This is a genomic window from Pseudobdellovibrionaceae bacterium, assembly GCA_020635075.1.
Taxonomy (GTDB): domain Bacteria; phylum Bdellovibrionota; class Bdellovibrionia; order Bdellovibrionales; family UBA1609; genus JADZEO01.
In genome coordinates this window covers 519043-634385 of sequence record JACKAM010000001.1, presented here as the reverse complement: position 1 = coordinate 634385, position 115343 = coordinate 519043, and the positions used below count along the sequence as shown (strand labels likewise).

At 50.5% G+C, this 115343-nt stretch carries 112 protein-coding genes and 1 tRNA gene (2 of these 113 only partly in view); 48 read left to right on the top strand and 65 right to left on the bottom strand.

The annotated features are described in order from the left end of the window. From H6624_02710 to H6624_02700, 3 genes are all read right to left on the bottom strand, one after another. Nucleotides 1-122, bottom strand: partial view of a polyphosphate polymerase domain-containing protein gene (locus H6624_02710; GenBank protein MCB9083223.1) — the start only. The gene continues 679 nt to the left of window position 1, outside the view; the window shows 122 of its 801 coding nt (coding positions 1-122); its start codon is at nt 120-122; the stop codon falls past the left edge of the window. Continuing rightward, nucleotides 119-1792, bottom strand: a complete 1674-nt coding sequence (locus H6624_02705) for a CotH kinase family protein (protein MCB9083222.1) — start codon at nt 1790-1792, stop codon at nt 119-121. Before H6624_02705 ends, H6624_02710 begins: the two co-directional genes overlap by 4 nt. A 170-nt stretch (nt 1793-1962) precedes the next feature. Further along, on the bottom strand, nt 1963-2112 hold the full coding sequence (locus tag H6624_02700) for a hypothetical protein (GenBank protein ID MCB9083221.1): 150 nt from the start codon (nt 2110-2112) through the stop codon (nt 1963-1965). Between the two features lie 62 nt (nt 2113-2174). On the opposite strand from H6624_02700, the gene H6624_02695 reads away from it, so the two are divergent. Continuing rightward, a complete protein-coding gene (locus tag H6624_02695; GenBank protein MCB9083220.1) occupies nt 2175-2345 on the top strand; it encodes a hypothetical protein in 171 nt (56 codons plus the stop codon). 558 nt (nt 2346-2903) lie between these two features. On the opposite strand, the gene H6624_02690 is transcribed toward H6624_02695, so the two are convergent. The 4 genes from H6624_02690 to H6624_02675 form a co-directional block, all read right to left on the bottom strand. Continuing rightward, the gene (locus H6624_02690) at nt 2904-3860 is read right to left on the bottom strand and encodes a hypothetical protein (GenBank protein ID MCB9083219.1); all 957 of its coding nucleotides are present in this window, start codon (nt 3858-3860) and stop codon (nt 2904-2906) included. After that, nucleotides 3857-5689: a hypothetical protein gene (locus H6624_02685; GenBank protein ID MCB9083218.1), complete on the bottom strand. Its 1833-nt coding sequence runs from the start codon at nt 5687-5689 to the stop codon at nt 3857-3859. The genes H6624_02690 and H6624_02685 overlap by 4 nt, the downstream gene beginning before the upstream one ends. Beyond that, nucleotides 5689-7833, bottom strand: a complete 2145-nt coding sequence (locus tag H6624_02680) for a hypothetical protein (GenBank protein MCB9083217.1) — start codon at nt 7831-7833, stop codon at nt 5689-5691. Before H6624_02680 ends, H6624_02685 begins: the two co-directional genes overlap by 1 nt. 422 nt (nt 7834-8255) lie before the next feature. Further along, the gene (locus tag H6624_02675; protein MCB9083216.1) at nt 8256-9416 is read right to left on the bottom strand and encodes a C1 family peptidase; all 1161 of its coding nucleotides are present in this window, start codon (nt 9414-9416) and stop codon (nt 8256-8258) included. A gap of 319 nt (nt 9417-9735) precedes the next feature. Between H6624_02675 and H6624_02670 the strand changes: the two genes are divergently transcribed. The 5 genes from H6624_02670 (at nt 9736) to H6624_02650 (ending at nt 16878) form a co-directional block, all read left to right on the top strand. Further along, nucleotides 9736-11361, top strand: coding sequence for a serine/threonine protein kinase (locus H6624_02670; protein MCB9083215.1), 1626 nt, complete (start codon nt 9736-9738; stop codon nt 11359-11361). Between the two features lie 14 nt (nt 11362-11375). After that, nucleotides 11376-12833, top strand: coding sequence for an amidohydrolase family protein (locus H6624_02665; GenBank protein ID MCB9083214.1), 1458 nt, complete (start codon nt 11376-11378; stop codon nt 12831-12833). Between the two features lie 113 nt (nt 12834-12946). Continuing rightward, nucleotides 12947-14047, top strand: a complete 1101-nt coding sequence (locus H6624_02660; GenBank protein ID MCB9083213.1) for a hypothetical protein — start codon at nt 12947-12949, stop codon at nt 14045-14047. 180 nt (nt 14048-14227) lie between these two features. Further along, on the top strand, nt 14228-15109 hold the full coding sequence (locus H6624_02655; protein ID MCB9083212.1) for a hypothetical protein: 882 nt from the start codon (nt 14228-14230) through the stop codon (nt 15107-15109). A 140-nt stretch (nt 15110-15249) separates the two neighbouring features. Continuing rightward, a complete protein-coding gene (locus tag H6624_02650) occupies nt 15250-16878 on the top strand; it encodes an ABC-F family ATP-binding cassette domain-containing protein (GenBank protein MCB9083211.1) in 1629 nt (542 codons plus the stop codon). On the opposite strand, the gene H6624_02645 is transcribed toward H6624_02650, so the two are convergent. Then, nucleotides 16875-17582, bottom strand: coding sequence for a response regulator transcription factor (locus tag H6624_02645; protein MCB9083210.1), 708 nt, complete (start codon nt 17580-17582; stop codon nt 16875-16877). The two genes, H6624_02650 and H6624_02645, sit on opposite strands and share 4 nt — an antisense overlap. Nucleotides 17583-18026: 444 nt before the next feature. Between H6624_02645 and H6624_02640 the strand changes: the two genes are divergently transcribed. From H6624_02640 to H6624_02630, 3 genes are all read left to right on the top strand, one after another. After that, nucleotides 18027-19556 carry a hypothetical protein gene (locus tag H6624_02640; GenBank protein MCB9083209.1) on the top strand — a complete coding sequence of 510 codons (1530 nt, stop codon included), beginning with the start codon at nt 18027-18029 and terminating at the stop codon, nt 19554-19556. Nucleotides 19557-19702: 146 nt separating this feature from the next. Beyond that, nucleotides 19703-20575: a hypothetical protein gene (locus H6624_02635; protein ID MCB9083208.1), complete on the top strand. Its 873-nt coding sequence runs from the start codon at nt 19703-19705 to the stop codon at nt 20573-20575. Between the two features lie 21 nt (nt 20576-20596). Next, on the top strand, nt 20597-21514 hold the full coding sequence (locus H6624_02630) for a hypothetical protein (GenBank protein ID MCB9083207.1): 918 nt from the start codon (nt 20597-20599) through the stop codon (nt 21512-21514). 215 nt (nt 21515-21729) lie between these two features. Here H6624_02630 and H6624_02625 read toward each other — a convergent pair whose 3' ends face one another. Both H6624_02625 and H6624_02620 read right to left on the bottom strand, forming a co-directional pair. Continuing rightward, nucleotides 21730-23193, bottom strand: coding sequence for a hypothetical protein (locus H6624_02625; GenBank protein MCB9083206.1), 1464 nt, complete (start codon nt 23191-23193; stop codon nt 21730-21732). 115 nt (nt 23194-23308) lie between these two features. After that, a complete protein-coding gene (locus H6624_02620; protein ID MCB9083205.1) occupies nt 23309-24805 on the bottom strand; it encodes a hypothetical protein in 1497 nt (498 codons plus the stop codon). Between the two features lie 78 nt (nt 24806-24883). Between H6624_02620 and H6624_02615 the strand changes: the two genes are divergently transcribed. The 4 genes from H6624_02615 (at nt 24884) to H6624_02600 (ending at nt 29321) form a co-directional block, all read left to right on the top strand. Beyond that, on the top strand, nt 24884-26956 hold the full coding sequence (locus tag H6624_02615; GenBank protein MCB9083204.1) for a hypothetical protein: 2073 nt from the start codon (nt 24884-24886) through the stop codon (nt 26954-26956). A gap of 139 nt (nt 26957-27095) precedes the next feature. Continuing rightward, nucleotides 27096-27587 carry a hypothetical protein gene (locus H6624_02610; GenBank protein MCB9083203.1) on the top strand — a complete coding sequence of 164 codons (492 nt, stop codon included), beginning with the start codon at nt 27096-27098 and terminating at the stop codon, nt 27585-27587. A gap of 201 nt (nt 27588-27788) precedes the next feature. Further along, nucleotides 27789-28604: a hypothetical protein gene (locus H6624_02605; protein ID MCB9083202.1), complete on the top strand. Its 816-nt coding sequence runs from the start codon at nt 27789-27791 to the stop codon at nt 28602-28604. Nucleotides 28605-28745: 141 nt separating this feature from the next. Beyond that, nucleotides 28746-29321, top strand: a complete 576-nt coding sequence (locus H6624_02600; GenBank protein MCB9083201.1) for a hypothetical protein — start codon at nt 28746-28748, stop codon at nt 29319-29321. On the opposite strand, the gene H6624_02595 is transcribed toward H6624_02600, so the two are convergent. The 7 genes from H6624_02595 to H6624_02565 form a co-directional block, all read right to left on the bottom strand. Beyond that, entirely contained in the window at nt 29314-30039 is a 726-nt protein-coding gene (locus H6624_02595) for a hypothetical protein (protein MCB9083200.1), read from the bottom strand. The two genes, H6624_02600 and H6624_02595, sit on opposite strands and share 8 nt — an antisense overlap. Continuing rightward, nucleotides 30039-30317: a hypothetical protein gene (locus H6624_02590; protein ID MCB9083199.1), complete on the bottom strand. Its 279-nt coding sequence runs from the start codon at nt 30315-30317 to the stop codon at nt 30039-30041. The genes H6624_02595 and H6624_02590 overlap by 1 nt, the downstream gene beginning before the upstream one ends. 178 nt (nt 30318-30495) lie before the next feature. Further along, nucleotides 30496-32286: an adenylyl-sulfate kinase gene (gene cysC, locus H6624_02585; protein ID MCB9083198.1), complete on the bottom strand. Its 1791-nt coding sequence runs from the start codon at nt 32284-32286 to the stop codon at nt 30496-30498. A 21-nt stretch (nt 32287-32307) separates the two neighbouring features. Continuing rightward, on the bottom strand, nt 32308-33204 hold the full coding sequence (locus tag H6624_02580) for a sulfate adenylyltransferase subunit 2 (GenBank protein ID MCB9083197.1): 897 nt from the start codon (nt 33202-33204) through the stop codon (nt 32308-32310). A gap of 22 nt (nt 33205-33226) precedes the next feature. Then, nucleotides 33227-33883: a hypothetical protein gene (locus H6624_02575; protein MCB9083196.1), complete on the bottom strand. Its 657-nt coding sequence runs from the start codon at nt 33881-33883 to the stop codon at nt 33227-33229. A gap of 186 nt (nt 33884-34069) precedes the next feature. Further along, the gene (locus tag H6624_02570) at nt 34070-34534 is read right to left on the bottom strand and encodes a hypothetical protein (protein MCB9083195.1); all 465 of its coding nucleotides are present in this window, start codon (nt 34532-34534) and stop codon (nt 34070-34072) included. A gap of 82 nt (nt 34535-34616) precedes the next feature. Continuing rightward, on the bottom strand, nt 34617-35171 hold the full coding sequence (locus H6624_02565) for a hypothetical protein (protein MCB9083194.1): 555 nt from the start codon (nt 35169-35171) through the stop codon (nt 34617-34619). Between the two features lie 353 nt (nt 35172-35524). On the opposite strand from H6624_02565, the gene H6624_02560 reads away from it, so the two are divergent. Next, nucleotides 35525-36151: a hypothetical protein gene (locus tag H6624_02560; protein MCB9083193.1), complete on the top strand. Its 627-nt coding sequence runs from the start codon at nt 35525-35527 to the stop codon at nt 36149-36151. Between the two features lie 30 nt (nt 36152-36181). Here the strand turns inward: H6624_02560 and H6624_02555 are convergent, their stop codons facing one another. Beyond that, a complete protein-coding gene (locus tag H6624_02555; protein ID MCB9083192.1) occupies nt 36182-36436 on the bottom strand; it encodes an acyl-CoA-binding protein in 255 nt (84 codons plus the stop codon). A gap of 369 nt (nt 36437-36805) precedes the next feature. On the opposite strand from H6624_02555, the gene H6624_02550 reads away from it, so the two are divergent. After that, on the top strand, nt 36806-38047 hold the full coding sequence (locus H6624_02550; GenBank protein MCB9083191.1) for a hypothetical protein: 1242 nt from the start codon (nt 36806-36808) through the stop codon (nt 38045-38047). On the opposite strand, the gene H6624_02545 is transcribed toward H6624_02550, so the two are convergent. Together H6624_02545 and H6624_02540 are read right to left on the bottom strand one after the other, a co-directional pair. Then, nucleotides 38044-40077, bottom strand: a complete 2034-nt coding sequence (locus tag H6624_02545) for a hypothetical protein (protein ID MCB9083190.1) — start codon at nt 40075-40077, stop codon at nt 38044-38046. The two genes, H6624_02550 and H6624_02545, sit on opposite strands and share 4 nt — an antisense overlap. A gap of 187 nt (nt 40078-40264) precedes the next feature. Next, a complete protein-coding gene (locus tag H6624_02540; GenBank protein ID MCB9083189.1) occupies nt 40265-42166 on the bottom strand; it encodes a hypothetical protein in 1902 nt (633 codons plus the stop codon). A gap of 287 nt (nt 42167-42453) precedes the next feature. Between H6624_02540 and H6624_02535 the strand changes: the two genes are divergently transcribed. Next, nucleotides 42454-42882: a hypothetical protein gene (locus H6624_02535; protein MCB9083188.1), complete on the top strand. Its 429-nt coding sequence runs from the start codon at nt 42454-42456 to the stop codon at nt 42880-42882. 107 nt (nt 42883-42989) lie between these two features. Further along, nucleotides 42990-44726, top strand: a complete 1737-nt coding sequence (locus H6624_02530) for a hypothetical protein (protein ID MCB9083187.1) — start codon at nt 42990-42992, stop codon at nt 44724-44726. Nucleotides 44727-44922: 196 nt separating this feature from the next. Here the strand turns inward: H6624_02530 and H6624_02525 are convergent, their stop codons facing one another. The 5 genes from H6624_02525 to H6624_02505 all read right to left on the bottom strand — a co-directional run bounded on the left by H6624_02525 (nt 44923) and on the right by H6624_02505 (nt 51112). Then, on the bottom strand, nt 44923-46344 hold the full coding sequence (locus H6624_02525; protein MCB9083186.1) for a hypothetical protein: 1422 nt from the start codon (nt 46342-46344) through the stop codon (nt 44923-44925). Nucleotides 46345-46518: 174 nt separating this feature from the next. After that, nucleotides 46519-47994: a hypothetical protein gene (locus tag H6624_02520; GenBank protein ID MCB9083185.1), complete on the bottom strand. Its 1476-nt coding sequence runs from the start codon at nt 47992-47994 to the stop codon at nt 46519-46521. A gap of 72 nt (nt 47995-48066) precedes the next feature. Further along, nucleotides 48067-49395: a hypothetical protein gene (locus H6624_02515; GenBank protein MCB9083184.1), complete on the bottom strand. Its 1329-nt coding sequence runs from the start codon at nt 49393-49395 to the stop codon at nt 48067-48069. 220 nt (nt 49396-49615) lie between these two features. Then, complete coding sequence (locus tag H6624_02510; GenBank protein MCB9083183.1) at nt 49616-50503, bottom strand: glycerophosphodiester phosphodiesterase; 888 nt, start codon at nt 50501-50503, stop codon at nt 49616-49618. 45 nt (nt 50504-50548) lie between these two features. Further along, nucleotides 50549-51112 (bottom strand): VOC family protein, encoded by a 564-nt coding sequence (locus H6624_02505; protein ID MCB9083182.1) that lies wholly within the window; start codon nt 51110-51112, stop codon nt 50549-50551. Nucleotides 51113-51174: 62 nt separating this feature from the next. On the opposite strand from H6624_02505, the gene H6624_02500 reads away from it, so the two are divergent. The 3 genes from H6624_02500 (at nt 51175) to H6624_02490 (ending at nt 54466) form a co-directional block, all read left to right on the top strand. Beyond that, a complete protein-coding gene (locus H6624_02500) occupies nt 51175-51522 on the top strand; it encodes an HNH nuclease family protein (GenBank protein MCB9083181.1) in 348 nt (115 codons plus the stop codon). Nucleotides 51523-51642: 120 nt separating this feature from the next. Beyond that, nucleotides 51643-52302, top strand: coding sequence for a hypothetical protein (locus H6624_02495; protein MCB9083180.1), 660 nt, complete (start codon nt 51643-51645; stop codon nt 52300-52302). 256 nt (nt 52303-52558) lie between these two features. Continuing rightward, nucleotides 52559-54466, top strand: a complete 1908-nt coding sequence (locus tag H6624_02490; protein ID MCB9083179.1) for a PAS domain-containing protein — start codon at nt 52559-52561, stop codon at nt 54464-54466. A gap of 63 nt (nt 54467-54529) precedes the next feature. Here H6624_02490 and H6624_02485 read toward each other — a convergent pair whose 3' ends face one another. From H6624_02485 to H6624_02460, 6 genes are all read right to left on the bottom strand, one after another. Further along, on the bottom strand, nt 54530-54934 hold the full coding sequence (locus H6624_02485; protein ID MCB9083178.1) for a type II toxin-antitoxin system death-on-curing family toxin: 405 nt from the start codon (nt 54932-54934) through the stop codon (nt 54530-54532). Between the two features lie 14 nt (nt 54935-54948). Beyond that, entirely contained in the window at nt 54949-55182 is a 234-nt protein-coding gene (locus tag H6624_02480) for a hypothetical protein (protein ID MCB9083177.1), read from the bottom strand. A gap of 265 nt (nt 55183-55447) precedes the next feature. Next, complete coding sequence (locus H6624_02475) at nt 55448-56260, bottom strand: metallophosphoesterase (protein MCB9083176.1); 813 nt, start codon at nt 56258-56260, stop codon at nt 55448-55450. Between the two features lie 165 nt (nt 56261-56425). After that, entirely contained in the window at nt 56426-56731 is a 306-nt protein-coding gene (locus tag H6624_02470) for a nucleotidyltransferase domain-containing protein (GenBank protein ID MCB9083175.1), read from the bottom strand. Next, a complete protein-coding gene (locus H6624_02465) occupies nt 56728-57105 on the bottom strand; it encodes a nucleotidyltransferase substrate binding protein (GenBank protein ID MCB9083174.1) in 378 nt (125 codons plus the stop codon). The genes H6624_02470 and H6624_02465 overlap by 4 nt, the downstream gene beginning before the upstream one ends. Nucleotides 57106-57122: 17 nt before the next feature. After that, nucleotides 57123-57199 (bottom strand) — tRNA-Asp (locus H6624_02460). 248 nt (nt 57200-57447) lie between these two features. Between H6624_02460 and H6624_02455 the strand changes: the two genes are divergently transcribed. The 4 genes from H6624_02455 to H6624_02440 all read left to right on the top strand — a co-directional run bounded on the left by H6624_02455 (nt 57448) and on the right by H6624_02440 (nt 60929). After that, nucleotides 57448-58299, top strand: a complete 852-nt coding sequence (locus H6624_02455; GenBank protein MCB9083173.1) for an SUMF1/EgtB/PvdO family nonheme iron enzyme — start codon at nt 57448-57450, stop codon at nt 58297-58299. Nucleotides 58300-58459: 160 nt separating this feature from the next. Next, nucleotides 58460-59482 carry a hypothetical protein gene (locus H6624_02450; protein MCB9083172.1) on the top strand — a complete coding sequence of 341 codons (1023 nt, stop codon included), beginning with the start codon at nt 58460-58462 and terminating at the stop codon, nt 59480-59482. A 12-nt stretch (nt 59483-59494) separates the two neighbouring features. Continuing rightward, on the top strand, nt 59495-60298 hold the full coding sequence (locus H6624_02445; GenBank protein MCB9083171.1) for a hypothetical protein: 804 nt from the start codon (nt 59495-59497) through the stop codon (nt 60296-60298). Between the two features lie 151 nt (nt 60299-60449). Further along, nucleotides 60450-60929, top strand: a complete 480-nt coding sequence (locus tag H6624_02440) for a hypothetical protein (protein MCB9083170.1) — start codon at nt 60450-60452, stop codon at nt 60927-60929. 231 nt (nt 60930-61160) lie between these two features. Here H6624_02440 and H6624_02435 read toward each other — a convergent pair whose 3' ends face one another. From H6624_02435 to H6624_02415, 5 genes are all read right to left on the bottom strand, one after another. Continuing rightward, complete coding sequence (locus H6624_02435; protein ID MCB9083169.1) at nt 61161-61742, bottom strand: class I SAM-dependent methyltransferase; 582 nt, start codon at nt 61740-61742, stop codon at nt 61161-61163. Next, complete coding sequence (locus H6624_02430) at nt 61735-62895, bottom strand: hypothetical protein (protein MCB9083168.1); 1161 nt, start codon at nt 62893-62895, stop codon at nt 61735-61737. Before H6624_02430 ends, H6624_02435 begins: the two co-directional genes overlap by 8 nt. Nucleotides 62896-63051: 156 nt before the next feature. Then, nucleotides 63052-63537 (bottom strand): hypothetical protein, encoded by a 486-nt coding sequence (locus H6624_02425; protein MCB9083167.1) that lies wholly within the window; start codon nt 63535-63537, stop codon nt 63052-63054. Beyond that, nucleotides 63534-65084 (bottom strand): hypothetical protein, encoded by a 1551-nt coding sequence (locus tag H6624_02420; protein MCB9083166.1) that lies wholly within the window; start codon nt 65082-65084, stop codon nt 63534-63536. The genes H6624_02425 and H6624_02420 overlap by 4 nt, the downstream gene beginning before the upstream one ends. Before the next feature lie 153 nt (nt 65085-65237). Next, complete coding sequence (locus H6624_02415; GenBank protein MCB9083165.1) at nt 65238-65579, bottom strand: hypothetical protein; 342 nt, start codon at nt 65577-65579, stop codon at nt 65238-65240. 302 nt (nt 65580-65881) lie between these two features. Here H6624_02415 and H6624_02410 point away from each other — a divergent pair, with 302 nt between their 5' ends. Next, nucleotides 65882-66400, top strand: coding sequence for a hypothetical protein (locus H6624_02410; protein MCB9083164.1), 519 nt, complete (start codon nt 65882-65884; stop codon nt 66398-66400). A 98-nt stretch (nt 66401-66498) separates the two neighbouring features. After that, nucleotides 66499-67488 carry an IS30 family transposase gene (locus H6624_02405; GenBank protein MCB9083163.1) on the top strand — a complete coding sequence of 330 codons (990 nt, stop codon included), beginning with the start codon at nt 66499-66501 and terminating at the stop codon, nt 67486-67488. A 22-nt stretch (nt 67489-67510) separates the two neighbouring features. On the opposite strand, the gene H6624_02400 is transcribed toward H6624_02405, so the two are convergent. Further along, the gene (locus H6624_02400) at nt 67511-68311 is read right to left on the bottom strand and encodes a TIGR02147 family protein (protein ID MCB9083162.1); all 801 of its coding nucleotides are present in this window, start codon (nt 68309-68311) and stop codon (nt 67511-67513) included. A gap of 182 nt (nt 68312-68493) precedes the next feature. Here H6624_02400 and H6624_02395 point away from each other — a divergent pair, with 182 nt between their 5' ends. The 3 genes from H6624_02395 (at nt 68494) to H6624_02385 (ending at nt 72101) form a co-directional block, all read left to right on the top strand. Further along, complete coding sequence (locus H6624_02395) at nt 68494-70050, top strand: hypothetical protein (GenBank protein MCB9083161.1); 1557 nt, start codon at nt 68494-68496, stop codon at nt 70048-70050. 127 nt (nt 70051-70177) lie between these two features. Beyond that, the gene (locus H6624_02390) at nt 70178-71326 is read left to right on the top strand and encodes a hypothetical protein (protein ID MCB9083160.1); all 1149 of its coding nucleotides are present in this window, start codon (nt 70178-70180) and stop codon (nt 71324-71326) included. A 154-nt stretch (nt 71327-71480) separates the two neighbouring features. Continuing rightward, nucleotides 71481-72101, top strand: a complete 621-nt coding sequence (locus H6624_02385; GenBank protein ID MCB9083159.1) for a hypothetical protein — start codon at nt 71481-71483, stop codon at nt 72099-72101. Between the two features lie 110 nt (nt 72102-72211). Here H6624_02385 and H6624_02380 read toward each other — a convergent pair whose 3' ends face one another. Next, nucleotides 72212-72655 (bottom strand): hypothetical protein, encoded by a 444-nt coding sequence (locus tag H6624_02380; protein MCB9083158.1) that lies wholly within the window; start codon nt 72653-72655, stop codon nt 72212-72214. A gap of 190 nt (nt 72656-72845) precedes the next feature. Here H6624_02380 and H6624_02375 point away from each other — a divergent pair, with 190 nt between their 5' ends. From H6624_02375 to H6624_02365, 3 genes are all read left to right on the top strand, one after another. Further along, entirely contained in the window at nt 72846-74366 is a 1521-nt protein-coding gene (locus H6624_02375) for a hypothetical protein (GenBank protein ID MCB9083157.1), read from the top strand. A gap of 165 nt (nt 74367-74531) precedes the next feature. Continuing rightward, entirely contained in the window at nt 74532-77303 is a 2772-nt protein-coding gene (locus H6624_02370; protein MCB9083156.1) for an AAA family ATPase, read from the top strand. Next, a complete protein-coding gene (locus tag H6624_02365) occupies nt 77296-78120 on the top strand; it encodes a mechanosensitive ion channel (protein ID MCB9083155.1) in 825 nt (274 codons plus the stop codon). The genes H6624_02370 and H6624_02365 overlap by 8 nt, the downstream gene beginning before the upstream one ends. Nucleotides 78121-78142: 22 nt before the next feature. Here H6624_02365 and H6624_02360 read toward each other — a convergent pair whose 3' ends face one another. The 9 genes from H6624_02360 to H6624_02320 all read right to left on the bottom strand — a co-directional run bounded on the left by H6624_02360 (nt 78143) and on the right by H6624_02320 (nt 86505). After that, a complete protein-coding gene (locus H6624_02360) occupies nt 78143-78553 on the bottom strand; it encodes a hemerythrin domain-containing protein (protein ID MCB9083154.1) in 411 nt (136 codons plus the stop codon). Nucleotides 78554-78683: 130 nt separating this feature from the next. Next, entirely contained in the window at nt 78684-79361 is a 678-nt protein-coding gene (locus H6624_02355; protein ID MCB9083153.1) for a cell wall hydrolase, read from the bottom strand. Between the two features lie 234 nt (nt 79362-79595). Further along, a complete protein-coding gene (locus H6624_02350) occupies nt 79596-80012 on the bottom strand; it encodes a RidA family protein (GenBank protein MCB9083152.1) in 417 nt (138 codons plus the stop codon). A 14-nt stretch (nt 80013-80026) separates the two neighbouring features. Then, nucleotides 80027-81127: an asparaginase gene (locus H6624_02345; protein MCB9083151.1), complete on the bottom strand. Its 1101-nt coding sequence runs from the start codon at nt 81125-81127 to the stop codon at nt 80027-80029. After that, nucleotides 81124-82119: a hypothetical protein gene (locus H6624_02340; protein MCB9083150.1), complete on the bottom strand. Its 996-nt coding sequence runs from the start codon at nt 82117-82119 to the stop codon at nt 81124-81126. Before H6624_02340 ends, H6624_02345 begins: the two co-directional genes overlap by 4 nt. Beyond that, nucleotides 82116-83024 carry a tRNA U-34 5-methylaminomethyl-2-thiouridine biosynthesis protein gene (locus H6624_02335; GenBank protein ID MCB9083149.1) on the bottom strand — a complete coding sequence of 303 codons (909 nt, stop codon included), beginning with the start codon at nt 83022-83024 and terminating at the stop codon, nt 82116-82118. The genes H6624_02340 and H6624_02335 overlap by 4 nt, the downstream gene beginning before the upstream one ends. Nucleotides 83025-83041: 17 nt before the next feature. Further along, on the bottom strand, nt 83042-84487 hold the full coding sequence (locus H6624_02330) for an aldehyde dehydrogenase (protein ID MCB9083148.1): 1446 nt from the start codon (nt 84485-84487) through the stop codon (nt 83042-83044). Nucleotides 84488-84499: 12 nt separating this feature from the next. Further along, the gene (locus tag H6624_02325; protein MCB9083147.1) at nt 84500-85726 is read right to left on the bottom strand and encodes an LLM class flavin-dependent oxidoreductase; all 1227 of its coding nucleotides are present in this window, start codon (nt 85724-85726) and stop codon (nt 84500-84502) included. After that, nucleotides 85723-86505 (bottom strand): SDR family oxidoreductase, encoded by a 783-nt coding sequence (locus H6624_02320; GenBank protein MCB9083146.1) that lies wholly within the window; start codon nt 86503-86505, stop codon nt 85723-85725. The genes H6624_02325 and H6624_02320 overlap by 4 nt, the downstream gene beginning before the upstream one ends. A 217-nt stretch (nt 86506-86722) precedes the next feature. Between H6624_02320 and H6624_02315 the strand changes: the two genes are divergently transcribed. Next, nucleotides 86723-87085: a hypothetical protein gene (locus H6624_02315; GenBank protein MCB9083145.1), complete on the top strand. Its 363-nt coding sequence runs from the start codon at nt 86723-86725 to the stop codon at nt 87083-87085. 68 nt (nt 87086-87153) lie between these two features. On the opposite strand, the gene H6624_02310 is transcribed toward H6624_02315, so the two are convergent. From H6624_02310 to H6624_02295, 4 genes are all read right to left on the bottom strand, one after another. Next, entirely contained in the window at nt 87154-87570 is a 417-nt protein-coding gene (locus H6624_02310; protein MCB9083144.1) for a hypothetical protein, read from the bottom strand. Beyond that, nucleotides 87567-87944 (bottom strand): P-II family nitrogen regulator, encoded by a 378-nt coding sequence (locus tag H6624_02305; GenBank protein ID MCB9083143.1) that lies wholly within the window; start codon nt 87942-87944, stop codon nt 87567-87569. Before H6624_02305 ends, H6624_02310 begins: the two co-directional genes overlap by 4 nt. A gap of 18 nt (nt 87945-87962) precedes the next feature. Further along, on the bottom strand, nt 87963-89738 hold the full coding sequence (locus tag H6624_02300) for a DUF1538 domain-containing protein (protein MCB9083142.1): 1776 nt from the start codon (nt 89736-89738) through the stop codon (nt 87963-87965). A gap of 232 nt (nt 89739-89970) precedes the next feature. Beyond that, entirely contained in the window at nt 89971-90726 is a 756-nt protein-coding gene (locus H6624_02295; protein ID MCB9083141.1) for a queuosine precursor transporter, read from the bottom strand. Nucleotides 90727-90955: 229 nt separating this feature from the next. Between H6624_02295 and H6624_02290 the strand changes: the two genes are divergently transcribed. From H6624_02290 to H6624_02275, 4 genes are all read left to right on the top strand, one after another. Continuing rightward, complete coding sequence (locus tag H6624_02290) at nt 90956-91810, top strand: hypothetical protein (protein ID MCB9083140.1); 855 nt, start codon at nt 90956-90958, stop codon at nt 91808-91810. A 21-nt stretch (nt 91811-91831) separates the two neighbouring features. Further along, nucleotides 91832-92113, top strand: coding sequence for a Smr/MutS family protein (locus H6624_02285; protein MCB9083139.1), 282 nt, complete (start codon nt 91832-91834; stop codon nt 92111-92113). Nucleotides 92114-92538: 425 nt separating this feature from the next. Next, nucleotides 92539-93054 (top strand): oligoribonuclease, encoded by a 516-nt coding sequence (orn, locus tag H6624_02280; GenBank protein ID MCB9083138.1) that lies wholly within the window; start codon nt 92539-92541, stop codon nt 93052-93054. A 298-nt stretch (nt 93055-93352) separates the two neighbouring features. Next, a complete protein-coding gene (locus H6624_02275; protein ID MCB9083137.1) occupies nt 93353-94009 on the top strand; it encodes a c-type cytochrome in 657 nt (218 codons plus the stop codon). Between the two features lie 78 nt (nt 94010-94087). Here H6624_02275 and H6624_02270 read toward each other — a convergent pair whose 3' ends face one another. The 3 genes from H6624_02270 to H6624_02260 all read right to left on the bottom strand — a co-directional run bounded on the left by H6624_02270 (nt 94088) and on the right by H6624_02260 (nt 96900). Next, the gene (locus H6624_02270) at nt 94088-95446 is read right to left on the bottom strand and encodes an adenosylhomocysteinase (protein ID MCB9083136.1); all 1359 of its coding nucleotides are present in this window, start codon (nt 95444-95446) and stop codon (nt 94088-94090) included. Nucleotides 95447-95583: 137 nt separating this feature from the next. Continuing rightward, complete coding sequence (gene map, locus H6624_02265) at nt 95584-96342, bottom strand: type I methionyl aminopeptidase (protein MCB9083135.1); 759 nt, start codon at nt 96340-96342, stop codon at nt 95584-95586. Between the two features lie 120 nt (nt 96343-96462). After that, entirely contained in the window at nt 96463-96900 is a 438-nt protein-coding gene (locus tag H6624_02260) for a hypothetical protein (GenBank protein ID MCB9083134.1), read from the bottom strand. A gap of 324 nt (nt 96901-97224) precedes the next feature. Between H6624_02260 and H6624_02255 the strand changes: the two genes are divergently transcribed. After that, the gene (locus H6624_02255) at nt 97225-97809 is read left to right on the top strand and encodes a DnaJ domain-containing protein (GenBank protein ID MCB9083133.1); all 585 of its coding nucleotides are present in this window, start codon (nt 97225-97227) and stop codon (nt 97807-97809) included. A 34-nt stretch (nt 97810-97843) separates the two neighbouring features. Here H6624_02255 and ettA read toward each other — a convergent pair whose 3' ends face one another. Continuing rightward, the gene (gene ettA, locus H6624_02250) at nt 97844-99520 is read right to left on the bottom strand and encodes an energy-dependent translational throttle protein EttA (GenBank protein ID MCB9083132.1); all 1677 of its coding nucleotides are present in this window, start codon (nt 99518-99520) and stop codon (nt 97844-97846) included. Between the two features lie 101 nt (nt 99521-99621). Between ettA and H6624_02245 the strand changes: the two genes are divergently transcribed. Beyond that, nucleotides 99622-99804 (top strand): hypothetical protein, encoded by a 183-nt coding sequence (locus H6624_02245; GenBank protein ID MCB9083131.1) that lies wholly within the window; start codon nt 99622-99624, stop codon nt 99802-99804. Here H6624_02245 and H6624_02240 read toward each other — a convergent pair. The 8 genes from H6624_02240 to fumC all read right to left on the bottom strand — a co-directional run bounded on the left by H6624_02240 (nt 99801) and on the right by fumC (nt 106155). Then, the gene (locus H6624_02240; protein MCB9083130.1) at nt 99801-100121 is read right to left on the bottom strand and encodes a BolA family transcriptional regulator; all 321 of its coding nucleotides are present in this window, start codon (nt 100119-100121) and stop codon (nt 99801-99803) included. The two genes, H6624_02245 and H6624_02240, sit on opposite strands and share 4 nt — an antisense overlap. Continuing rightward, nucleotides 100114-100842 (bottom strand): hypothetical protein, encoded by a 729-nt coding sequence (locus tag H6624_02235; protein ID MCB9083129.1) that lies wholly within the window; start codon nt 100840-100842, stop codon nt 100114-100116. The genes H6624_02240 and H6624_02235 overlap by 8 nt, the downstream gene beginning before the upstream one ends. A 135-nt stretch (nt 100843-100977) precedes the next feature. Next, nucleotides 100978-101769, bottom strand: a complete 792-nt coding sequence (locus H6624_02230; GenBank protein MCB9083128.1) for a sulfite exporter TauE/SafE family protein — start codon at nt 101767-101769, stop codon at nt 100978-100980. Nucleotide 101770: 1 nt separating this feature from the next. Next, on the bottom strand, nt 101771-102823 hold the full coding sequence (locus tag H6624_02225; GenBank protein MCB9083127.1) for an endonuclease/exonuclease/phosphatase family protein: 1053 nt from the start codon (nt 102821-102823) through the stop codon (nt 101771-101773). Between the two features lie 16 nt (nt 102824-102839). Then, entirely contained in the window at nt 102840-103256 is a 417-nt protein-coding gene (locus H6624_02220) for a hypothetical protein (protein ID MCB9083126.1), read from the bottom strand. A 57-nt stretch (nt 103257-103313) separates the two neighbouring features. Then, nucleotides 103314-104189, bottom strand: a complete 876-nt coding sequence (locus tag H6624_02215) for a hypothetical protein (protein MCB9083125.1) — start codon at nt 104187-104189, stop codon at nt 103314-103316. A 14-nt stretch (nt 104190-104203) separates the two neighbouring features. Further along, on the bottom strand, nt 104204-104770 hold the full coding sequence (locus H6624_02210; GenBank protein MCB9083124.1) for a TIGR00730 family Rossman fold protein: 567 nt from the start codon (nt 104768-104770) through the stop codon (nt 104204-104206). Beyond that, complete coding sequence (gene fumC, locus H6624_02205) at nt 104767-106155, bottom strand: class II fumarate hydratase (GenBank protein MCB9083123.1); 1389 nt, start codon at nt 106153-106155, stop codon at nt 104767-104769. Before fumC ends, H6624_02210 begins: the two co-directional genes overlap by 4 nt. Nucleotides 106156-106313: 158 nt before the next feature. Between fumC and H6624_02200 the strand changes: the two genes are divergently transcribed. Both H6624_02200 and H6624_02195 read left to right on the top strand, forming a co-directional pair. After that, the gene (locus tag H6624_02200) at nt 106314-106784 is read left to right on the top strand and encodes an EVE domain-containing protein (GenBank protein ID MCB9083122.1); all 471 of its coding nucleotides are present in this window, start codon (nt 106314-106316) and stop codon (nt 106782-106784) included. Nucleotides 106785-106792: 8 nt separating this feature from the next. Further along, entirely contained in the window at nt 106793-107758 is a 966-nt protein-coding gene (locus H6624_02195) for a tRNA-dihydrouridine synthase (protein ID MCB9083121.1), read from the top strand. On the opposite strand, the gene H6624_02190 is transcribed toward H6624_02195, so the two are convergent. Then, nucleotides 107733-108392: a methyltransferase domain-containing protein gene (locus tag H6624_02190; GenBank protein ID MCB9083120.1), complete on the bottom strand. Its 660-nt coding sequence runs from the start codon at nt 108390-108392 to the stop codon at nt 107733-107735. The genes H6624_02195 and H6624_02190 overlap by 26 nt on opposite strands. 171 nt (nt 108393-108563) lie before the next feature. On the opposite strand from H6624_02190, the gene H6624_02185 reads away from it, so the two are divergent. Next, nucleotides 108564-110396 (top strand): APC family permease, encoded by a 1833-nt coding sequence (locus H6624_02185; GenBank protein MCB9083119.1) that lies wholly within the window; start codon nt 108564-108566, stop codon nt 110394-110396. A gap of 61 nt (nt 110397-110457) precedes the next feature. Then, nucleotides 110458-110712 (top strand): glutaredoxin 3, encoded by a 255-nt coding sequence (gene grxC, locus H6624_02180; protein ID MCB9083118.1) that lies wholly within the window; start codon nt 110458-110460, stop codon nt 110710-110712. 3 nt (nt 110713-110715) lie between these two features. On the opposite strand, the gene H6624_02175 is transcribed toward grxC, so the two are convergent. Next, nucleotides 110716-111768 carry a tRNA-dihydrouridine synthase family protein gene (locus H6624_02175; protein ID MCB9083117.1) on the bottom strand — a complete coding sequence of 351 codons (1053 nt, stop codon included), beginning with the start codon at nt 111766-111768 and terminating at the stop codon, nt 110716-110718. An 83-nt stretch (nt 111769-111851) separates the two neighbouring features. On the opposite strand from H6624_02175, the gene H6624_02170 reads away from it, so the two are divergent. The 5 genes from H6624_02170 to H6624_02150 all read left to right on the top strand — a co-directional run. Next, complete coding sequence (locus tag H6624_02170; GenBank protein ID MCB9083116.1) at nt 111852-112976, top strand: 5-(carboxyamino)imidazole ribonucleotide synthase; 1125 nt, start codon at nt 111852-111854, stop codon at nt 112974-112976. Next, nucleotides 112973-113494 carry a 5-(carboxyamino)imidazole ribonucleotide mutase gene (gene purE / locus H6624_02165; GenBank protein ID MCB9083115.1) on the top strand — a complete coding sequence of 174 codons (522 nt, stop codon included), beginning with the start codon at nt 112973-112975 and terminating at the stop codon, nt 113492-113494. The genes H6624_02170 and purE overlap by 4 nt, the downstream gene beginning before the upstream one ends. A 187-nt stretch (nt 113495-113681) precedes the next feature. Beyond that, nucleotides 113682-114104, top strand: a complete 423-nt coding sequence (locus H6624_02160; protein ID MCB9083114.1) for a response regulator — start codon at nt 113682-113684, stop codon at nt 114102-114104. Between the two features lie 17 nt (nt 114105-114121). Next, nucleotides 114122-115024, top strand: coding sequence for an HDOD domain-containing protein (locus H6624_02155; protein ID MCB9083113.1), 903 nt, complete (start codon nt 114122-114124; stop codon nt 115022-115024). Nucleotides 115025-115028: 4 nt separating this feature from the next. Continuing rightward, nucleotides 115029-115343 carry the beginning of a HAMP domain-containing histidine kinase gene (locus H6624_02150; protein MCB9083112.1) on the top strand. Its footprint extends 897 nt past the window's final position, so 315 of the gene's 1212 nt are visible here — the first part of the coding sequence; the start codon lies at nt 115029-115031; its stop codon lies off the right edge, out of view.

Below are 115343 nucleotides of genomic sequence, written 5' to 3'. Positions count from 1 at the left end.
TCAAATACAAACTTGATGTCGTGCCGATTCAACAGTTGAATAGTGTCCATTTGCGCTAAACCGATCCCTTGCATCTGGCGAAGCATCTTTCCCAAAATCTTTTGATAGTTGAGGTTTTTCATTGCCCACCACCGGGAGGTTGCTGCCCACCACCGGGAGGCTGCTGCCCACCGCTGGGAGGCTGCTGTCCACCGCCGGGAGGTTGCTGTCCACCGCCGGGAGGTTGCTGTCCACCGCCGGGAGGTTGCTGTCCACCGCCGGGAGGTTGCTGTCCACCGCCGAGAGCGCCTGTTCTTAGCCACTGGCAGTCCTGGGAGGCATCCCCCGGATAGTTGTAGACCACTTGCACATTGGCTTTTAGGAAGTTGACCCGGTCACGAATGTAGCTCGTAATCCCTGAACTTCCCCGAGTGGACGCAGACAGAGAATATTGGCCTGGTCCACTCCATCGGCAAAAGCAGGAGCTGTTCCCCGTTGTAAATCCATCCTCAAAGCAATTGTGTCCCTCACTGCCACACTGGAGATTCCCGTCCTGCCGCACATATGGATCAATGAGATCAAAAATCGATTGAGCCAGTGTCTGTGTCTCTACTGGATCAAACACGCCCCCGGCGATAACGGAGTTGGCAATGTGTTGCCGATATTGTTCTCTCCACTCCGGCACAGTCATGACCAAATGGACGAGAATCGGCATTCTTTCAGGAGCCGACATCCCCGGAGAACACCACTTCCACTGGATCAATTGATCTGCTGTGGCCCCATTGGTAAAACCCCCAAAGGACTGATTCAAGTCCCAGGGGATGATTTCCCAGTAATCCTTCCCGCTGGAGATGGGATTAACCGGGTTGTTATAAATGTAGTAGTTATGAGCCATGGAGGGGTAAGAGTCCCAGTTGGTCAGAATGTTGCCAACGGCCAGATAGCGCAGAAATAAATCCACATTAAAAACCTGGCTCAACTCAGACTGAATTCGGGAGGCGTCACTTTGTCCATTGTTATAGAGGCTCTGAATCAGGGTGATAAATGACTTGATGTCCGAATAGTCACCATCTTCTTCGTTGGTCCGCTTCTGGATGTCGACTTCCGATGCCCCATCAGTCCAGCAGGAAAGGTCCGAACAGCGACCCGACTTGCCTATTTCGGGCTTATACAAGTTACCCCGAGAGGCCTGATTTCCATAACGGTCACGCAGAAATCTCACATCCACCTGTTCCACATTGGCGTAGAGACCAAGAAGTTGAGCTTCTTTACCATCACCTATATCGATGTAGAGGTTAATGTAATTGCAGCGCGAGGACGGCAGACCCATCTCAGCAAAAATGCTATAAGCCAGGCACTCCCTCATCATCGATGGATCGTTAAAGCTATTATTGAGGTTGAGCTTCTTTAGGCCATAAAAGAGATTGCCCTCTACATACTCCTCGAAGTTAATCTTAAAGGATTTCTTCTCCCAGAATTGGGAATAGGAGGAGTTGCCCTTAAAGCGAACTCCAACGCTTGGCCACACCTGCCCCTCGTAAATCAAGTCTGCTTGGGTATAGATATAATCCAGGTCAAACCCACTGGGCCCACTCGAGTCAACAAAGTCCTGTAGTACCTGCCATTGCTCCGAAGTAAACTGAATGGTGATGTCCCTTACTTCGCCAGGGTCATATACCTTCTCGTAGTTGGGAGTTAATACCTGATAGTTGACACCTTGATCCGGCTGGGGAGCGCAGCCAAACAGAACACACAAAAAGCCACCCATGCCTGCCCTAGCGAGCACAGCACCCGTCCGTGTAGTGAATTTCATTCTAAACACACCCTTTAGTAATTGAACACGCAGGAAGCGCCCAAGCTTCCTGCAACCACCCTCAGTTCAGCTGGGTGAGAAAACGTTCCGACTGGAAAACCCATGGATTGAACTGAGACACTAAGCTAGCAACACAGGGGATTTGAGAAAGTTGCGCAGATTTTTTTGTCTCAATTTGAGACAGGCTGGGTCGTTTCCTGAGGGTCATTTGAATCTTCGTCCTCGGGCTCAGAGAAATAGCCAAAGGCAACAAGGAGCAGAATCACTAGGATTAAAAACCAGTCCCGCTTTTTAAAGGCAACGACGTTGAGAAGCTTCATCCCCTGATTCTAGGCCTGCTCGGAGAAGGAACCAAGTCCAGATTACTCCTCCACCGGAGGGGATGGGGGCAGTGGTGGCGGCGGTGGCGGCGGTTTCGGAGGCTGAGGACTCGGGGTGGGTGGCGTCGGTGGCGAGGGTGGGTTTGGTCCCGGCGGCTGCGGATTTGGAGGGTTGGGGTTTGGCGGTGTTGGTGGCGACGGTGGAGAAGGAACAACCGGACACCTTTGATTAGAGGAGTCAATGGCAGAACACATAACTAGATCTGCTGGGCAACTATTTGGGCGGTTGGGCCCCGTGGAACAGTAACGATCTCCAGCGTCCCCAAGTTTATGATCAGGGGTGAACTGCGGGTCCGCAGGAGGAGATCGCCAATAGTCCGCCGAAGGACAGCCCTCAAAACAGCACTGTCCACGACGCTTGATCAGGCGCGAGATAAAGGACTTCACAATCAAATCGCGTTTACACCCACGGGAGCGAATACCACAACAGTATTTAGTCACATTGCTGCCATCAACGCACTTAACGAACGAGGTCGTCGTATAATAGGTCTCCGTTGAGCCTACAGAGTAGCGACATTGAAAAGGCGTCGGCCGGCGCACATCCTCTGGGCAACAATGATCCAGAGTCGTGCCCTCAGTACGCGGACAGAAATCGTCTTGCTTTTGACGCCGATCCTCGGTTTTGCAATCCGGATAGGACTTGGCAAATGCTGAGGTACCCAATAGCAGAGTGGTCACAGCAAGGGCGTTCGCGACTATCAGTCCAAAGATCTTAGTCAAATTAATCATCACTAGGGCTCCACTTCCCCGGCCAGTTGGAAATCCCCCTGCCTCAAACCAATGGGCTGAAACATGGCCTCCACCGAATGAACTGCTTCAACGGATCGGTACCAAACTTTGGCGTTTCCATTGCCAAGAATGGGGCGAGTCTTAAACACCATAAGAATGATATTACCCTTTTGGCGATGAGATCTTTCAATCCCTTCCCTCGTGTTATCCTGGGGGTCAATATACTCCTCAGTGACCACAAGGGGAACCTGTTTCAGATTAATCAGCCAGGATTGTCCAGCGCAACCTTTAGCCCCATCGGCCAATTTGTTCACTTCCACCAAAGTCCGATGTTTTTCAGGCAGGTCCTGGTCAAAACGTCGAATCTCTGTCCCCTGCTGATACTCTTCACGATTAATGACGCCATCTCCATCCAGGTCATTGCCTTCATCATCGATTCCGGGAAATCCACCTGCACGGATTTCCACCAAATCGATCACCCCATCTTTATCCGAATCCAAACCTTGATCGGGATGATCGTAAAGCTCATCTAATCTTGCGGCCTTGAGATCGCACTCAGAAATTCCCAGGGCATTTTCCCGGCCGTCACACTGAATATCCATTGCTCCACAATCAGACTGCCCGGTGGAGTTTAAACACAGGCGATCAGATAGGACTCCCTGAGATCTATAATTCAGGGGGTCAAATCCCAGCTTGGCCTCTTCAATATCCGGCAGCCCATCACCGTCAGAGTCGTGCTCCAGGTGGCCCTTGTAAACTACCGCGTTGAGATTAGAAACCTGAAAGGACACCAAAGTCTGATCTTCCGGAAGACAGAGAGTTTCTTTGCCGTAGACAAAGGACGATACCCTTCTATCCTGCTCCAACTTTTCCATCAGTCGGACATCCGAGCAATTCAGCACCAGGACAGACAGGAATACTAGGACCGAAGATCTGGCGATAATGCAATTCCACCTCATTGCGCCACCTCCCCGATCAGGCGAAAGTCACCAGACATCAGATCCGTTGATCCAAGAGGTATGAGTCTTTGCCTCAGGATAGACTGGCCCGTCCCATCCAGGGCATTGATCAAATCTTCCCGGTACTGATATCGCACCTTCTGGTAGGTGCCATAGAATCGACTATTCTCAGTTTGAGCATTCACGGCATTGAGGCGATAAAACAAGAACAAAACATGAGTATTCTCTTCGTGAGAAAAACTAGGACTGAGGCCCTGTGATGCAGATCGATTGGGTGCCACCGGAATGTGCTCAAGCTTCATCTGCCAGGCGCCGTAGCTACAATCCGGATCGCCATCAACCTGCCCCACGTACTCCGTATGAATCCTCGCGGTCTCGGCAATGGTCAAAGGCCCTTCTTTGCCGAAGGGATCAGTGCCCGCGAGCAGCTCCGCCCTGGTCGCCACCCCATCGCCATCAGGATCTTCACTCATGTCAGAAAATCCTGGGTCTGTGCCTTTGAGAATTTCCACCAGATCAGGCATCCCGTCTCCATCGGAGTCGAGCCCCTGGGTTGGTCCCTGACTCAGCCGATCAAGACCCAGAATCTTTATGTCACAGTCGCTAAGGCCTGTTTCTTGAGAAACACTTGGGCTGCAATTCAACTGATCGCGCTTGTGCCGGCAAATATCTTTGCCCCCAATACGCTCACAAATACCATCCAAAACCCCAAGTGCCTGACTGCTGCGTGCAATTTGAGGATCAAATCCTTTGGCCACCTCTTCCTCGTCACTCAATCCGTCCATGTCACTGTCGGCAACAAGCTTATTCCCGCGACGAACCGTGGTCAGATTGATGGCCATCACAAAGTCCGCCTGATAATCGACGGCCGCCTGACTGGCCACTGCTCGACAAAGCGCCTCTGGGAAATCAGCAACGCTGGACAGTTCGATGGCCTTACCTGTATTGCCATAGCGGGCAATCGTGTTGAGAAACTCGCTCTGGGCCGATTGATTGGGACCATAACTAATGCCGTGAATTCTCATGGTCTTGTTCTTGGCAATTCCTAATTGCATTAAATAGCTGGTGTAATCCTCGATTCCCGACAAATAGCAATCCTGCCTCTCTGCCTCCGGCAGACGATTGCAGCCTTTGTTATATCCATCGTTGGGAGTGCCATCAGAGATCATAAATAAATGATAGTAGTCCGTGCCTATATGGCGGTCTGACGTCAACTCCTCGGCGATCAAACTTTCGCTACAGGCAAGAGCAGAATTGTAGCTAGTGGCACCAAGAACCCCGGGCCAATCATTGGAAGTCAAATAATGTTCTGTCCACTGCTCGTACCAAGGCCTCTCCTCCATCTGCACCTGCTTAAACGAGTCGACAATACCGGAGGCCACCCCTGAATTGCCAAACTGGGAGTTACAAGACAGACTCTTCTTCGGACCACTCTGAATAATAGTGCCGGCAGTATGACTCATCCCCATGATCGCAAATTCATTTCCGCTCTGCGCCGCGCAGCCATTGAGGAATTCCTTAATGTAATCGAAGCGCCGTCCATCAATATCGGAGTTTTTACTGGGGTCCCAGTAGCTCATTCGCTGCCCCTCGGGGCCAGCCCGATGATCCCAGCCACCAATATTGGAAACAGACATATCAATCATGAATACGAACTTGGTGTTGCGAGCTGGCTTTAGATCCGTCTGTGGGCAGATGGATGATTTCACCAAAAAATCCGCCTGAGACACCAGGTCCTCGTATTGAGGCTGCACCAAACGCACATCTGAACAAGAGGACAATCCGAGAACTAGAGTCGCAATGAGGATAAGGTCAGTTATTCTTACCATTACTGCCCTCCTCCGCTATTGTAGTTGATGTCCATGACCCTCATCAGTTCAAAGGCCGACAGGTCCAGCTGAAGCCCTCGTCCAGAACTTGATTCCGACAGGTGGAATTTCATGATTCGCCAACTGGCTAGCTGGGGCTGGCTCTCATCAACCATCCGTGCCAGCACCAAAATTCGATTGGTCAATGGTTTCACACTACAGTTGAGGAGTTGATGCCTCTCGGGAATCTGCACCGTGGCCACATTGGTAAAGTCCCGATTCAGCCTGCTCAGGAACAGAGTGTCTCGCGACATCAAATCAAGAGCCGGCATGGGAGCGGCCAGGATGTTCTTCAGCTGAACATGAAAGAGCTCCACCATCACTTGCCCTAATTCCTCGTCCTCAATGGTCTCGATATCCATAAAGTCGATGGCATAACTGCCCCGCTGATCTGCTTGGACTTCCCCATAGTAGTGCTTGGGACCAAGTCCAGCTGCAAAGTTGACCAGATTTGGAACTCCGTCACCGCTGGTATCCAGATCACGGTCACTTCGCAGGGGATTGAATCCATACATCCACTCAAAGAAATCTGGAATAGAGTCGCCATCCGTATCGAAATCGAAGGGATCTGTACCCAAGATGATTTCCTCGCATTGGTTCAAACCATCTCCATCCGAATCCAACTGGGGATCACAGGCTGAACCATAGGCAAAACTGCGGCAGCGAGGGGCAAAGGATTGGCGGGCCATTAGACTATCCAGGCAGTAGCCATTGGTTCGACTCTGATGAGGATCCAGTTGCAGACTAATTTCCTCAGAATCAAACAGCCCATCCCCGTCCGTGTCCACTCGCACCTGACCGTTTTGGTCCAATCGAACATTGGGATTGAGAATAAAAAGATTGGTCATCTTAAAGAGTTTTGTCTCAGACTCGGGAGCCGCCAAATCAAAGGGTGGCTCCGAACTCGATAGCTCCCACAATCCTATGTGACTGTGACGATCTTCTGCCATCTCGGCCAGTGTTGAAAATACGCCGGTGTTGTCCGGATCGGCCTGGGCCACCCGCTCCGGCTGAAGTTGTATCAAGTCAAGCTCGACAAGACTAGAACCATAAAACTTTGGCAGGCTTTGAATCAGCGAAAGCTTGAGGTCAAGAGCGGCCATACTATTCAAGCTGGGTTCTCCCCACGCTCGCTTCATGGAAGAAACCAGGGACGAACAATACCCAGGCAACTCCTGGCCATCGCAGTCGTCATTGATGGAGAGAACGTCTTGAATGTTTTGACCAATGGGCGTCACCAAACCATCACTCAAGTAGATGACCTTGTAGGTGGCTTGGGAGAGCAGGCCCAGGTCGTTTAGGTGTTTCATGTCCTCATCCATGCGAATAAACACGTCGCTAAAGACCTGTCCGGGGGCTGTCGTTCCCATGCCCAGTTCAGTCCACCGTCCCTCTTTGCCTTGATCCAGGACCAAATCGATATTCCTTTGCGACTCACCCCTCAAAAAAGAAAGTGTCTCGTCTACAGTAGAGTCGTTAAGGCCGACAAATCGTCGTTTAATGGGATCAAGGTTATCCAGGTGGGCCTGAGCCACCCCACCGGAAACTGGAACCAACATAATTTGCGTGTTCTTTTGTGCCCGGGCGGTCAGCCCTCTTCTCAGCTGTGTAACCCAGGTCTCCACCACGTCCAGCCGGGCCCCCTCAAAGTCGTTACCCTTAAATGTTCCGTACTGCATTCCAAATTGATAAGGATCTGGGACGATTTGCCCACCTGGGCTGGTCGGCAATTCGGGATCCACATAGCATCCACGAGCGGCCGCTCGGCCATCGTTAATGTCTGAGCCAGTATCTTTGTTTGGGTCATAGGGCTTGTAAGGAGTCAGAGTTTGAAAGAAAGGCTTGTTGCCCACATCGAAGGGACAAGGACCCGAGATCATCGACTTGGACATATCGACCAAAATCACATACCGGCGGATTTGCTCGTAGTCTGTCGGGGGATAAAGTCGAAATGGGAAACCCCGGCTTTTGAACTCCGTTTCATAAACGGGTGCCTTAAGGCGCACGTCGGAACACTGCTGGTTCGTGGCCAACAGGGACGTAAGTAGCATCACCGCTAGCCACAGGGGCCGACGGGTGATTTCCCGTTTCCAATGGACAAACATCTCTATCTCCCTACCTGACAGAGAATTACGAAGAACTAATTGGATAGACCTGCATTGGCGGGCTAGATAATCCCGTCAAATCACGTGTGCTCGCAGGTATAATGGAATGACCGCACTCTCGCAGAAAAATCGCTGGCGGCGATTATCCCTCTTCCCTTCTGCTCCCCTTAACAAAACGCATAAACCTTCGAAATCTGAGTAAATGCAATCTTGGTTCCCCCCAGAAAATCGAGAGGCAGGAGAATAAGGGTTTGGGCATGAGCAACGAATGGGCGGCTGTTGAAAAAGTGCTCATATTGACACACCTTATTTCAGCCGCTCCATTGTCTCAGGATGATACGGTTGACATCAAACTACCGGGGCCTTGATCTATGATGGCGACCCATCTGAGATCAACAATTACTAAGGCCTACCTCAAAAGCCTAGTTGTTGCTTACTCTCGTCAACGGCATACGAAAGAACGTCCCATACTCATGAGCATATTTCTGAGTGATCATGCCATATCCCGGATAAGACCGTCCGCTAAAGCTAAAATCCCGACCGAACCCATCTTTGCCCCAGGAGTTCTTAAAATAATAGACGCCTGTGTAAGTAAACGTCTTCGTCGAGCCGTCAGTCATCCGCACTCGCGTACGGACCGTTTTCTCGTTGTCATAGCCAACAATAACAATGGAGTGACCGGCTTCCTTGGTGGGAGACATAACTGAGTCTACGGAACCTGGCTCAGGATAACCAACAATGCCCTTGTACCAATTATTCATGTCTCGAGGCATACCCAGGTCCGGGGCTGTCCGGTGATTCCATGAGCCGTAGTAGAACCCTGCTCCCATCGTCAAGGGTTCACCTTGATCGAGAGCCTCCTGAATCTGATTCACATATTGAAGTATGTAATCCCGGTCTGAATAATTGATGTAGGTCTGTTTGACTTCCAAAGCAGCTTCTCTAGCTCTTTGAAACTCCGGATCATAGAGACCGCTATTGACATCAAGAAGCTGAGCATCCGTGGCATGCAGCAAACTGGGATCTCGGTGTCCAAGCAGACAGGATGAAAACGGAACTCCCCTCAAGTGACCACAGCGCTCAATCGCCAATGGCGGTAGATCATCGACCTTCCAGGTACGGCCGATATAGGGCAGCAACTGCTCATCGGGCATACCATGCTGATTGATCAAATCAAAATTTCTCCAGGAGTTTGAACCGTCCGTCGTGCGATTACGAGTCGCTAAATACTCCAACCACTCCTCCGAAAGGTCCAAGGTTGGAACCAAGTCAAAGATGTTAACCAAATGAAATTCTAAAAGAGCAGTGGCGGAAAAAATCGAGCACGTGCCTCGCTTTTCCTGTGCCCGAACTGGAGTCTGCTTTTTGATTAAGCCTTCAACGTCGTTGCGGACAAGGGCGCGATCTAATCGCCGTGACTCCTCTGGACCTGAAGTGGGGGGAGAATACTTAGGGGGCTGGTGAACCGCGTAAGGGGGATCAAGATAAGCTCCCTCAAAATCCTGTTGGACATTGCCGGCCAGGGCAATCGAGGACACGATCCAAAACAGGATTATAACAACTCTGCTCCCAAGGTGTTTCATACTTACTCCCCGCGGGTAAAATTCAAGTTCCCGGTAGCCCCTATTTAGCTGTCTCCTGGGCCATTGTCATGACCCCTGTATCCAATCTGCACTAATTTCAGAAGCATCAATCTCCCATCCCACTCCCTCTACTTTCATCAAGAAAATGAGAAACTTTGTCACAGAAATTTCCTTATTTACCCCCTGTCCATCGTCGAGGCCTCCCTCCTAAAGTCTATCTAAAGAACGGAACTAGCCCTCTCCGGAGGCCCATCTATATAAATGCCAAAACCGGTTTAGCCGATAGCATTAATGGATGGGTTTACCTACTGGAGGGGATTTGGGACACCCACGGGTCGATAAATATCACATTCTAAAATCCATCGGTAAGGGTGGGATGGGTGAAGTCTACCTGGCGATCAATCCAGGTGTCGGTGGCATGGGTAAATTTGTCGCCCTCAAAAAGATCCGCCGCGAGTACACCTTGGACCGCAAGCGCACTAAACTTTTTCGCCGAGAGGCCCAGGTGGCGGTCAAACTCAATCATCCCAATATCTGCGCCATCTACGAGGTCGGCGAACACGATGGTGGGCTCTATCTGGTCATGGAATACCTTCCCGGAGTGGACTTGCGCCGGATATTTGAATACCACTGCGAGGGCGCGATTTCACTCGATGTCCCCGACATCATTCACATTGGAATTTCTGTGGCGGCTGGCCTAGCTTATGCCCATGATTTCATTGATCCCAAGACTGGCAATTCAAGTCCTGTTATTCACTGTGATTTATGCCCTCACAACATTAGGGTCAATTACGAAGGCGCTATCAAGCTTATTGATTTTGGCGTGGCCAAGGTGATTGGTGGAGACGCCAACACTCAGACAGATCCAGTCATGGGGAAGGTGGAATACATCAGTCCCGAACATGGAGAAGGCGCCACTCTTAATGCCCGCTCTGACATCTATTCCCTTGGCATCGTCCTTTGGGAGATGCTCAGCAAAAAACGCTACTACAAGGGCGATGGTCTCAATGCCATCCGTGCCCACCTAATGGGCGAGCAAGCCCCAAAGAACCTCCCAACCGAATTGCCCAATCAACCAGCTCTCCAGGCCATCATCAATAGAATGTTGTCCCATGACCCTGACAACAGGTATAAGTCGGCTGAAGAGTTAGAAGCAGAGCTTCGCCGTTTCTCCAACAAAAACTACCCGGATTATGTACCCAACAGTTTCCGCGATGCCGTGCAGGTGGCATATTCAGATGAAATCATTGCCCATCAAAAAGTGATTTCTGAATTTGTGGATTCCGTCGAGGCCCAGCCTCAACTAAGCCCAGCCGACTCTGTTCAGCCCGCTCGCATACTGACTCAGCCCAGAACCAACGAAATTGGCAACAGTAAAACAAAACCAACTGCAGAAAGCCTTTTTGAGGCCGTGCAGATCCTCAATGCAGCCAAGGAGAAGAAGGAAAAGAAAGAAGGGAGCCTACTCCTCCCCGCTCTTTTGCTGGTTCTCATTGCTTCCGCTTTTGTATTTAAGCATCCAGATGTTCAGGATTTTCTCTCAGAAATGAGCGCTCAGGAGGAAATCGCCGAGTCAAATCCTCCGCAGGATCAAGGGGAGGGCCCTGTAGGGGCTCCTGAGCAAAGAAGGCCATCTTCCAAAACACAAGGGCCAGCCCCTGATCCGGACAGCCGGGCAAATGCTGAAGCCAAGGGCACCGAAAAACCGATCCGGTCCAAAAAGGCCAAAGAGTACACCCGCATTCACATTGATTCTGTCCCTTCAGGTGCTGACATCTTGTTGAATGGCCGCAAGGCCTACCGTCGTACGCCCACCTACCTTCCGGTCGAACCCGGAAAAAGTTATTTGATCAAACTCAGAAAAAAGGGATACAAAGCCCATGAAGCCTATTTTGATCCAGAAGATGGGCCGGTGAAGATTCGCCTTAAAAAACGCCGTAAGTAAGAGACAGGTCGTTCGTGAAATTAAGCATCTTGGTCATTCTCTTTCTGTTCAGTCCTCTAGTTGCCCTTGGTAGCGACTCTTCCTTACTTGTTAGAAATGTCATCATCGTAGATCCATCGGGCGAAACAAGCCAAGACTCCCATGATATCGAAATCATCGACGGCCGCATATCTCGTATCGGCCAGCAGCTAAAATCCCAAGCTCAAACACTTATCGATGGAACTGGAACATTCGTTATCCCTGGCCTCATCGATAGTCACGTCCACATTAAGTCCGTCCCTGGAGCGGTATTACGTAAAAACTCAAAAGAGCAAATCGATTCCCTGCTGAATTGCAATCTGGGCATTCTTTTGGCCGCCGGAGTCACCACCGTCCTGGATGCGGCTTCCCCGGAGTCCCTCCTCCGGGAGGCCGAAGTCCTTAATTCCGGACGGAATTCTCCGCGGATTTTGGGCTTGGCCCCATTTCTATCTCCAGAAAAGGGTTATTTTACGTCCAGCATCGAACGTGGCCACACTTATGATGATCTTTGGCCCGCGGTCCGCTCTGCCGCTGAACTGAGCCAAATGTTTTCCAAAGCCAAGACACTTCACCCAGTAGGGGCCAAGGTCACTATTGAGAAAGGAATGGGACCCTTCGAGGTGTTCCCGGCTTTCTCTGCCGAATTCCGACGCGAGATTCAAAGCCAAGCAAAGAAGGCCAATCTACCTCTCTATGTTCACAGTATGTCCAATGAAGAACACGAACTTGCATTGTCGTTAGATCCACACGCCTTCGTCCACGCCGGCTACTATGATGAATCCCCTGACGAAAGTATCCTACGACAAATCTTACAAAAGAAGACCTACGTTATCACCACTGCAGCGATTTACAAAATGATGCTCCTCATGTGGGATCACTCTGAGATGGACTCCTCCTGGCTCCGCCAGCTCGTCCCCTCTCAGCAAGTCGCATCCGCAATGGACCAGGGCCTGCGTACGAAAGTCATTGAACAGATGGTGCTTATTAACAAGCCTTGGTGGATCCCAGGTTTTGTCGCCAAAGCCATGGCCCCCATCTTTATGAATCCCAATTCTATCCAGAAGAACCTCGACAACTCCCTTAAGGCTCTAAAGCAAATGCATCAGATTGGAATCCCTCTTGTTGCTGGCTCCGACTCAGGGAACTGGCCTCTGTGGACGAGCTTTTTCCACGGCGTAGGATTGATTTTCGAACTAGAACTCCTGGAACAGGCAGACCTTTCTCCCTTAGAGATCCTGAGGACGGCAACCACAACACCTGCGAAAATGTTCGGTCTTGAACAAGATCTGGGAAGCCTTGCACCAGGGAAGGTCGCCGACATGGTCTTTTTGAAAGAGAACCCTCTCAATGGAATGAAAGCACTCCGCCAGGTGAAATGGACCATGAGGGCGGGAAACCTAAAAAGCCCATCAGAATGGAGAAACGCCGCTTCATCCCCAGCTTGCCGGTGAATTCGCTCATTCGGCCCTTTAACTGGCGCATCATTCACTTCTTTTGCTTCGATTCCCATTGGTTCTATTGCTAGCATCGAATTCTCACAAATGAAGCCGAAGGGAATTACCTCATGAAACACTTGCTTTTAGTGATTGCCGCCCTTGTCCTTTGCCTGGGAGCCAGCGCCTCTGACCCTTTCAACAACTACCAATGGAACAAGGCAAACCATGAAAACAAAAGTGGCCTGGTGGATGAAAAACCCTGGTTTGAGTGGTGGTACTACAAGGTTGTCATTCCGGAGACAGAAAAAGCCTACTACTTCGTCTACGGCGTGGTGAATCCTTGGGATCGTGAGATGGGCCTGGAGAGCTCTCGTTCCTACATTGGCTTTGGCGACTTTGAAAAGCGTATCACGACTGACAACCACTACGCCATTGATGAATTCAATGCCCTTTACGATCAAACCTCAGTGAGTCTTCCCATGGGCTACGCCACGGACCAAACTCTGATCGGGCAAGTAACTGATGAAGGTGGTCGAAGTTTTTCCTGGGATATTGAGATTCAAAAAAAGTGGGCATTCAATGCCGAAGGATGGATTCTCGGCGCCGGTCTCACCGACATTGAATGGTATCCAGCTCAGGCCGATGCCCGTTGCTCAGGGAAAATTGTTTCCGATGGTGAGCTTGTGGAACTCAAAGACGCCCCCTGCTACCAGGATCGCAACTGGGGAACTCGCTTTCCCGAGTGGTGGGCATGGATCGTGTCCAACAAATTTGACGACCACCCAGATACCGCCCTGTCGATTGGTGGCGGCCAACCCCATGTGTTTGGCATTCCCAGTTTTTACGAAGGCGTCTGTATTGGCCTTAAACACAAAGGAGTGGAGTATAAGTGGCGCCCTATGGAACTGGACAGAGTGAAGGTGGACATCAACTTTGGACGCTGGGAAATCACGGGCGTATCGAGAGATCGAAAGAGAAAAATCACCATCTCCGCCTACGCTCCTCCGGAGGCTTTTATGGACCTGCAGTTCACCACACCGGAAGGCATTGTCTTCCATGACTACGAAGCTCTTCTCGGTCAGGTCGATGTCCAACTCTACACTCGTGAAGCCTTTGAAGACTGGGTACTTATTGAAACCCTGCACTCCGACTACACTGGAATCGAGTACGGAAGTGCCAATGAACACCAGGTGAAGAACTTATTTGGCAGCCATCTAAAGCTACAATAATTCGTTCTATTGGAGCTATTGACGACTCTTATGGCCGTTTTTGGTTCCCGCGTTTTTATTAGTTACAAAAAAACCAAGATACATTGCCTACAGCTCGCAATAGCGGGCTTTGGCAGGCATGGGATTTGAATTCATGAACTGCTGTGAGGAAGAATTGGCACCGCTAAGGAAGGAATCCTTATGGGCCAATTACTGCTCGTCCTCTTTACCGCCCTCCTCTTGAGCCAGCCCTGTGAGGGCCAAATTTTTTTCTCCGACACGGCTTGGACCAAAGATGTTCAAGTGGGCCCCACCACATACCGGGTGGTTCACATTCAACCTATTGTCAATCCGGATGGCCAGTGGCTGCCCAGTACCCGAAGGCTCATCGAACAGGCCCGCAACTTTGTGCTCGAGGAATACTTCAAGGCTCATCTTGTAGCCGAACGGGACTCGGGAATCATCGAGCTCATCAATGACGAATTTAGCAAAAAAAATGTTCTCTCCGTAATGGTGTACGAAAACCAAAATGACGGCAGGCCTTGGCGACTCGCTGGGCTCTTAAGAGGCTATATGGCTGACAAGGGCTCAGACGGGCGGCTGGCCCTGGAGGAAATGGTTCCTCCGCAGTCTTTGGAAAAAATTGGTCGTTCCCTCAGCGAAATGGGCCCTCACATTCCGGCCATGGAGCTGGGCAACTATGCCATGAACACCGGCCAGCCCGCCCTGGTCCAATCCCTCGTCACCAAGGGAATGGTTGATCTCATGGCCAAGCTCTTTGGAAACGACATGGACGTCTTTGTGCAAACATCAAAAGGCGTCCGCGAGGTCGCCTATCGCAGGTATTTCAACCTCAGCACTATTCACGAGTTTCAGGACCCACGTTTTGAAGATCGCGTCTCGGTCATCATGTACAACCGCCTGGAAAAAATTCGCGCCAAGACCGTGCAGCTTCACCGCCGTCTTGCGGAGAAAATGGGTATTTCCTTTGAGGAAATCGAACCCCCTGATCGATCAGCCACCATGGAAATCCAGGGAGGTTTGAAGCAGATCAAAGGCTGCCGGCAACTAGTGGCTCAATAGTGGGGTTCAAACGAAGATAGCCAGATCCAGGGTTCATTTCTAACTCCAATACTTGAAATTTTGAAGTCATTTATCTAAACTCCCCAATTCCTGATACCCAGGGGCTGGAGCCCCCAAATCAAACAGAAAGAGCGGAACCAGTGGTACATGCCTCCAATATCTCGAAACACTATGGCCCCAAAGTGCTATACAGGGAGGGTTCCTTCCAAATAAATCCGGGAGACAAAGTGGGCCTGGTTGGCCCCAACGGCGCGGGCAAAACCACTATATTTCGCTTGATCACTGGCGAGGAGTCCCCTGATGAGGGACAAATCACCAAACCCGACCGCATCACAGTTGGCTATTTTTCTCAGGACATCGGCGAAATGAGCGGCCGCACCGCCATTGAAGAAGTCAAATCCTGCAACCCGAGGGTACCCGAGGCTCAGAAACGGCTTCAAGAAATTGAAGCCCAACTCGCTGAACCCATGGACGACGAGGAAATGACCCGGATCCTGGATGAGTACGGTAACCTTCAGGCGGAATTTGAACGGCTCGGAGGCTACGATTTGGAATCGCGGGCAGCTGAAATCCTCACTGGCTTGGGAATTGGACCGGATGCCTATAACCGTCCAACTGAGAGCTTTAGTGGCGGATGGAAGATGCGCATTGCCCTGGCCAAAATTCTTCTGCTGAATCCTGATGTGCTGCTGATGGACGAGCCCACGAACCACCTAGATTTGGAATCCATCATTTGGCTGGAGTCCTGGATCACCCAATTTCAGGGTGCCTTGCTGATGACTTGCCACGACCGGGAGGTCATGAACCGTTGCGTTTCTCGAATCATCGAAGTGGCCCATCAAAAAATCACTACCTACGGCGGCAACTACGACTTTTACGAAAAAGAAAGAGAAGTCCGTGAAGCCAAATTGATCGCCTCCGCCAAAAGACAAGAGGAGATGTTGGCGAAGGAAAAAGAGTTCATTGCTCGCTTTGCCGCCCGCGCCTCTCATGCCGCTCAAGTTCAATCTCGGGTCAAGAAATTGGAAAAGATCGACATTATTGAGGTTCCCCAAGAAGAGCGCACCATGAGTTTTGAATGGCCCACTCCCCCGCGTGGTGGCGATGAAGTTCTCAAGGTTGAAGACCTTGGCAAAACCTATTCAACTCCTGAAGGCGGAGAAAAATTGGTCTTCCGTCACGCCAATGCTCTTGTTAAACGGCTTGATCGCGTGGCGGTAGTAGGCGTGAACGGAGCCGGCAAGTCGACTTTCCTCAAGATCATTACCGGCCAGGTTGAACCCTCCGAAGGCAAATACACCGTCGGCCCGAGCAATGAGATCGGTTACTTCAGCCAGAACTCTCTCGACGTTTTGAATCCTAACAACACAATCGTGGAAGAAATTGACTCCCGTCTGGATAACGCCTCAATGGGGTATATTCGCACTCTCTGCGGAGCCTTTCGTTTTTCGGGGGACGAGGCCGACAAGAAGATTTCAATTCTCTCTGGTGGCGAAAAAAGTCGAGTGGTCTTGGCTACCATTCTTGCCCGCCCGGTGAATTTTCTGGTTCTCGATGAGCCGACGAACCACTTGGATATCAAGTCCCGCGAGGTTCTTCTCGAAGCCATCAAACAGTTCCCTGGCACAGTCATGATGGTCAGCCACGACCGTCACTTCCTGCGTGAGCTTACCACGCGAGTCTTCGAACTGGACCAACACGAACTCCACATTTACGACGGCACCTGGGACTATTACCAGGAAAAGAAAAAGCAGCTGACCGGGAACTAATTAGAGTTGTCCTGATTTCCGATTTCTTCGGCCCAGTACCCGACATTGCGTCGGCTTTTGATAGTCAAATCCGCTCTCGATTTTTCCAGCTTTCTTCGCAGACTACTTACTGTTGCTTCGACCACATTGGACTCGACATCTGACTGAATTCCCCAGGCAATATCCAACAAGATCAGGCGACTAAACACTTTGCCCGGATGATTGTAGAATGTCTCGGCGAGAAGATATTCTTTATTATTTAACTTGAGCCTCTCGCCATCAACGATCAGGTCTTTGACCTTATCATCAAGAAGAACGTTGACCTCTCGACCCCACTGCGATTCATTCTGGCTTTGCCGTAGGCGACGATAAAGAATCTGCAAGCGCACAAGGAGCTCTTCCACATCAATGGGTTTGGTCATACAGTCGTCAGCCCCAAGGCGTAGAAGTCGGACCCTCTCCTTGGCACCGGGGACCTCTGCCAGGACCATAAGTTTTGCCATGGGCCACTTCTCTTTTAAAACGGGGATTGTCCGAGTGGCCGTCCTCAATTCAAAATCCTGATCCAAAACAATGGCATCCGGAACTGGCAAGGTTTGATTGGCAAAATAGGATTCGAGATCCTCATAGTTATAGAGGCTAAAGCAGGATAAGGCTTCCGCATTGAGGACACGATTGAGATGGTCAGAGAGTTTCGAACGGCTCTCCAGAAAAATCACATACATAGAACCCCGATCTGGAACGCTACCAGACCTGGGGTTCTTTTAAAATCAAATTTGTGGCCAGGACAAGTATTCCTGATGGCAGGGTCTATTTTCTGCCCGTGAACTTACTTCTTTGGGGTCCCAACGCCGCCCTTAGGCATAGGCTTTGCTTGGTCTTTTTTGGTATTGATGGCGCTAACCTGAGTTTTTCCGAGGTTTTGCTTTTGGGGTTGAGCAGCGGCTTTCTTTTGATTGTTCATTTTAGGAATCCTCCTTAATAAGTGATCCTTTTAAGAACATTCTGACCCACATTTGTGCCCCCTATATTAGGCGAAGATAAAATTCCTTAAGCTAACGCGCCGCCAGGCTATTTCCCTTCAAATTTCTTAATTTCGAACGGCTGCTGTCCTAAAATGAAAGAATAGCTTTCTTCTCAAAACCTCAAGGGATTCAATGCAAGGCGGAATGAGCGAAACCCAAAGGCTTGTCGACCAACTGAGCCAGTGGGAAGAATGGATGCGATCAGGCAAAGGCCAAAAGGTCCGCCAGGACCTGCGCGCTCTTAACCTGTCTAAGATTCCCCGCAGCCAGGCTCCCACGGTCGCCAACCTGGCCCATCGTCTGAATATGCCGAACTTAGCACTGCGCCTACTTAACCCCATCGTGCGCCCCAAGGGCCAGAGCCGATCGCCTGCCAACCCACAGGAGTGCGCCGAGTACGCAGTTGCCTTGATTCGCCTGGGAGCTCATCGCGAGGCCTCTGAGCTATTGGAGAGTAAACAGACTGACACTATTCCCCAGACATTACTCTACCGTGGCTTTAGCCACATGACCCGATGGCAGTACAGCAAAGCCATCACCTACCTCCGCCGATACATTATGGCCAAACCAGTGGACCCTTATCAAAAACTCATCGCTAAAGTGAATCTTTCGGCCTCCTATATTTTTGTTGGTAGGCATCAGGCAGCGCAAAATCTCCTGGAGAAAATTCTAAAGACAACGACAAAAAGAAACCTCAGCCTCCTCAAGGGTAACTCTCATGAGCTAATGGCTCAGGTCTGTTTTCACCAAAATAATTTCTTGCTCGCTCGTGAACACTTGGATTTATCCTACGCCTCGCTCAAGCACTCAAAGACCATTGGACACTTCTTCGTTAAAAAATGGCGTGTACTGCTGGATCTTAAAACCAGCCAATCGCCACAAAAGAATCTGGCGTCTCTGCGCGCCCTGAGGCGAGAAGCAACAAAAATAAAGCACTGGGAGTCTGTGCGCGACTGCGATTTTTATTTGCAGGAATTCAGCGGCAAGAGCGATCTATTTGATCACCTTTATTTCGGAACGCCTTACCTGGACTTTCGCAAAAGACTCCATCGCGCCTTTCCAGGCCATGGCCCCACTCCCCAACACTATATTTGGCATCCCGGCAGACTTTTGACTCATGAATCAAGCTACATTGATCTCCATACCGGGGAGGATCCCAGCAGGGAGATCAGGCTCAAGCCAGCCCAACTGCACCACCGTCTGCTGATGGTCCTCTCACAGGACTTCTACCGCACATTCGGCGTGGGAAATCTTTTCGGCCACCTGTTTGCAAATGAGTATTACAACCCCCTCACTTCACCAGACCGCGTTCATAAAGCCATTCAGAGATTTCGCCAATGGTGCAAGGAAGCTCAAATCCCACTTGATATAAATGAAGACCACGGTCAGTATCGACTCACAACCTCGGGCCCAATAGGTGTCCGGGTTGAAGCCAATAAAAGGATTTACTCAGCAACTGAAGTCCAACTCCAACGCCTCAAAGAGAAATGGAGATCACACCCTTTCTCCACCTCCCAAGCTGGTCAACTCCTGGATTTGTCCCCAGCCGCGATTCGTAAGTTGTTGGCGGACCTTAAAAACCGAGGTGCCCTGCATAGCCACGGGCGGGGTCCACGCCTCAGGCACACCTTTTCCCGCTCCACCCTGAGCCGTCTCCAATCCACAAAAGTCTAATATTGTAGATTACATAATATCTTATATCTTGTTGTTTTTACGTATTTTTTACACTTTTATCGCTATTTTTTGTCCGTCGATATCTGCGCCTGGCCGACCTATAATTAAAGCATAAGAGGAAGTCACTTTTTGTAGAGGAGTTTATCATGAAATCTATTAAGGTCATTATTCCCAGTCTAGCGACGGCGGCCCTGGTGGCCCTATGCGGATGTAGTGAGAAAAATGTGGATCCGGATGAAAACTCCGGGCTCAATGAAACACAAAATATCCAGTACTCAGCCCAATCGGCTCTTGCCGCTCTCAAAGGGTTTTCGGACGACACCGGCAGCACACCCGCTCCAGCGTCTAAGGTTCAAGGTAAAGCAATCTGCACAGGACTGGCTGCCTTTCAGCCCTGTGTGGACGGCGTTCGCTCCATCAGCTATGAGGGTTGCCAGGTTCCCTTTTCTCCAGCGACGGCAGTTGGTTTTGTGGAACTCAAGTACAACAACAACTCTTGTGCCCCGGCCTCTGATCTTCAGATCACTCGAAACTATGATCTGAAGTTCACCAGCGTGTGGGGACAGTTGGAACTCACCAGCGAAAATCGCCAGGACTATTTGGGTCAAACCATTGGTGGTGGCGGCAAGCTGACGGTTCTCGATACCAATAAGTATCAAATTGATATACTTGGTCAGCACCGCATATATCGCGGAGTCCTGGGCCGCGAGTGGGTGAACTTTTCGGTGAGAACCACTCAGCCGGTCATCGTGAGCGGCACCTATTCCTCCCAGAATCGCCAAATCGAGTCGGGAGAGGTCGTCGTGAGCCACAACCTCCTAAAAGCTCAAGCGAAATACAATGTGGCAAACATTGGCTACGACAACGTCTGCTGCTACCCCATTTCGGGACAATTGCAGATTGATATATCAGGACGAGTGAATCGTAGTGGTACAATCAACATTACGGGATGCGGAACTGCCACTCTGACAGATTCTAATGGTAGCGTCGAAGAGCTGACCTTTAATTCATGTGATTAAGACTAAGGCGAGGAAATAGTGATGAAAACATCCAATTTACTTATTCTCGTCGCTTCAATCACTGCGGGAACACTCTTTCTCGGGCAGGGCTGCCTGCCCGATAAGGACTCCAGCTCAAAAGCGACCGGACAAGGCAATGGCGATTACTACGGCGGTATGCAGGACGCGGACTTTCTTAAGGTCACGGCGGCTATCGAAGGGGCCAGCAAAGCCCTTGGCAAAGTGGACGTCAAGGAACAGAACATCACCGATCCACAGGGCAGCAATTCTGGTGGTGCACCAGCCGAAGAGGCCTGCCAATGGGCTCATCTACGCCAATGTACCGACGGCAAGCAAGGTGCCTTTTTTAATACCTGTGCCACCGACAATCCCGATGTGTTTTACTATGGATTTCAATCTCTCACTTTTTCTGATCCGACCTGTAAGAATGATGATCCGGGAGACAATTTCCTTCATAGCTTCCTTATTCTTTTCGTCAACGCCAAAAATGGCGTGACCAGTGCGGTGAGCACTTTGAAACACAAGGACTACAGAGATGTGGAAATGGGTGGCGCCGAGCTGTTTACACTTCTACAAAATGGCTTTTCCTACCATATGCTGGGACGCCGCCTGACTTACAACGGATACTTCCTCAAAGTGGACATCTCGCAGAGAACGCCTCAGCCGATTATCTTTATCGAAAACCAAGAAGCTTCTGAACGATTCGTCAGTGGATACCTGGAGACCAATCACAATATCGCCAAATTCACCTCGCTGATCGGTTTTGACAACGTGAAATGGGAGCCAGCCAACTGTTGTTATCCCGTCAGTGGCACAGCGAGTGTTGAGTTTTCAGGTTCGGTGATCGGCAAGGCAGCGGTCAAATTTACCAGCTGTGAACGAGCCGAGATCACCATCAACTCCGAAACCCGCCAGGTCGATTTAGCGGCCTGCCAGTAGTATTGCCCCACACACACAAAGCAAGATTGAATCACGGAATAACCAACCCGATCACAAAGTGATCAAAAACTCCGTATTTGTTTGAGGCAGGATCAGAGAGCACCTGATTCTGCCTCTTTTTCACAAACAGAGCACCATTCGGTACAAAAAATGGCCATCCAGCGGAGGTGGATGGCCATTGGGATTGGTAACGGAATCTAGTTATCGACTGTCTTTCAGTAGGGACAAGTGGTGTTCTTGATGTACCCCTTTCGTTTGTTAACCTCGGGAATAACGTTGTCGACAAAGTACCTCTTCTGGCTTTGGTGATTGGAATTCCAAACGATAGCATGAGCACCGATGTCATTAACAAGCATGTCGTAAATTGCGCCAGTTTCCTCTGGCTTAATGAACGGTGTTTGCGCATTTGGCATCAGCATGAGTTTGTTGTTGTAAGACTTTCCAGTGTCGTACCAGTGCCACTTACTTCGATTCCCAGGCACTGAGTCGGGCCAGTTAAGGCCGCCGCCACCACCCATTTTGTCCAGCGCTTCAGCGAGCCTCAGGTGATCGGCCTTTGTCATCCAATTGATGCCTTGGTTCAGAATCACAGCGGGGTACGCTGAGTGCAGCTCCTGGACCACTCTGATAAGTGAATCGATGTAGACCTTATCCGAATAGGTGGGATAGCTCTTGTCCACCGCGAGAGCCGTCTCCTCCAGGAGAATGCCAATAAAGTCAGGGTCCTTATGGTAGCGCCCCACTATGGCCTTAAGGACACGGATCTTGTGATCCACAGTCTCCTTTTCCCAGACACGAGCCGTACAAAACTTTTGATTGCCTCCAGGTCGAGGCCCGAGAATGTCCACATAACTTGGAACAAACTTGGAATTGCAGCCAGTCCAAAACGTTCGATCCTGAAACTTCAAAATGACCTTTTTGCCTCTAGCCTTGACCCGCTTCAAAACCTCGTCTAACTCGGCAAAGTTGTATTTGCCTGGAGAAGACTCCACATCTCCCCACATAAACTGATAAGCAACGCCTACAAAGTTGGTTAGGTCCTGGCTTAAGATGTAATTCAGAGTAGCCAGCCCGTCCACGTTTCGAGTCGAGTCGTCCGTCGCCCTCACATAGTTGCCGGGAAAAAATTTTGAACACTTTGACAGACCAATTCCAGGGCCAGGACTAGTTGGTGGAGGGGTGCCCGGATTGCCCGGCACTCCCACTAGCGAACCGTTATCGACGGTAAAATGGATTGTATTCCAAACACGATCATCGTTCCATTTTCTTTCCGTGAAGTGAAGGCTGTGAGGTCCATCGGCCAACTGCGTGGTATCGAGCATTCCATCACCAATCGGGTAATCATAAGGCGCTTTCCCCGACCAACCCATGTAGCTTTCATCCAACATAAAGCCCATTCCCTTGACACTTCCTGGCTTAATCAGTCTTTCGACATAGACTACCCCTTTTACTGTGGCCCCATTAAGGTCGGCCTCAGCTTTCCCTTGAGCGGAGCCAAAGTGAAGTGTCAGATTGCGGTCTCTCTTGCTGGCATCAAATACCAGCTCGTTTTCATGAGACGAAAATGACGACTGATAATCATGAGGCTGATACCCTTGGCACCCAAGCACTAGTGATGCCACTAATACGAGCATCCAAATGTAGCTGACCCGGACGTCTAACTGATAACGTGATCTCATTGCTGTACCCCCTGTAAGACCCTAAATGACTTTCCTTCCCTGTTCTCATCCTGACAGCGGGGGTGTAAAACCGGAACTAACAAAAATTTCGTGTATAAGTGGTTGAAACAATGACCTAAGCGGCCTTTGTTGTCCTGCCCTTGATCGAGTAGTGAGTTGCCTTTCCCCTTCCAGACTGCAATATCAAATCATTAGCAATTGCCCAATTAAGGATGGTGATGCTCTGCCGAGCTGACAGGTCTAAAACACCGCCCGCTTGAGCCGAATTGAAATCATCAAAACCAAACTCACCCTGCAAACGACGGATGTAGACCATCCTTGGGTCTTCATCCTTCATTTCCTTGTGGACCAAAACCCCAAATCCCGAAGTCGGTCGAAACAAGTAGCCTTCCGAGGCATCAGTCAGATTCGCAGCATATCCAGCTTTTTTAAGAAAGCTGCGTAACCGCGACACGGCCATATATACGCGTTGGGGTGAACTATGGGGGTCAAAGTACTGATCTTCAAACAGACTTTCAAACACTTCCCCAAGCTTAAACGGGCGGTAAAAATCCGTACTCAGCAGTCTGATCAATTGGTAGTGAATCTGTTTTGGTTTAAGAATAAGACTCCCGTCGATACTCTTAGCGTTTGCCATGTCGATCACTTGCTCAGGGGCGCTGGTGGACCCGTCTCCCATCCACAAGTATGAGGCAGAGGCCTTCCTATCTTCAAAGACCGTGTTGCGAAACCGCAATCCGTAATTGGGATGGGCCGTCCCCAGTATGAGACGATCATAGAGGTCAGCATTCTCCGTCATCTGCGACCTATAGTAGTCGCAGTCCCTCACCAACTCATAAAAGCTATTTTCGCGAGCGTGGTCTTGGAGTTTGATGATTGCATCCTCAATTGAAGAACTATTCCCCTTGATCTTCCAATCCAGGATGATCTGCCACTTCTTGAAAATCAGGCCCATTATTTGTTGGCCAAATGAGTGTGTCGATCTTGCGCGGTCCAAATAGATTTTCGCTTTTGCATAGTCACCCCTGAACAATTCCGCCTGGGTTCTGACCTCAAAGGTATTAGACAAAAGGACCAGCTGCTTTTGAGGGTCCAGAGTGGATTCGAGTTCACTCAATAAATCGATGGCCTCATTATAATGCCCACTTGGTACCAAAGCGGCGGCCAAGTTCAGTTTTCCTACCAGCCTTTGGTAGGGCTCCACCTGAGGATGAATCACGTACTTTCGCAGGTACTGAAGCGACTCTAAGTAGTTCCACTGGCCAAAAAGCAAAAACGCCTTGAACAGCAGAGCCTGTGGCAATTGCTCTGCATTGATTTTGGCCAGGAGACTCCCAGCCTCCTTATAGGAGCCAATCATGAGCAGTGCTCGGGCATATTCAGCGTATTCCTCCGGAGTTGGGATCCAACGACCCTCTATTTTTGGACGAATCAGATGGTTCATGATTCGAATTGAGACATACTCCAAACCAACCCGGCGAGCGATAGACGACATCCTGACCGCGTAGGGGCGGGGGATTTTGTCGTAATTCAAAGAACTTACTTGCTTACGCACAAGCTGGTGCTCTCCCGCACGGACCTGAGACTCAAGTGTTTTTAGTAGCTTATCCATTCAATCTCGCAATTTTTGTTAGATTCTTCTCGGTGTCACTTGCGATATAGTTAAGTGAGGGAAGTGAGAGATTTTGAAATGAAACGCACTGGCTTAGTCTTGGTCATCACATTAGCAACTGGTCTAGCCGTAGGCTATCAAAGCTGTGGCGACCTCAATCGCTCCTTCCGTGCAAATGTTGCTCAACCATCCGGAGAAACTCTCACACGCAGCTCGGGTGGCGGAAATGGACTCGGCTACGACGGCAAGAGAAACATCATTACGGTACGACGTAGAACCTATCCACTGGAGTTTTGGCCAGCCGACGAAAGTTATTTTCGGCTTCTTCCCAACTACATGTGTTCAACCAATGGCGCTGATGAAATCCTTAGTCATGCGGGAGCCATCTCATTTACTGCAGGCACCCCCCGTCTCACCCTGAATTCCTGCACGTCTTCTTCTCAGCCCGTCTCGGGCATCGAAGTTAGAAGCTATAGCCCTGATTATCTCACCCAGGGCACCGGAGTTTACGAAAAACTGCCTGAAGCCGTTTTTAAAGAGTCCTATATCGTGGCTCACTGCCAAACCCCAGAGTCCAAGCACGCGGGAACTCAGGTCATCGTCAAACGCACCCACATGGGCCCGGACTCTGTTACCGGGGCGGCTCTGTCTGTCGATTTTTCAACTGGTACTATCCCTCCTGGTTTCAGCTTTGAGCGTGAAGATCAAGGTGAAAGCTTTGCCACCTATTTCGACAGCGGGGGGGTCTTAAGACGAGCGTCCACCGGCTTGCCTCGATTTGGCTATGAGCCAAATCTGAAGGAGTTTCGGGGTATCCTTATTGAAGGGACTCGAACCAACTCCCTGGTGCAATCGGAAGACCTCACCAAGAATGACGCAGCCGAGGGAACGCTCGTAACTCCCAACCTGGTGCAGGCCCCTGATGACAATCTTACGGCCGACCGGCTTTCTGAAGATAATAGCCAGGGCCAGCACTCAATAGGCTGGACATTTGAGAATTTCACCGAAGACAATCGCTTCTCGTTTTCACTATTCGTTAAACCCGATGGCCGCAACCAGGTGAGTTTAAGAGTCACGGGCATCAATGGAGGCGATTCCCTCAGTGAGGGCTTTCTCTTAAATGGGCGCGGATCAGTCAATCGATCACTTCAAGAGCTGCCAACTCTAGAAAAACTCTCTTCAGACATCCAACGTCTACCAGACGGCTGGTATCGCATATGGATGAGCTTTGAAATGCTCAGCGAAACCAAAGTTCAGTTGGATCTTGTGCTGTCAAAAGGTGGCTTGAAGACCTACCAAGGCGAACCTGGAGCGGGAGTGTTTGTTTGGGGCCGCCAACTGGAAGAATATATCTACCCCAGTTCCTACATTCCCACGGAAGAATCCCCACGCACCCGGCAACGGGACATTCTAAAGACGAGGGACCTGAGCTGGTTTTCTCCAGGGCAGGCCGGTGCCTTTTTTCTGGATTGGGATCTCCCATGGGTCGTTAAGGAATCCGGAATTCGATCGGGCATGAATCTGTACAAGTTAAACGCTCTGGCGACAGGATTGGATCACTATATTAGAATATTCGGTAGATCTTGGCAGAATTCCCCTTACCAACCAGCCTTCCAAATGGGTAAGGATGGAAAAAGTCGCATGACCCTATCGGGTTTGGACTGGGCTGGATCTGGACGCCGCCGTAACCTGATATCATTCACCCCCGAAGAAGGAACCGGCTATGAAAATGGCTACCCTGCGGGCGTGAGGGCCATCCGGGACCTCCCGACTGATTTTGATGAACTTGTTTTGGGCGGTACTCATTGGGATGGTCACTTTGCCTTTGGTTATATTCGCAAGTTTTATTACTGGCCCCATTCTTTAACAGACGAGCAATTGGTCAGTGTCTCCTCTTTGCCCGAACAAACCATTCATGCCAGCTTGGTACGTGGTACGCTCAAGGGAGACGGCACCGGCGATCGGGTGGAAATTCAAAACTTTCCTATTCTGCCTCGCACAAGTGGCGACAAGATTTTGTTTGGTTCTTCAGTTTTTGATTTTGTTTTGCAGATGGAGAACCAATCCGAAATGGTTCTTGAAGGTCAATTTAAGGCCACAATTGACGAAAAACCCCTTGAATTGTCAATGGAGTGCCGACTGAACCCCTAGTCTAGTTCCAAAACGGAATCACTCATCATCAGAATTTCTACTCCACTCACTTCAAAACTAATAACTTTTCATTTCCCTCTAGCTTTGGCACAAATACCTCATCCGGGCCACATCCGGATAAACACTTAAGGGGGAAAACATGAAAAAAGCTGCCTTTATCGCCGCCATGATCGCTGCACAAATTGCCTACACCGTCATCTTTGCCAACGCTGCCTTCGCAGCCTCCGTCCAACCCAATATGTACACCTGTCAGGACGTAACTAATCCTGACTATGTTGTGGGTTTTTCCGCAACTTCCTGGCTCGGCACTCCTGATTTCTCGATCACTAATGAATTTGAAAACATCGCACCCGGCGATCCCGCCAAAGTCCTCTTCAGCCTCGATGTTGCCACCACACCTCTCGGCCAGATTGTTTCCGGTGTCGTCACACCCAAGTACATCGCCGATGTTCCCAGCCGAGTTTATTCACTGGTTATTCCTGGCATCTATCTGGGCGACCACAAGCAGGCGGAGTTCACCACCAAACTGCTGATTGGCTACAATGGAGGTTTCATGCCCGCTCCAGCCGTCTATCAGCAGATCACCGAAATCAAAGACCTGACCTGCACGGCCCAAAAAGTTTTGTTCTAATCCATTGCCCTACCGTTTGTTGTCGAGGGAGCTCCCACACAGAGCTCCATCGTTTCTGTTTTTTCGTTCACAATGAAACATGACGAGGCGTGTTTTTGTCCTTTCGGTAGTCAAAAATCGATTGATTCCAGTTTTTCACCTGCCTACCGATCAAAACCTTGAAAGACAATCTATGGCCCGTAGTCAAAGGATGACTGCCCTATGGAACAACAATGGAAGTTACACCTTCTCATCGTCACCCTCATATTAGTTCAATTTGGTTGTAGCGAAGGCTTTGACCCCTACCAACTTGTAGACCAACAAAGCCAGGTCAATCCCATCGCACCTGATGCCCCCGTGGACCCACCGAGATCCCCACCTCCGACACCCACTCCCCCTCCAGTTGATCCCCCTCCGCCAGCAAAGGATTATGGTCCCCTTGTTTTTAATATTGTTCTTAGGCAGAGCCATCAACCCTGCGGCGGTTGCGGCATCTTCTTCCACCCCCAAGGCGTGCAGAGCCAAAACCCACGAGTAGAAGTGATGTACGAAATAGAGGGGCAGACGATCATACGCAACTATCAAGATGGACTTGGCCCCGAGAACCAGGCCCACGCTCTTACTATTACACCTAGTGGCAACGAGGCGCCAAATGTTGTGCTTATTAAGGCCCGTCCTGATCGGCGCGCATTGGTCATGGCCAACATGAGTGACATCCCAGGTGAAGCCAAGATCCTTCGCACCCGATTGTATCTCCACTTTCATACCCATGAAGGCATGAGCTACGATGACACATCAAGTGAATTGACCGTCTATCACAATCCACGCATCTGGAAATTAGGTCAGGCCAACTGGACTCACTTCGATCAAGGCCAGAGGTGGTCTTCCCCTGGAGGGGATATCGACGGTGAGATCAGAAAGATCCTGGCAAAGAGGGATATCATTGACCAGGGGTTTCACAAACATCGCCCTCATGCTCATTTTGATTTGACCAAGTATGTTCAGGATCTCCAGTCCGAAAGGTCTTTACCCCGTTAACTCACCCTGCAAAGGTAGTTAGGGGACGGCCACTCCGCCATTTGCCGTATCCTTTTGGATCGCTTACAAATAACACTTCTTTAATTTTTGAGAATCCTACACCCTTTTCCGATAGAGAGCTAACGGTGGAAAGAGGTTGGAATGCGCGATTATCTAATTATTGAGACAATTCAGGAACTCTACGAAAATGGGCATCCAATTACCCCAGACCATTTGATAGAGATTGGACTGGATGATGTTGTCGAGGCCGCAATTCAATCATTTGGTAAGTGGGAAATTCTTCTGATTGCCTGCGGACTCGAATCTGTAGAGTGGCGAGGCAAGCCAAGGGTTAAGCTCTCCAAGGAGGAAGTTCTAATTGGAGTCAAAATGCTACATCGCAGACTTGGTAGCGAGTGTCTTCCCGCCTCTCAGGCAAAGAAAGTGGACAGAGACCTAGTCCTGGAGGCCCAAAGCTACTTTGGCACCTGGCCTTCTGCAATAGTCGCGTCGGGTTTTTTACCGTTGCCCCCCAAGGACTACTTTGCTCAATGCAGAGAGTGCGGCGCCTATCTTGAGGTCATTACCGTAAAACACTTGGAGTCTCACGGAATCACAGAATCCCACTATTTGAAAAAACACAATCTTGCAAAACAATCGATGGAGTCGCCAATGAACCGACTGAGGCGGCACAGAGACCCAAAGAATTTCGGCTGGACAAAAAAGAAAGCTAGCTGACCTTCGCCCGATACCAATCCTTAGCGCCCTGGGAATCCACATTAAAGTGCTCAAATCCCGGAATGACGACCTGAGTGAGAGTCTCCGCGAACTGATCCATGCGCATGGAAACCGGAAGGACCCCAAAATTGACGAGCTCTGCATCCTGAATTTCAAACGGAATAGGTGCAAAGAGTTCGTCTTTGACTGATATCTCAAGCATTTCCCCCAGGTAGCGACTCAGGAGAGAACAATCCCTTCTCTGGCTCTCTGACGTGAGGTAACCCCAACCCATTTGCCCATGCTTGACCTCATCCCTTAGAATGCGATGAACGATCTTCTTGGCGGGCGTATCCTTGGCTCCGGCATAAATCGTGTTCATCAGGCTGGCGTTGATAGTCTCAGTGATACAACACATGAGAGTTACTTCGCACAAAAGGCGATCGGCCTCCGACTCTCGTTCTCTCCACGATGGCTGGGGTTGGAGCGAGGTCTCACTCTCGTCAACCTCAGCAAACCCAGAAGAATGCCCCAGATCCCTTGCTATTTGAGCACAGAGGTGAGCATGGTCCTCCTCCTCGACAAAGGCCCTCTTCGCGAGGTCGGTAACCTTTGCGTGAGCACCATGATCTTCCAGCTGCTCAATCAACAGCCTAAAGCGAGCCTGGGCCCCCAGCTCAGCTTGAGCTCTTTGGGCCCACATGTTTGCAGCTAAAGAGCGAAAATCCCGATGGGTCATTAGCCCAACCAACATCCACAAAAGGGCGTGTAGCAGGACTCCTTGCGCATCTCTTGAATCAACTGAATGGCCTCTTCATCAGATTTCTGATCGATGCACACCGTCGTCACCTGCACAGGACGATTGAGAGCATACTTTTTTTGCACAACCGCTACTTGGCAAATCTCCTCTTCTACTTGCACTTCACCTGGTAGCTCCGTGCTCGCCGTCGCCGCTAGCGCCGCACCGCCAAGTACCAAGACTCCAAAAACCTTACTCACTCGATGTTTGATCTCCATATTTCCCCCTTTTTAGAACAATTAACGAACTCATCAAAGCTGCCGAAGACCTTATCTTGACCAAGGTCATATGTACAATTGATGGCACCCATTGTAGCCATAGAGAAAACCTATGTGTGAAGAATTCAAACTACTGCTAGAGGAGAGCGAAGCGGCTACCGGTCAGCCATCAGCTCTTTTAAATCTTGGGCGAGGACAGGATCTCGGCGACACAGTCTTCAACTGCTCGGCTATCTGTTTTCAAACGAAAATCCGGCGCCTCGGGCTCTTCATACTCAGAGGAAACTCCCGTAAATTCCGTGAGGCTCCCTTCTTTCGCCTTACGGTAGAGACCTTTTGGATCTCTCTGGATACACACATCCAGAGGACAGTCGATGAAAACTTCAAAGAACCCGCCACCGACAATTCGCCTTGCTGCGGCCCTTTGCTCATTCATGGGCGAAATCAGAGCAACGATCACATCCGATCCTTCCTGGGCAAAAAGTTTGGCCACTTCGGCCACCCGCCGGACATTCTCAAGCCGGTCCTTTTGGCTAAATCCAAGATCAGCGTTAAGCCCCTGGCGGATTTGATCACCATCAAGCATCACAGCATGACGGCCCCTTACCTTTAGTTCTTCGGCTAACCGATTTCCAATACTCGTCTTTCCGGCACCCGGGCGACCCGTCAGCCAAAAAACCCGCCCCTTTCGACTCTCTTCAGTTTGTAAAGCCTGAGACCTGGAATGGCTTTTCAAGATCAGACCCAACCCCACGGTATGACTCGAATCCTCATCCACCAATAGGAAGCTCCCCGTGTGCCTGTTTCCTTCATAGGGATCGCAGGCCAGCGGTTCGCTGAGTTTCAGCCTGACTCGACCAATGTCATTATCTCTCAGCTCCCTGGCTTCAAGGCGAGAGGTGTCGGCAAGGTCAATCTTATAGCGAATCTCATCTACTAAACCGTGCACCCATTTGTGGGTGTGCTTGAGAGCATAAGAACTTCCGACCCTCAATGAATTTCCAGAGAACCACACCACCATTGCCTCGACATCGGCACTCAGAGTCGGTTGGTTGAGAGGGGGCGCAAGTAATTCACCACGTCCGGTGTCGATATGGTCTTCCATCCACACGACAACTGCCTCACCAGCAAAAGCAACTTTGGCATCATCGACTCTAGGGGTCTGAATCCTGGTGATTCGGCTCTTCAGCCCCGAGGACGCCACCATGATCTCCTGCCCTCGATGAATTCTTCCCGAAGCCAAGGTCCCACAAATGCCACGAGGCCTACCGTCGCCTTCGACAATCACTCTTTGGACTGGCAGGCGAACATCAATTTGATTCTCATCACCTCTAACAAAAAGGCTCTGAAGGAGTGACATCACTGTCTCCCCTTGGTACCAACTCGTGCGCTCCGAACGACGGGTAACATTGTCTCCAAATTTCGCACTTATGGGAATAAACCTGAGATCACTCACCCGAAGCCGACCAGCAAACTCGCCGATTTCTGATTTTAGACTCTCAAACGGAGCAAGAGCAAAGGACACCAAATCCATCTTGTTAATGGCAATCAGAATGTGTTTCACACCTAAAAGAATCATGACCATGAGGTGGCGACGGGACTGCTCGGAGAATCCCGAGGTTATGTCGACTACCAAAATCCCGGTCTCCGAAACACTGGCTGCCGCGGCTTGATTTTTTGTGTATTGAATATGACCTGGGGAATCAGCGAGGATAAAACGCCTTCTCTCTGTTTCAAAATAGCGATACGCCACATCGATGGTGATTTTTTGCTCTCTTTCAGCTAACAATCCATCTGTTATCAGAGAGAAGTCGATGCCTTCTGGGAACTCACCCGTAGTTGCCTTTCGGGCAGCCTCAATATGATCTTCGGCCAAGGCTCCCACTTCAAACAAAAGACGTCCCACCAAAGTTGATTTCCCATCATCAACACTGCCCGATGTACATAACCTTAAAAGATCCTTTTTCATTTCAATCACCAGGTTATCGCTCTAAAAATAACCCCGTCGCTTTTTCTTTTCCATTGACCCTTCACCGTCGTGATCAATCAATCGGGTTGATCTTTCGCTGATCTTCACCGCTTCCAGCTCTTGAATGACTTCTTTAATGGTGGCGGCTGTGGAGCATATGCCTCCCGTGCAGGGCATACACCCCAAAGTTCGGTATCTGACTTCTTTCTGAACCACGCCTGCCGAAAGATTTGGATCTGTAGAAGCCGGTGTCTCAAAGAACATTCCGTTTCTCTCCACTCCCTGCCTTAGGGCCGAAAAATAGAGAGGTGAGACTTCGATCTCTTCACGCTCGATGTAACGCCAAATATCCAATTCCGTCCAATTGGAGAGGGGGAACACCCTCATGGAATCGCCCTTACTCAATCTGGAATTGAAGGTTTTCCCTATCTCCAACCTCTGTTTACGCGGATCCCAGACTCCCTGATGATTGCGCACAGAGAAAAACCGTTCCTTGGCTCGAGATTTTTCTTCCTCGCGCCGGGCTCCACCAAGAGCTGCGTCGATACCAAAGTGCCGCAATCCCTCAATCAGCCCGCGCGTCTTTAGTGTCTCACAACAAGCGGCTGTCCCGAAGACATCTGGATGGATTCGGTCTTTTCCTTGTCCTTGCTTTGAATAAACCAATAGCTCCACTCCATACTCGGCGACAACATGATCTCGAAAGGCATACATTTCTGGGAATTTGAGTCCGGTATCAATGTGCAGGAGCGGGAAGGATATCCTCGCAGGACAAAAGGCTTTGCGAGCCAACCACAAAAGTACCGATGAATCCTTGCCTGCCGAATAAAGCAAGGCCGGCCGTGCGAACTCTGAGGCCGCCTCGCGAATAACATATATGGCCTCATCCTCTAACTGATCCAAATAGTTGCTCGCCATTTAAACAACCCGGTCCACTCTCTTAACAAAAGTCATTCTCATACCAGCCACGAACTTCATTCAGATTCTCAACAAAACCCTGCTTCTCGCCTTCCTCAAAAGAACGAAGAATCACTTCATCAAAGTTCTCTCCCAGGACGGCTGCCACATCTGTCCAACCCAATTCTTTTAGGACATCGGTCTTGTTCTGGAGCAGGACAAAATCCTCGTAAATCAGAGTCTTCGAAATCGAAGGAAACTTTGGTTTCATTTCCAAGTAGTTCACAATGCTATTTCTGATCTCCTCATAAATCTCGCGCTCAGCTACGATCTTACTTATTTTGGGGCGGACACCTCCACGCTCAATACTCCAAAAACCAGTTTGTCGAGCTAAAATCCAGGAAAGCACGGCCTCAAACTGATCCCTCCGTTCCAAACACACGATCTGGTAGTGTTCTGCAAGGAATTCAATCACACCGTGGTTGGCTTGATTCGCAAGTACCTTAATCGAATAGTTCTGTCTATCGTACTTTTTGAGAAGCTCTATTCGGCGGGAGATCTCCTGACGATAGTGTTCTGTCGCATTTCCATCCTCAAGCTTTAATCCCGTACCCGTATCGACAAGAAGATGGTCACCACAGTCAAAAATCTCTCCCACGCCCAATCCTGAGCCGTGTTTGGCATTCAAGTATCGAGACATTAATCGAAAGACAACTGAAGTCCCCGTTCTGGGGTAAGAAAATAGACATACTTTCATCGCAAAAACGATATCAATTGAGGGCCCTTGCCGCAATGAAAGGCTGACGCCCTCGTCCCCTTTGCCGCTCCGCACCTGTCTCTCTGGATAAGAGGGGTTCTGACGGATTCACTTTCTTCGAGAATCCGACTAATGCTGGCCTTGATCACGAATGAACTCATCCACCCTCTGCCGATACCGTCCAAAAAAAGTGGGCTGAGTCATGTAGGTGGCTACAACAACCTCTTCCCCAACTCGGTAGCCAAAGGCTGAGACAATTAGGGGCAAGGGGTGACCCTGAATCTGATAGCGATAGACGAGAATCTGACGGCCCTGGTAGTTCACACGTCCCTGTGCCAGCTCGATTCCCATTTCTCCTCTTGCGATCTTGCTTTTGACAAGTTGTTCGAGATTCTTTGTCTGCCCCGAGTTGGCCAAATCTCGCTTTATTTTCCTGGCGTCTTTCGACTCCAACTTCAAAATCCGGACTTTCTCGAATCCCTTATCCTCACTGCGCGGCAGAATATAATTCTCCGCCACCTGATAGTTGTTCTCTAGCTGAGCTAGGGCCATAGCCTGAGGGTCAGAATTGATCCGCCACGCCTTTTCTATCACTGGAGTCCCTCTCTTCCCATCAGCGTGTACTCCGCCAGAGAGGCCCAAGAGAGTTGCTAATATGAATAAGGCAGCAGACCTCTTACTGGGAAGCACGAGGACCTCTGAACCCACTCTTGGTTGAGGCGATCATGCCTTGATCGAAGTCCTCAATGGCATATAGCCACTCCTTGGTCACGGGTTTTGTGGACCAACCATTATCATCGCCGGCCTGAAACATGGGCTTTTCCTGGTAGGCAATGATGATCTCCCCGGGACTCTTAGAGGGTCTTAGTTCAACTGAGTCCCCCTTCATCAGACCACCGAGAATTAGAACATCCAACCTTAGGCCTTTTTCTGTCGCGCAGATTTGCCCCTGATAGGTTTCTCCGCCCACCTTGACCTCAAGTAATCCTAGGGCATTCCGCTGGACGAAAAACTCAGGATACTTAGGACGAGGAGATGTCGCACTTTTGTAGTGCACTTGCGGATCGTGGGGCATTGGCAAATAGGACCTCCAGCCCGGACCAAACAGGCTCAGTGCCTCACTGCTAATTTTTTCTAGATCATTGGCTCTCTGGATGCACTGCTCTCCCCAAGCCAAAGGCCCCATCACCAATAGGCTGATACCCAGACACCATCTCACCGTTCGTGACATTAAGTATCCTTTGATTAAATTGTTTCAATTATCCTGGAAGCCGAAACCAACCGTGCACGGGTCTATTCTGCACGATCAGGGCCAAAAATCGTCACACTCAGTCCCATTTTAAGACAGGATGGAGTCAGGGTCATGAGTCCTCCCCTTGCATTTGCCCATTAGTTCGACAACCTTTATTCCGCGGCCAATCAAAACCAGGGAACTTGAGGCCGGCCTTGTCTTTTCATCTGGACACGGCAACAATGCCTTGAGTCCGGGCTGAATTTCCAGCTTGCCTATTAAATATAAGGAGTTTAAAACTCTCCGCCATGAACAACGTCCCACCCAACGGAAGCCCCTCCCAGACGGCACAAATGAGTATGGGTCAGCTCTGCCAAATGCTGGCACAACTATGTTATTCTCAACTGGGAGTGCAGATGTTCCCTTGGTCCGCCGCAGATCTTCCCTATTTTTCGGCCCTGAGTGAAGGACAAAGGAGGCTGGTTCGCAACGATCTAGCCAGTTACGTGGCCATCTGCCAAGAAGCCCTAGATGCCGGCATCAGCCTCAAGAATACAGGTGAGCTCACCAAGATGGCCTTGAACAGTATGGGTTTGACTCCTACAAAAGAGGTCCTGTCTCTGATTTCAGATCAAGACGTGGTGGATGTCTACAACTGCGAGCACCAACAAATCTTTAGATCCTTCCAGTTTTTTTCTTTTTGCCGCTACAGTATTGAAGAGTTGTACTGCCGCCCGTGGCCCGACCTGATTCAGCGAAAAGACCTGGATGCCGAAAAGCTGATTTTTGAAGCTATTACTTCTGTATTGGAGGGAAGCCAAAGTTTGGTTTGCCACCCTTGCCGCCCCCATTGGGTTTACCAAACAGAATACCCAGGTGAGGGGGATATTCACGCTGAAGTCCGATTCATCACCGGATTGACCAGTGAGGGGCAAAACAAACCCCAGGCTTATGCCGGCATTTGGCGTAAACTGAACTAAACTCGGTCTCGATGTCCGACCGCAGTTGTCTCAGTTGCCGTCTTTGTCCACGAGCTGCTGAACCAATTGCACGTACTTATCTTTGGCGTCGTCCTGGGACATCCCCTGAAGGCCCTTCCAGGCATCGTACTTAGCTCGCCCCGCCACATTGAGCATTCCTGGCCGTGAACCCTGAACATCGCCCTGGCTGCCTTGCTTAAAAAGAGAATAGAGTTTCAGTAGTGTGGAATTATCGGGTCTTGCCGAAAGAGTAGTGACTCTTTGGGCGGCTTCTTCAAAATTCATTTGAACTCCCAAGTAATAAACTCATCACTGCCATTTTATACATAGCCTTGTGACCGAGACAACACTCTGGGCCCACCCCATAATTCCCGCCGCGGAAAGAGCGCGGTAATACGTCCTACCTTGAACGATCTACCTGTTCTAGGGGGCCCGTCGAAGGCGGTTGCGTCAGGACGTTTCGGTAGGACGATGTATTAGGAACGACTCGTCGATATCAGTTTTTTTTGCATGAAAGCCTGACACCTCCCATAGTTCAGGTCCAGCCCAGAGCGCCGCTCTAGCTGCCATCTTCAGAGCTGGACTGGAAGATCATCCAGTTTTGTTCATGTCGCTCCCAGCACCGACCGAAGCACAGTTGGTAATGGGGGTCCTATGATGAAAGTCCACGTCTGGTTAAAGGCTTTACTCTTCTTTGGTCTGGCTCTGGCAGTACACTCCGCCTCATGGGGACAAAACTTTGGGGAAAAGTCCTTCCTTCCCAAAAACGACAAGAAAATCTTCGTCGGCGCCAAACTCCTCGGACCGGTTACGGAACAGGATTTCAACAATGCTCTTGATCACGTAGCCCAGGTTTATGGCCCAATTGTTTCTGCGCGAGGTCGGCAGTTGGTGATTAACAAGCTTTGGAGCAACCCCGACGTCAATGCCGTCGCCTACCAACAGGGCCGCACCTGGTTTGTTGACCTGTATGGCGGGTTAGCCCGTCACCCGGCCATGACCATCGAAGGTATCTACTTGGTTGCCTGCCACGAATTGGGTCACCATCTGGGAGGTTCACCAAAATACTCCCAATCAGATTCCAGATGGGCCTCTGTCGAAGGACAGTCCGATTACTTTGCAACTCTAAAATGTTTGCGCAGGGTCTTTGCCAACTCCAATAATCAAATCATTAATGAAGACCCCTTGGCTCGCCAATACTGTTCGCAAAGCTTCAGCGATGCCATTGACATCGACATCTGCGTACGCTCGGTGATGGGCGGCCTTGCCAGCGCCCGCATGTTCCAGCAACTCAGTGGCGGTACGGTCCCTCGCCTGGACACACCGGATGCTCGGACAGTTCCAAGCACTCAGGAAACACACCCTGCCTATCAGTGTCGACTGGACACTTATCTTCAAGGGGCTCTCTGTCAAGAGGACCACAACGTGGACGTGAGCGATCGCGATCCTGAAGTGGGCAGCTGCACCCGAAAGAAAGGCGACACCGTCGGGCTCAGGCCTCTTTGTTGGTACAAGCCCCCTGCCGGAGGCGGCGGTGGTGGCGGCGGTACGGCCTCACCCCCCTTGTTAAATGGCGCAACCGATCTGCGTCTGAACAATCCCACCATTCCAGTTGATATCTCCTTTGATGTCGGTGGAATCACTGGTGCGGGAGGAGCCTATGTGGAGGTTTCCCGACCCAATCAGGATTTTAGTAATCCCAACGGTGACCAACCCGATCGCAATGCCCTCGGCGGCACAGCAGTTCGCGGAACTCAAGGCCGGATCCGCCTTGTGCCCTACAATCAACTGCCAGGTTGGGGGACCTATTCGATTCGCATTATTCCCCTGGATGGGACCGGACGCCGAGCCGTCGGAAATTTTTCGAATCCCTCGCGACTGATACTGCTACCCTAGAACTCATGATTCAAGGGCGAGCGGCTCACCGGCCATTCGCCTTTGAGTTGATTCTGCTCACCCTGAAAAACCAAATAACCGTACTTGCCGTAGTGAGGAATCTTGGCTGCTGACCTCAGTAAGGTCGCCACATCAGGGGCCGATAGCCAGGCCACCGAACTTTCTGGATCACGACTGCTGGGTAGAACAGTAAAAACGGTCTGGTTCGACAAGAGATAATCAGAACCCTCGATGGTTGCCATTGAGCCATTCACTCGAAAACCCAAATCCCGTCCCAGCGAGTTGATGTCCGTAAGGAATCCATTCTCCTTACCTAGAACAAAGTAAGAAGCTCCCCTGGGAATCTGGGAGATTTCATTGTCCCACTTCACCTCAACCGCTCCCTCAAAGTTTTCTTTCATGAGATCTGCCCATTCAAGATAGCTGGCGCGGCCCAAAGCCCCTTGGCTCGGCAAAACCAACCAGGTCGTTTGGTTTTGCCCAAAGAGCTTCGATACGGACTCCGGAATCTCTTGGGCGTAGAGGTAGCGAAACACGTCAAACTCACTGTCGACCCGCAGTCCTGTTACCTTCTGGGGGAAGATCTCGGTCACTTGGTGGGACGGAGAGGACATGAAAACCTCTCTCATTTCCATCCGGCCAGGGCCTTCAAGCTCATAGACGACGGGGATCTTCAGTTGATAAAAAGAACCTGACTGAATCTGTTTGAGAACGAATTTCACCTCAAATCTTCCGTCTGCCAATTGCTTTTGCGCAGCCTGGTCCAGCTCCAGTTGGGGAGCCCCTTTGCGCGTGAGCCACTGATCAAAAAAACCGTCTAATCTCTCAGATGTCTGCGTCTCCATGGCTTTCCTGATATCAACGAATGATGCTGGCTCATAGAGATGGCGACGGTAGAACTCCTGTAAGCCTTTTTCAAATCCGGCAGGACCGACCAAGTTCTTGAGCATATGGAAAAACATCAGCCCTTTGCTGTAACCCACTGCCGAAGAACTCTTGTCGTGACGGCTGACAAAATCCTTTAAGGGAAAATCCGAGCCACTGCTGGCAAATACAGAAAAATTCAATAAGGCCGTGCGCCGATAGGAACTCCCCCCTCCGCGCTGTTCCTGGAGAAAGTGATCAGCCATGTAGGAGGTCAAACCCTCACACCAATTGCCCATGCTCAAATCAACGTACACCCCATTGCCCCACCAATTGTGGAGGATCTCATGGGGAAAGCTGGAGTAAAAGATAAACGGAAAACGAATAACAGTTGGCCCCAATAGTGTAAATGAGGGCATCCCATAGCCCGTCTCCCAATAATTCTCGACTGTGGCCATTTGTTTGTAAGGATATGCACCAATCAATTGGCTGTACATGGGAATAAACTGGGAGGTGGAGTCCAAATAGCGATCTGCTAGCTGCTGATCGAGCTGTAGCAAATAGACCCGGTGAACAATCCCGTCCTGCTCGCGCGAAAAACGGTGCCACTGATTGGCCATCAAATAAATGTCTTCCTGAGGCGACGTGGAACGCCAAGTGGTAATAATCTCATCCCCCACTTCCTGCTCTGCCAATAATTCATCATGACTCAACACCAACCAGGACTTAGGTGATCTGGTGGTGAGTTCAAACACATAAGACTCATTTTCGACCTGAGGATACCAATGGTGTTGACCCATCAAGGCCACCCCGACCGCAGAAAGAGGATTCACCTCGTCGGCGGAAAGAGATCCCTGATAAGAGAACTTGAGCGATCCTTGTGAGGGAAAGGTGGCCAAATATTGGGTCGCATGGCCGCGACGGCCCAGGGCCTTTATGCGAGTTAGAGGATCACTCGCACTGACTTGCAGGCCGCTGTTCAACCAGAATTCAATTGATCCTGACTCATCGTTGGGAATCAGCTCCACACTGGCGGCTAACCGGCCCGCCCCTGGATCAAGCCCCACCTCAAGCCTCTGTTGGATTGTGGCCTGAGCAGTTAAACCAAACAAAAAAATCAAAAGTGACAGCAGCCCTGTCCATCCTGAATAACTCAGACTCTTCATGGTATCCCCCGTAGAAAGGTGCCAGGTTCCAGAAATGCGTCTGGATGCGAAAAGACAGGGGACAACTCATTCCCTTATCATTTCCCATCCAGACGCATTTCTGGAACCTGGCACCTTTCTCTCACAGAATCAAGTGGACTCAGCAAGCCTGCCATTTTTGCCCTGCGCCACTCTCTCGGGGGCCAAACTACTTCAGTTCGCTACAATTGAGAACCGTGGTGTTAAAGCGAGTTACGGCAGTGACCTTTTTGACGTCCCCGTTGCTCATGTCGACTTCAAATAGGTATTTCAGATCTGGGTTGTAGCGGAATTCAAATTGGCGGATCGCCCCGTCTTCAAGTACCCGCCCAATAGGACGCTCGATCTTGCCCGGAAAATAACTCATGTCCATTTCGACCACTGGAGTGGGCGAGCGAAATTCGCCGCGATTCAGATGCATGTAGGTCAAGGCAGGGAAGTCCCCACTCCCGTGACACATGAGGGTTTCATTCAGCCGGATGTCTCTGGTTCGCTTAGGCGCCGGCCCTGGGCTTCCGCCCCACTGCAGGTCAAGGCTGAGCCCAGCCCTGAAGTCCCATCGATCCTTTTCGCCCTTACAGTGGCGTCGTGCAAGCTCGGTGTTGGCGACGATTTGAGCATCAATGAGTTGAGCAATACGCCCAGAGTAAAGCGTGAGCTTGGTCCCGGCAGCCGGGATGACGCAATCATTGTAATCTCTTTCACGGGCCTCTTTAAGAATCGAGCCTCCTCCATAAACAGTCATGGGCACCTCATATCTCATCACACTCACACTTGTGTCATGAGCGTAGAAGGCACTGTAGCCTTTCCGCAGAAAGTCCCTCTGCCCAACGTAAGCGTCTACGAATAGGCGATTACGAGAATCAAAGTGAAAAACTGTCCCGGCTGCTGCAGCCTTGTCGCCATCAAAGGTACCGGCAGAAACGTAGAGCTCAATACCCTGGAGAATTTGGTTCCCCAATTCACGGTAAACTCTAAAGGTCTGCACAAAGGAGTCAATCTCGTGCCAATCCTGGTGTTTCTCAAACTGCTCGTCTGACATGAGAAGAATGTTCTCGATGTAAGGTGTTGCTGTTGTCCAGGGTTCCCGAGCGTGAAACAGAACTCCCGTAACAGTCAAAGTGGTCTTAGCATCAAGGCGTTTTTTAACTCCGGCTTCCAAAAAACCTGTAGGCGCCGTCGACATCGCCCTCTGAACCTGACTGGGAAGACCTCTCATCTCTTCAACATCAGTGAGCCCTTGGTGGTCGCGCTCAGCTCCAATGTCGGGCTTGTCTTTTCCCACGTGAGCGAAGAACACGGCATTCTTCATAATTGGACTCAGGTCAGCCATAAACACCAGAGCCACTCCCTGGTAGGTGGACTCGGTCTTTACCTGATCAAGCCTCTTGTCAGCGGTTCTATAAGCTTCCTGTTGAGCCTCGGCCTTAATATCCGCAAGAGCTGCGTCCACCTGAACGATGGCATCATCAACCATTTGATTTCGGACCGCAGAGAACTGGGCATGAATCTGAGCTTGGATTTCCGCAGGCATTTGGTTGAGGTTAGGAAACTGCGCCGCCATCTGCTCTTCGATTCCCTGATCGATCAAAGCCGTCACTTCATCAATCTTACTTTTTCTTGCCGCCGTGATTTTTTTATTGATGGTCCGGTCGATTTCTTCCCGGGCTCCCTCTCTCACACGACCTTCAATGATCGCTGGAGCCAAAGAGGCCCGAAGTCTGATCGCCCAATAGAACTTTTTATAGTTCAGCTGATCGGCCGAAGACCCCAATCCCTTGTTATACCTTTCAGCCACCTGCATGAGGGCCTTATCGGCTTCGGACAAGTGCCGCTTGTGGGTATCCAGTTTTGGTGCCGACGCCAAAATGCAATTAGAAAGAGCGATAGATGTGTTCGACAAGAAGATGTCCACTTCTCTTTCGTAATAGACCGTCCGATGATCCACACTGATTTTAAGATTGAGGGGTTTCGCTGATTCACACTCCAATGCTTCGACATCAAAGTGGACCAGTGAAATAGAAACAAGAACAACGGCACACAGGGCAACCCTCTGCCAAAACATCGACATTCGTGACTCCTTGATTTAGCTCACATGTAACCTGGGTAAGCATTAGGACGACCAATCATAAAGACCCAAGACTTCAATAATTGGGCTGTTTTAGCTCCATTAACGCTCGATGTCAAATGGCCTATTCAAAGCTGGTTACAATCGGTAAAATACTGAAATTACGCCATATTATGAGGCTCCTCGACGGCGCGATCGAGTTCCCTTTTGGCAATTGTGATTCCCATGTGGGCCCTGCATACTGACACCTGGGTGGGAAACGGCTGGCAACGAAAGAGATGTGGTTCCCTATGAGTACAACAGCTTTGTTTCTATTGTTTTCCTTTGGTGGAGTCGCCCACGAGGTCTTTTGGACGGGGCTCATTGATTCCATCAAGCATAAGGACCGCCGCTTGAAAGGACGGTCCTCGCTGTGGATGTTCCCGATCTATGGGGCTGTGGTCTTTATCGTCATGCTGGTTCAGGAGTATTTTGGTTCATCGCCTTGGTGGATTCGCGGACTCCTCTATTCCTTCCTTATTCTCGCTTGGGAGTATGTATCGGGATTTCTCGTGCGCTTAATTGCCGGGGTGGCCCCCTGGGACTACTCACAAACCACAGAGGATGGTGTTGGTAGCCCAAAGCGCTTTCAAATCCACGGTCTGGTTTGTCTTGAATACGCACCGATTTGGTTTATCGAAGGGCTTATCGCCGAGTGGGTCTACCTCCAATTGGTTTAACTCCCTACCACCCAGTTAATATCAGTTCGCTATGATTTCACTTCGCTAGATACTGAATCTGCGGGAACAACAAATAGGGGAGATGGAACCACAACGAGGAGGGAATCATGGTTCGTCTTCAGGAATTCAATTGGTGGAAAATTCTATTAGGATTGGCAGTGCCCATTCAGCTCTTTGGCTGCGGAGAGGGCTTTCAAATCGCAACTCAAATTCAACACTCGTCTCCGTCGGAACAGTCTTTTGCCGGTGGACGAGGGGGATCTCCCAGCCAAGGAGGAAGTAAGAATCAACTAGACCCAAATAAACTGCTTCTCCCCTCCGACCTCACCGGCGGCGGGATCACCCAGTATCAAGCCACAACAAACTTCGATGGCACTGACATTCATCTTCTCGGCGCCCAAACCAGTGGCAAACGCATTTCATACCCTCGACTTATCCACGATCAAACTTCAAAGCGAAATTTCCTTATCGTCCACACGGGTGCCAACTGGCCCTACAAAGACAATGTGAACTCTCAAGGCTGCAGCGAGGGCATGAGGACAGTCAGACTCCTTGAGTCCTCAAGCGAAGGACTCCACAACTTTCGCCTTGCCACCAATGTGGATGTGGCCTGCGGCCATCGAGTGGAAAATGCGGATGGCTACATTCACAACCGCCGACTCTATGTCCCCTACGTCGTGGTGGGTGACAAAGACACCTGCCAATTTGACGGTGATCCCAACCAATCCCTGCCGGCCAAACCGGGGCAAGGAGGTAAACGCTGGCAGATCCGCATCAAGAGAAGTAGCGACATCGACAAAGGAAGTATCCAGTTCTCTGGTTTCGGCGGCAAAGACTACGGCATTGTCAATGAGATCTGCGTCCACAACAGCGTCAATGGCGGCGATGATGGTAAAGGTACAGCCGAGCCCTTTGTCTTCAAAATCAGCGGCAATGACATTTACTTGGTCTATGCCGATGAAGCGACCGCCCACGAGAAGAGCTGTGGCCAAGTTATTCGCCTGGCCAAGTTTAACATGACTACCAACAAAACGGTGCTCGACAAAGAAATCGGGCATTGCCCGGGACAGGGCCGGCGCGATGGTATGGCCGTTGTCCTCCGCCATCCCAAAACGCAAAAGTACCACATGACTTTTGAGTCCCTTGGCGGCGGAGAAGATCAAATTATTCTGATGGATTCGACGGATGGCGTGAACTGGTCCAACCGGCGGGCCATGATTGGCGAAAATGCCTTGGGGGCCCAGGCCGTAGGGCTTCCCTATCTCAAAAATTACGACGGGCAGATTCTCCTCGCTGCAACCGAGGTCTACTCCAATCACACCAAATACCGCATTCGGTTTCTCGATGACCAGGGGCAAAAGATACAAAAAATCATCACTCTCGACGAGCGCAAGTACAACCCGGGCAATCTTCCTGCCGGAGCTCTTTACTGGGGCAATATCGAAGTCATTGGCGACCGTGTCTATGGAACTGGAGCGGCATTAGCCGGGACCCCTTTGACTTTGTTCTCTCGTCCACTGGCAAAACAATCCTCAACCCCACCTCCAAGTCAGGTGCAGTTGAGCTGGGACAAGATTGAAACCGCCGAGTATTCATTGGATCTTCGCCTTAAATCCGGCCAGATGATCGGCAACTGTGTGAATGCCTATCACATGAAGATGAAAACCAGTCACTTGTTTAAAGGAGATTGCCCTGACAACCCAATTAAGGAGGTCGACCTCTCCCAAGTCACCCACATCTACATCCACTCCGCTCTAAACGGCGAATGGAAGAACCCGGAAAAAAGGCGAAAGGCAGTTTCACCATACACGGGACAGAGCCACATCCACCTGCAGTTTCGCTAGGCTTGGATCAAAAGATTCTCCTCGCTCTGCAATCTTCCGAATCCCTCCCCGAGCCCCTTCGTGCACCTATTCGGGACGATCGGTAGCTAGAAATCTCAGAGTTGGCTCAAGAAAAGAGCACATTCAGGGGCGTGCCCGAAGTTCTGCCACTCAGTCATCGGCGGCTATACTTTTCTGGCTGACAGAGATCTGATCTCTATATGTAACCTCCCGGCAGAAGTCGACCCGGGGGAAAGACATACATTGGGGGCTGCTGGGGTACTAAATACCCTCCTGGATTTGGATTGATAGGAATTCGGGGCAGGATTGGATTGGTGGCTTCCGGCTCTTCGACCTCAACCCACCGAGGAGTCATCTTCAGCAACATGGATTTTCGCTCACCAGAACCTAAGACAGCTATAGTGCTCGTGTAGAATGAGGGGCCAATCTTGAAAAACTTGATCCTTCTCCGCCCTTCCAGGTAGGAAATCAATCCCTGCTGAATGCCGTTATCAAAGTTTGAATTGGGCATGGGCGGGAGATTCCACTTACCAGCCAGCTTGTCATAGCAGGTTAGGTAATCGCCCTTCTTTCTCCTACTTTCCCTCCGTTCAATATTGACGTAAACGCAAGGGAAGCCTTTATCCTCGATTGAAGACAGGCCCATATATTCATCAACCTGTCCAAACCATTTGGCATTTATAAAGCGGAATCCTGATCCTTCTCTCTTCATTACCGCGGAGAACATTTGAGAATGTTGGCCGTTACCGACCAGATCCGGCAGTCCATCCCCATTGAGGTCCACCCAAGCAAACCCCATCATGTAGAGGCCATTTTGGTAATTTGCATTGGCTCCGCTATTGGAGTACCTGCGCCCCATTTTTCCACCAAACATATTCAGCCCACTCGAATGAGTACGATCAACGGTCGTACCATTTGGGCTGATTTCTAGGAGAGTCGAATTGGACACCCAGTTAGAATCCCCATAGGAGGCAAACATACACAGGACATTTGCCGCCGAATAAAAGCCAAGTTTCGTACACCGAACTCCTCTCCCCAGAATGCTCAGATTCAAAACTCTTGATGTCATGCCAGACTGACCATTTGTTATCAGGACCTGTTGACTCCGCCCAAACCAGCTACTGCCACCTACAAAGCCAGGGTTACTCTGGATGGGACGCACCATTGAGACCACAAAGGACGGACGATTTGCCTGATTTCCTAGATAAACCACGTCAAAATCCGTGGCAATCGCCAGGTCATCGTTGGAAAGCTTCACCGATCTTGAGGACCCATTCCCGTAATAGAAAGTTAGATACTTGGGACGGAGGATCACTCGATCCCCTTTACCATCTTGATCTATATCGAGAAACTCAGCCCCTAGGGCAAGGCGCCTTAGTTGGATCTCCTGAGCTTTGGTAAACCCGGTCAATTCTTGATCGCGGATCTGACGAACCCCGACTCGTAAAGACAGGACGGTTGAAAACAGCTGGTCCACCCTGGCCACTCTCTCCCGCTCTCCCTCTTGAGACTTTACCTGATATTCAGAACCACATCCCAGGCTTGCTATCATTAAGAAGCTTACGAACAATAGTCGGAAACAAAGGGCACTTCTGGCCCCTGGCAATTGGAATTCCATGTATCCCTCCCCCGAAGTCAATGGAACGCGATTAATATGTAAGGGCTTTGAACGTACGAGTTGGGTCCCTAGGGTTGATGTTCTTTTGATAGCTTCCCACATCAAGGTCAGATAAAAAACCGAAGTTTTTGTCGCGATTTTCGCGGCAGTTAGAAAGCGGCTCTATCTGTTTCCTTAGAAAAACCTTTTGTTAAAGCGGACCGTCAAGGCACTCGAATCCTCACTCTCGCGGGTAAGAGAGAGAAATACGGAAGAGCTGCGGTCAAGGTTCTTGTGGGACTGAATTTCTGTAAGTCCCTCATCTTCAGTGTAAGTAATCCCTCCGCTCCATTTGTTTGGCCTGCTGTAGTCAATGGAGAGGCTTCTGTACTCCTGGTCTTCCTTAAAGTCTTCATCAGCCGGGGTGAAGCTGTAACAAGCAGCTGTCGAGTATTGGCTGTACCCTGAACCTCCAGTATCCGTTGCACAATCCTCCTTAGCACTCAACTTCAATGCCGCGACTCTCGTGCGAGTCACGGCTGGGGTGATGGTTAGCTGGTCTTGGCCAATACTGATGCCGATGGGAATTCTGGTTTCATCTTTGATCGAAGCCAAGTCTGCCGACACCATTTTCTCTAGCCCTAAAGAGAGCCGGCCAACCCTGCCCGAGGCCGATGCATGAGCTGCAATCGAGCACCAATTGCCATTAAAGGTGTCTGCCTCAACACCTCCGCCAATGCTAAAATTGGGCCGGCGAAACTCGCCGGATATGGAAAAGGGGATATCACTTCCCTCCTCCGTACCATAAAATTCGCTTGGGACCTGGCGAATATCGTAGGACCGCTCCAAATCTGGCTTTACCACAACTTCAAAGTGACTTCCCTCTGGCGATCGGTAGCCAATTCCTAAGATGGCGTAGGTCTCAACCGTGACAACTCGCGTGTTCTCCTCACTCACGTCAGCTAGGATTTGCCTGTTAATTGCACTGCTGGTTGCGCCACCACAGTTGTAAGTCCCGCTTGATGACTTGGTGTCTGAACCATCCTCTGTAACATGAGTCAGAGACAAACTTGCAGACAGTTCATCACAGGACACTTTTACCGACTTGACGGCGACAACAAGCTCAGCTTCCCGCTGTTCGAGACCGTAGGCCACATAAAATCCCGAGTTCTTGCCCAATGGGGAGCGCAACAGAACCACCTCCCCTTCTTTTTCGATTTTCCCAATAAGAGAGGCTGACAGACTGGCCTTGAGCTCCACATTGCCATTAATGATCACCGAACCTGGCGGGGCGGTCTCCTCAATTCCATGTTCCTTAAGTATGTCATTTAAGGCTTGGGAGTAATCCCAAGTGTGGGTGCCACTGGCACCGACCGTGGCCTGACCAAGGTGGCCGTCCACCACTCGGGCGTAGAGCAGGTCGTAGCTCTTCACTTCAACCTGCGTGCCACCGGGTAATTGAGCAGATATTAAGGTCTCCTCGCTTTCAGCCAGAGAAAACTGAGTGCCAGACACTGGGATCTTACGACTACTTGAAGAGTATCCCACCGCCAACTCTGCAGTCGGCTCGGGATCGGCCGCATCATTGCCCCTTCCCCATAGAGAGGTGGGCATCATCCCCCATAGAACGAGGAGAAAAGCCAAATTGCGAATAAATCCCGGGTACTTCACTCATCCTGATCGGTCCACGGGTGCATCCATATAATGCCGACGGACCGGATTCGGACCTAGGACTAGCCCCTGCTATCTGGACCCTCTGCCAGGCTCCACATTCTCGCTGGGCAGGTCCTGCTCAGCTGTTGCCAATCGGTCCCACATATAGCGGTATTGCTTTTTGAACTGATCCACTACCTGTGGGATTGAGATCAGATAGTAGTTTTCGTAGTTCACAGAAAAGGCGTTGCCGGTGAAGTTGCCGGCGCCAGTAAAGACCTTGTCCTGTCTGTCTCCAGCATAATCAAAGATGATAAACTTGTTGTGATGGAGTTGCCGCTCCCAGTGATTGGTCTCCATGTACTTAAGATCCAATCCCCGCCGCTCCAGGCGTTTAAGGTTACGGAACTCACTGGGAGTGTTGGGGCTGATGTCCTCGCCATTGGTGCCCTCCCAGTAGACATCGTCATCAGCAATCAGCCTAGCCGAAAACCCACTCTGCGCCAGCTTATCCCGAAGCACGCGCCTGAGACTGCTCAATGAAAAGCGATGAGTGGCCATATCCACGCTGCGCGCAGCTTTTAGGTTGTCGACAATGGCTTCTTCGGCCTGTTCTCCCTCACCCGGAACCAAAAACACTTTGATGTCAGATTCTTCATCCGCTGCGATCGCCCGCCGACAATTCTGAATGTATCGGCTATAGGCTGAATCGCTTCGGCCATAATCAATCATGCCGTTCATCAGACACTTGTGGACCTGGGCAAAGTAAGTTGAAGCATGGGTGGTCACAAAGTGCCAGTTCTCATGGTGAGTGACCGTCCCTGAGGACAAATTAGCACTGGCGTAGGCCAACTGATATTTGGCTTTAGAGCCAGGATTGATAATGATTAGTTTGTTGTGGGACCACAAAATACCGCCCTCATGACCGCGAGTGAGAAAAGTGGGGCCTGGCCCACCACCACGAGGGCGACACTGTTCAAGCTCTTTGGCCCGGGCCACTTTTCTCTCTTGCTCTTCAGGAGTTCCCACTGGCGTGTCGATGGAAAAGGTGATTTTTACCCCACGCTTAGCAGCCTGGCAGAGAGCCTCTGCCACCCGACCGTTGGAGAAGGATAGGAAAGTAAAAAAGATCTCCTTAGTCTCAGGGCTATTGATCCACTCCAGGATCTTATACTCAGGACTCCCTTTTCGTGCAGCCGACCTACTCGCATCAGATGACGAACAAAAGGCATTTTTGGGTTTTGCCCGCAGACTCTCACCCGAGTTACTGGTGACCCCACGAGGATAGTAATAGGTTCGACAGGAGGGGTTGGTGAAGCGCAGGTCATAATCAAAGAACTCCGAGTCCTGAAGTCTCGCCCCCCATGCACTCATGCCTTGGGAAAGTCCCACCAACACCAATAGACATAATTTGATCATCTTGCCCCCGCCCATTTTGTGTGTCTGATTCGACAGGCGGAGCCTAACCCAAAACCCCCTCGCGGGGGAGCGGCAGAGGCCCATTGTAATAAAGTTAGGTTTTCCATTGGCTGACTATCTACTTTTTTGGATGCAATTGGCTATTGTGGGTTGGTCCTGACCAATCCACAATAGCCAATTGCATCCAAAAAAGTAGATAGTCACCTCAACGACGGAACCCTCAGCGTCGAAGATGCTGCAAAAGAGCCGCTGGATCATCGGTGATAATGCCGTCGACGCCCATTTTAATCAGCCGATCCCAGGCAGAAGCCTCATTGACCGTCCAGGGAATCACCTGAATTCCCTTACGCTGCAAGGTCTTCACATCAGACTCAAGAATCCACTCATGATTGGGCGAAATGATATCGGCACCAATCGATTTGGCAAGAACCAGCATATCTACATGGTTGTAGGCGATCAGCAGGGCTGTCTTGATCTTGGGCTCCAATTTCTTGGCCGCCACCAGAGTTCGATCATCAAAGGACTGTATGGTTACCCTGGAAATCAAATCGTAGGATTTAACCAACTCGACCACCAGACGGGCAAACTCCTCCGGAGTCGGAGTGAGTTCCGCATAGGCCGGGACGATTTTGGTTTCGATATTAAACTTCACCGATTTCGCCTGGGGGAGCTTTGAGTTTTTCACCATCTCAAAGACCTGAGACAGCCTGGGAATTCTTTGCCCGGGCACGGGCTTTTGCTTAGCAAACCCGGGATGCTTGAGGGTACCACAGTCGTACTTCTGCAATTCATCAAAGGTGAGCTGGCGAATGAGAATCTTCTTCTCCGGATCTAGCTTTTTACCTTTAGGCCCCAGGCAAATCGCCGGATTAAGAAAAGGGTCGTGGGACACGACAAGAACATTGCCTCTAGTCACGGCCAGATCCAGCTCCAGAGTATCGACTCCTAAGCCGAGGGCATACTCAAATCCCGCCAGGGTATTTTCTGGATAAATGGCTCTTGCGCCCCGATGCCCCTGGACCTCAATGGTTCTCACCTTGTCCTTCGCCTCAGCCACAAAACTCCCAATAACTATCGTAAGGCACAGCAATTTGATAAGCCGACCCATGGCATCCCTCCGTCGGTTCCCATCACCTTTTACATTCAAAGAGTATCAACCCAAGACCAGGGACTGCCAAGGAGTTAAATGGCCATCAATGACAATCTGAGGGGCCGAGTCACAGGGTTTAATCACCTCGCCAATTCCCAGCGCCGCAAATAATGAATGCTGCGGTCGAGAAATGGGCAGTTCGAGGCTGGTGATTTTGAGTGGTCGAGTTGAAATCGGACCATGGTTGACTTCAATCAGAGTGGGAATGCCCTTAAGAAAGAGCCAGGCCGTATTGTGCTGCCTCGTATGCTCACTGACAGGATGTAATTGCCATCCGGCCGCTTGAGCCTCAGTGATCGCAGCTTCTAGATCCTTCACATCAATGGCAATATGGTGCAATCCCGGTCCCCGCTTGCTCAAGGCCCTTTGGTAGGGCCCATCGGCAATGGCTTCGAGCAGGAGCAAAAGACCACTCTCGGTCTCATAGCTTCCTACGTAAACTTCCTTGGTTCCCTCTCCCGGAAAGCTTTCTGGCTCTCCACAGACGATCCCGAGGCTCGTTAGGTGGGCTGCCGCATTTTCGACAGACGGGACTAGGAAGGCAACGTGACTAAGGGTAGATTCCATAAGAGAACTCTATTCGCATTCCGAGTGAGATTCAATATAATGGCTGATGACGACGGCTTAAATTGACCGAAAGGGTGAGTCCATTGAGCGACAGGCAGAATGACTATCGAGAAAAGGCCTTAAAAATGTACCCGTGGGTCTGCGCTGCCTGTGGGCGGGAGTTTGATGGTAAAAACCTTCGGGAGCTAACCGTCCACCACAAGGACCACAATCACGATAACAACCCTCTAGATGGCAGCAATTGGGAGTTGCTCTGCATCTACTGCCACGACAACGAGCACTCAAAACTGCGTGTCTACGAAGCCCGGGAAGAAGAACCAGCCACAAAAGCGGCAGAACAAAAGACAACTCACACCCATAAGGCCTTTGCGGGACTTGACGACCTTATCAAAAAGAAGAGAAAAAACTAGAAATTAGGCGCCTGCCACCTTGCTTAGGTACCAAGTACCTTTTTTCCACGCAGTGCGTGGCAAAATGGGACTTGGTACCTAAGCGGTGAATTTCCCAGAGATCTCTCTTAGAATTGAGCCATGATTTCTACCAACACCTTAGAAACTCTGTACCAAGACAAAGATCTTTGCATCATCAATAAACCTTCTGGGTATGTCGTCCACAGAACAAAGGGTGCTAGCCAGTTTCCAGCAGTTTTGCAGACACTCAGAGATCAATTGGGTCAAAGGATCTATCCTGTCCACAGACTAGACCGGGGAACTTCGGGGTGCTTGGCTTTTGCCCTCAGCTCTGAATCCGCCAAAAAACTCCAATTTGAACTCCAGTCTGATACGGCCATTAAAAAGTATACCGCTCTTTGCTTGGGACACCTGGAACCTGAGGGCCAATTTGACCGAGAGCTCTTCAACGAAAACAAGGTCAAACAAAAGGCCCTGACTAGATATCGAGTTTTGCAGTCATTTAGCCAGTACAGTCTCTTGGAATTACAGATTTTTACTCGGCGGAAAAACCAAATTCGCCGCCACCTCTCCTATGAAGGCCATCATCTTATCGGCGATGTCCAATACGGCAAGGGCTGGCTCAATCGGAGGTTTCGAGATCAGTATGATTTCCACCGACTCTTCCTTCACTGCCACTATATTTCGTTTATCCATCCTTACACAGGAGAACGACTCCAGCTCAGCTGTGACCTCCCCAAAAGGTTGCGTGATCTTCTGTCACAGCTCGATTGTGCTTAGGTGCCTAGGTACAGGCCTCATTACGCATTTTTAGAATACGAAGAAGACCGCCGGCCAACATGGCTCGTTTGACAATGTTGAACGCCAAATCAGCGCCCTCTGCATCACAATCAAACTGCTGATAATTGGAATAAGCTGCCAGCTTGCCTGATCTAATTTGGCGGGAAATGGAGCCTTAGAGGCGGGGCATTTACAGCAAATATTTACTGTAAATTTTAGTCGCTCAATGATAACCCCTTATTCCAAGGGGTTCAATTTGCCAACCGATTCAAGAGATTTAGACATTAACATTTTTCGATTATTTGAAGAGTCCATCGACCTACTTTGTGTGGCCGATGTGGGAGGATTCCTTCGTCAGTTCAATCCGGCCTTCGAAAGAGCTCTGGGGTATTCCCGAGAGGAGCTTCTGAAAATTCCCTACATGGAGCTTCTCCACCCGGACGATATGGAATCGACATTGGAGGCAGAACAGAAACTCCGGTCCGAGCAAAATGTGGAGTACCTTGAAAACCGTCTGTTGTGCAAAAATGGCGAATACAAATGGTTGGCCTGGACGGCCGTACCTGATCTCAAATCCAAACTGGTGTTTGCCGTGGCCCGAGACATGAGTTTGGCTGAGGCTTCAGCCGGTCGCATTCGCAAAAGTGAAGCTATCTTGAAAAGAGTCGAGGCCCTCACCAGAATGGGCCACTGGTACTGGAACATTCAAAACAGTGATTTGTTTTGGTCATCAGGGACCTATGAACTCTTCGGCGTCTCTGAATCTGAGTTCACCCCTTCCTTTGAGGGCTTTTTAGAACGTGTGCACCCAGAGGATCGGGAGATGGTGGTGGCTGCCGTTGAAGAAACTGTAGCTAAAGACTCGCCCTACGACATTGAGTTTCGCGTCATCAAAAGCAATGGCGAGATGATCTACACCAGGGCCCAGGGGACCGTCCTGCGGAATGAAGATCAAATGCCCCTGCAAATGATGGGGACCATTCAGGACATTAATGAGAAAAAGAAACTAGAACTTCAACTACGCCAGTCGCAGAAAATGGAAGCTCTGGGAACCTTGGCCGGAGGTATCGCCCACGACTTTAATAATATTCTGGCCATCATCAGAGGTTTTTCTGAAAACATCAGAGACAAAGTTGGGGACTCGTCTCAAAGCGAAATCGCCAGGTCGATTGATTATATTCTCGAAGCTCAGGAACGGGGCAAACGCCTGATCGATCAAATATTAACTTTCAGCCGCAAGGAATCGGGCAAGCGCGAACCCCTTGTTCTCGCTGAGGCGGTCAAGTCCGCAGTCAACACCCTTAAGGCGACAACTCCTCACCACATAGAAATCCGCTCGAAGCTCGAAGACGGGGGATTGCGCGTCCTGTCCGACCCAACGCAAATTCACCAAATCATTTTCAACGTGTGCAGCAACTCATGTCAGTCGATGGAGGAACGCGGAGGGGTGATCGAGATTGGTCTGGAGAGAGACTCTTTGGACTCTCCTCACCTTTCTGGCTCGACACCCTCAGTGAAACTGACCATAAGGGATAATGGATTGGGAATCCCCGAAAACCTCCAGGACAAGGTGTTCGATCCCTTTTTTACGACCAAGGAAGTTGGCAAAGGAACAGGCCTTGGCCTTTCTGTGGTTCACAATATCGTCAAAAACCTCGGTGGCACGATCAGTCTAAAAAGTAAAACCAACCAAGGAACTCTCGTCACAATTTGCCTGCCAACAACGGATGAGTGTCTACCTGATCGCAACGTCTCTAGATCCGAAACTCCGCCCAGCTCCAGGCACGGACATATACTTGTGGTCGAAGACGAACCCCATTTGGCTGAACTCTACCAAATGAATCTCGTAAGTCTGGGCTATGAAGTGACGGTGATCAACAATGGTATGGAGGCCTCAGAAAAACTTCATAATGAGCCTGACACCTTTGATCTGGTGATCACGGATCATGCCATGCCCCTTATGACCGGCAAACAGATCATCAGCCAGATCCAGTCCCTTCGCCCGAGTCTCCCAGTTATTTTGGCCTCTGGATACGGAGAGCTGATCAAGTGCAGCTTTGAAAACGACGTAGGTGTGCGGAAGTTCCTCCCAAAGCCCTTTGGCTTTGAGGACCTGCGTGATGCCGTTGCGGAGTGCTTGGGATCCCTAGAAGCCCAGGTCTAGTCCCCGCCCCATCGCCATCAATTCCCGATGAGCGAAAACCCAGATGTATCGATCAGTAAGGGGTCACTCTTTGGATTTGAATTCACCTGCCAAGGTACGAAAAAGCTCGGCCAACTCATCCTTGCTCATTTCTTTTTTGGCAATGGCTATCATGGCATCATAAAGGCGATCTTCTGCGGACGGAATCTCGTGGCCATTTACACTCAAAAAGGTCAATGCGGCGACAAGCCCAGTTCGCTTATTGCCATCGACGAAAACCTGATTTTCGGCAATACAATATGCCAGAATTGCCGCTTTTGTAAATGCATCTGGGTAAAGGTCCTCACCCCCAAATGTTGCTTGGGGTTGACTTACCGCACTTGCCAGACCTTCCTGGTTGCGGACACCAGGCTGTCCACCAAAATGAGCCAATTGCTCCTGGTGGATTTCCCGGACGTCATCTTCATCGAGATAAATGTAACCGATCACCTTCGCTGCCATGATTACTCAGAAAGCTTCTTCAAGATTCGAGCTTGGTCCTTGGTGACCTTCTTGGCGGCCTTCTTAATCATTTCCTTTTGCTCAGCGCGAGTGAGCGGCCGCAAGCGAATTTCACCATTTTCAATGTTCAGAGCAAAAACCGCGTTCTGATCATCTGCTCCTACAAGTTCCAGTATGGTTTTCTCCAATATAACTCCTTGAGAGTTGCCAATCTTCCTCAACGGCAAAGTCTTCATTCCTCATCTCCGGTATGTTATAACATAGGTATACCCTAATTATACCCTACCTACCGGGCACCACAACAACTATATTCTTCGTAAAATCAGCAATATAGCCCGAAGCTTAGACAGGGACTCGGCCATTTCACTCAACCGCTCCCTTCGATCTCCCGTGATTGCAAGGAGAGGGACAGCCCCCTCATCACTGTGAAATGGATCCTAGGCTTTTCAGGGTCGAGATTCGGACCATCGGCCCCCTGCTTTTTGATCTCCCAGAATACCACTAGTGAATCTCGACAATGGAGATCTCCGGCGGCACCAAAAACCTGACGGGAATAATGCTAGTCCCTGTCCCAGGATTAACAAACATCTGCTTGTCGCCCTCTTTGATATGCCCAATGGCAAAGCGCTCGCCAAATTTTGACGGAACAATCGGTCGCCCAATGATGGGAAGGTAAACCTGGCCCCCGTGGGTATGCCCAGCAATAGTCAAAGATACTTTATCCGGTACCATAGGAAAAATATCTGGGTTGTGCGTAAACAGTAGGACTGGCTCGTCACCTGTCACTTTCTGAAAGGCACCAATGATATCTGGACTCCCAGCCATCTCATCATCAATTCCCACGAGCCAATACTGCCCCATAAAAACCGCTCGATTAGTCAATACGGGAATTCCCGCTTCCTCAAGGGCCCGGGTCACCTCCCCGGCATCCAACCAATGATCATGGTTACCCAATACGGCAAAAACTCCGTCTTTGGCTCTCAACCGAGACAACTGTGGCACCATCTCCTGAGGAGCTACATACGTGCCCCCTACAACACCATGAATAACAAAATCTCCGGCAATAAGAATCAGATCTGGCTGAGATTCATTCGTGGCAGAAACAATCTCCTCAAGTTTAGCCAGTCCATTATAGGGAGATCCCACATGAAGATCTGCCAGAACGGCCACTCTGTAACTGCGGCCAATCCAAGGCTCCACATCGATGGAATAGGTTTTGATGTGATGCCCATGGCCCGGCTCATACCAGAAACCCCAAAGACCAAAAAAAAGCACCAGCGAAATTCCGACTATCCCGACCAATTTAGACTTCATTAATCCATCTTAGTTTATCTACCAAGTATGGTAAAGGATTTGGACTCAAGCGCCTGTCGAAAGCGCAGGCTGAGATTCCAGAGGGGAAACAATTTTGGATATTGACGACCGAGACTCTCTTAGCTTTACAGGCTTGATCACAATTGCCAATAAGGACTGGGTGGATCAGATTTCGATTCGGTCCCGCTCAACACCTTCTCGATAGTCCTTCGCTAGGACTCGGTCATCTACCAAGTCCACTCGAACAGGAAGGTCAGACTCCTCTAAAGCCTCTTTAATTGATCCAATTTCGCCGAGAGTAAAGGATTCACCATCTTCGGCAGCAAAGAGGATGTCCAAATCGGAAAACCGCACATGGTCGCCCCTCGCCCGAGAGCCAAATACCCACACTTGGGCACCCTTCGATTTCAGTGGGTTTACCGCCAGGTCCAGGACTAACTTCCAATGCTCGTCGGAAAGACCAAACTTCATTGAGTCTGCAGCGCCTTAAGAAGTTCATATCCCTCGGGCAGAAACTGCTCTGCAACCTCGAGAACTTCTTTGGCGATTTCCTCATCATAGGTGTGAGAGGTCTTGTTGCGGGCATCAATGAACTTAAACCACCTCTCGGGGTCATCGATGAGACCAGCACGGGCCATGTCTCTGATCGCCGGTTTGGGAGCAGAAGTCATTAGGCCCAAAACTTTCATTGAGGTTTTCCAGCTCAACTCCACGCAAAATTCAAATCTTTGGATGACAGAATCGCGAAGCATCTTCTGTACGTTGACATCTTGTTCGGCTATGTAGGCATCAAAGGATTGGTGCATTGCCTGGAGGGCTTTCTGGAACTGGACAACTGAAGCCATATTCTAGCGCCTAAAATTGGCGGGGTGGACGGGACTCGAACCCGCGGCCTCCGGCGTGACAGGCCGGCGTTATAACCAACTTAACTACCACCCCGCGTGTGTGGAATGAGGGAGCAATATAACGGCGGGCCAATCGGGATTCAACCTCTAATTTCCAGCCTTTAGCAAAAAAATTGCAGACGAGTGGGAAAGCCCAATAATCAAGCAGCTGGGAGAGGACAAACCCACTACCTTCCGAATAATGCCCGATAAGTTCTATGATATTAACCATTTATAAAATTTCCCTGAAGAGCATTGGGAATGCTAAAATAGTACCTTCCTGCGCGAGGACGGAAACCCCTGATGAGTTGGAGCCCCTTAAAACTAGCTGAACTATTGCCCTTGGTGGCGGCAAGCCTTCTATGGGGCCTACCCACGCCCGGCCTTGTCGGTCAGGCAGGGACCGCAAGGGCTGAGACCTCGCAACACCAGGGGCTGTCGTGCAATCAGCTTCATGGTGGCCTGGGAGAGGGACTCAAAGGCCTGGCTCAGCACTGCGCCGACGTGGACAATCTTCTCCCCGATCTGACGGCCGGTTGTGCGGCCATCGGCAGTTGTGGCAAGACCAACAACCGCAATAAATTTAAGCCGCAACCGAATGACAAAACCAAGTTCGCACAAAGCGGTGGTTGCGAGCAAAACCTCAATTGCCCTGAAGGCACACAACTGGTTTGTTCCAAAAAATACTCCACCAAAGTGTGCATGGACATCGACCTCAAAAAAGATGCAAAGGGATTACCTGAGGGCAACTTTAGCTATCACAAGTGCCAGGACTACTGCCGATCGCGTGGGATGAGACTCCCCACTAACAACGAGTGGCTGCTGGCCTCGGCCGGAACCGAAAGCAATCTCTGCCTCTACCCCGATGCGGTTTATCCCATAAAAAAGGGTGCACCGATGAATGACCTCTCGGTCAACCAACCACTTAGGGTCCCTCGCCCGGGCTGCGTGTCCATCTACAAAGTCCGCGACATGGTTGGTGTTCTTGGTCAATGGGTGGAGGGCACGTTTAAAAACTCCAAGGGACATACGAGAGGCCAATTCAATGGCGGGCTCTGGCCGCAGAAAGCTTCGACCATCTTTTATCGGACGGTCGCCCACGGGCCTGGCTACTCGGATTACTCCATTGGCTGTCGGTGTGCATCCTCCCCTTAACAACCCAGGTGTTTAAAAACTTGCCACCTGAGTGACCAAAATCGGTCACCCTCAAGACAAATCCCCATAGATTTCAGCTCATTAGGCCATCTGGTTGCAGTAGTTAAATGCATCGACTGGCACGGGTAGCAGGATTGAACCTGATGAGGAGGAAGACCCTATGAAGAAGAGTGTAATAACCATCACCCTATTGGCTCTGGTTGGATTTCAAGCCCAAGGCTTTGAGGGGCAAGAAGATGCCGTAGCCCTTAAAAAGCAACGCTTAGCTCAGGCCTATCAGTGCTTAAACTCAATGGCCGGCAGCAATCACTATCCGGGCTCGGACAAAGGGAGCTCCCTCAAAGACTACGACATGCCCATCTACACAGGTCAGGATAAGCCATTACTCTACCCGGTTCGCAAGGAAGGTAAAATCACCGGCATCATGGCGGTGACCAAAGATGATGTGAAAGTCTACACTCACTACACCGATGCCCAGGGAGTTAAGCGCCACATTCAAGATCTTGAAAGGCTCGACGCCGCCGAATGCGATACTGAGGTGAAGCGCCACAACCTTAAAGTCCCAGGCACTCCAGACCATTCGAAGGTCTCTTACATCCCTGGCTACCACCCCGTTCATTCGATTGATTTTGGTGCGGCCTTTGTCACGGCCATTGGCCTTTTAGCCGTGATGGAGTCCGGCTCTCGTGGCGTCTATGTTGAGCCAGATTCCGGCTCATTGCTTTCTCGGGCAACTGTCATTACGCTTCAAGGAGCGGTCACTCCTGATCACACGCGCACCCTTCATTCGCCCAATCGTAAATCGAAGATCCGCGACTGGGCTTATGAGCACCAGACAGGAGCTCGCATTTACAAAGACAAACCCGCCAAGACCTGCACACACCTAAAGCGGGAGTCCTTTACCATCGCCGATCAGCCGACCATCAAATTGGAGTCCGCTGATGTGATTCCGGTCTCTGAGGATCGCCTTCAGGTTTTGGAACTTGCCGTCGACCTCACCATGACCCATGTGAACGTCCACAAAGAACACAGCATCGGCAGCGAGCAGTTTGTCACACGGCTACGCAAAGACTGCGCTCCCTACGACTCGGCCCAAAAGGTGGCAGGCATCCTTGATCCGTCTGCTCCCCAAACTGGAGAGTCGGCAACTCGCCGTCGAGTCGCAACCGAGGGCTCACGCTAAGGTGACAATGCTGTGAGGCTATCGACGTCTATGGGAATAGGGCGAATTGGATTTCAACTTGCACTTGGCTTGTGGCTACTTCTCAATGGAGTTGCCCAAGCAGTTCAGGTGCGATGTGTGGATCATCTCAGCTCGGGAATCCTAGGCGGGGAATTGGGCTACGGTGCTGAGGTCAATACCACTTACTACTCCCCTTACCGAAATCTGCTTTTCCTTTCCGATGGATCTGGCACTCGCTTTGGTGTTGCCGACGGACGAACCTTTGAGGGCGCTATGAGTCTGGGGCAAACTGTGGCCCGTACCTATCCTGAAAAACACGTAGTCTCAGGAGACTTTATCATTGAAGGCCAGACTCAGACCGGCAACTATTGGCAACGCCACGTTGACAACTCCCAACCTCTCCCCTTTGGCGACAACCAGTTTCAGTTTGTGGGCATGCGCAAAGGCCTTTGCTTGTGCTGCAGGCATCAGCCTTGCGGTGGATTTTCATCCAAACACGAAGCAACGAAGGCCTTCTTTTTGGAAGTCATTCGCGTCCTTGACCTCAATGACCCCAATAGTCTTGCTGTTTTGCATGGACAAGAGTTCTCAAACCCTAAAGTCGTTGAGCGCTGGAAGAGAGTAGCCGAAGAGCTTGAACAGCAATATCCCGTCAGATTCATCTTTGGCTTTGCCCCCGAGGGCTGGGGCTTTCACCATGGGGAGCACGGCCCATTTGCTAAACCTGTTAAGGAGATAAAGGCATCGACGCCTTCAGAACTCAATTCGCTCTTTATCGTACCCCTCGGTTTCACCGGGGAGCTCCCAACGCCATAACCTAAGGTACCAAGTCCCTTTTTCATATGCACCGCATATGAAAAAGGGACTTGGTACCCAAACAGTCTAGTTAACAAAAAGCAGCCCTCAATGCTACTCTACCCAGGCAATGGCGAAGCAGTTTTCATTAGAACACTTTTTAGAGCCCCTTATGGACAACCCGTCTTATTTTTCGAAAAGGATGTTTGGTGGACTGTCCATTTACTACGAAGACCTGATGGTCCTGGTGCTAATGGAGTCCCCAGAAGATCGTGAGTGGCGCGGCACCAAGTACAGCTTTGACCTTTGGAATGGAGTTATGATTTGCACAGATCGGGAGCGCCACCCAGAGCTCCATGAGTCCTTCAAAGGCCTGATCAGCCACCCCGTTCTCGGCAAGTGGCTCTATCTCCCCATGAGTGATCTGGCCTTTGAGAGTACTTTTTCAGCCCTTGTTGAAGCCATTGCCGACAACAGTCCATTGATCGGCATTGCCCCGGGCACCCGATCCAGAAAGAAGGCCAAATCAAAGGCCCGCAAAAAGAAGACCCCTGCACTAAAGGCTAAGGATATCAAAAAACCTCCAGCAAAAAAATCTTCTGTTCGAAAGACAAAGACCACTAACAAGCCTAAGAAGAAAAAACGAACCTAGGCACCTAGACCTAAAGCTAAGGCCAAACTGAAGATTATTTCTAACATATGTGGAATTACTGGCAATACTCTCCGACAATCACAATTGTTTCCAAAATTTGGGAAACAATAATCTCATGTGTATGATTTCAAGTACCAAACTACCTTGTTTAGATCCCATTACCAGGCTTGCCCAGACATTCTAGAGAGTCATAAGAACAAACGCCTCTGGCAAATGAATCTATTTAGATTCTCAGCCTTCCGGCGCAACCCTCATCACCAAAGTCAACCAGGTTACGCGAGGACCCTCTTCGAGACTCCGCTCAACTACGTCGAAGCCAAGAGATGCCACTAGACTCTCGAAATCTTTTTGGGACCAATAACAAAAGTATCTTCCATCATCCAAAGGGATTTCTCTCTCCTTTATGCTCACCATGAAGACTCCATTTGGTGAAAGCTTTCCCTTTAGGTTCCGCAGACAAACCCTAAGTTCATCTTTGCTCAAGTGATGAAGAGAGGCTACGGCCCAAATGCCATCGTATAATCGTGGAAGTCCAAAAGACTCTCTCAGATCAACTTTTACGAGAGTTGATCCGGGGGAGTTCGCTTGACTAAGCTCCAGCATCTTGTCGGAGAAATCCAGGCCAGTACACTCATACCCAAGTTCACTGAAATACTTTAGATCTCTTCCTGTTCCACAACCAACATCCAATACTACTTTACCTGACAAATGCCTCAAAAATAGCTGGTAGAGGTGACTCAAATCCTTCCCTCGATTTCTTTCGATGTATTCCTCCCATTTTTCATCATAGTACTGCCGAGTTCCCTCACTCATAACGAATTCTCCTTGTTGCCACCCTAGGCAGGTAGGTTTGCCTCTCCTCATCAGTGCGAAGATCAAACTCACTAAAACCTTGCAGCAAGGCTAACTCAGATAGGGGGTTAATGGTCCTCTGATAGCACTCTTCGAGAATTCGGTGATTCAGAAGTTCAGCTTCATTCTGAACATGAAGGTCCGAAATGTAGCTCTGGACATAGCTCTCCCACTTCTTCCGAGACAACCCGTCCCTGAGAATTCCAAGAGCGTCAAACTGAATTCTTACGAGCCTTTCAAGATAAAACTCGTCTGGGATCTTGTTGCTCTTTTTGCTGTTGAGTCCAGAAGGGACAGGAACCAGGTTCCAAGGCTGATTATGAGCCACAAATGACCATGGCAGATAATGATCCAAATCCCATTCGGTAGTTTTAAGGGCCTGGCCACTAAAAATGCATCTTAGATCAATTCTCTCGAGAACCGCCTGCCAGATTCTTCTTTCTTCGGTAAGTGCCGATCGTACCAGTGGCGCACTGAGCTTTTGAGACAAGGCCGGGCAGCTAGGATTTCGATTCTGAAGATAACTCAAAAACTCCCAATAGCCCCATCCTTCAACGATTGAGATATTAGTTTTCAAGTAAGCTAGCCATTCCCTGTGGATTTCAATTGCACAGTTCTCTATATTGAACCGATACAAAATCTTTCGCTCATCGAATAGTCGGTTCGCCACATCAACAATCACTCGATGCAGCTGTCCCTCGGGCACGCCTCTCGCCTCCTCCTCTACAAAAGGGCGGACAAATCTAAAGGGAACATAATTCAGGAGAAAATCGAGACTAGCCTTTTCACTTACGATTTGCCCTACGGCTTGAAGACACAGCTCGCCAGTGACTGGACTGCCCTCCAAATCTCCCCAATCAATTCCATCGATCAACTGTCCGATCTTGTCCTGGACGCCAAAGGACAATTTAAAATAGATCCGTGGATACCATGCAATTACACACATTTCTTTGGCGAGCTCAGATAACTGAATCTCCCCTGCCCCAAACCTTGTCCGCTTTAGGTGCCTTAAGATGGAAAGAAAGAAAAGATACTTGTAAGAATTGGTCGTTTTTAAAAAAACGCGACTGAGTCGCTCCACCGGCAAACCTGATTTGGCTGGCAATGATGGCACCACGTTAACCCCTTCTGAGATCTCCTTAGAAGATTATCAAACTCACTGAGTTTAAGAGACTTCCCCATTTCAGGCAACACTTAGGCTTGTTATGGGGCGCCGGACCGATACGCTGAGTTTCCGATCATCCATTAAGCTGACGATAGTTGAAGGAGACTACAATTGTCCGTCCTCAAGGATTTGATTGGCGGTACGCTGGTCGTCGGGGGTGGGTTGGAAGCCGGTGTCGGAGTTGATGTCGTTGGCGAGTTGGTCGGCGAGATTGGTTTTGAGGACGTGGTAGTCGGCGTCGTCGAGGAGCTGGTGGCTGGTGGACTCAATGGCTGGCGATGAGGCCTCGGCGTTATCGGGCAAAGCGATGGCCTTGCCGTGCTTAAGGGTGAGCAAGGCCTCGCGTTCTTCAGCGGTCAAGTGGGGCCAGGACCTCTTCAATTGCTCTTTGTCCAGGTGAAGTCCCGAGAGTTGCTCCTCGATGGGCTGCTGGGAGCGCGGCTTCTCTGCCTGTGTCCTCTTATCATGCGAGTTTTCTAACAAGGCTCGGGGTGAACTCTTATTGCTCGATGATGAATAACCATAGGAGAGGAATTCCCATCCAACCATCATCAGCAGAACGGCCACAAGGGTCAGGGTGAACTCTTTCATGAGCCAAGCCCCAGAATGGCGGCGATTTGCCGGATTTGTTGTTCTGAGTAGCCAAGACCGGCCATTGTCGCAACCGGATCGACCGATGCGACGATCTGCTGAAAGTGGCTCAGTGAGCGGATGCCCGTGAGCTCGGTGATCGCCACACTTTGGCAGGCGGCCAGAATCTCAGAGCGGGAAGATCCTTCGATGAATTCATTAAACAAGCAGTTGCGGGTCCTGCTTGAAGTGTCCGGGCCGTCAACCGTGATGCGGGTCGAAAGAACACACTGGTGGAGCCAGGAGTTGTCCTTGCGAGACGCCGTATAGTTGCCTAAGGCAAAGAAGTGACTGTAACAACCGCGATTGACATACTTGGAGGGCCGAGCAAAAGGCAGCACACTGACTTCGGCGACCATGTTGCGACAGGTGGCACGAACAGTCGAGGGTCGTAACTCAATGCTGTGTTGTCGCTCAAGGTTTGCCATCACGGCTGTGCACTCGTCCACAAAACGTTTTTTGAAGACCTTAGGTCTATTGGTTGAACCAGAGATCGAAGCCCTAAAGGTTCTAAACACATCGCGGGTCAATTGGGATTTACTGAGTTTACCCTCAATGGCTTTGGCAAACCACTTGCCCTTTTTGACGTCATCAACTGAGACCTTTAGCTCTTTATCGATTTTCTTCTGGATTTCCTTTTGAACCTGCTTTTGGATCATCTCGGGGATATCGAGGACGCCAAACCATTTGAGCACCTTGGAAGCTAAACTGGCCAGAAAGCCATGAATCTTCACTTTGGTGTCGGTGACCCTGAGGCCCTCAATCGATAATTTGCCGAACTTGGGGTACTCGACTTTGACCAGATCCGTTTTCGGTCGAAGGTTTTCAGGGGAATCCCCTTCCAGAGTTGTTTTGAAGACCCCACAGATCTCACCATTAGTGGCGGTGATTTCACCCGGCTGCACTTTTGAAGTCGAGGTGAACTTGCCTTTGATCGTGACAAACCAGTACTTCTTTTTTTGGTAGCCATCCAGGTGGACGGTCTCGCCAGGAACTTCAAGATGAAGCTCAGGAACATACATACAGGCCAGAGTCCAAAGCGTTTGCCCGCGAGGTTCCATGCGCAGCCAGAAGTTCTTGTCCACTCTTCTGGTCACCCTCACCTCTTGCTTTCCCTTTCGGTCGACAATTGATAGGGTTTTGTCGGATCCCCGCTGGCTGCGGGCAAGCAGCAACTCGAACTCGACATCCTTAGACAGGTTGACTTGCCCATTGTTGATGTTGCGGATCTTGCCTTTTTCTAGTTCAAAGGAAAACAGCACTTTTTTACTGCGATTGACGACGTTGCCAAATGGGACTTCGCCACAGCGATAGCCCGAGGGCGTGTTTTGCTCGATCGTGGCCGACGAACAATCGCGGCCATAGATATCGGCGAATTCTTTCTCGATTTTTTCGCGAATTTCTTTACGGACCGTGGAGAACTTGGTCTCCAAGTACTTATTTTGCTGCCCAAACGCCGAAAAGGATACACCACAAGCAACCACAAGGCCGCACACCTTCTGGACCATATTACACACCTCCGCATTCCCTAAGTCGAATAGCTTGAGCAAGGGTTGAGCCAGCCCTTGCCGCTTATGGCGAAGATGGGTTTCTCAAAATAAGACAGGTGGCCAAAAGCTGGACAGCCTCTGGCGCCACAGATCCTAGGAGGTTAAAGGCCCTTAGGGCTTGCCGTAGAAGCTGAGCTCGTTGCCGGAGTTATCTTTTATATGGAAGGTCCAACCCTCTGGATGGATCTCGTGAAGACCAAAGACATTCAGGCCGTCGCCCTTCCTTTTTTCAAAGAGACCTTTGATTCCATCTTGATTGAAGATCAAAACGCCGTTGGCATCATAGCTTTGCCCATCGGCTTTACCGTGAAGACACAACTTGTGTCCGGCAAAATCAAACTCAGTCCAGTCACTGCTTTCATAAGTTGGCTCTGCGCCATAGGTCTTTTTGTAAAACGAAACGGCATCAGTCATGTTGTCGACGTAATACATGGTCCCATAGGTTGATTTCATGTTAACTCCTCCCGGCAAAGTGAGTTTTGGGGTTTAGCCTCCTCACTAGACCAGATGAGAGGTAAAAAACATGGATCATCTAGTTTTTGGCGTTTTTTCAGCGATCACCTGATCTCGGCATTAATTCACCTGATCGTTCTTCCACAATTGGCCAAGTGATGGAAATCATCAGCCATCTCACAGCGCAGAAAATTTATCTGGATTTCTCACGAAACTTTTTCCGAGTCCTTGGGTTTCTAAATCAGCGCACGTCATATCAGGTCACAAAATAAATCCATAACAACATACAAAGGGGATAACGGATGAAAGCATTTATCTGTTTCGTCACGACGTTTTTATTTTTAGTTTCAGCTCAGGCAGAGTCCAACACCACTGCATGGGCCGGCAAAGGAGTGGCTCTGTCAGCAGACGATGAGCTATTGGCTTCTTACAACGTTCTGCTTATCAAAAAGGATCTTGGACATGGACAAACCATTTCCTATGTCTTTTATGATATCAATCCCAATCAGATCAACGCCACTCGCCAGTTGAGCGATGCCGAGATCGAGAAGAAGGCCACTTGCGTGGTCACGCGCACCTCACCTCACGACTACTTTGTGAACTGCGAAAACGGTGCCGGTAAGGGCAAATGCCTGGGCCGACTATGCCAGGGAATCTTCGCCACTGATGACGGCGACGTCTTTGCCGCCTCCTCGGTCAATGATCCCAACGTGAAGCGTCGGTATTTCACCAAGGTTAAAGGCGAAGGGCCGGTCAAGAGCATCCGCGAGATCCTTGGCCTGTTGCCCTCGGCCTCACCCTCTCCTCAGCCAGCTGAGTAACAAGTCGGTACCAAGTACCTTTTCCGGGTGTCTGATCCCGGAAAAGGTACTTGGGTGAATACTAGATTTTAACGCAACACTTTAATAATAGGAGTGTTGTGAAAAAATTCAAACGAATCTCGCTAGAAGAGAGAGAAGAAATCAGTCGTTTATTGTCGAAAGGCCTGGGGGTTCGAGATATTGCTCAAGAGCTTTCCCGTGCTCCAAGCAGCATTAGCCGAGAGCTCAGGCGCTTCAAGGAGCAGATCAATTACCGGGCAGTTTGGGCAGATAAAGAGGCTCAGCGAGCCTCACGCAGCCGCCGTTTAGGCAAGCGCAAGATATTGAAAAATCAGCGTTTGTTAAGGGTCATTCGGGCTAAGCTCAAGCTTTACTGGTCTCCCGAACAGATTGCCCAGCACTTAGAATCCCGGTATGAGGATGAATCCATGCAGGTCTCCAAAGAAACGATCTATTCCTACATCTACATTCTTCCTCGGGGAGAACTTCGTGCTGAACTGACTAGGTGTCTTAGGCAGGCCCACAAAAAGCGTCGGACCCGAGGGCGAAGCGCGAAAGGGCAAGTATCCAATCTTGAGGACATGATATCAATCGAGGAAAGGCCGTCAGAGGTTGCTGATCGCTCCATACCGGGACACTGGGAGGGAGACATAATCATTGGCGGGCAAAGGGAGCAAACAGCCCTGGGAACTATGGTAGAGCGCACCACGAGAACCACTATCCTTGTCCCCCTGAAAAGCAAGAAAGCCGAGGATGTCAGAAGAGCATTTGCGAAGGAGATCAAGAAGTTACCAAAGGAGCTTCGGCTAACCCTGACATATGATCAAGGACGAGAAATGGCTCAGCATAAACTCTTCACTAAAGAAACCCAAATGAAGGTGTATTTTGCCCACCCACAAAGTCCTTGGGAACGAGGAACTAACGAGAACACTAACGGTTTGATCCGGCAGTTCTTCCCCAAAGGAACTAACTTTACCAACATTACTCGCAAGGAGATCAAACGAGTCCAACGGCTACTCAATGATAGGCCCAGGAAAACCCTGGGGTGGAGAACACCACGCGAAGCTATGGCGGAACTGTTGCGTTAAAACCTTGACCCCGCATTGGTACCTATACACGAATTAAATCGCAGCAGAGGCTGACCATTTCTTCTTCTTTGCTGGGGGCGACGAGTTTGCGGGTGGCGTCCACAAACTCCACCAACATTTGTTGAAGATGATCCATGTCCTCTCGGCTCAGTGTGTACAAGGCGGTGTAGTGGAAATCGCGGCTATAGGGAGTGAGAAGTCCCTGGCTGATCTTTTGCCGCCACAGAGAGTGATTAAGATTATTCAAATAGGAACTCTTGGAAAGGTGAATGGACTTCTTTGTGGACAGCACATACTCACCCTGGGATTCGACCAGGCCCAAACGCTGAAGAACTTGGGCGGCTTCTTCCACAACGGCCATGGGCAGCTGAAGACGCTTGGCTGTGGAGGGCTTGTGCTGAAACTCAGGAATGGTCGACAACATATGAATGGCGGCATAGTGCCAGCTCGAATAGTAAATGGCCGATTCGTCGCCGCGGGTGATGTCCTCTTGCCGATAGCGCTGTGAAAGATCGGCCTGTTCCCGTCTCATACGCTCAAGCTGACTTTTAAAGTAATCCTTCAGCTCATCGTTTCCGGCCCGGGCGAGTTGAACGAGAGCCAGAAAATAATCCCTCTCCATGGGGCTAAACTGCCAGTAGCGACAAAGGCCAATCCCATGCTCCAAGGTCAGATGGGGGCTTGAGTGAAGGACCTGAGAGAGAAAAGACCGCTGGCAGCCGGCTGCCTCGGCCAACTTGGCCCGGTAGCCATAGATTTTGGCATTTTTATCGATGGTTTTCTTGAGATATTCTTTATAGTCTAAATATTTAAAAATACTCATATATCACGCTATTAATTTATAATTATATAACTAATCTGTAAATATATTATAAAAGATTATATTGCGCGTCAATCGTGAGGACGTTAAAACCCCCTCTGAAAGTGATTGGTTGAAATAGTCACCCTTAATTTGGTCTTACTGCCGGCAGACCTGAGACCTCAATTTATTTGGAGTCAGGTAGGATGAAAGCACTTATTGCGGGCCTCGTTGCCCTCCCCATACTTCTCTCAGCAAGCCCCGCCTATGGCTGGGACCTGAAGGATTTTTTTCGCGGCAAAGACGTCAAAGCTAAAATGGGAACTAACCGTTTCCCCAAAGATAAGATCGGCACCTTGGCCGGAGGCATTTCCAGCGGTGGTGGAACCGTGTTTGAAAAACGCCCCGGCGAGCAGCCGGAACTGGTGGACTTCTTATTGGTTAATGATCAGTTCCAATCTCGGTTTGTGCCCAACCTAAAGGGATCGATGATCCCTCAGAACCTGGGCCCCTATGTGGAGAGGCTAGGCTACGATCATGTGAAGCCCGAAGCCCTTAAGGCCTCGGATGAATTCCAGCTGGCCACACAACGAATCAAGACTTGGGAACAAAACTCTCCTGTCCTCACTCGAATGCTCCTTCAGGAAATGGAGACGCTCAGGTTTTCCTACACCAATCGAGATTTGAATTTTAACTGCGTGGACCAGAGACCTATCGTTCTGATGAACGAACTACCTAGTGCTCAGCTCAATGTGGCCTCCATCTTTCATGGCTACTATGGGGCCGTGATTAATGTTGGCGTTTACTCCCGACTGGGAGTTGAATCGCGAGCTGGTATTTTGGTACACGAGACCTTTCGCAAATTGCAGGTTAACTACAAACAAGAGATCAGCAATCAGTCGATTTGGGAAGTCACGGCGGCGTTGATTTTAGGCAGCCCCACCGATGCCAAAGGGCGCCTGGATGAACACCCCGGTCTTGGCCGCTATGTGGAGCTGGAGCGCTACATCCACTATGGCGACATTTTGGTTGCCGAGGTTTGCGCCGAGGCTGCAAAAAAGCCTCACCTTAAGCGAACCAACGATTACTGTAACGGCACAGAAGCAAGGGACTTCAAGGCTCCACCGGAGCAATTCCCTCGCTATTTTGATCCCTATAAACACACTGAGGACAGACGGTCGGCTGAGGAAAAGGCGCGAGATGCAGAAAAACGCCGTATTGATGATCGCCTTCATGACATCTATGCCCGCGCCCAGGCCGACTGGAATTTCTACATGGACTTCCGCCGCCCTGACACCACTGAAGAAGAGAATCTTCGCGAGTCTGCCTACAAGTTTGTGCAATACGTGAATCACGTTCAACTTAAGCGCGCAGTGGATAGCTTTAGTGCCCGCACCCGATTGTTCCAGCAGGCATTTGTGCAACTGGCGCAAATATTTGCCCCGCTCTCCAGCACTGGCGAGACCTATGCACGCGACCGTATCACTGGAACTCTTAAAGCGGAGAAGTGGTCTGACCAAAGAAAGCTTGAGCGCCTGGCTGATCATTTGATCTGTGCTTTGAGCAACGGTTTTGATGCAGCCATGAAGTTGAACTATTGCCCTAAGGGTTCGATACCCACCTTTCAGCAGTACGATGCTGAAATCACGGCCCTCTGTCAGCAGCAGTTCCCCGTCGACAAAGATGGCGGAAAGACATCTGGCTCCCGGTCCCGCTGGGAACAGGAAGAGGAAGATCGCTGGCAGCGCGGTGGTGATCGCTAATCAAGATTGACCCCAATCCCCCGTGAATACCCCTCGGCCAGCCCTTGTCTAATCAGACAAGGGCTGGCACTTTTTTTGCTCCTACCTTTCAGCAAAGATGATCAACTCGAAAGAGAAGGAGCTGGCTATGGCCGGACTGCAAGATCTACACAGGGAGCCTGTGAACATTCCATCCTTGGGACCAGAGTACTGGCGTTGGCTGTCGGCCTTGCTCCTGCTTCTGTTTTTCTTCTCTCTCTTTATTCCCCAGCGAGCCCAGGCCTTCTTGGACATTCCCCTTCCCAAATACGTGAGCCGGGATGGGCTCAAATACCCGGAAGCCCTCATCCGGAAAATCGAGCAAAGCTCGATACCTCCCGGAGCCATCACGCCGCAGATGATTTACCAACTCAATTTCCCCATATATGAATTCAATGAGGGTTCGGCACCTCTGCGGCTTATCATCTCCCCTATGCTCCTTGTTCGTAGTCAGCTTCCCGCCTGCATGGCCGAAGTGCGGATTGATCGTGAGTCGATGCTGGGCGGATTTTTTTGGTCGCAAATGGGCAAGGGCCACCAGGTACTTTACGATACAGATCACTACACGCCTGAAATGAACTTGTTCTTCTCCCAAGCCATGGGCAGTGATATGGGCACCCGGGGCCTGAAGTGCCAAAACGGTAATGCCCAGATGGTTATCAAAAAAGATCCCAAGCGCATCCTTAATTTCCTTTTGCCTTTGGCTGATGAGAAGGGCCGCGCCGAACTTTGGGATGCCTACTATCGAGATCATGGAATTGTCCCCCGCCTTCGTTTGGTCGGCGATCCTCCTGAGCCCCTGGTCATTCAATCTGCTCTTCCCAGCGAACTCAAAGTGGAGTGGACATCCTATAATCCCTTTCAGGCCGGAGTGGAAATCAAGATCCCAGCATGGAGGGATGGCTATCAGCACATCCAGGTGGGCCCTCAAACCAGACTCTGTTACCAAAAACAAATCGATGCCCTCAGTAAGCAGATTCGCAACTTTTTGGCCCGCTCCCTCTGGGCACCCAAGGCCGATGGTACGCCCTATGATTTCTCGGTCAGGATCGACCTAAGCATGTCCGCGAGCTTGGAGGAGCAAGACCAGTTCGTTGAGGGGTTGGATTACATCTACCTGGATGGCTTCGGTGACAAGCCGGCGGAGAGAATCCCCGTGGTGAACTTCAGTCTGGGACCCGGCGGCTGCAGAATCGTCGAAGACCTGGGGTTCCCATTCAATAAAGTGCTCCGGGACCACATAACATCAACAAACTGAAGCCACCTCCTGAGACTCCGTGCTCCATTTCGAGTACTTCTTTCTCGGTGAATTTCTATCTACCCCTGTAAAGAAGTGCAGCCTGCCCCCGTGATTTACAAGCCCCTTGGTTGGTCCTACATACAGCTTGGGATAACAACTGAGGGGGAAAATAATGAAAGCAGTTTGGGCTCTCGTGGCCACAATTGCCCTGGCAAGCTCTGCCTGGGCCAGCGAAGATCTTTGTAAGACTATCCAAAAATCCGAAGGAGAATATCAGGTCCTCCGCAAGGGCAATGTTCTCAACAAATCTAACTGGTACAACTTTGACGTCTTGGTTGGTTTTGATGTGACTGAGTGCCTGGGCACAGTTTCACAAACACTCATTAAAGTGGATGGACAATACCTGTGGGACTTTCACACCACAGATGACAGCTGCGACGGCGGCAACACCTACGGAGTGATTTACTCCTATGATCTTAAAACACCCATTGCCCATGTTTACGATGGCGACCTCTACTGCAAAAGCGAAGGCTGGAGCAAAGACTCGCTGGCTGAAAACTACAAGTGCACCGGTGAGGCCATGAAACTCGCCGAGAGGAAAATGAAGTCCTTTGGCCTGGAGTTTGAAGCGGAAAGCTCATCCGTGGAGCTGCGTGATCCTTACATCTACTCCTATGTTTTTGTGCAGGGAAAGATCAAAAACCGCGACGGCAAGTCTGCGCGGGTAAAGGTCCTGACCAACATCAAGTCCTGTCAGTTTGGTGGCGTGTCGATTGACTACCTGGAGCTTTAAGTAGGTTTGTGATTTGGGTTATAATCCTGTCACCCACTAAAGAAAAAAGCGACGCCTAGGCGTCGCTTTTTTTTGACCCATAAGTAATGAGCCATACTTCTCACGCAATTTTAAATGCGCTGGCAGGTCATGAGCTGATCAATGGGGAAGTTCCCTTGCCCATCGATGACCACCGTACCCTTGATGTCCTGAACCAAATCACTATTGCCATCTAGGCTCATCGTGCCGTTGCCGTTAACCTGACCAATTTTGTTGCCGCCATCAAAAATCAGGCTAAAGAACTCCATGTTCACCTGTGCACCGGCGCAATTGGCGCGGTAGGTGGCTTGCTCTTCAGGGCCGGTGTTGGGCATTTGGTGGGTGTTACCATCAGCAATCAAAACGTCTCCATCAATATTAAAGTGAGTCACGCCATTGACCACAGATTGGCTGACGGTCATGGTCTCGATTTCACCTTCATAGTTGCACTCAAAAGTACCAGACAGATTTGGACAAGCCATTGCCACAGCACTGAGTCCAGCAACCAAAATAGTCATCACTGACTTTGCAAACATAAATCCCCCTTTGGATTATTAATTGGCTTACTTGCCATAGGGAGACAGCACACCCCGAGGGTAAAAAAGTGTCAACAGTGGGTTCCCTGCGTTCTTTTACAAAGTAATGCGATTTTGCCTGTTTTTTTGGCACATTTTGGAGCGCTGTCTCGTTTATCCCTTAGAAGCAAATACGGGGAAAGGGAAAGCTATGCTTAATCAACTATTTGTGCGCCTGATGGTGCGCCTGGTTCTAGTTCTCACAGTTCTCAAGGCAGCCTCCGCCATGGCGGACCCCGTCGGTTTTGGCATTCATTTGGATCGCCGTGAGGACAAACGCGTCGTGGTGTACTCCACCCTCACCTACTCTCTATTTGGTGTTTGGGTTATACCCTTGCCCGGTCTTCCTGTGACATTTGAAGCCGACCACGGCGAACTCACACCGACAGAAGATCTTTACGCTCTCACTGGCGACCCCACCCACAAGGGCATTTACCGCAGCATTTTAACCCCACCCGAGAGGGACGAGTTTGACGATGTGTTTTCTGGTGAGATCCATCTTGTTTCCAAAGTATTTGGTTACACCACTTCAAAGACAGCCCTGATCGTTGATGTTATTGACCCTCGACTAGGACAGCCGGAAAAGCTAGGCGGCCTCATAAACACTCGCGGCATGGAAGACAGTCCTGAGGTCAGTCCAGATGGACGCTTTGTCATCGTGGGCTCTTATAGCCCTATTGATTTCGGCTACTGTGCGGTGAACGGCCACGACTACCAACACCCGGCCTGTAACAGCAACTTTTATGATTTTTCCGGTGTGGAGCGGCCCGGACTTTTTGGTGCGGACCGGATATTAAGTCACACTGAAATTGACCATCGAATTCCATCCCTCAACTATGACCCGAAAACCTCGCCTTTTCCCATTGCAACACCTCCCGTGGCGAGCTTCGGTTTTCGGCTTCAGCCCGACGGCAGCTACGCCGAGCCCTTTGTGATGGGTATTGATGCCGATGGCTACTCCTGGCAGCAGACCTATGGGTTTACCTTTGATTGGACCTTTGGGGACTTCGCGGCGATCTTTTTTTCCTGGAACGAACTAGGGGAGCAACCCGAAACTAATAATGACATCTACGGCGCTCTAGTGCGCCTCGGTCAGGAAGTCAAAATTGGCGAATATCAGGATTCTAAGTTGGTGAATTTTGCTGCCGTTAAGGCCAACATTGATCCTGTTCCAGTTTGCGGCCAACTCGACTGTGAGTTTGGCAACCCTCAAATCACCCCCACTCGAATTTGGTTTGATAACGAGCGCCAATCTGACGATTTATTTTTTGCCGACCGCATTGGCGCCGGATTTGGCCCACCCAAAAGGGTTCCCGTCAGCCAAGTGGACCGCGGGGAGACCATGCCCCATTTCTTTGGCAACACACTTTACTATATGTGCAACACCGGGCTTTGTGCCTCTGACCTGAGCGAAGGGGCCGACCCGGCCCTACTGGAATCTTGGTCGCCAGAAAGGCAAATCATGGCCCCTCTGACTCGGCTTCCTTGGACCATCAATGCCGGTCGCGCCGGAAGGGTTGTGGCTGTGAGTGAACCAAGTTTGGCCACAGTTCGCGAAGGTCAGCAGGAACAGCTTTATCTCTATTTTGGCTACATCACCCAAACCCAATATGGCACTGGGGAAAAAGACTTCGGTGCCGACTGGGCCGTGGGACGTGTACGAATCAGGTAGGTCCATACGGGACGCCCATTGCGAGCCCTTGATCCTTTCGCCCAGAACCTGATCTCCTCCCTATTTGACGCTTTGTTGTTACCAACAAGGCGTCCACTGCATTATGTTTGAATTGGGATGAAGGAACGAATAGATTCATTTCACTCAATTACTCAGAAGGAATCTATGGCACCCGTATCACACTTAGCTGTCACAGTTTTGACCCTGCTTGGGCTTCTTCTCACTCCAGCAACTTCCTTTGCTCAGCTCCCTGACGCTGAAAATAAGGACATTTCGGCGCCTCTTAAGAAGGCCCAAGAGGAGGTGGAGCAGCATAGCCAGGCCATGAGTGATCTGGAAGAGGCGGAAAAAGAGGCCGAATCGGAGCAGTCAGAGGCACGTGAGCGAAAGGTCTTGGCCGAACAAAAGGCCAAAGAGGCTCGGGAGTCAGGGGCTCGCATTCTCAATCAGTATTTGGCAGAACTTGAGGGTTACCGGGAAAATCTGGCACTCATAAAGAAAGAAAAATCCGAGCGCGGCCAGGCTGAGCTCAAACACATTCGCGGATTGATTGATGAGATTCGAGAAATTGATGGCCAGGATCTCAAACAAACTTCACGCCCCTTGAGGGAAAAGTTCTATGTCCGTGCCAACGCCATTTGGCGTGAAATTGTGGATCAAACCCTCTCTGATCTTCTAGAGGCGACGGATGAGGTGGAAGTTCCTGAACTACCTTCCCCACCCGAAGCTTTTAAGACTTCGGGTAATGACGAAAAGGAATTGATTAAAACCATCCTTGAGTCCCAACAACAGGCTGAAAAGGAAAGAGCCGAACTCATTGGCAAAGTGGAAAAACTGCAGAGGTCCGCGCGCGAGATCTCAGTGGGACTTCTGCTTAATGCCGGCCAGGTCCGAGCGGAGACCCTGTCAGCTCGCCTAAAGGCAAATGAGATGTCGGTCTGGCACCTGGACGAAGATTGGCTGAGGGATCTAACCCGCGAGGTACAGATTGTTCCCTACCGGTTTCTGGCTTTCTTTATTGCCAAGTTTTTTGACATGGAAAAGAAGGTCACAGGAGGTCTGCGCGGCTGGGTCGACTTGGCCCGCCAGCTCTTTCTCCTGTTGATTCTCTTAGTTTCACCCTTCTTTCTGTTTAAAAGCTTTACCCGGTTTTCTAAATTTCTCGACAACTGGCGCACCAAGCTTTTCACTCGCAGCTCACTCAATTTTAAGACGCGTACGACATTGGCCTTGTGGATCAACAGACTGAATCCTTACCTCCCCTGGATTTTCGCCCTCATCAGCTTGTGGTTGATCTCGGGACTCCTTAGGTCAACGGACCTGAGAGAGCTGTCGTCTTTTCTTCCTTATTTAGAAATCTATCTCTTCTACCGCATTTTCCGCATGGCCTTAAGTGGCATCATGGGGCGCATCCTCTTGTCGCGAAATTTGGATACGGTGCGAGCCAAACAAAAAGAAGTACAGGCGACTTCCCGGCGCTTGAGTATTTTGTTCTTCTCAGAATGGGCACTTCTACATGCCACTCAAGATATGGTCCGCGAAGCCATCATTTACCATATGGTCTGGGATTTGGTCGTTTACCTAAACCTTCTGCTAATTGCTATTGAGGCTCGCAAGTGGAAAGAGGAACTTCTGGTTGTTTCGGATTCCTGGCTACCCGAGAATGGCAAAAAACTTGTTAACAAGAACACCAGCAGCCTCTTGGACCTCATCATTTGCCCGACTTTATTCACTGGCTCCATCCTCACCATGCTCCTCAATAGCTTTTTCAAATGGTTGGGCCAATTTGACTTGGGTAAGAAAATTAGCTCGGAACTCTTTAAGCGTCGCCTGGAAGATGCCGTGGACGGGGAAGACCACCATTGGGAGAGGCCTTCTGAGGAGTATCTCCACCTGTTTGATGAGGGCTTTGAGGTCGACGATGCGACTCGAGTCTTCCTTAACCGCTCCCCTCTTTCTCAGTGCCGTGAGATTATCAACCGCTGGCTTACAGGAAAGTCAGAGATGGATTCCATCGTTCTCTACGGTAACTTTGGCATTGGTAAGACGGCACTTCTGAAGTCCATCGCCTCCAAAACCAATGAGGAATTGGCCGTTCGCTACCATTGCTTTAACTCAAAGATCACAGACCCTTCTCAATTGTATAAAACTCTCTCCGAACTTCTTGGATTTACCATCCACTCCGAAGAGGACTTCCGAGAAGGTGAAAAGAGTATTGGCAAAACAGTTTTGCTCCTCGATGACATTCACAATCTCTTTCTTAACAAGCTCGGTGGACTGGAGGCCTACAAGGCCCTAATTGACATTGTCAGTATTCAGGCGGAGAACGTTTTTTGGTGCGTATCCATCAACGAAAGGGCCTGGACTCACCTCAAAGGCATTTTTGGTGAGACTCACATCATGGCTGAATATATCGAACTTAAACAGTGGTCGGACTCGGAGATTCAAGACTTAATCATGAAACGCCATCGCAAGTCAGGTTTGCAGCTCAAGTTTGATCGGGTCATCAGTGCCGTACAAAAGACTGACATCATTGATGCTTCAACTGAACTGGAAGCCCAGTTTTTCCGCCTCCTGTGGGGACAGTCGCGAGGCAATCCCAGTACAGCTCAAGAACTTTGGCAGTCGGCCACCCAAAGACGAGGCAACAAAACCATTCGTGTGGGGGTGCCTGAATTTACGCGAGCCCGCACCCTATCTGATGCGACAGAGTCCACTCTCTTGGCCTTCGCCGCCCTTGCCAAACACGAGTCGCTGGCATTTGTGGATCTCATGGAAACTTCAGGAATGGGTAAAAGCGATCTTCAACAGGCTATCAAGTTTGGCGAAGATGGAGGTCTCTTAGATAAAACCCGTGAAGGGCGCTGGCGGATTCACCCCAAGGCTCAATATGTGGTTTGCTCTCACCTGATTGGAAGGAACTTTATCTATGAATGAAGTTGATCTCGACCAAATTGGTCAGTTTGCCTCTCTGTTTCAATCCGAAAAGGTGGGGATGTTTCTTCTGGGCATGGCCTTCTTGGTGGGCTTGGTCAAGCTTCTCAAGTTTATCTCCAAGCCAATTTATGACGCCTTCCCTGCCCGCCGTCTTTTGATCTCGCAAGTTTTAACGGTGTTTAATTTTCTTGCTTACATTTTGGGGACTAGTTTCTTGTTTTTTGCCGTCATTCAGCCGCCGAAGGAACTCATGCTTGCGGCTGGGGGATCGGTGGCCGTCGCTCTCGGCCTGTCACTTAAGGATTTGGTGGCCTCTGTGGTAGCGGGACTGATCTTACTCTTTGACCGCCCCTTTCAGGTGGGTGACCGGGTTTCGTTTAATGGGACTTACGGAGAGATTAAGGCCATTGGTTTGAGAGCGGTCCGCCTCGTCACTCTTGACGACAACCTGGTCACCATTCCCAATAGCCGGTTTATCACGGATGTTGTGGCCAGTGGTAATGCGGGCGAACTGGACATGATGATCGTCACCACTTTCCATTTGGCAGCCGATGCAGATATCAAGAAGGCCCGAGACCTGTTGTTTGAAATTGTTGCTACCAGTCGATTCGCTTTTTTGAAAAAGCCCATTGCCATTGTGGCCAATGAAAATCTGCAAGATGGCCGGCCTGTGGTGAGCCTCATGGCCAAGGCTTACGTGATTGATGTGCAGTTTGAAAAGGCCTTTGAGACCGATATTTATTTGCGGGCGAATCAGGCCTTTCGCGAAGCGGGCATTGAGCGCCCGCGGGCTCGCCTGGAAATGGTTCATCAATAATGGGATTTGTGACCGACGAATCTTAAGCCGTCATACGATTGGCAACCATGCGGTCATAGGCCTCGTAGAGACGGCTTTCTTCGCGAATGATTCGCGTCGACATGGCCCCCATCACCCGACCCAAATCCACAGCGAACTGGATGGCACTCTCGTCACCCTTTTCATATTTGGCGAAGAAGTCAATAATCGCCTGGCTGAGGTTTCCCATCTCCCTGGCAAAACCTTCGGCCACTTCGCGGCCTTCGGCAGAACGGGCCAGGCTTGGGTAGATGTGCTCATCTTCGGTCTTGATATGAGACAAAATAAGATCTTTGGCTTCAAATAAGAGGGCGCGCCCCTCAGGGCTTGAGCCACCCACTTCACGGATTTTCTGGAAGACTTCCTGAATCTTTCTATGCTCACTTTTGAGCTGATTTACTAACGGACTTGGCATGTTTCCCCACTCCCCAAAACGTACAAATATTCAATCTCAGCGATGCCGATCATAGAATAATTCGGTCAACCAGTGATCTAGCTCAAACTTAGCACCTAAGATTTCATAAATTTACAGAGGCCGGGTGAGATCACTTCCACTCAGGATTGCGGTAGGCCACGACACAAAGACCTGACTCCGACCCAACTTGACCCGCAGGTGAATAAGTCTTTGTCCAACCCGGGGGTTGAAAACGAGTGGAGTGTTGAAACAGATAGTAGTGGACAGCATCGGCCGGCATTTCGGGCTCTTGTTTTCCTGACCTAATGTCATTCGCCTGGCGAGAGACCTCATCCCACAGCTGTTTGTCCCTGGGACATAGAAAATGCTTATAAGCAGATTCGGAGTAGATATTTAAAGATGATGCAAATTGGTTGCGCGCAAAGACCACAGAACGGATGTCTCCCTGGCGCTTTTTGACTCGATTCACTATGACTTCAGCAATGGGTGTGACGGCTTTTTGAGAGTCCTCGCCACAACCACCTGCCACCACTTCAGCATAGATCAGCCGCTGAAGGATCTCGTCGTCCGAGATGGCCGCCTTCTCAAACAGTCTCCCGTAGCCATCATACTTGTGAGCACTCTTGCTGTTTGCTTTCTGGACTCTTTTGATTTCAGCTAGATCTTTCTCGTCCTCAAAACACTGAGGCATGGCGGACGCCGTGGATGTTGCCGATCCGCTGACCACCTTCCCCGATCCTGCCGTCTCTGCCGCCACTGCGGACAGAGCCGTAAGCACAAGTATGGCCAAGACAGTCATATGACTCATTTTTTGATGATACCACTGGGGATGGCCAGATTCCAAATTCAGATATCAGATATCTGATATCTGATATCCGAAAATAGAGATCCGCACCCTTTTCAACTCTTCCGGAAGAAAAGGCTGGTCAAAAAGGTCCAGATCCGAGGCGAACGGGATTGAGCGAGTGTAATCGTACTAGATGGTACGTTGGAACGAGCGAAATCCCGTTTAACGATGGAGATGGGCCTTTTTCACCAGCCTTTAGGTGGTGGCGATGACTTTGAATTCAACGGCAATGGGTGTGGGTAGAGCCCCGACCTGGACCGTCGTCCGCGTCGGCCCGATCGAGGCAAAATACTCGGCGTAAACCCGATTAAAGATCTTAAAGTCGTTTTCCATATCGGTAAGAAAGACAGTCACGTCGACTACCTTTTCCAGGGAGCTTCCGGCATCGGCCAGAATGGTCTTAACGTTTTCAATTACCGCCCGAGTTTGCACTTCAATGTCGTGATCCACCACTTTGCCAGCCTGATTAAGCACCACTCCAGGAATGCTCTTTGAGCCCCTTTGCCGGGGACCCACGCCGGACATAAATATGAAATCACCGACTTTGCGGGCGTGGGGATAGGCACCGACGGGCTCGGGCGCTGTGGAACTGTTAATGTGTTCACTCGACATGGGTATTCCTTTTCTTAAAACAAGCCTTCGTGCTCTTTGGGATCAAAGTACCAGCGGTCGATGTCTGGGTCCCACTCATCCCAGGTTTTGATCTTCTCCAATTGCGGCAACATCTCTTTGGGAACGATGCCCTCGACCAGGAAGGCCTTTTGCCGGCGTAAGGGATACGGGTTTCGTAGTTCAAAACCCAAGACTCCGAGGATTCCGCGAGCCACATACCAGGTGGCCTGGGAATTCCAACCGTGGGCGATCTTAATCACGATGCCGAGCCCGTCTGGGTAATCGGGATGAGAAACCGCCATACCCAAAAGACCATCGGCCCCTTCTTTGGCAATCACCCGACCCATACAGGATTTCATGATAGTGGTGTCTAACCGATTATAACCACCTACCAGATCCGGGTGGCGAATCATGGCTTCCCATATCCAGTCTTCGCCCTTGTTTTTGGCCAGTCCCGCATAGCACTCGGCTAGCTGATTCACTGTCATAGCCACAGTCGGCAGGCCGTCACCGTCACGAGCGATCCGTTGGGGAACAAAGCTCTCACCCAAATAGCGACGGACAACTTTCATGTACTCTTTGAACACCTGATGGCTGGGCAGAGTGTAGCCGGCTCGGTTCCAACCCTTGAGGCGGCAGCCGCGCAAAATAGCGGCGTGATGACCAGAAGAATTATTAAACCAGCGGCGGGGACGTCGCACCTGACGACCGAACTGCACGAGTGGCAGATCCAAAGGTGTGAGCATTAAGCCCCACTCCCCTTCACTCAACAAACTCTGGGAAACCTCGACGTGCTCATAGGTTCCGTTGTGGGAAGCGACGCTAACAGCTTTTTGCTTCCAGCTGGTGTCGTCTTTGAGAACATCGCTAAAGACCTTGATGTAAAAAGGCTTCATCATGGAGCGACCGTAACAAAGCACATTTCCGCCAAAGGCGTGAATCTTCTTGTTGCCCGAGTACCAAGAGACCGCACCATGTATGGTGTTTTCACTGACGCCATTGCGGCGGTAATCGACCAAGGGCTCCCACTCCACATCACGGCCGGTGGGAATGCCATCTAGTTTTTCACCCAGAGGGCTTGTCGGATAGTTGTCATTGACCTCGCGAAAACTCATGGCTCCATCCCTTCATCACCCTCAGAATCCGGATGAAACTGGGCCAACTCCATCTCTCTCTCCAACTCCTCGGGGCTTCCACCCAGGACGTTACGTTCGCCCGCGTAGACTTCGGGATCATCCTCGTCGAACTCCAAATCACGAGCCGCCTGCTCAGCAGGAGTCAATCCGACCAGGGCTGCACCAGTTCCCAGCATGGGCTGATACTCGAACACCTGGCCACTGTAACGATTGTTTTGCCCCATGGCGGCGGCCAACCACCAAATGGGCTTGAAGTTATTGACCTTGTTGACCCGAGCTTCCCTGTGAAACTGACGGGACAGTTGGGAGGCATCTTCCAACCGACCAGCACCCAAAAATTCCAAAAACTTCTGATTCCACTCTTCATCCTTAAGGGATGAGATCTTGTCGTTTTTGGGGTCGATCCACTCGGTGTAGAGGCGATTACTCAAAGAGCTAATGGAAACAGCGACCGCCTTGCGGCCTTGTTTTTCAATCGCATCACGAGCGGCTTTACCTAGCACCAAAGTCTCGGCCCGATCGGAGTAAATGTTGCTCGAAACGATGACGGCTGGGATCCTGTTGTCGGGGTTAAACAGCTTCAATGCCACCACTGAACCGGTGTCGATAGGGAATCCCTTATAAGCCGTGGTGCGGGCGTGAAGGCCACGAGCCTCACAGGCCTTCTGGTACTCACTGGCAAACTCAGCATCGATGCGAAACTTGTAAGGGATGGATCCCAACTCATGAAACTCATCATCCACGTGAACAAACTCAGGCTCAGGCAATGCTTGAATTTGGTGGCCCAAGATACTGGCCCAATAGGTGGAATAAATAATCAATAAATTCGCCTCGGTACTCTCGATCTCTTCACGCACACGATCAAAGGCCTTGCGCACCTTCAGCCAACCGGGGTTTTTCTCAGGAGCCAAAAGAATATGGGGTAGACCCGGAACCAAAAAACCTTTTACCACTCCCGCACTGGTCTTCATGCCTCAACTCCTTTGGTCACTTCATTCCATTCCACCACCGCATTGCCGGTGCCGATCACTGTTCCGTAGGCGTGAACCGTGGCCGGATAGGTGGGAAAGTTCATAGCAGCCAACATCCAGGTGGTGGCTCCTCCATCAGTTTCTGCGATGGTTTGCTCGGTAAAGTCCGGCAGGATGTCGATGATCTCTCGGGTCTTGCCCTGTTTCATGAGTTCAATGAGCTTCATGTCCCAAATGTACTGGCCATGGTGGTTGATGTGTTCCCGACTCATGTCTTCAGGAATGTCTCCTTCATCGACGAAATGCCGGTGAGAAAGGGAATTACTGGCGAGCAGCACTACTTTTTTGCCACTGGCTTCAATGGCTTCTCGTGTGGCCTGGCCGAGCTTAACCATCATGGACTGAAGAACGTCCATATTAAAATATTTGGCGGCCCCGTTTGAGCTAATAGCGACAATCGGCTTGTCCCAGCCTGGATTGGTCAGGTGACAGCTGACGATGGTGCCGTAATCAACGCGAAAATCTGGATTGGTCATCATCTGGGTGACCAAGCCTTTGGCTTCGGCCTTGTTGTGAATAGACTGGGCCAAATCTACATCTACATTCAAATCATAGTTGAAGCGAAAGAGATGGGGAAAAATCGGGTCCACACTGATGTTCTTTAAATGAGGAACACCTAAAAAGTGAGTACCGATCTGGGTGCGCCAGTGAGGAGACAAAACCACTAATACGTCGTAGTCTAACTTGGCTAGGCTCTTGCGCATTCTCTCATAGCCCCAGCGGAGGTTCTCCCAGCCACACTCAGCCCGCGCTTCATTTTGCGGCGGATTCTCCGCGTAAACCAAATGAGGCGGATGGGGAGCTAAGCACCCGGCGACAATTTTTCCTGCTCCTGCACTTGCCATGGTCGACTCCTTAAAATTTATAGCTGCACACAAATGGTTTTGGCTTCGGTGAAAAACTCCATGGAGAAATCCCCACCCTCGCGACCCACGCCGCTCGCCTTGACGCCACCAAAGGGAACTCGCAGGTCTCGCAACAACCAGGTGTTAATCCACACCGTTCCCACATGAAGGCTGCGGGCCAGCTTGTGAGCGGCCGTGAGGTCTTTGGTGAATATGGAGGCTGAAAGCCCATAGGGTGTGGTGTTGGCCCACTTCACCGCTTCATGATTGTATTTGAAGGGCATCACCGATACGACCGGACCGAAGATTTCTTCCTGCTGCATTTCAGAACACTCCGAGAGGTCCTTAACGATGGTGGGTCTGATAAAGTAGCCCTTCTTCATTTCGGCGGGCAGGCCTTCGGGCACCCCGCCACCGGCGACGATCTTGCCTTTGTCCTTTTTCATTTTTTCCAATGCGGCGAGGACATTGTCGTAGTGTTCTTTACTTACCAAGGGACCCATAAAGGTTTTGCTGTCCTTCGGGTCACCAACCACCAGTTTTTCAGTTTGCTCAATAAAACCCTCAAGGAACTGATCGTAGATATCTTGATGAACAAAAATCCGCGAGCCACACAGGCAGATCTCGCCTTGATTGAGAAAACTCGCACGAATGGTGGCCGGGATGGCTTTGCGCAAATCTGCATCTTTGCAGATGATATTGGCATTTTTGCCGCCCAACTCAAGACTGACCTTTTTAAACTGCGAGGCCGCACCCTTAAGAATTTTCTCCCCTGTTTCCGTTCCGCCGGTAAATGAAATCAAAGGCACCCCGGGATGAGAAACTAAGGTGGCTCCCGCTGTCTCGCCGCGACCGAGGACAATGTTGACGACTCCTGGAGGAAGACCTGCCTCATTGAGAATTTTGCCGAGCAGATAAGCTGTCATCGGCGTCCACTCGGAGGGCTTACACACCACTGTGTTCCCCACCGCAATGGCCGGGGCAATCTTCCAGGTCAAAAGATAAAGAGGCAAATTCCAGGGTGAAATCAGTCCAGCCACACCTACGGGATCACGGACCACGTAGTTAAAGGCCTTGCCATCCATGTCGGTGGCCATTTCCTGAAGATGCAAAATCTTGGTGGCAAAAAAGCGGAAGTTTTTAACCGCACGGGGAATCTCCACTTCCAGAGCTTGCTGATAAGTCTTACCCTGGTCGCGGCTCTCAGCCCGTGCCAGCTCCTCGACCCGCGTTTCAATGCCATCGGCGATCTTCATCATGATCCGCGAACGCTCTTCGGCTGGGGTGGATGACCATTTCTCAAAAGCAGCGTTGGCTGCTTTGACCGCCAGGACCATATCGATTTCGTCAGAATCTGGGCACAGGGAGTAGACTTCACCCGTGGCCGGTTCAAAGTTGTCGAGATACTTCCCATTGTGAGGAGGGCAATACTCGCCGTTAATGAAGTTCGCTAACTTTTGCATCTTAGGCTTCCTTTAGTTCAACAAGGGGGCGACCTTCTCCATAAAGGTTCGCATACTGGATTTCACTTCTTGGTTGTTGTGATTGTTGAAATCAAACCATAACATCAGGCGATCATCCGGGTGGTACTTGGCCTTAATTTGCTCAGCCAAGTCCTCTGGACTCCCTGCCAAAGTATTACCTACTGCGGCTTCCACCTTTTGTGGGTCCAGAGTTCCCTCCATGGCCGTCCAATAGGTGGCCCAGGCTTTCTCAGCTGCCTTCTTGGCTTTTTGAGTTTTGGCCTCTCTCGACAATCCAGAGGTATCATCCACATAGATCAAAGCCGTCCTCGGCATAAAATCTCTCTGCCAGGTGCCGCCGTCAGGGTGATAGACCTTTCTCATGCGCTCGTGGGTTTGTTCAATCACCTCAGGAGGCGTGATCGACAGATTAAACACCGACACAGGCAGGTACTTGTTGGCCATCTCCTGGAGCTTGGGATCGTGACTGCCCAAAACCAAATTTAACAATCTTAAAGGCGCATCAAAAGGGATGACTCCCACCTGATCAAACTCCCACCGACTCCGAAGAGGAATCTGTTTTGCGTTGGCATCACCACCATCCTGCAGGTGAGCCTCCCAGGCTCGATTCCAATCCTCAGTCGAACGAAAATCTTCGGGCATCATGATCTGTGCAGCCACATCTTTAGAGCAAAACACATCGCCACGAAGAAAGCGCAGCATGATTTCGGTGGCTTCATTGAGAATCTTGCCCTTCACCACCGGCCATGCCGCCTTTTCCGCCCGGTTGCGGGGTTTAATTCCATAAGGAATGTTGGAAAACTCAAAACGTCCAGACGCAAAGCCCAAATGTAGCCGCCGTTTTTCCTGATCGTTGAGGCCATGCAGAGATAAAAACGTCTTGATCGCTTCGGCATTGGCAATAGGGCCACCGTTGCAAAGGATATTGCGGATGGCACTTCCCACTTCGATATTTTTGGTGCGAGCAAAAATGACGTGGGCCATTTGCAAAATATCGGTGTTGAGACCAATCTCTCCCTTAAAGTGAGGGATCACCGCCTGCGGGTTTTGCTTTTGCACCTGACAGGACAAGTGGGTCTCAGCCAACCAGGCCGTGCCATAGCCCAACTCATCGGCCAATTGGAGTTGATCAAAGAAATTTTCAAACATGACCCGCTCACTCGGAGTGTATCCATCCACTTCGGTCTGGCAAATGGAGAAAAATGCATCAAACTTCATAGACAACCCAGCCTTCCCCCATCGACAGGAAGGTTAATGCCATTGATGTAGGCCCCAGCAGGACTAGCCAAGTAGCCAACGGCTTGAGCCGTCTCTTCAGGCTTGGCAAACCGGCGTAAAGGAACGCTCATCTTCCAATCATGCTCCACCTTGTCCTTGGCTTGGTTGAGTCGGCCAGCAGTGGCTTCAATCAATGTCGACAGTCGATCGGTGGCAGTATAACCGGGAAGTACATTGTTCACGGTAATACCAATAGGCCCCAACTCATTGGCCAAGGTTTTTGCCCAACTGGCAACAGCCCCGCGAATGGTGTTAGAAACGCCAAGATTAGGGATGGGCATTTTAACTGAGGTGGAAATGATGTTTATGATCCGCCCGTATCCCGCGTCTTTCATTCCGGGCACTAACATTTGCACAAGAAGATGGTTGGCCAAAACATGCTGCTGAAAGGCCTGAAGGAACTCTTCCGGCTTGGCATCGAGCAAAGGCCCGCCTTTAGGGCCTCCGGAATTGCACACCAGAATGTGAATGGGCCCCACTTCAGAAAGAGCGGCCTGAACCTGCTCCAGCAACTGCGGTAATTTCGCCAAGTCGGCAACTAGAAGTCGGTGATTGCTGGGGTCGGGTAATGAATCCCTGACCTTGGCTAACTCCGATTCATTTCTCGCCAAAAGCAGGACCTTGGCCCCTTGCTCGGCCAATTGTCGAGCTGTGGCGGCGCCAATTCCTTGGGATGCCCCGCAAACTAAAGCTGTTTTGCCATTTAATTCCTGTTGAATGGTATCACCTCACCGTTAGGAAAGCGTCAATGTCCCTCACCTGAGGGCCCGAGGGTAAAACCAACACGCATTTTGTACATGAGACTGGGGGAAAGACAATACCACAGACCATAACGCTCTATGTAAAGTGGACAGATAGCAATAACTTAATTAACATAAGGGAAAGTCTTACACCATTCTTCAATGCAACAAGGAAAGGACCCCCATGAGAATTCTAATGGTGCTAATCGCTACCCTTTTTATCTTCTCCTGCGCCTCAACAAAAAAGAAGGACGGGGCTCCGACCGGTGACACTGCAGCCCCAGCCGCTGCTGAAGCCAAAAGCGAAGAAACCCCAAAGGCAGATGCGGCTCCTGCCAAGGCAGCAGCAAACTCAGCCGGCGCGGCTGTTTGCAAGGCTCCTGGCGATGAACGACAGCTAGAGGTGGTCAAGCCCGATGGCGGCGGATGCGAAGTCCACTACACCAAGTTTGGCACGGACAAGGTGGTGGCCAACGCGCAAAATGACATTTCTTACTGTGAGGAAGTGTTCAATCGCATCAAGAATCGATTGGTCGAAGCCGGATTTGAGTGCAACTGATAGTTGGTCGCCTCTGTAAAAAAAAGCCGCTCAATGAGCGGCTTTTTTTTTGCCGTTGACTCAATCCACTAAGGCCTAGGCGAAGGACCCGACTTCCCAGGGTCACGAGTGGCTGGTGAGCCTTGTGAGGCCTTCTTGAGATCTTCCATGCTCGGAAGAAAATAGGGAGTCGCCACCGACAAGCGGGTCATGTACATGAAACCACCTCCCAAGTGATTGATCCCTGCCTTCTCATAAATGAAGTGAAACAACTCATCCGCCTGACCAATGTCCTTACAAGGCACTGTCACCAGGTCTTTCTCCACCTCTTCAGGAATTCCACCACGCCCCGGTGGATCGTGAATGTCAAAACCCCGGGCAAAGGCGAAATGGGCGCGGGTGATACCTTCTTCATAGAGGGCCTGAACAAGAGGTAACCCCTTTCCCTTGGGAAGCACACAGGTGATCAAGCGTCCTTCAAGTTCTTTGCGCTCAATCTTACTCATCGATGCCTCCCATTGGATCCCAGCTTCTCCAAGACCACCGGAGGAATAAAAGTCCCGGCCTTTTCCAAAGGCGTGATGTAAATAAACCCTTTACCCGGAGTGTCCAGCTGTCCGGCCAGGTACATCTTCTCGAATACGTAGTCGGCCTGTTCTGAGGAAACCACGATATTGATGATCTCTTTTTCAACTTCCACGGCGACGCCGAGAAGACCGAGTCGCTCTCTGACTCCCGACCCACGCGCATAGTAAACCGTGGCCCCCTGGGCTCCGGCTTCGCGAGCGGCTTTCACAATGGTATCGGCCTGCCCTTTTTCCACAATACAAGTGATCAGAGAGGCATCAGTTAACACGGTTAGCGAACGTTGTTGTGACATGTTGATACTCCTTTAAACTTAAGCAGAAGCGGCTGACGGTTTAACACTAGATGCGCCTTGTGACCGGGCCTTTGATTTGGCTTTATTCTGTACATAGAGGCCCATGGTGAGGACTGATAAAATGGGGCAGAGTGAAGCCATCGAGAGAATTCCAAACCCTTCAATGACGCCTGTGGCATTACCAAAGCCCAATCCCATGGCCAAAACCAGGGGCACGGTGACTGGACCTGTGGTCACACCCGCTGAATCCCAACCCACATTGACGAATTCTTCTGTCGAAAAGTAAGTCAGAATCAAAAGCCCCAAATATCCGGGAATCAATAGGTACATGAGTTGCCAATTGAACACCAGCTTGGCCACGCCCAAGGCAATTCCTACCGCCACACCGAAGGAAACTGAATACATGAGCATGGATTTCTTAAAGGCTCCATTGGTGAGGTTTTGCACCGTCATCCCCAGGGCATTCAAAGCGGGCTCTGCCAGAGTCGCTCCAAAACCAAGGAAGAAGGCGAAGGCAAAGGCGATAAATAGACCCAGGTTACGCCAATACAGAGGCGAGTCAGTCACAGCCTCAATTTGCGTGAAGGCCGCCGGCACTAAACTCCCCGACTGGTCACCCAGCTTGGCAAGACCATAGGTGAGACCGACATTGAAAATACCCATGCCAACCACCGCCAGGAAAATGCCGTAAAAAACAATTCCAGAGTTACGAATCTTTTCCCGCAATACAGCTTTCATCACCAGGACCAGAAAGATCACCAGCGGCACGATGGCGCGAATGGCGAGGATGATTTCGTTCCAGGGAGTTTGTTCCCACCAGCCCAATTCAGTGGTCTTACCAGACATTTCGGCCGCCGCCGCAATAATGGCCTCTGGAGAGGTGGTGTGGCTGATATACAGTCCCACGCAGAGAGCACCCATGATGGGAAATAACGACGCCAGGGTCACAATTCCGAAACCCGAAAGGGTGGAATCCCCTCGTCCCACGACTGAGGCGACTCCAATTCCAAGAGATAAAACCAGAGGCACCGTTACCGGTCCTGTTGTCACCGCGCCACAGTCCCAGGCGAGACCAATCAGTTTAGACAGTTCAGGATCAAACATTCCAATGTAGCCAGTGAGGGCCAAGACGGGAATCAAACTGCAGTAGATCAGTGGTTTTAAACTCCAATCATAGACAAACCGCAATGTCCCTAAGATGGCCGCCAAACCAACGCCGGCACCTACCATTAGGACCAAAACGTCGGAGTACTTGTTGAGAATGGCATAGAGGTAGGGAGCCTTATCAACCTGGACAATTTGCCCTGCCGCTTTAAGAGCACCAATCGCCGGCTCCGCAAACGTCACTCCCACACCAAGTAAAAAGGCAATAAGCAAAACGACTGGCAGTGGGGACTTTACTGGCAGAGTGTTACCGATCGACTCTCCAAAAGGCATAAGACCCAGTTTGAGACCTTCCATAAAGAGCATGAGTCCCAACATCACCGAGAACAAACCGCCCGTAATAATAAAGGCGTCCGTCACCCCTTGACGGAGAATGAATATTTGAAAAATCACCAAGTAGACAGCCAGTGGTACGACAGCCTTCACCTGCTCAATGAAACGCACACTGGTGTAGGGCGCCAAGATCCGGTAGATGTCTGTTCCGGTAACGGAGAGCTTTTCAGGTTTGATCGGGATGTCATTTCCCTGATCATCTTTTTGGGGCTTTACCGCCAGATCGTTGAAGCTGATCTGAGCTTGGCGTACCGACATTTCTCGAACAAATTCCCCATAGCGGATTCCTGGCTCCATGAAATCCCTTTCCGCGGTTAGGCGTATAATCTCGATCCTTGAGAGTTTTTAGGTACTTACTATTCTAAGAAGCCACGGGAGTGAGTCAAGTTAAACACCCGATAGAAGGCGATCTTAACTGTTTAGTGACCGGCTAAAAGTCGAGGTCAGAAGGGTCAACAACTCGGCCACCCGACCCTAGATTCGAATGAACAGACGAGCATTCAGCAAATCAGAAATGAAAAATGCCCTTTTAAAAATTATGTTCCTCTTCAGGATTGATCTTGAGCCAGCGACTCAGGTAGTGAACCCCTACATAAAAGGGAAGGGTATCGCAAAGAGCGGCCACCATCTTAAACAAATAATTGCTACCCATAAGACTTAAAAATGCCGCTAGCACCATCTCTCCTTTGAATAGCATGGCCCCAAAAGTAATGCTGATAACGGCAAAGCTGTCGATGGCCTGGCTGACCAGAGTGCTAAAGTTGTTGCGCACCCACAAATGCCTTCCCCGAGTTACCCGTTTCCAAAAGTGAAAAAGGTAGACATCGCAAAACTGAGCCGCGATATAGGCCACCATGGAGGCCAAAACCGATCCGGCTGTGCAAGCGTAGAGAAGATGGAACAACTCGCCTTGTTCAGCCAGAGTCTCGCCGTTGGCTAAAGGTACTGGCTTGGCGAAAACCAGAGACTGCCACGGCGGCTGAAGCTCAGGCGAAACCCCTGGCATGAGGTGACCTAAATACATAACGGAAATCACAAAAACATTGAGGCCCAATCCCACCCACACCACCATATTTGCGCGCTTTTTCCCGAACAGTTCCGAAATCAAATCCGTACACAAAAACGTCAGCGGGTAAGGGAGAACCCCTACGGCTAATGCCAAGGGACCAATGTGAATGAACTTGGTGATACCAATGACGTTAAGTAAGGTCATTGAGCCCCAAAAGATGGCAGCGAGAACAAGGAACACCCGCTCTCGCCGCTCTTGTAATGGTGTCAGACTCATATCAGCTCCCCCCTATTCGCCTAGCCTGTCGATGCCGACTTTAGGGTGTTGGCCCCAGACTAGAACACTGCAATACCAAAAGATACCGGGGTATCTTTCGGTAACACAATTTGTCACCGGCGCCTAGGAGAATGACAGAGATACCCTTCTCTCAGTCACGAGAGAGCCTTTCAATGTGCATCTGCTTTGCATCTAGGCAGAGCGAACTCAGAACTCAGAGGATGTGCCCATGAAATCAAAAGTGCTTGTGTTGATCACCCTGGCCGTCGCCCTATCAGCCTGCGACAGCTCACGCAAAGAACACGCCGCCAAAGCCGCTAACGACAAGGCCAACAAGGCTGTGGCCGCTTCCGAGGAACAAATGAAAAAAGCCCAAGCCTTGGCCGCCCAGGCGGAGACCATTCTGGAGTCCACCTCTGTTCCCGGCGAAATCCTCCTTGCCGGAGTGATGGTGCAAGACCAAGCGGCCGCCACGGGAGTTACCCAACGGGTGTTGGATCCGCGGATCAAGTTGCGTTTGCAAAGTGGACGCACAGGGGAAAAGGTGGAATCCAAACCCCTTGAGGATGCCAAAGCCCAGCGCTTGATTCGCCAAACCTCCATTGTGCATGATTCAGTCCCCACCTCGTTGGCCAAAATTGAAAAGGGCACGGACTTGGTTATTGGCTGTGAAAACGAAACTGCTGTTAAAGAACTGTTGGCTGCGGGACGCAAAGCCAAAGTGATATCTGAAGACGTGATCATTGCCCGCGATCAGGGAGTCCACCTGATGATTGCTGATCGGGTGATTTTGTGTGGGGAAATGGCTCCTGGTGGTTTGGCTCTGATTGAAGCCAACGAGTTGGTATTTGCCAACTTTGCTTTGAACACCACCGGTTTTGGACTTCCTATTCAGGTCAATACCGCAAAGCTAACTTTGATTGGTCAGAATCTTCTGGCAGCGAAGGGAATGCCCATCAGCCAAACCGCCAAAGGTGGAGCCAGTATTCAACTGACTGTGACAAGCTCCATCGACGGCGAAGGCACACTGGAGATCCTCACCGAAGGTGGCGACCTTGTTCGTAATGGCATCGGTCGACGCTAATCTGGATTGTGAGTGAACCCCATGGCTGGTCGAGCAAAAAACAAAAATACTGGAAAGGCCAAGGGCAAGACCTTGGATCTCCACGGCCGCACCACCGACGAGGTCTTTGATCTGGTCGACGCCTTTTTACTCAAAGAAAGTCAGCGCGGGGCTCACACCGCTCGCATCATGACCGGTAAAGGCAAGGGCCTCGTTCAGAAAGTGGTGATCGATTACTTGCGCAAGGCCCATTACCATTGGAGCCACGAGAGGCTCGCTGATGGCCGCCCTAACGAGGGCGTTTTGGTCATTCACCTGGAATAGTTGCCCGTTTGGGCCCGGGATTGTCATCTTGCCCAGCTAGCCAACTAATCACCTTAATCTATTGAAATCACCTGGGATATCCGACCCTAGGGCATGAGTGCTCAATATCCAGTCAATTCCCTTCCGCCCCCAAGACACCTGAGCCGAGCTGAGAGGGCACAATTTATGGAATTGATAAAGGTAGAGGCGCTGATTGAAAGAGCGCCGAGGCTGACTTTTTAGGAGAGTTTGTATGAATGAAATCATGATCCAACAGATGAAGGGATCTCTCACCCGCTTTCTTCTCGGAATGGCTACTGGAGGAGTTCTCTGTTTGCTCCTCACTTTCGTCATTCACGGTTAAAATACACCACACCAAAGCTTGTCAGCTCCCAATTTAGATTAGAAAATGGTTTCGTCAATCAGATCAGTTGGGGGTGAGCACAATGGAACATATGCTGTGGCTGGATATGGAAATGACGGGATTGGATGTGAACAAGGAAGTCCCTATTGAGGTGGCTGCAGTCATCACCAATAAGAAACTAGAATCCCTAGAAACTTATCATGCTGTCATTCGCCAGCCCCAACACTATCTGGACAATATGGATGACTGGAACAAATCCCATCATGGTGACTCGGGGCTGACGGCCATGATTCCATCAGGCAAGGAACCTGACTTGGTGGAAAACGATTTGATTGATTTGGCCAATCGCTTTTGGAGTGACGAAAAGGTGGTCCTGTGCGGGAATTCCATAGGCCAAGATCGCCTGTTTATTGATAAGTACTTCTCTCGTTTTGCAGAAAAACTCCACTACCGGATGCTCGACGTGACGGCCTTTAAGTTGATCTTTAACAACTTCTACAATCAGAAATTTGAAAAGCAGAACACCCACCGAGCCACGGATGACATTCAAGAGTCCATCAACGAACTAAAGTTCTATCTTTCCTTTATCAGGACCTAAGCTTGACTCTTGAGCGGGAAGCTTACCTGTTTCAAGTTGAGACAAAATCCCCTGGCGAAGCTTTGGCCAATTGCTGCAGAAAATTTGCGAGGCCTCACAGCCTATTGCTGCTCGCGCCCTAAGTGTCCCAGGGGGAGATTTCTACCATCCCCTCGCTAGGGTTTATTTACCAAATGCCGGATAATTAAAGGAACTTGTCAGTTGGGGCAATGCGGGCCGTTTTTTCCGAAGATGCTGACAAACAAAAAAAGATTTTTGGTCAGACTACTGTGCGTAAAAATTCGGGGGGCGGACCTCTATGGGCAAACGATGGGGTTCTAAGATCGCTGTAGTGAGCGGTCTCACATTAATAGTGCTTTCATTTCAAAACTGCATGTCGAGTCACGACAAGTTCAATGAGAATCTTGTCGACCTCAATGCCATCAACAACGAGCGGATTACGGCCGGCGCCTTGGGCGTTTTGCAAACTGCTTGTTCTGGATGTCATTCGCCGACATCGGCGACCACTACGCCGATTCCGGATATTCTCGATGTGGATGCCTTAACGGCTGATGACTGGATTGTCCCGGGTGAGCCGCAAAATTCGCCTGTGTACCTGGTGATGGTTGATGGCCTGATGCCTCACGATGGCGAGATTTCGGCTTCTGACCGACAAATGGTGCGAGATTGGATTATTGTTTTGGGCGGTGGCGACCCTAATGCCTCACCCAATCTACCACCGGCTCCTCCACCGGGAACTCCTCCTCCTGGAGGTGGTGGCGGACCATCAGGAACTGTACTGTATAACACCTACTGTGCCAGCTGCCACGGCGTGGGCGCGGCTTCCACCAAGCGCGGTCGTACGGCAGGACAGATCACCAATGCCATCGGTACTGTTGGCCAAATGGTGGGTCTTCAAGGTCAGCTGAGTCCGGCCCAGATTCAGGCGATTGCTGATTATTTGGGTAGCATCTAAAGCAAGGTCACTCATAAAACAAAAAAGCCCTGATGAGAATCAGGGCTTTTTGCGTTTTAGACTGTCGTTCGCTGCCGATTAGTAGCGATAGTGCTCGGGCTTAAAAGGGCCTTTTTCGTCCAGGCCCAGGTAACTGGCTTGCTTGTCCGTCAGCTTGGTCAGTTTGACCCCGAGTTTACTCAAGTGAAGAGCCGCTACTTTCTCGTCCAACTGCTTTGGCAGACGGTAGACCGCAATTTCCTTATAGGCCTCACGGTTGTTCCAGAGTTCCATCTGAGCCAACACCTGGTTGGTGAAGGAGTTGGACATCACAAAGGATGGGTGACCCGTGGCGCAGCCCAAGTTCACCAAACGGCCCTTGGCCAAAACAATGATCTTGTGGCCGTTTTTGAGGGTGTGAATGTCTACCTGGGGCTTCACTTCGTTGATTTGCGAGTTGGCGTTGAGCCAAGCCATGTCGATCTCAATATCAAAGTGGCCGATGTTACAGACGATTGCGCCGTCCTTCATCTTATTGAAGTGCTTCTCGACGATAATATCGCAACAACCGGTGGTGGTGACAAAAATGTCGGCCTCATTGACGGCCTCTTCCATGGTGGTGACTTCAAAACCTTCCATTGCCGCCTGAAGAGCACAGATGGGATCAATCTCGGTCACCAGAACGCGGGCACCAAAGCCACGCATGCTCTGGGCACAGCCTTTACCCACATCGCCGTAGCCAGCCACCGCCACAATCTTGCCAGCCACCATGGTGTCTGTGGCGCGCTTGATTCCGTCGGCCAAGGACTCACGACAGCCATAGAGATTATCAAACTTGGACTTAGTCACAGAGTCATTGACGTTAATGGCCGGACACTTCAGGCGCCCCTCTTTCAGCATCTTCTCCAGGTTATGAACACCAGTGGTCGTCTCCTCAGAGAGACCAACGACTTTTTTCATCAACTCGGCAAAGCGAGGTTCATGCATCATATTGGTCAAGTCACCGCCGTCATCGAGAATCAGGTCGAACCCCTCAGGCCCCCAACCGACGATGGTCTGCTCGATGCACCAGTTAAACTCCTCTTCCGTCTCACCCTTCCAGGCAAAAACAGGAATGCCGGCAGCCGCCATAGCAACCGCAGCATGGTCCTGGGTGGAAAAGATATTACAGGAACTCCAGCGAATTTCGGCGCCCAGAGCTGTGAGCGTCTCAATGAGCACAGCTGTCTGGATGGTCATGTGCAGGCACCCGGCAATCTTGACGTCTTTAAGAGGCTTCTTGGGCCCATATTCTTCTCTCAGGGCCATCAGGCCGGGCATCTCGGTTTCGGCGATCTTGATTTCTTCGCGGCCCCAGCGAGCCAGCTCGGCAAACTTCTTGGGATCTTCCATGGCCTCCCGACAAACACGGTAATCCGGCTCTTGGGTTTGAGTCTTTTTGGGCGTGTTAGTGGTCATATCCATTACCTCTTGCACAATAGGGCTCCTATTTAGGGTGATAGCGTCAAATCAACGCTCATGATTGTATTCAGAAGGGCAGTCTACCCATTCCAGGGGAAATTGCAAGACTCACAAAATCTGGCTCAAGTGCATTATTAATCGAGGGAGGTGAGGATTTCGTAGCGCTTGTCGGTGATGAGGATGGTGTGCTCAAACTGAGCCGACAGAGTCCCATCTCCGGTCTCATAATACTTGATGGATGAGTTCGGGATGCTCATTTCTTTGATCGGCGCATCGGTCTCGTTGATCATGGGCTCGACCGTAATACATGTAAAGGGCACCAGCTTCTCTCCCCGGCCCTTCTTGCCATAGGAAGGGACAAAGGGGTCGGTGTGGAACTTTTTGCCAATGCCGTGACCACCAATCTCTTTAACGGGGAAATAACCCTTTTTGGTCACATACTTGTTGATAGCAAAGCCAATATCACCAGTGGTCCCAAAAGGCCTGACCACTTCAATGCCCTTGAGCATGGCCTGCTCAGCAACCTCAGTCAGCTTCTTGGCTCGATCGCTGACCTCTCCCACAAAATAGGTGGCCGAGGTGTCGCCAAAAAAACCCTGTTTCACACTGGTCACATCCACATTGAGCATATCCCCCTCTCTGAGTGGGATATTGTCAGGGACGCCGTGGCAGATGCAGGCATTTACTGAGGTGCAAATAGACTTGGGAAAGCCGTTATAATTAAGCGGAGCTGGGACTGCATCATGGCTCAAAGTGAAATCATAGACGATCTGATCTAGCTCATTGGTGGTCACGCCCGGCTTAATGAACTTTGCCACATGGGCCAGAGTGGCCGCAGCCAGCTGGCAGACCTGTTCCATCAGTCGAATTTCATTGGCAGCTATAGGAGTCATATCGCCTCATCTAGGCCCTTTTTGTAGCAGATAGCGCCCCAAGGCCGCAAGGGTTGATTCCGGTCAAAAAAAAAGCCCGCATACTCAGATGCGGGCCTTTATTTCTGTCTATGACCGATCTTAAGACAAGTGCTTATTTACGATCTTAGTCATTTCGAACATAGTAACAGTGTTCTTGCCGAAAACGCCCTTAAGTTTGGCGTCAGCATTGATGTTACGACGGTTCTTAGCATCCTGAAGGTTGTGCTTCTTGATGTAAGCCCAAAGCTTCTTCACAACCTGAGTGCGAGGAAGAGGACTAGTACCAACAACTGCAGCCAAGGCAGCGCTAGGCTTCAAGGGCTTCATGAAAGCAGGATTCGGCTTACGCTTTGTCTTCTTCTTTGTAGCCTTTTTAGTAGCTTTCTTAGCAGCTTTCTTAGTTGCCTTCTTTTTTGTAGCCTTTTTCTTAGTTGCTTTTTTGGCGGCTTTTTTCTTAGTCGCCTTCTTAGCAGCTTTCTTAGTTGCTTTTTTCTTGGTTGCCTTCTTCTTAGTTGCTTTCTTTCTCTTCTTAGCCATTCGTTTCCTCCCCGTTCGGTAAAAACATATTACCTATTTGGCTTTTTATTGAACACCTTGATGATACTTATTTGCCTAGGGATGTCCAAAGAAAAAAACCATAAAAATGCACTTTTTCCCTCGGAAAATGCCCTTTCCCCCCCGGAAAACCCCCTTTCCCCCCTCGGGAGAGACCCATTTTCCCTCTGAAACCGCCCCCAAAACACCCCTCTCCCCCCGTTTTTCAACTACAGAGGTCGGGATTCCCCCTAGAGAGAGGGCTAGAAGTTCCCTCATTTCCCGAGGGAAAATCATCTTCACGCCCATCTTTGCCGATGAATTATTATGGGACAGGAAAAGAGTTTTCGGGAGATTTTGCAGGAAAAGATGGCCACCACCCCATCTCCACCTTGCGAATCTCAGTCTCAGTCCCATTCCCCACCCACCCCTATGCCCATGGGTGTTGCGGAAATACACCACATCGATGGTTTCAGCCCCGCAGTCGAGGACTATAGGATCCCCTTAGGACGCAAAAGCTACGCAGCCTTCCGCTTTAAACCCATCTCTGGAGTCCTCTCACTTCTCGCTGAATTCTCTCCGACACAAGATCCACTTCCTCCTGAGACACAACCCCCCCGCTCCGAACAGAGAGAACCTGACCAAACCCTCTGTTTGACCAAACTTTCCCCATCCGGCTGTTTCGCCCAGGAGATTTTTCGTCGCTTGGGTGGAGAATTGAAATTCCCCCTCCTATATATAGATCTTAAGAGGACCTACAGAAGCCTGGCCCATAAGTGCCACCCTGACAAGGGAAGCCCAACAGCGGCTGAGGATTTCCAATCCCTACAAGAGGCCTTCGAAATCCTGGAGAAGGAGTTCTTGGCGATCCATACACAAACGACCTCTCCCGAAAGGGACAAGGCCGCTTGATCCTGCGAATTTTTCGCTGGAACATTGAACAGATTTACTGGAGTTGGCGGTAACGGATCCGCTTGGGGACCAAGGTCTCAACACCCATTCTCTTTTTGTAGTCCTCTTCATACTCGGAATAGGGGCCTGGGTACCAATACACCTGACTGTCCCCCTCGAAGGCCAGGGTGTGTGTGCACACCCGATCCAAAAACCAACGATCATGGCTGATAATCACGGCACTGCCACCAAATTCCCCCAGGGCATCTTCGAGAGCGCGCATGGTGTTGACGTCCAGATCATTGGTCGGCTCGTCGAGAAGCAGGAGGTTGCCACCCTCTTTGAGCATCTTGGCCAAATAGAGGCGGTTGCGCTCTCCACCTGATAAGGTGCCCACTTTTTTCTGCTGGTCACCGCCTGAGAAGTTGAACCAGGACACATAGGCCCGGGAAGCCACTTCCTTTCCTCCCAACTGGACAATGTCCTGACCGTCAGTGATTTCCTCAAACACAGTTTTGTTTGGATCCAATTTATCCCGAGACTGATCGATATGGGCAATTTTCACTGTGTCACCGACTTTGAAGGTTCCGCCATCGGGCTGCTCCTGACCAGTGATCATGCGAAACAGGGTGGTTTTTCCCGCTCCGTTGGGTCCGACCACACCGACAATGGCCCCGCGAGGAACAGTGAATTCCATGTTTTCATACAAAAGCTTGTCGCCATAAGCCTTGGACACACCCTTGGCTTCAACCACCACTTCGCCCAGACGGGGTCCCGCAGGAATGTAGATTTGCAGATCCTTTAACTTCTCAGGTGTGGGCTCCTTCAGCAAAGACTCATAATTGGATACACGTGATTTGGCTTTGGCGTGACGACCTTTGGGTGACATACGTACCCATTCCAACTCCCTCTCCAAGGTTTTCATGCGACGGTCGTCCGCCTTTTGTTCTTGAGCCAAACGACGGTCCTTTTGCTCAAGCCAAGAAGAGTAGTTGCCCTTCCAGGGAATCCCTTCCCCGCGGTCTAATTCCAAAATCCAGCCGGCCACATTGTCGAGAAAATAGCGGTCGTGGGTGACAGCAATCACGGTGCCCGGGAATTTGGCCAAATAATTCTCCAACCAGGTCACGGATTCTGCGTCCAAGTGGTTGGTCGGCTCGTCGAGAAGAAGAATATCGGGATTGGACAACAACAATCGGGCCAGAGCCACACGACGCCGCTCGCCGCCAGACAAAACATCCACAGGGCTGTCTCCAGGGGGACAACGGAGAGCATCCATCGCCTGCTCTATCTTTTGATCCACTTCCCAACCGTCAAGAGCTTCGATCTTCTCCTGATAGGAACCCTGCTTTTCAATCAACTTTTCCATTTTGTCCGGGTCCAGATCCGGATCACAGAGCTGCTCACTAATCTTGTGAAATTCAGTCAAATAGTGGTTGAGTTCCCCCAATCCGTCCATGATGTTTTCTTTGACGGACTTGGACTCGTCCAGCTTTGGTTCTTGTTCCAAATAGCCCACTTTAAAATCTCGGGCCGGAAAAGCCTCACCGAGGAAGTCCTGATCCACTCCAGCCATGATCTTTAACAGTGACGATTTCCCTGCACCGTTGAGCCCTAACACGCCGATTTTGGCACCGTAGAAGTAAGACAGATAAATATCTTTGAGCACATAACGGTTAGGAGGATAGACCTTCCCCACGCCTTTCATGGTATAGATGATATCTTCTGCCACTGAGCACCTCCTCAAATGTGAGATCAGCAAATACAAAGGCAAATGTGTATCGCACCTTGATTTGTCTTGTCAAAAGCGACCCAAGGGTTTTTAAACACCCTATGGGGAATGATCGGGAAAAGAAACCAAAACGTCTGTTCGACGCCTGTGCCAAGAGTGTTAAACTCATGGAAGAATGGCAGCTAGATCAAGATGGAGATCCCCAAAACAAACGGGATTACCTGAGCAAAAGAAGGCTCCTGTGGACGCAACTCAAGTCCAAGCTTGAAGAGCTGTCTCGTTAGTTTTTATCGAATTTAGATCCACCCAAACATTGAGGAGAAGCCACCACTTGCTGTTTACTCTTCTGCCACTCTTCAGGAGAAAAAGTGCGCTGACTGAGGGCATGGACTCCATCATTTAGTTCTTGGGCCAAGACTTCAAAAATCCGCCGTTGCCGGTCAATTCGACTCATGCCTTCAAAGACCTTGCTCACCACGACCACCATAAAGTGGGTTTCCGAGCCCGGCGGAACATTATGTTCACTGCTTTCATTGACAACAGCCAGGTGCTGAGGCGCAAAGGCCTCAGCCAGCTTTGTACGGATGCGATCCTCAATAATCAAGCTCAGACCTAGGCTCTAGCTGCTGGACTCCCAACCAGGAATCCAAGCCGTGCCAAGACAAATAGCGCTCATTGCGCGCGAGAAAATCCCTGAAACGTGCCAACTGCTGCCGAGCTTTGCCGAGCATCCTGGTTCCCAGCTTGGCCTCTCCAACAAACTCGACCTTGCAGCTTGAGTTGCGCCCAACCACCAAGTCCAACTCGCCCAAGGTGCGGTGATCACCGGATTCATGGTACTCAACACCTCCAGTGATAAAGTACTCATTCTCCGGAAAGCTCTCCTTAAGAGCGACGATGGCCAGAATCTCAAGCACTTCGCCCTCGCTGCCAAAGTCAAAACCCATTTGGTCTCGATAGGCATCGATGATGTCCAGGTATTGGACCAGATTGCTCCGGCTGGGCGGCGGCTCCTTGCGCTTTTTGTGGGCATCGTAGCCTCCGCTGTGACCACCTTTACTTGGTGGACGGAGAATTTCCCAAAGCGCCTGAGCGTCTCGACGCCCAATCGGGTACTCATGACTGAATCCCCGGTCCCTGGCCCCTTCAATTCCATAGGTAAATGTCTGCAGACCCTTTAATTGAAAGAAATCAATTTGGGTGTCCCGACAGTGCTCTGGAACCGTGAGGTCCTGACGTAAGTTGTGAAGAAAATTGTCATCCGCAGACGCGGTGACAGCCCCTATGACTGAACAGATGACAAGAGTCATGAGTCGGTTCAACCGACGAATACCCCTGATTCTGCGGGTGTGGCGACAGTCCAATCAATCCCCCTTTGTTGGACGAACGCAAGGGCAGAGTAAAGAAGGGATTTTGAAATTGCAAAGAAAATCTAAAGTCCTGACAAAGAGACGCAATTATGGATGCCCTGTCCCAACTTGCAGACTGTAGGCATCCCAAAATACCTTCAAAGATAGAAGGAATAGGACCGCGAGAAGAATGCGTCGACGAGGCTTTTCCGGTACCCGATGCTGCCAACGACGGGCAAAATAGCTCGAAATCCAGGCACCGAGCACGAGAACCAGAGACTTTTCCGCATGTACTTGCCCCCAAACCCAGGGCTGACCGGCTTCTGGCCAGCTGACAAATGCCAGCGCCCCAAATGAGGTGGTAAAGCACATGATGGCATTGGCCGTAGGAGACACTCGGGTGTGCTCCACCAGCCTCATGGCCATCATAAATGGAGACAGAATGACCCCTGAACCCACTCCGCTCAATCCTGAAGCCATGCCTGCAATCACACCGACCCCGGCTGCGATCCAGTTTTTGCCCTTGGCTTGAGAGATATCGCGAATTCCCGCCCAAGCGCGAATCACGAACACCAAAAGCAGGCTGGCCAGCAGATATTTTAGAAACACCGGTGACAGCCAGCGCGTGGCCCATCCGGCTGTATAGGAACCTACTGCCGTCATCGGCCCCATACGCAGGGCGATTTTCCACTCAATCACTTTCTTGCGCTGAAAGGCAATGGTGTTGTTGGCCACCACGAGTAGAATGGCAAACAGGCTGGTGGCAATGGTTTCGCGCACACCGAGATTTACGGCTAAGGGCAAAAGAGGAACGATGAGGACTCCACCCCCAACCCCAAACAGGGCAGAGAAGGCCCCAACCACAAAGCCAAGGGAGACAAGAAGATACAGCTCCATCATTTTAGTTGGCTGCCTTTTGCATGATCACACCCAATCCGAAGTGATCAGATCCAAAAAGATCGGACTCTTCACTTTGACCAGTAAACAATTCTGTCTTTAGAAGGACCTTATGGGATGTGCGATAAAAAAGATAATCAATTCGACGCGGTCGTCGCTCAGCTTCATGAGCCAAACTCAACAGACGACCGCGAATGGATTCAGGCCCAGCGTCCTCGTCCCAAGTAAAGCCACCTTGAAATCCGTCGTTAAAGGCGTGATTCTCTTCATTACCCTGATGAGACCAAGTGAGTCCTGGCAGCGCCTGACCCGAAGCCAACCAGGAATCCTGAAAACCCGCGGAATGCATCATGCGCACCACAGGACTCGCCGGGCTGGAGTTAAAGTCACCGGCCACCAGCACGAGGTCGTACTTGGAGCTGAGACTTTCGATCTTAAGCAAAAGGCGGTTAACCTCCTTTTCCCGACGGACATCTCCCTTTAGAAGTTGCCGCTGCAAAATGCGCCTTTCGCTTTCGAGCAGTTCACCTTCCTGTACCGCTCGATTGAGGATCAAGTTCCAGCTGTTGTCATATTCCAAGCCATGATGAAGGTGGACATTTGCCAGCAATACTCTCCCCCAGCTTGGATGCTCCATTTCGCCAAACAAAGCATAACGGGATTCACGGAGTTGAAAGGAGAAGAGTCCCTGGTTGGCCGGGCGATCACCGCTGAGCTGCTCACCTCCCAAACTCCGCAATCGCCATTTCTTGGGTGCGAGAATGACCTGCCCTGATTGGAGGTTAAATGGCGGGCCAAAGCCCAACAGTTTGATGCCACTGAGATCCATCTGACTGATGTGGTCTTTACCCAATTGTGAGGAGTAATAATAGGCAGCGGGGAAAAGTGGGTTTACTTCCTGAAGAAATAGCAAATCGGCCGACCACCTGCGCAGACATTCAATTTGCACCTGAGCTCTAGCCAGCTTTCGTTTTCTGGGCTCAAGCTCACCAAAAAAAAGCAGGCCCTGGCCGTCCAACCCATGCCACAGGTTGTAGGTGAGCAGTCGCACGGCCATTACCTCTCTTTAGTTATCAGGTTCGATTGTGAACCAAGGCGCGATCCACATCCTCGAAGGTCACCTGGATGGCATGACCAGAAGCTTCGGTCACAATCCCCAGACCAAACTTAGGATGCTGAATAGCTGTGTTAACAGCAAACTCCTGGGTCATTTTGTAGGGAACCACATCGCCATTCCCAAACTGATCCCGAAGTTCTGTCCACTTCTCGGAGTGTTTATCAGCAGCAGAACGACGGGTGGTTTTCTTTTTACCCGTTTTCTTTTTGGATGGAAGCTTGTAGGTCTTTTTTGACTTACAAACTTCGCACTCTACTTTTGCTGAAGTTTTTGTGGTGTGGGCGATAACGGTGAAAAACCGTTCACACTCACACTTTTTGCAGTCTAAACAAATTCGTTGGGCCACTGCGGGCAATTCTTTGATTTCATCCATAACCTATTGTCTCTAAGAAAGCTCCGCGGGTAAAGGGACCATTCAAGCTTCTGACTTTTAGCGTGGTGTATAAAGAGTGAGAGCCGCATCAAGGGGCTTCTTGCGGACTTCAGTCGCGCTGAGGAAGAACGGCCCCTCTCCCTCTTCAATCCTGGACTGAAGGTCCTTCAGACTGGAGTCCTGCTTGGGATCGACTTCAAATCCGGTAGCCTGAAATCGCTGGTTGAAGTCGTTTTCCACTTGAGCCAGACCAAAAAACTCCCGCCAATATTCGGTATTGGTCTTCAGGCGGTAAGTCAAGGTGCGGGCATAGGAGTGCAAAGGAGTGTAGGACGTCAAAATCTCAAAGGGCCCGTAGTGGCTGTGAAGCCGAACTGCTGGACTTTGCCATTGAGTCATCCCACAGCAGCTTTCAATATTCGCCTGCCACATACCAAAGGCCTTGGTCAGAAACCCCAAACCATAGAACCGGTGCTCCTTGGGAATCAGGGCATTAATGGACGATAGATTGTGCGCCACCCACTCCCCTTCTCCCATGCTGGGAATGATGATGAACAATGAAATAGGGGTCCATTCATTGCTAGGGTCCACAGTGAGTATGGTTTTGATCTCTTCCGGCAAGGTGGATGTCCGGTGAGCGAAGCCAGCCACAAATCCGGGCATCACAGCACAGTCGTAAAACACCCACCGGGGCATGGGCATGCCACTGGGGCCAAAGGCCATGGTCTCCATTTTCATGATCTGATCCCCAAATCCACGGGAACTCATATGCAAAGGATTTAGATAAAGAAGTTTGCCCGGAGGAAACCAATCCACATTGAGGACAGATCCCGGATTCTTGATACGGTTTTCCTCGCGAACGAAAACATAAGGACGAATATCATCCTTGTACATCCAGGAAAGACGGGCGTTGTTTTCCAATTCCGTAGCCATTCAGAAACCCTCTTTTACCCCGGAGTGTTGCCGACAATGCGGTATTTATGAAGAAGCGTCAGGGCTTCCTGAGGCTGCTCGACCACATCGAACAACTCATCCAGGCCCATGCTGATCATTCGTTGCTGCTGCATTTCCACCAGAGAATCAAGGAATCCCCTCCAGAAATCCAAAATATTCAAAATTATAAGGGGCTTTTGGGTCAACCCCAGCTGCCGGTGGGCCATCACTTCCATCAACTCATCCAAAGTACCCACTCCCCCGGGAAAGGCCAGAAAGGCGTCGGCCTTAGCCAGCATGGCTTCCTTTCTCTCCACCAAAGTATCCACGTGAATGAGTTCGGCCAGCCCCTGATGAATGATTTCTTGGTCTTCAAAAGCCCGAGGCATTATCCCTTTGACCACTCCCCCATGTTTAATCACGCTGTCAGCCAAGCGGCCCATGAGGCCGACGGACGCACCTCCATACCAAACTTCAAGGCCAGCCTCCGCCAATAGTCGCCCCAATATCTCTATTTCGGAAAAGAAAAAGGGCGACACGTGGTCACTGGCCGAGCAGAAGACGCAAACGCTGCCACTCATTTTTTGGGACCAATCATATCTTCCGGACACACCACCTGATCAAACTTGTCGCCGTCCAAAAGACCCAAACGAATGGCCTCTTCCCTCAAGGTGGAGTTGTTCTCGTAGGCCGTTTTGGCAATCTTGGCCGCGTTGTCATAGCCAATGTGAGGATTCAAGGCCGTCACCAACATCAGAGAGTTCTCCAGATGCTTCTTCACCTGGGCGCGGTTGGCCTCAATACCCACCATGCAGTTATCAGTGAAACTCTCACAGGCATCGGCAATCAGGCGCACCGAATTGAGGACGTTAAACACCATCACCGGCTTAAAGACATTCAGTTCAAAATGGCCCGTGCAACCGCCGACGGCCACGGCCATGTCGTTACCTATGACCTGGGCGCAAACCATCGTCATGGCTTCGCATTGGGTGGGATTCACTTTGCCAGGCATGATCGAGCTACCAGGCTCATTGGCGGGCAGAATGAGCTCACCTATGCCGCAGCGAGGACCACTTCCCAAAAGGCGGACGTCATTGGCCATTTTCATCAGACTGCAGGCCACAGTCTTGAGGGATCCACTCATTTGGACCAAGGCATCATGGGCAGCCAAGGCTTCGAATTTATTGGGTGCCGATTTAAAAGCCAAACCAGTTTCTTCAGCAATAAAGCCTGCTGCCTTATAGGCAAAATCTGGGTGGGTGTTCAAACCCGTCCCCACGGCGGTCCCACCCAGGGCCAAAAGGTAAACCTTTTGCAGAGCTTCTTCCACTCTCTCCATGCCAAAATCAAGTTGAGTGACGTAAGCTGAGAACTCCTGACCCAAAGTCAAAGGCGTGGCGTCCATCAAGTGGGTGCGACCAATCTTGACGATATCCTGAAATTCTTTGCGCTTGGACTCAGTGGCATCCCTGAGCTTCTTCATCATTGGCAACAGGCGGTTTTTCACCTGCTCTCCTACGGCAATGTGCATGGCCGTCGGGAAGGTGTCGTTAGAGGACTGGGCCTTGTTCACGTCATCGTTTGGGTGGATCTCTTTCCCCCCCAATGTGCCGCCCTTGAGTTGAATTGCCCGGTTGGCTATCACTTCGTTGCTATTCATGTTGGTTTGGGTTCCACTCCCCGTCTGCCAAACAACCAAAGGAAAGTGCTCATCCAATTCCCCAGAGATCACTTCGTCAGCCGCCTTGATGATGAACTCGGCCTTGTTTTTATCCAGGAGTCCCAGCTCCTGATTGGCCCGCGCGGCCGATTTTTTAAGAACGCCCAAGGCACGAATCATCTCCCGTGGGAACCGATCACCGCCAATTTTGAAGTTCTGAAGACTCCTTTGGGTTTGGGCTCCCCACAACCGATCTGAGGGCACCTTGATCTCGCCAATGCTGTCTTTTTCCACACGGAATTCCACCTGGGACCTCCTTCTCGGGCACTTGTTGTTTGTAGATTTGGGAAAGTAATCCTATTACCCATGGAAATCAGCCCCTTTTTCGCACTAGCGCAGCGCCCAAAAAAGCGCTGGACACAACCCCAAGGGGGCGGCAGATTGGGGGCTTTGGAGGTGACCCCATGGCAAAGCGGTACTGGCTGATGAAGTCCGAGCCGGATGTGTTTTCAATTGCTGACCTAAAACAGAAAAAGACCTCCCTCTGGGATGGGGTGCGCAATTACCAAGCCCGCAACTTTATGATGAAGGACATGAAGGTTGGTGATGAAATTCTTTTTTATCACTCCAACGCCAAGCCTCCTGGTGTGGCCGGAACGGCCGTGGTCTCGGCAGCCGCTATTCCTGACCCAACGGCACTCGACAAAAACTCCAAGTACTTTGATCCTAAGGCGAGCAAAGAAAACCCCATCTGGTACTGTGTCGAGGTGAAGTTTCGCGCCGCCTTTGCGGGGATCTTGGGCCTCGATGAAATGAAGAAAATGAAGCCGCTTAAGAACATGATGGTCATCAAAAAGGGCATGAGGCTCTCCATTCAACCGGTCACCCCCGGTGAGTTCAAAGCCGTCGTCGACTGGGCCCAGAGTCACGATTAGGCGCGCACATGTTTGTTGCTCTGGCCCCAATGGAAGGCGTGGTGGACGCCATTATGCGTGATCTGCTCACTTCGGTGGGCGGCATCGACCAATGCACCACGGAATTTGTACGCGTCACCGACCGGGAGATTCCCGATCACGTCTTTCACAAGTACTGCCCTGAACTTCTCTCAGGAGGAAAGACCCCTTCCGGGGTGCCCGTCTATGTGCAGCTGTTGGGCGGAAAACCGGAATGGCTGGCGGTCAACGCCCTTCGCGCCTATGAGTTGGGCGCACCGGGAATTGATTTGAACTTTGGCTGTCCAGCAAAGACAGTGAATCGCCACGATGGGGGCGCCACTCTTCTTAAAAACCCTCATCGCCTCTTCGACGTGGTTTTTGCGGTTCGCCAGGCGGTACCTCCTGAGTGTCCGGTGACGGCGAAAGTCAGACTTGGTTTTGCCGACAAAACCTTGGCAATCGAGATTGCTCAGGCCGTGGACCAAGCCGAAGCATCCCGCCTCACCATTCACGCCCGCACCCGGGCTGAGGGTTATCAACCTCCCGCTCATTGGGAATACATCGGGCTGATGCGCGAAGCCGTTCAGGTACCGGTGGTGGCCAACGGAGATATTTGGAACGCAAAGGACTACGATTTGTGTGTGAGAGCCTCTGGTTGTCCGGATGTGGCCTTGGGGCGTCCTTTGATTGCCTTTCCGGATTTGGCCCGAGTTCTCAAAGCCCATTTATTTAATGAACCCTATACCCCTCTCCACTGGTCTGATATTCAAGACCGCCTGCTTATTCCTTTTCTTGACCGCTGTTCAAGAGGCCGACACTCGGGCTTTGCCCTTAATCGCGGGAAACAATGGCTGCGCCAGCTGGCTCGTCAGTACTCCAGTGCTCAGAGTGTATTTGAGAGAGCAAAACGTGTGAACTCCTTAGAGGATTTTCGCCAAATCCTACTTGCTAATTCCACAGACCAACTGTCCTGATCTCTATTTTGAAATTTTGCCGAAGCCACTCGACCGTCTTAGCGGAATAAAAACACACGTGAGTGGGGTCGTGGTGGTATCCCCACTTTTTAAACTCTTCCATCGTAGGGGGGCGCCAACCCGTGCGCAAGATGACCTTGCCATCGGGCTTGAGGAGTTGGGAGATTTTGTACCAGTCCTGGTGAGGCTCGTAAAAGTGTTCGGCGGACTCACAGCTGATCACATAGTCAAAGCGATGCTTGGGCTCTAAGGGAAGATTCGGGTAGAAAAAAGGATCATAGCTTTCCACTGATAGATCGTGGCCGCTCCATAGCGTTTCAATTCCCGTTGTTGGGCCACAGCCATAATCAAGAACAAGCACGGGCTCTGAATTCTCAGCCTTTTCATCAATGATGGGCTGAACCACTAGCGACAAGTACTTTTCGTAGCGAGGATCACCCGGGTCGTTGTTGTGACTGAGATAGCGTTCTCTTTCACTACCAGGGTCAGGTCTTTGTTGAGGATCGAGAAAGACCAGGTCACAATCAGGACACCACCAATAGTGCCGTTTGGTGTTTTCAATGTAACAATAAGGCCGGACCTGAGAGGGGGACTTGGGCCAATCACCCCCAACCAATCGCAGCCCGGAACACATTGGACAACTCACCACCCAGGCCCTCTCATTTGCCGCGCCGCGGGCGTATTAAATTCATGACCAGACTTAGGCCTCATGACTCTCCTTGACTCCCTGAAGAATCCTTGAAAAATGAGCCATCAGTTTCGATAATACAAGCACTTTCATTGAGTCCAACAGCAGGAGAGCACCTTGTCTGCCAACGGAAAAGCGGGACTACCCTGGATCATCGGCGCCGGAATTGTTGGTGCCGATATCGGCACCTCAGTTTTTTATGGAACGGGAATTCTCTACCCCATCGTGGGCTATCTGGCTCCCATTTTTGTCCTCATCTGCTGCCTGATGATGTGGCTGTTTAAGCGCACCTATGAAGAGGGTTTGGCCATGAGTCCCTACAATGGTGGTGCTTATTCTATGATTTTGCGGAGCATGGGCCGAAGAGCAGCGGTCTTGGCCGGAGCCCTCACCTTTGTCTCCTACCTGGCAACGGCTGCCGTCAGTGCTTTGTCGGGAGGTTTTTATCTCTCCTCACTCTTTGGTGGCTTTTCCAGCTCAACAGTTGTCTTGCTGTCCTTTATTCCTCTGATCTTGTTTGGTCTGCTCAACACCAGGGGCATCAAAGAACCAGCTAAACTTGTCACTCTCGTGGCCATCTTTCACTTTGCACTTTTGCTGATCATGGTGGTGTGGAGTTTGGGTTACACCGTCTTCAATTGGTCGTTGATTGATTTTGCCAAATTCAAGATGATTCATCCGACCAAGGAAATCACTTTTCCAATGGTGATGTATGGATTCGCCGCCGCCTTTTTGGGTATTACTGGTTTTGAATCTGCTGCACAGATTGTTGAAGAGCTTGAAGCGCCTGCGATGAAGACCGTGCGCTACCTCTATCGGGCGGTGGTGGTCTTGGTGTCTCTCACGGCTCCTTTTATCTCCTTCTTTTGTCTCCTGCTGCTCACTCCCGAACAGGTCAATAGCGATTTGAATTACTTGCTATCTGGCTTAGCCGACCACCTGGGTGGCCGGGTTTTCCTCGCCATCGTTGTCATAGATGCCACTCTGACTCTGTTTGCGGCCACCAACACCGCATTCGTGGGCTTTATTGGTCTTGCCACGACAATGGCTAAACAGGGAAATCTGCCAGAGGTCTTGCTCTATCGGTTGGCGCATAAATTTCCCACCATTCAAGGTTATCCGGCGATTGCCCTGCCCTTTATGGTGGTCTCCATGATGATGTCGGCCCTGGTCGCTGGTGAAGTGGACATCGTCGCAAAAGTTTATGAAATTTCCTTCCTCGGTGTGATGGTGAGTTTTTGCATTGGCGTCGTCCTGATGCGCAACCGCCCCATGCGCAGGGACACCCCTCAAGACTTTTTATCTAAGATTGTTCTTCATGTTCACAGTCGCTCAATTCCCGTTGGGCCTCTCTTTTCGGGGGTTGTTCTGGCTATAGCGGGAGCCATCCTCGTGCTTCACGCCAATGAAAGAAGCCTGTTGCTGTTGACTGTACTTTTAACAGGAACCCTGTTGGCAATGGCCTACTTCCGATGGGGGGTTTTGGAGCGACGGTTAGAAACCCGATCTGATCTCCGCCTTGGCCTTGGCAAATTTCGTGAGGACACCGACCTCCCCAATGATCTTCCCAAGTTTGTGTTGTGCACGGGTGGTACGGGCGCCCGGCGACTGATCACACGGGCCATTCAGGACATTCTCAAAAAGAAATCAGGACCGTTCGAACTCTTTATCTTTCATGCAGAAGAAGGAAAGGACCCGGAAGGCTTCTTTTTTCAGCTTCTACAGCGGGTGGTCTCCCAACAGGTAACCCCCATCTTTGCCAATGAAGATATCGTTTTGACAGTTAAAATCTTGCCCGGAAGTTTCACCGAAGGCCTTCAGACCCTTAAAAAGATGGTTAATTTCCAAAGTCTAATCTTTGGCACGGGACGAGATCCGAAGAATAGCCGAGAGTTGGCGGACAATATTTCCCAAGAGCTGGAATGTAACGTCATGACCATTTTGGTCTAAGGACTTGAACCCTCCTGCCAACATTGCTAAAAGACAGTCAATAATAAAGGAGCCGTTTACCATGGCTAAAGTAACCATTTACACTTGGACCGTATGTCCCTATTGCGTAAGAGCTAAGAATTTACTCAATGACAAGGGTGTGACTTTCGAAGAAATCAACTTGGACGGCAAGGACGACGAACTTCAGGCTTTACGTGCCCGTACTGGATTCAAAACCATCCCGCAGATTTTTATTGGTGAGGAGTTTATTGGTGGTTACTCGGACCTTGCGGCTCTGGAAGATGCCGACCAACTCGATGCCAAGCTCAACGCCTAAAGTCTATCTTAGATCGGTTTTCTCCATCATCGCCTGCTCCTGAGAAAAGAAGATATCGATGGCCTCAAGAAACTGGGGGTAGGTCTTTGCGCGACTGCAAAGGGCAAACAAGTGTTGACCAAAGACCAACCAAGGGTTGCAGGTGCGAATGTAAAACATCAGTTTTCGTATCCCCAAGTTTTCCGGGAAGTACTCGGCCATGATTTGTGTGAGGAGCTTAAGGGCTTCACCCATTTCCCGCCCCTCTTCCAGTGGAGTGCGGGGCGCTCGGCGGCCAACCATTGCCGCCGGCGGATCAAAACCCAAGTCCTCTCCGACTTGCCAAACCAGCCACGGGCGAGCAGTCAAAGCCCTTCCCACCATCACGGCGTCACAGGTGGTTTCTGTGAGCATCCTCTGAACATCACCTGCTGTTTGCACATCACCATTGCCGATCACCGGAACCTTCACCTGATCGCGGACAAATTTGATCTGGCTCCAATCGGCCTGTCCTCGCCGTTTTTGTTCAGCCGTTCGCGGGTGCATGGTCAACCAGGCTGCCCCAGCTTCTTCCAGGCGTTGAACAAACTTGGCTAGGAATTCCAAATCATTCTGGTGTCCAGCTCTAAGTTTCACACTCACCGGAACCCGAGCCACTTTGGTGGCCATTTCCGTGACCCGACCCGCGTAGTCCACATCACCCATCAAGGCCACTCCATAGTTGTGGCGCAGGGCCTTTTGGACGGGGCAACCCATGTTGATATCGACGGCCACGGCTCCCCAGTCCTCAAGCACTTCAATCGATTTGGCAATAGGGCCTGGTTCGTTTCCTAAAATCTGAGGGCAAAGATCGACTTCTTCGTCGGAACGAAAGGTCTCGGGAGTGGCCCCCACCTTTTCATTGGGCAGGCGACGGCTGTTGAGCATTTCGGTGGGGAAAAAAGCTTTCCCATCTTGCGGCCAGTAGTGCCTGACCAAGAGCCTCAGACCGATGTGGGACAAACCCACCATAGGAGCCAGGACCACGGGAAAATGGGCGCTGCCCTCCAGGGGCAGCGGACGAACATCAGAATTCATGCGCGGCAATATAGTGCAAAAGGAAGAAAGAGGAAAGGCCGGAGTCCTTGACCTTTTCCCCTCCTCGGGTGAAAACCCTTGGAATGAGTCAACAATTCTCAAAAATGAAGGTCGGGATTTTAGGTGGCGGCCAGCTGGCGCGAATGCTCATTCAACAGGGACAACGCCTGGGCCTGCGAATGCACGTCTTGTGTCCTGGAGAAGAGGACCCGGCCGCCCTGGTGACTCGCCATTGGCACCAAGGAAGTCCGACCAAGGAGTCCGACCTGAGACGGTTTTTTGCTCAAGTTGATGTGGTCACCTTTGAAAGTGAGTTCCTGGATGCTTTACAGCTCCAACAGGTAGCCGAGGGAACAGGAACGCCCCTTTTTCCCCGACCGGAATTGATGGGAAAACTCCAAGATAGATTGATCCAAAAGCAGCTCCTAGAGAAATACAAAATTACCACCTCTCCGTTTATGGAGGTCTCTAATCGCAACCAACTGGATGAGGCTTTGCAAAAATTCCCGAAAGGTCTGGTGTTGAAAAAGCGCCGCTTTGGTTATGATGGCTACGGCACTTTTATTGTTCGCAATCGGCAAAATGCGAGTAAGGTCGAAGGGCTCCTGAGTGAAGTTAAGGACGGCTTTATCGCCGAATCATTTGTGACCTTTCGCCGAGAATTGGCACTGATGGCCGTTCGCTCAATCAATGGTGAGGTCTCATTTTTGCCACTAGTGGAAAGCCAACAAAAGGATAATCGCTGTTTTTGGGTAAAAGGCCCTCTGCGCCACCGCTCCCTGGGTGCCATCACGAAGAAGATTAAGACTTTGCTTGGCGAAATTGACTACGTAGGTGCGATTGGTTTTGAGTTCTTTGATACCGCTCAAGGCTTGGTGGTCAATGAAGTGGCGCCCCGGGTGCATAACAGCGGCCATTACTCATTGGATGCTCTCAATTCTGACCAGTTTACCCTGCATATTAAAGCCCTATTGGGTATGAAGTTAGGTACGGTGGAATTGCGCAAGCCGGGCTTTGCCATGCTCAACCTCTTGGGAGAAATGGGGGGCCCTCCAACATGGAACCTTCCTCCCAACCTGAATCTGCACTGGTATGGAAAAAGTGACAATCGACCGGGACGTAAAATGGGTCACCTCACCGCATTAGGAAGTGGGCCTCAGACGGCCCTAGCCCGCTTGTTAAAAGCCAAGAAGGAGTTTCATCTATGAGTTCAGCCAAACCACGCGTGGCCATCATAATGGGGAGCGACTCGGACCTGCCAAAAATGGAGCTGGCTGAAACAATATTGTCAGATTTCAAAATTCCCTACGAAATTAAAATTGTGTCTGCTCATCGCACGCCGCGCTTTATGCAAACCTGGGCAACCAAGGCCAAATCACGGGGCATCCAGGTCATCATTGCCGGGGCTGGTGGTGCCGCCCATTTGCCAGGCATGGTGGCCTCACTCACCCCTCTCCCTGTCATTGGCGTCCCCATTCTGGTTGGAAAACTGGATGGACTCGATGCACTCTTGTCGATTGCACAAATGCCAAAGGGCGTTCCTGTGGCCACCATGGCAGTGGACAATTCATTTAACGCTGGTCTACTGGCTGCGCGCATTCTGGGCCTGCAAGACAAGCGCATCGCAAAAAAGCTTATCGATTTCGAAGCCAATCAAAGAAAGAAAGTGGGCAGAGCCAACGGCCGGCTAAAAAAAAGATCCTCTCAGCCCAGCGCCTCAAAGTGAAACTATCTCTCTAAAGTCTGATTGTTTTAATTGGATATGGACATTGATCCGGCGCAAGGTCGAGGGCGACCATCCCCAATTGAAACAACAGTATGCTAACTCCGTTAAAACCTCTTCATTTCTTCAACCCACTGGGGTGATTTGCCGATATTCATTATGGCTAAAAAACAAATGAAGGAGCCCGTCCATGTCTGAAGCCCAAGAGCAAAAAGAAACCATCCTCATTGCTGAAGATTCTCCACCTAACCGAAAGATTCTCAGTCACTTGCTCAAAAAACTCGACTACAACGTCATTGAGTGTGTTGACGGTGAAGAGGCCTGGGAACACTATCTGAAAGAGGGCACTGTAGATGGTCTGGTTGCAATCCTTTCGGACATCATGATGCCGAACATGGATGGGCTGGGGCTTCTGAAGCACGTTCGCGAGGAGAGCCAATACAAAGACGTACCCTTTGTCCTGATCACAGCGGTTTCTGACAAGGACTATATCATTCAAGCCAAATCTCTTAATGTGAATGGCTACATCCTTAAACCTGTCACTTTTCAGCGTGTCACGTCGAAACTCAAAGAATTGTTTCCAGCTAAAGTCTTTCCGAAACTAGCTGGTTAGAGACAGTTTATGAGAGAGTGAGCAAGCCTATGGGTGCGGCACCAAAACTCAGCCATGAATATCTGCTCAGTAAGTTGGACGAACTGCCAACTCTCCCCACTATTGTCTACGAACTCAGCCAGGTGATCAGCGACCCCATGTCTTCCACCTCAGATGTCGAAAAGATCATGGAAAATGACGTGAGCTTGACGACCAAGGTTTTAAAGCTGGTCAACTCAGCCTATTACGCCATCCCAGGTGGCGTGAGCAATCTCGGCCGAGCCATTGCCTACATTGGTTTTGATACGGTTCACCAATTGGTTCTCTCGGCATCCATCATCAATGCTTTAGATGTTAAAGGCCCAAGTGAGTTTGATATGAACCAGTTCTGGACTCACTCGGTGGGAGTTGGAATCGCTTCTGAGACCATCGCCAAAGCTGCTGGTCACGCCACACCGGCTGACTTGTTTACTTGTGGGCTGGTTCATGACATGGGAAAGGTGGCTCTGTTTACCATCGACCGTGAAGCGATGATCAAGATTGTTCACAAGGCCAATGAGGAGCAGACCTCTTACAATGAAGCCGAAAAAGCCCTTGGTATTCCCGAACACACCGAAATTGGCAAAATGTTGGCTGAAAAATGGCGTCTCCCGGGACAGATTCAGGCCGTGGCCAATTACCATCACCAAGACAACAACATGAAGCGCGGAGGCATTTCCGCTGATTTGAATCAGGTGGTGGACATCGTATTTTTGGCCAACCTCCTCACTCACGCTTTAAAATTTGGCAACTCCGGTCACCATAAAATTAACGGGGTCAATCCGGAAGTGATGAAGCGATTGACCATTGATCCGCAAACCGGATTTAAAAAACTATTGGTTGAACTTAAGGCTAGTCTGGAACGGGCTGCCGATTTTGTTCGCGTCATCGGCGGGGCCTAACAGAATGTCAAGATTATCGGAAGCTAACCATCTTAAGCTCCACACCATGCTGTCTGAAGAGGCTATTTTGGGGATTCTAGTGTTCACCGCCGATGGTCGCCATTGCCTTTATGTGAACAAACTGGGACGAGAACTGTTGGAAATCCCCAACGGCACGGATCTGGACCAAATTGAGGTCTCAAGCCTTTTTCCCGCCAAGGTGCGCCCCGAGTTCAGGGCCCTCAACCAGGATCTACTGGGCAACGAGGGGCTCTATCAGGATGTGGTCATCTGCAAACAAAACACCACCACCTTTATAGCCAATTTGGGTGTTAAGAAG

Bases quoted from the DNA above. Each gene is read 5' to 3' on its own strand.
- H6624_02705 (MCB9083222.1), bottom strand. From the start codon at position 1,792: ATGAAATTCACTACACGGACGGGTGCTGTGCTCGCTAGGGCAGGCATG.
- H6624_02700 (MCB9083221.1), bottom strand. From the start codon at position 2,112: ATGAAGCTTCTCAACGTCGTTGCCTTTAAAAAGCGGGACTGGTTTTTA.
- H6624_02695 (MCB9083220.1), top strand. From the start codon at position 2,175: ATGGGGGCAGTGGTGGCGGCGGTGGCGGCGGTTTCGGAGGCTGAGGAC.
- H6624_02690 (MCB9083219.1), bottom strand. From the start codon at position 3,860: ATGAGGTGGAATTGCATTATCGCCAGATCTTCGGTCCTAGTATTCCTG.
- H6624_02685 (MCB9083218.1), bottom strand. From the start codon at position 5,689: ATGGTAAGAATAACTGACCTTATCCTCATTGCGACTCTAGTTCTCGGA.
- H6624_02680 (MCB9083217.1), bottom strand. From the start codon at position 7,833: ATGTTTGTCCATTGGAAACGGGAAATCACCCGTCGGCCCCTGTGGCTA.
- H6624_02675 (MCB9083216.1), bottom strand. From the start codon at position 9,416: ATGAAACACCTTGGGAGCAGAGTTGTTATAATCCTGTTTTGGATCGTG.
- H6624_02660 (MCB9083213.1), top strand. From the start codon at position 12,947: ATGAAACACTTGCTTTTAGTGATTGCCGCCCTTGTCCTTTGCCTGGGA.
- H6624_02655 (MCB9083212.1), top strand. From the start codon at position 14,228: ATGGGCCAATTACTGCTCGTCCTCTTTACCGCCCTCCTCTTGAGCCAG.
- H6624_02645 (MCB9083210.1), bottom strand. From the start codon at position 17,582: ATGTATGTGATTTTTCTGGAGAGCCGTTCGAAACTCTCTGACCATCTC.
- H6624_02640 (MCB9083209.1), top strand. From the start codon at position 18,027: ATGAGCGAAACCCAAAGGCTTGTCGACCAACTGAGCCAGTGGGAAGAA.
- H6624_02635 (MCB9083208.1), top strand. From the start codon at position 19,703: ATGAAATCTATTAAGGTCATTATTCCCAGTCTAGCGACGGCGGCCCTG.
- H6624_02630 (MCB9083207.1), top strand. From the start codon at position 20,597: ATGAAAACATCCAATTTACTTATTCTCGTCGCTTCAATCACTGCGGGA.
- H6624_02625 (MCB9083206.1), bottom strand. From the start codon at position 23,193: ATGAGATCACGTTATCAGTTAGACGTCCGGGTCAGCTACATTTGGATG.
- H6624_02620 (MCB9083205.1), bottom strand. From the start codon at position 24,805: ATGGATAAGCTACTAAAAACACTTGAGTCTCAGGTCCGTGCGGGAGAG.
- H6624_02615 (MCB9083204.1), top strand. From the start codon at position 24,884: ATGAAACGCACTGGCTTAGTCTTGGTCATCACATTAGCAACTGGTCTA.
- H6624_02610 (MCB9083203.1), top strand. From the start codon at position 27,096: ATGAAAAAAGCTGCCTTTATCGCCGCCATGATCGCTGCACAAATTGCC.
- H6624_02605 (MCB9083202.1), top strand. From the start codon at position 27,789: ATGGAACAACAATGGAAGTTACACCTTCTCATCGTCACCCTCATATTA.
- H6624_02600 (MCB9083201.1), top strand. From the start codon at position 28,746: ATGCGCGATTATCTAATTATTGAGACAATTCAGGAACTCTACGAAAAT.
- H6624_02595 (MCB9083200.1), bottom strand. From the start codon at position 30,039: ATGACCCATCGGGATTTTCGCTCTTTAGCTGCAAACATGTGGGCCCAA.
- H6624_02590 (MCB9083199.1), bottom strand. From the start codon at position 30,317: ATGGAGATCAAACATCGAGTGAGTAAGGTTTTTGGAGTCTTGGTACTT.
- cysC (MCB9083198.1), bottom strand. From the start codon at position 32,286: ATGAAAAAGGATCTTTTAAGGTTATGTACATCGGGCAGTGTTGATGAT.
- H6624_02580 (MCB9083197.1), bottom strand. From the start codon at position 33,204: ATGGCGAGCAACTATTTGGATCAGTTAGAGGATGAGGCCATATATGTT.
- H6624_02575 (MCB9083196.1), bottom strand. From the start codon at position 33,883: ATGTCTCGATACTTGAATGCCAAACACGGCTCAGGATTGGGCGTGGGA.
- H6624_02565 (MCB9083194.1), bottom strand. From the start codon at position 35,171: ATGTCACGAACGGTGAGATGGTGTCTGGGTATCAGCCTATTGGTGATG.
- H6624_02560 (MCB9083193.1), top strand. From the start codon at position 35,525: ATGAGTATGGGTCAGCTCTGCCAAATGCTGGCACAACTATGTTATTCT.
- H6624_02555 (MCB9083192.1), bottom strand. From the start codon at position 36,436: ATGAATTTTGAAGAAGCCGCCCAAAGAGTCACTACTCTTTCGGCAAGA.
- H6624_02550 (MCB9083191.1), top strand. From the start codon at position 36,806: ATGATGAAAGTCCACGTCTGGTTAAAGGCTTTACTCTTCTTTGGTCTG.
- H6624_02545 (MCB9083190.1), bottom strand. From the start codon at position 40,077: ATGAAGAGTCTGAGTTATTCAGGATGGACAGGGCTGCTGTCACTTTTG.
- H6624_02540 (MCB9083189.1), bottom strand. From the start codon at position 42,166: ATGTCGATGTTTTGGCAGAGGGTTGCCCTGTGTGCCGTTGTTCTTGTT.
- H6624_02535 (MCB9083188.1), top strand. From the start codon at position 42,454: ATGAGTACAACAGCTTTGTTTCTATTGTTTTCCTTTGGTGGAGTCGCC.
- H6624_02530 (MCB9083187.1), top strand. From the start codon at position 42,990: ATGGTTCGTCTTCAGGAATTCAATTGGTGGAAAATTCTATTAGGATTG.
- H6624_02525 (MCB9083186.1), bottom strand. From the start codon at position 46,344: ATGGAATTCCAATTGCCAGGGGCCAGAAGTGCCCTTTGTTTCCGACTA.
- H6624_02515 (MCB9083184.1), bottom strand. From the start codon at position 49,395: ATGATCAAATTATGTCTATTGGTGTTGGTGGGACTTTCCCAAGGCATG.
- H6624_02510 (MCB9083183.1), bottom strand. From the start codon at position 50,503: ATGGGTCGGCTTATCAAATTGCTGTGCCTTACGATAGTTATTGGGAGT.
- H6624_02505 (MCB9083182.1), bottom strand. From the start codon at position 51,112: ATGGAATCTACCCTTAGTCACGTTGCCTTCCTAGTCCCGTCTGTCGAA.
- H6624_02495 (MCB9083180.1), top strand. From the start codon at position 51,643: ATGATTTCTACCAACACCTTAGAAACTCTGTACCAAGACAAAGATCTT.
- H6624_02480 (MCB9083177.1), bottom strand. From the start codon at position 55,182: ATGAAGACTTTGCCGTTGAGGAAGATTGGCAACTCTCAAGGAGTTATA.
- H6624_02475 (MCB9083176.1), bottom strand. From the start codon at position 56,260: ATGAAGTCTAAATTGGTCGGGATAGTCGGAATTTCGCTGGTGCTTTTT.
- H6624_02470 (MCB9083175.1), bottom strand. From the start codon at position 56,731: ATGAAGTTTGGTCTTTCCGACGAGCATTGGAAGTTAGTCCTGGACCTG.
- H6624_02465 (MCB9083174.1), bottom strand. From the start codon at position 57,105: ATGGCTTCAGTTGTCCAGTTCCAGAAAGCCCTCCAGGCAATGCACCAA.
- H6624_02455 (MCB9083173.1), top strand. From the start codon at position 57,448: ATGAGTTGGAGCCCCTTAAAACTAGCTGAACTATTGCCCTTGGTGGCG.
- H6624_02450 (MCB9083172.1), top strand. From the start codon at position 58,460: ATGAAGAAGAGTGTAATAACCATCACCCTATTGGCTCTGGTTGGATTT.
- H6624_02440 (MCB9083170.1), top strand. From the start codon at position 60,450: ATGGACAACCCGTCTTATTTTTCGAAAAGGATGTTTGGTGGACTGTCC.
- H6624_02435 (MCB9083169.1), bottom strand. From the start codon at position 61,742: ATGAGTGAGGGAACTCGGCAGTACTATGATGAAAAATGGGAGGAATAC.
- H6624_02425 (MCB9083167.1), bottom strand. From the start codon at position 63,537: ATGAAAGAGTTCACCCTGACCCTTGTGGCCGTTCTGCTGATGATGGTT.
- H6624_02420 (MCB9083166.1), bottom strand. From the start codon at position 65,084: ATGGTCCAGAAGGTGTGCGGCCTTGTGGTTGCTTGTGGTGTATCCTTT.
- H6624_02415 (MCB9083165.1), bottom strand. From the start codon at position 65,579: ATGAAATCAACCTATGGGACCATGTATTACGTCGACAACATGACTGAT.
- H6624_02410 (MCB9083164.1), top strand. From the start codon at position 65,882: ATGAAAGCATTTATCTGTTTCGTCACGACGTTTTTATTTTTAGTTTCA.
- H6624_02400 (MCB9083162.1), bottom strand. From the start codon at position 68,311: ATGAGTATTTTTAAATATTTAGACTATAAAGAATATCTCAAGAAAACC.
- H6624_02395 (MCB9083161.1), top strand. From the start codon at position 68,494: ATGAAAGCACTTATTGCGGGCCTCGTTGCCCTCCCCATACTTCTCTCA.
- H6624_02390 (MCB9083160.1), top strand. From the start codon at position 70,178: ATGGCCGGACTGCAAGATCTACACAGGGAGCCTGTGAACATTCCATCC.
- H6624_02385 (MCB9083159.1), top strand. From the start codon at position 71,481: ATGAAAGCAGTTTGGGCTCTCGTGGCCACAATTGCCCTGGCAAGCTCT.
- H6624_02380 (MCB9083158.1), bottom strand. From the start codon at position 72,655: ATGTTTGCAAAGTCAGTGATGACTATTTTGGTTGCTGGACTCAGTGCT.
- H6624_02375 (MCB9083157.1), top strand. From the start codon at position 72,846: ATGCTTAATCAACTATTTGTGCGCCTGATGGTGCGCCTGGTTCTAGTT.
- H6624_02370 (MCB9083156.1), top strand. From the start codon at position 74,532: ATGGCACCCGTATCACACTTAGCTGTCACAGTTTTGACCCTGCTTGGG.
- H6624_02365 (MCB9083155.1), top strand. From the start codon at position 77,296: ATGAATGAAGTTGATCTCGACCAAATTGGTCAGTTTGCCTCTCTGTTT.
- H6624_02360 (MCB9083154.1), bottom strand. From the start codon at position 78,553: ATGCCAAGTCCGTTAGTAAATCAGCTCAAAAGTGAGCATAGAAAGATT.
- H6624_02355 (MCB9083153.1), bottom strand. From the start codon at position 79,361: ATGAGTCATATGACTGTCTTGGCCATACTTGTGCTTACGGCTCTGTCC.
- H6624_02350 (MCB9083152.1), bottom strand. From the start codon at position 80,012: ATGTCGAGTGAACACATTAACAGTTCCACAGCGCCCGAGCCCGTCGGT.
- H6624_02345 (MCB9083151.1), bottom strand. From the start codon at position 81,127: ATGAGTTTTCGCGAGGTCAATGACAACTATCCGACAAGCCCTCTGGGT.
- H6624_02340 (MCB9083150.1), bottom strand. From the start codon at position 82,119: ATGAAGACCAGTGCGGGAGTGGTAAAAGGTTTTTTGGTTCCGGGTCTA.
- H6624_02335 (MCB9083149.1), bottom strand. From the start codon at position 83,024: ATGGCAAGTGCAGGAGCAGGAAAAATTGTCGCCGGGTGCTTAGCTCCC.
- H6624_02330 (MCB9083148.1), bottom strand. From the start codon at position 84,487: ATGCAAAAGTTAGCGAACTTCATTAACGGCGAGTATTGCCCTCCTCAC.
- H6624_02325 (MCB9083147.1), bottom strand. From the start codon at position 85,726: ATGAAGTTTGATGCATTTTTCTCCATTTGCCAGACCGAAGTGGATGGA.
- H6624_02315 (MCB9083145.1), top strand. From the start codon at position 86,723: ATGGTGCTAATCGCTACCCTTTTTATCTTCTCCTGCGCCTCAACAAAA.
- H6624_02310 (MCB9083144.1), bottom strand. From the start codon at position 87,570: ATGAGTAAGATTGAGCGCAAAGAACTTGAAGGACGCTTGATCACCTGT.
- H6624_02305 (MCB9083143.1), bottom strand. From the start codon at position 87,944: ATGTCACAACAACGTTCGCTAACCGTGTTAACTGATGCCTCTCTGATC.
- H6624_02300 (MCB9083142.1), bottom strand. From the start codon at position 89,738: ATGGAGCCAGGAATCCGCTATGGGGAATTTGTTCGAGAAATGTCGGTA.
- H6624_02295 (MCB9083141.1), bottom strand. From the start codon at position 90,726: ATGAGTCTGACACCATTACAAGAGCGGCGAGAGCGGGTGTTCCTTGTT.
- H6624_02290 (MCB9083140.1), top strand. From the start codon at position 90,956: ATGAAATCAAAAGTGCTTGTGTTGATCACCCTGGCCGTCGCCCTATCA.
- H6624_02285 (MCB9083139.1), top strand. From the start codon at position 91,832: ATGGCTGGTCGAGCAAAAAACAAAAATACTGGAAAGGCCAAGGGCAAG.
- orn (MCB9083138.1), top strand. From the start codon at position 92,539: ATGGAACATATGCTGTGGCTGGATATGGAAATGACGGGATTGGATGTG.
- H6624_02275 (MCB9083137.1), top strand. From the start codon at position 93,353: ATGGGCAAACGATGGGGTTCTAAGATCGCTGTAGTGAGCGGTCTCACA.
- H6624_02270 (MCB9083136.1), bottom strand. From the start codon at position 95,446: ATGACCACTAACACGCCCAAAAAGACTCAAACCCAAGAGCCGGATTAC.
- map (MCB9083135.1), bottom strand. From the start codon at position 96,342: ATGACTCCTATAGCTGCCAATGAAATTCGACTGATGGAACAGGTCTGC.
- H6624_02260 (MCB9083134.1), bottom strand. From the start codon at position 96,900: ATGGCTAAGAAGAGAAAGAAAGCAACTAAGAAGAAGGCAACCAAGAAA.
- H6624_02255 (MCB9083133.1), top strand. From the start codon at position 97,225: ATGGGACAGGAAAAGAGTTTTCGGGAGATTTTGCAGGAAAAGATGGCC.
- H6624_02245 (MCB9083131.1), top strand. From the start codon at position 99,622: ATGGGGAATGATCGGGAAAAGAAACCAAAACGTCTGTTCGACGCCTGT.
- H6624_02230 (MCB9083128.1), bottom strand. From the start codon at position 101,769: ATGATGGAGCTGTATCTTCTTGTCTCCCTTGGCTTTGTGGTTGGGGCC.
- H6624_02225 (MCB9083127.1), bottom strand. From the start codon at position 102,823: ATGGCCGTGCGACTGCTCACCTACAACCTGTGGCATGGGTTGGACGGC.
- H6624_02220 (MCB9083126.1), bottom strand. From the start codon at position 103,256: ATGGATGAAATCAAAGAATTGCCCGCAGTGGCCCAACGAATTTGTTTA.
- H6624_02215 (MCB9083125.1), bottom strand. From the start codon at position 104,189: ATGGCTACGGAATTGGAAAACAACGCCCGTCTTTCCTGGATGTACAAG.
- H6624_02210 (MCB9083124.1), bottom strand. From the start codon at position 104,770: ATGAGTGGCAGCGTTTGCGTCTTCTGCTCGGCCAGTGACCACGTGTCG.
- H6624_02200 (MCB9083122.1), top strand. From the start codon at position 106,314: ATGGCAAAGCGGTACTGGCTGATGAAGTCCGAGCCGGATGTGTTTTCA.
- H6624_02195 (MCB9083121.1), top strand. From the start codon at position 106,793: ATGTTTGTTGCTCTGGCCCCAATGGAAGGCGTGGTGGACGCCATTATG.
- H6624_02190 (MCB9083120.1), bottom strand. From the start codon at position 108,392: ATGTGTTCCGGGCTGCGATTGGTTGGGGGTGATTGGCCCAAGTCCCCC.
- grxC (MCB9083118.1), top strand. From the start codon at position 110,458: ATGGCTAAAGTAACCATTTACACTTGGACCGTATGTCCCTATTGCGTA.
- H6624_02175 (MCB9083117.1), bottom strand. From the start codon at position 111,768: ATGAATTCTGATGTTCGTCCGCTGCCCCTGGAGGGCAGCGCCCATTTT.
- H6624_02170 (MCB9083116.1), top strand. From the start codon at position 111,852: ATGAGTCAACAATTCTCAAAAATGAAGGTCGGGATTTTAGGTGGCGGC.
- purE (MCB9083115.1), top strand. From the start codon at position 112,973: ATGAGTTCAGCCAAACCACGCGTGGCCATCATAATGGGGAGCGACTCG.
- H6624_02160 (MCB9083114.1), top strand. From the start codon at position 113,682: ATGTCTGAAGCCCAAGAGCAAAAAGAAACCATCCTCATTGCTGAAGAT.